Below are 114,183 nucleotides of genomic sequence, written 5' to 3'. Positions count from 1 at the left end.
ACCGGCGCGACGGCTGGAGCCGCAGCTGGCGCGAAGATGGCAGCCTGAAAAGTGAGTGCCAGTATGTGGCCGGCAAGGCCCAGGGCGGCTGCGGCGAGGCGCCGCCGGCGCCGGAACTGCAGCGCAAGGAGCAGGCATGGCGCGCCTTGTGAAGCATGTGCTGCTTGCAACGCTGCTGTGGCCGGCGCTGGTCCACGCCGAGATCGAACAGCGGCAAGTGGTCAGCGCGATCAAGGCCGAGGCCGGCAAGGGCGGCGGCGATGTACTGACACTGGCCAGTGACAACGGTTGCGGCGGGCGCCAGGTGCGCATGGATGCCTTGTCCGTGCACCTGGACGCAGCGCAATACGCGGCCATGAAGCAGCAGCTGGCGCCGTTGATACGCGAGGCGACGCCCTTGCTGATGCGCATCAGATCGTGTCCGGCACCGGGCGCAGCGCTCGCCATGCCCGAAGTTAGCAAGCTTGGCGGCTGCGAGCCGCAAGCGTGTGCGGACGGCAAGGCGCGCCTGTATTTGAATCACCATCTGTCGCGCGGCGAAGTGAAGGAACATGCGCGCTATGCGCTGGTCGTTCCGCTGCCGCCCGGCAAGACGCCGGGCACCTGGCAAGTCGAGATCTATCACGTGCGCGAAGGCGAACCGAAGCGGCTGACGGGCCAGGTCGACGCCCCCGATTACCTGCGCGGCAAGCTGGTGGGCAACTACAGCATGTATTACCCGCATGGTCAGCTGGAAATGCTGGTGGAGCAGGACGGGCGCGGCGTGCAGGAAGGCGTGCAGACCCGCTATTACCCGGACGGCCAGGTTTCCATGCGCGGCAGCTGGCGCAATGGCGTGCAGGAAGGCGAAGAGCAGACTTATCACCAGAGTGGCAAGCTGATCGAGTCGCGCACCTACCGCAACGGCGCCCGCGCCGATGGTGTGGTGGAAACGTTCGATGAAAACGGCAAGCTTCGCACGCGCATGACGCGGGTCAAGGGCGAGACGCACGGCGAGCTGCTGCTGTTCTATCCCGACGGCACCGTGGAAAGCCGCAGCCAGTATGTGAATGGCATCATGACGGGCCCCAGCACCGGCTATTTCCCGGATGGCAAGGTACGCAGCACGGCAAGCTATGTGGACGGCAAGCCCGCCGGCGACAGCGTCGAATATTATCCGGACGGCAAGGTCGCCAGCAAGCGCACGCACAGCGGCCACTACGTATTGCGCAGCGAACAGCGCTTCAGCCGGGCCGGCGTGTTGCTCGTGCACAAGCTGTGGAACGCGGGCGGGCGCGAGGAGGGCGCCTTGCGCTCGTGGTATGCCGATGCCAAGCCGCGCCAGCTGATCGAGTACGTGGATGGCGAACGCCAGGGCTGGACGCGGCATTGGAACGAAGATGGCAGCCTGGAAAGCGAATGCCGCTATGTGGCGGACGAGCCGCAGGGGGAGTGTATGGGTGCGTCTGCCAAGATGTCGTACACGGAGGATGGGATTGAGCCGCTGATGCCGGAATCTTGAGCGAGGTAACCGGATGGCGGATGGCATCCACAGTTCTTCCGGTCGCAGCACTGTGCTGCTGGCATCAAACACCGCTGCCAGCCCGGACGGGACCTTGGCGCATGGCCGTTTGTGCTGGACCGGGCCTTTTGTGGTCGGCTGCATTCGCCCCGAAGCGGACCTTCCCAACCGCAAGATCCGGATGGTTGCGTCTCATCTCTCCGCTCGTTCAAAGCGTTGATCGACCAACCGGTTCTACCTGCCCAGCCAGATACGCTGTAATGCCGCACCAGGCGGATGGAGTGAAGCTCAGTTTGCTGCGGCCAACTAATCCTGATCCCAAAGGAAAAATAGTCAAGCACTGCTTTTCCACAATAAAGCCAATCATACCGATCCAACCTTCAGGTATGAACCACCATGAGTCACCTTCAATTGAATAACTCAGGTCGCACTCGACCGGTCGGCCAAGGTGCCGCTGTAACGCTCTGACGGCTTGGTCGAGCGAGTCTTTCGAATTGTGGCCAACGCTTCCGCGTCGGCCATGAAGAGAATATCGTTCAAGGAATTCTGATTCGCGCTGCTGAACTTTTCGATCAGCTTCGATGGCCCACTTTTCACAAGCCGGATGAGCTCCTTGCATCCCACAGATTTCGCACACGCCTTCACCGAAGAGGCCGCAGACCTCGACTTCTTCCAAATATTGTTTGTCCATTGCTCAGGCTTGCAAGTCACGTAAATATGTCTGCTTTTGGCCGGATTCAGCCCGACGCATATTGGTTGCCTTTAGGCCATTCGCCATTTGCACGATACTCGTTACGGATTTTCCACACAGCTTTTTTAAATCTAGTTCCAGAGTCATCGCCGGGCATTGGTAATAGAAGCTACGCATCGAGAGTGTTGCTTTGCACCACAGATTCGCGATGAAAAAATAGTCGACGAACCCATCGGTCTCTTTGTCTTTCAGCATGCCGATTGACTGTTCGTCGACTCGCATATCTTCAGTAAGCTTCAGATCATAATTCTATAGGCAACGTCTGCTAGTGGCCGATTGTTACTATCAAATAATGGCTCCTTCCCACAAACTTACGCGCGTCCAAACGTTTCTAGGGAGCCAGCGAGTTTGTAGTCGGTAAGTCCATAAAGTTTCTTTAGTAATGCATCGATCGCTTGAAATAGCATGTTAGGGTCAGCTAACTTGTACTGAACACATGCCAGCCGGCCGGGCGACCAATCGATGATCTGTGCAGGCTGAAGTCCTGCAAAAACGTCGGTGATGAGGGAGACCGGTGAAGAATTTTCCGTATAAGAGAAATCCATGTAGTCGCCGTAGATTAGTATCCATACGTCAGGACGCCCAACAACGCTTAGTCTCGCGTAAAACTCCCTTGATGGAAGCTCACTATGGAGATTTAGGCTGCCAAAGGCTCCCTGCAAGATCCGGCGAACTTCTTCTTTTGATTCCTCTCGCATTGCTAATCCTACTCAGCTTATGAATGACTTTAATGCGCTGCATCTCGCATGTTTGCACGAACGTCCGCTCCTGGCCGCTTGAAGCCACCTCAAATTCCATACCTGTTCCGAGCAGCGGCCTCAAGCTCAGCCTGCGCCAAGCCTGCTTGCCGCCAAAATTCAAAAAAATACTCCAATGTTTCGGCAGTAGCGCCACTATCCATAGGATGCAAGACGCAGATGGCCGTTCTTATTTTCAAAACGTCCGGCTCGTCCGATTGGTCTCGCCCTTCAATTGCTCGCCAGAGGCGTACACGCTCAGCGATGACTTCCTCAGCCGTCGCCGCACCGGTCATGTATCGATTCGCCACCGCTGCCGCTGACCTGGCAACCGCTGGCAATTGGGCAGTCAATCTGTCAATAGCCTCAATCATGAAGCGCTGCGCTAAAGATTGTTCTGCAGGGTCATCCAGGTCCACCGCGGATGCAATGGCATCAAAAAGTCTCTTATTCAACATTTGCATTCAGTTTTGGTGATTGCGCGATGCCTGCGGCGGGGCCGCCTCCAGCAAATGGCGTTCCCCAAAGACACAGATTGGGGTCGTACCCTCAGGGTACGACCCCGGACCTTGCATGGGTTCCATGATGGAAGGGCCTGGTGGCTTAGCGGTGCGGCGGCGTCAGCACGCTGGCGATGGCCTTCGGCAAGGTTTCCGGATAATCGCGGCTGAAGTGCAGGCCACGGCTTTCGCGGCGGGACAGGGCGCTGTTGACGATCATCGAGGCCACGTCGACGAGGTTGCGCAATTCCAGTAAATCGTGCGTGATGCGGAAGTTGCGGTAGTACTCGTCGATTTCTTCCTTCAAGAGCGCAATGCGGTGCTGGGCCCGCTCCAAACGCTTGGTCGTGCGCACGATGCCCACGTAATTCCACATGAAGCGGCGCAGCTCGTCCCAATTGTGGGAAATCACCACTTCCTCGTCCGCATCCGTGACGCGGCTTTCATCCCAGTCGGGCAGGTAGGGCGTGCCCAGCTTTTCCTTGCTTTCGATATCCTGCGCGCAGGCGCGGCCGATGACGATGCATTCCAGCAAGGAATTGCTGGCCAGGCGGTTCGCGCCATGCAAGCCCGTGCAGGCCGTCTCGCCGACCGCATACAGGCCCGGCAAGTCGGCGCGGCCGGACAGGTCCGTCACGACGCCGCCGCACGTGTAGTGGGCGGCGGGCACGATGGGAATCGGCTGCTTGGTGATGTCGATGCCCAGTTCCAGGCAGCGCGCGTAAATGGTGGGGAAGTGTTCGATGAGGAATTCGGCCGGTTTGTGGCTGATATCGAGGTGCACGTAGTCGAGGCCCCGCTTCTTGATCTCGAAGTCGATGGCGCGCGCCACCACGTCGCGCGGCGCCAGTTCGGCCCGCTCGTCGTGGGCCAGCATGAAGCGCTGGCCGGCAGCCGCGCCCGCTTCAGGCGGCAGTTTCAGCAAGCCGCCTTCGCCGCGGATGGCTTCGGTGATCAGGAACGATTTCGCATATGGGTGGTACAAACAGGTCGGGTGGAACTGGATGAACTCCATGTTCGAGACGCGGCAGCCGGCGCGCCAGGCCATGGCGATGCCGTCGCCGCTGGCCGTGTCGGGGTTGGTGGTATATAAATACACCTTGCCGGCGCCGCCCGTGGCCAGCACGGTGTGCTCGGCGGCAAACGTGTGCACCTTGCCCGTTTGCTCATCCTGCACGTACAGGCCGTGGCAATGCGGTTGCGCATTGCGCTGCGTGGGCTTCATGCCCAGCTTGTCGGAGGTGATCAGGTCGATCGCGCAATGGTGTTCGAACAGGCTGATGTTCGGGTGGGCGCGCACCTTTTCTTCCAGCGTCACTTGCACGGCGTGGCCCGTGGCGTCGGCCGCGTGGATGATGCGGCGCTGGCTGTGGCCGCCTTCGCGGGTCAGGTGGAAACCCAGCTCGGCCGAGGCGTCGCGCGTGAACGGCACGCCTTGCTCGATTAGCCATTCGATCGCTTCGCGGCCGTGCTCGACGATGTAGCGCGTGGCGCTCTCGTCGCACAAGCCGCCGCCGGCGATCAGGGTGTCTTCGATGTGCTGCTGGTGGCTGTCGCCGGAGTCCAGCACGGCCGCGATGCCGCCCTGCGCCCAGTTGCTGGCGCCATCGAGCAGCGCGCGTTTGGAAATGATCGCGACGGTGCGCGTCTCAGCTAAATGCAGTGCAACCGATAAACCCGCCAGGCCACTGCCGACAATCGCTACATCAAATTTCATGACATTTATCTTCTTTTAGGGGAAGCATACTATATGCCATTTCCCCTCATTCGGTAATGTATTGAGATAAATTCTGCCAGTGAAAGATAGCTGGGGCTGTAGCTTGTGGCGCATCAATGTCTTCTTGGAACAGTTCGCCATCATGGCAAGACCAGCAGCGGCCCGCCTTGCGCGCCGCCTGGTGCTTTTTGCCGCAGGGGGAACCATGATCCGCATCTTCAGCCATTATGTCTCGAAAACAGCGTTTATCTTGCTGTTGCTGGAAATCCTGCTCCTGCTGCTGTCGGCCACCCTGACGTCCTTGCTGTGGCTGGCGGACGGCAGCCGCGTGCTGCGCGTGGGCGATATTTACCTGTCGTCCGCCATCTTTGCGCTGGTCATCGTCCTGAGCATGAGTGCGCTGGGCATGTACCAGCACCGCTCGCGCGAAGACATCCGCAACACCTTATTGCGCATCCTGCCTTCGTTCGCGCTGGGTTTTGCCGTGCTCAGCGTCCTGATACGCTTCATTCCGACGCTGCAATTCGGGCGCGGCAGTGCGATGATCTTCGGCCTGGGCGCCATTGGCGTGCTGCTGGCGCGCCTGGTGGTATTCAAATCCTCGCAATCGGCGCTGATGGAAGGCCGGCTGATCCTGGTGGGCGGCGGGGCGCTGGCGCGCGAATGCATGGACTTGGCGGCCAGCAAGATCGGCTTCCATCAATTTACGGTGGTCGGCTGCATCGATGTGGCGGGCGAGCAATGCTGCGTGCCGGCCTCGGCCTTGCTGCCGGCCGGACCGTCGCTGCTGGCCACGGCGCAGCGCCACGCCGCGCATGAAATCGTCGTGTCCGTCAGCGACCGGCGCAATGGCGCGTTTCCTGCCAAGCAATTGCTGGAATGCGCGCTGGGCGGCGTCAAGGTGATCGACGCGGCCACGTTTTTCGAACGCGAAGCATGCCAGATCCGCATCGATTCCTTGCAACCGAGCTATCTGATCTATGGCGGCGGTTTCGACCAGAGTTTTTTCCGCGCCGCGTCGAAGCGTTTGTTCGATCTGGCGGCCAGCGCGGTTATCTGCCTGGCCACGCTGCCCGTGATGCTGGTGACGGCCCTGTGCATCCGCCTGGAAGACGGCGGCCCCGTGTTTTACCAGCAAGAGCGGGTGGGGCGCGATGGCCAGCCTTTCAAGGTACTGAAATTTCGCAGCATGCGCTGCGATGCCGAGCGCGACGGCAGGCCCATCTGGGCGCTGGCCAACGACGCGCGCATCACGCGCGTGGGCAATCTGATCCGCAAGCTGCGCATCGACGAACTGCCGCAGATGCTCAATGTGTTTCGCGGCGAAATGAGTTTCGTGGGCCCCCGTCCCGAGCGCGCGTATTTTGTCGAGCAATTGAAGGAGCAGGTGCCGTACTACAACATTCGTCACAACATCAAGCCGGGCATCACGGGTCTGGCGCAGGTGCGCTACCAGTATGGCGCTTCCGTCGATGATGCCGTCAAGAAGTTGCAATATGACCTGTATTATGTGAAAAACAATAGCCTGTTCCTCGACTTGCTGATCCTGCTCGACACGGTGCAGGTGGTACTGTTTGGCAAGGGCAGCCGATGATGCGGGCGCAGTCGGCCTGGCTGGCGGCGGCCGATGCGGCGGCGCTCAGCCATGGTCTGGCATCGCTGGCCTTTTTCGTGCTGGCGCTGCTGCTCATCAGCAATTGGCGCGCGCGGCAGAACGTGCGCGCCTTGCTGGTCGCGTGCCTGGCGACGGGAGTCTGGGCCACGGGCACGGTGGTGCTGGTGCTGCTGGGGCAGCGCATCGCGCTGGCCGGCGACGCGCTCGAATTGCTGCGCACCCTGGCCTGGCTGGTGTTTTTGCTGCTGCTGATCGAGCCGTCGCGGTCCCGCCTGCGCCTCGTGCTGGCCGGCATCGTTCTCACGGCGCTGGCGCCCTGGCTGCTCTCCATGGCTTCCTCCTGGCTGGCGCTGCCTTTGCCGGCGCGCATCATCGCCAGTGTCTGCCGTTTGCTGCTGGCCGTGCTGGGCATGTTGCTGGTGGAACAGTGGTACCGCAACACGCCGCCCTTGAAACGCTGGGGCATCAAGTTTGCGTGCCTGGGCGTGGGCGGGCTGTTTGCCTACGATTTCTATCTGTACAGCGACGCCTTGCTGTTTCGCGCGGTCAACGATGACATCTGGGCCGCGCGCGGCATCGTCGACGCCCTGTGCGCGCCGCTGCTGGCCGTCTCGGCGGCGCGCAATCCGGGCTGGGCGCTGGGCTTGTCCGTCTCGCGCCAGATGCTGTACCGCTCGGCCGCCTTGCTGGGCTCGGCCATTTACCTGCTGGCCATGGCGGCCAGCGCCTATTATTTGCGCTATTTCGGCGGCACCTGGGGTTCCTTGATGCAGATGGCTTACCTGGGCGGCGCGGCCCTGCTGCTGGCGGGCGTGCTGTTTTCGGGCAGCCTGCGCGCCAAGCTCAAGGTGACTATCAATAAACATTTTTACAATGCCATCTTCGACTACCGCGAGGAATGGCTGCGGTTTACGCGGGCCTTGTCGGAAGACGGGCCGGCCCTGGGCGAACGCACGATACAGGCCATGGCGAAACTGGTGGAAAGCCGCGCAGGCGCGCTGTGGATACTGCGCGAACCTGGCCTGTTTGCCCCGGCGGCCAGCTGGAACTGGCCGCCGAGCACGTGGAGCGAGCCGGCGTCCGGCAGCCTGTGCCAGTTTCTGGAGGCGCGGCAATGGGTGATCGACGTGCCCGACTGCGAGCACAACCCGCGCCAGTACGGCGGCTTGCTGTTGCCGCCCGCGCTGCTGGCGCTGCCCGACGTGTGGCTGCTGGTGCCCCTGATGCTGCATGGCCAGCTGTTCGCCTTTGTCGCGCTGGCGCGGCCACGCACGCACATCGGCTTGAACTGGGAAATCCTCGACGTGCTGAAAATTGCCGGCAGCCAGGCCGCCAGCTATCTGGCGCACCGCGAATCGCTCGATACGCTGACGGTGGCGCGCCAGTTCGAGTCGTTCAACCGCATGTCGACTTTCATCGTGCACGACCTCAAGAACCTCGTGTTCCAGCTGTCGCTGTTACTGAGCAATGCGGAAAAGCACCGCGCCAATCCCGCTTTCCAGGAAGACATGCTGGGCACCTTGGACCATTCCGTGCAGAAAATGAAGACCCTGCTGCAGAAACTGGCGCGCGGCGAAGCGCCGGAAGCGCCCGCGCCGCTGCTGCTCGACGGCTTGCTGCGCCAGGCCGTGGCCGCCAAGGCAAGCCTGGCGCCGGCGCCCCGGCTGGAAATCGTCGATGGGGAACTGACGGTGTTGGCCAACCGCGCGCGGCTGGAACGGGTGCTGGGCCACTTGATTCAGAACGCCATCGAGGCCACGGCCAGCGACGGCAAGGTGGACGTGCGGCTGCGGCGCGAGCAGCACACGGCCGTGGTCGAGCTTGACGATACGGGGCAGGGCATGAGCGAACAGTTCATCCGCGAACGCTTGTTCAAGCCGTTCGACACGACCAAGACGGCGGGCATGGGCATCGGCGTGTTCGAAAGCCGCGAATACCTGCGCGAAGTGGGCGGCAGCCTGGAAGTGCGCAGCGAACCGCAGGTGGGCACGACGTTTCGCGTGATCCTGCCGCTGCATGCGCCTTTGGGGGCAGAGCCGTCGGCGCTGACCCCAGACTTCCGTTGCCCTATTCACTGACAGGAGCTGATACGCATGGCCAAGCAAAAGTTGCTAGTCATCGAAGACGATCCCGGCTTGCAAAAGCAGCTGCACTGGAGTTTCGACGGTTATGAGGTCTTGCTGGCGGGCGAGCGCGAGGCGGCGCTGGCGCTGGTGCGGCGCCACCAGCCGGCTGTCGTGACGATGGACCTGGGCTTGCCGCCCGACCCGGACGGCGCCACGGAAGGCCTGGCTACGCTGCAGCAAATCCTCGCGCTGGCGCCGGACACGAAAGTCATCATTTTGTCGGGCAACCAGGAACGCGCGCATGCCTTGAAAGCCATCGCGCTGGGCGCCTACGATTTCCACCAGAAACCGTTCGAGGCCGACATGCTGGGCCTGGTCATCGCCCGCGCGTTTTACCTGCACGCGATGCAGCAGGAAAACCGCCGCATGCTGCAGACGCAGGCCGATTCCCCCTTGGCGGGCATCGTCAGCCGCGATCCCGGCATGCTCAAACTGTGCCGCAGCGTGGAAAAAGTGGCGCCTTCGTCGGCCAGCGTGATGCTGCTGGGCGACTCGGGCAGCGGCAAGGAACTGATCGCGCGGGGCTTGCATGCGCTGTCGAGCCGCCATGCCCAGCGTTTTGTCGCCATCAATTGCGCGGCCATCCCGGAAAACTTGCTGGAAAGCGAGCTGTTCGGCTATGAGCGGGGGGCGTTTACGGGCGCGGCGCGGCAAACGCTGGGCAAGATCGAGCTGGCCCACGGTGGCACTTTCTTTCTCGATGAAATCGGCGACATGCCGATGGCGCTGCAGGCGAAACTGCTGCGTTTCCTGCAGGAGCGAATCATCGAACGGGTGGGCGGACGGGCCGAGATCGCCGTTGACGTGCGCATCGTCTGCGCCACGCACCAGGATTTAAAGGTGCTGGCGGAACAGGGCCGTTTCCGCGAAGACCTGTTTTACCGCCTTAGCGAAATCGTGCTGCGCATTCCTCCGCTGCGCGAGCGGGCTGGCGATGCGGCCTTGCTGGCCCATCATTTCAAGAACAAATTCTGCGCCAGCGAAGGCCGCGGCAGCCTGCATTTCAGCGCCGGCGCGCTGCAGCTGATCGAAAGCTATGGCTGGCCCGGCAACGTGCGCGAAGTGGAAAACTGCATCAAGCGGGCCGTCATCATGAGCGACGGGCCGCAGATCGCCGCCGACGATCTGGGCTTGCCCGCCAGCGCCCAGGCGGCGCCCCAGGACGAATCGCTGAACCTGCGCCAGGCACGCGACGGAGCCGAATACAAGGTCATGGTGCGCGCGCTGGCGCGGGCCGACGGCAATATCGCCAAGGCGGCCGAACTGCTGGGTGTCAGCCGGCCCACGCTGTACGACTTGATGAACCACCATGGCATCAAATAGTGTCCGTGCACTGATGTGTATCAAATATCAAGATTGTGTAAGGCGTCGCACATACGCAGGCGCCGCCGTGGCGCATCCTAGCCTCATCAACAACGAGGAGGCGTCATGAATGCGATCAGTTTATTAATGCAAGACCACAAGGCCGTCAAAGCCCTGTTTGCCCAATATGAAGGCTTGAGCGACCGCTCATTTGCCACCAAGAAAAAGCTGGCCGACCAGATCTGCCAGGAATTGACCGTGCACACGCAGCTGGAAGAAGAAATCTTCTACCCGGCCGTGCGTCGTCCCATCCACGATGGCGACCTGATGGATGAAGCCCTCGTCGAGCACGCGAGCGCCAAGGAACTCATCGCGCAAATTACCGCGATGGACCCCGCCGACGACCTGTACGACGCCAAGGTCAAGGTCCTGTCCGAGCAGATCGAGCACCACGTCCAGGAAGAAGAGGGCGATATGTTTCCCAAGGTACGCGATACGGCCGTCGACCTCGACGCGCTGGGCAAGGAAATGGCCGCGCGCAAGGAACAGCTGACGGGCGTCGCCGCCTGAACGGCATAAAAAATCAACAACCAAGGGAGTATTTCATGCAAGCTACACAATTGTCCGTATCGGACCTGAACAATCCGGGCGTGTCCTGGGGCGCCGTGCTGGCGGGCGCCGCCGCAGCGGCCGCCTTGTCCTTCATCCTGCTGATTCTCGGCGTGGGCCTGGGCCTGTCGTCCGTATCGCCGTGGTCGTTCAACGCCACGGCCATCGGCGTGTCGACCATCGCCTGGCTGGCCTTCATGCAACTGGCCGCCTCCGGCATCGGCGGCTACATGGCGGGCCGTCTGCGCGTGAAATGGAGCGCCATTCATACGGATGAAGTGCATTTCCGCGATACGGCGCACGGCTTGCTGGCCTGGGCCGTGGCCACCCTGATCACCGTGGCCGTGCTGGCCGGCGGCACGCGCGCCGTGCTGAGCGGCGCCATCGATGCGGGCAGCGGCGTGGCGGCGGCAGTTGGCCCGGCCGTAGGGGCGGGCGCAGGTGCTGCAGGTGCCGCCAGCGCCAGGCAAGGCGAGGGCGGCGGCGCCAATCCGCTCGATTATTTCTCGGACATGCTGCTGCGCGCGGCCCCAGCGCCAGCCGCCTCCGGCACGCCAGCGATGGCGAATCCTGGCGCGACCGTCGCCGACCAGCGCATGGAAATCGGCAAGATCTTCGCCACAAGCCTGTCCACGGGCAGCCTGGCCGCCGATGACCGCGCCTACCTGGGCCAGGTCGTGGCCAGCCGCACGGGCGTGACGCAGGCTGAAGCGGAAGCGCGCGTCGACGCCGTCTATGCGCGTGCCGTGAAAGCTGCCGCCGATGCGAAGGCTGCCGCCCAGCAAGCGGCGGAAACGGCCCGCAAAGCCGGCGCCCACACGGCACTGTGGATGTTCGTCGCCTTGCTGCTCGGCGCTTTCGTTGCCAGCCTGGCGGCAACGTTTGGCGGCCGCCAGCGCGACCATGAGCGCGTGCTGCGCCACGTCACCATCTGAACCCCTACCTATTAGATAAATCAAGGAGTCTGCCATGCGTTCCATCCTCTTGCTGCTGTTGGGCATTCCATTACCCATCGTCATACTGATCGCCCTGTTCGTCCGCTAAGCGGGCCAACATGAGAAAAACCGGCGCCCGCCGCAAGATGGGCGCCGGTTTTTGCGTGAAAGCAGGCGCATGTGTAAGATGACGCCATCTTTCCACCGAGACTATCCATGAACGTGAGCACCATCCGTCCCTTGCTGAAAACCGCCGCCATCGCCGCCTTTGCCTGCAGCGTGCTGGCCTCGTGTTCCACCCTGATCGGCCCGCGTGACGTGAATGTGTCGCTCAGCAAGATGCAGCAAGGCCTCGAGCGCCGCTTTCCCATCGATAAACGGGTACTGTCCGTGCTGGACGTCAAGCTGACTCATCCGCAGCTTTCCTTGCAGCCCGAGCGCGAACGGGTCGCCTTGAGCGTGGACGCCAGCGTGATGCCGCCGTTCATCCGCCAGACCTGGCGCGGCAGTCTGGCCATGTCGGGCCGTTTGGTGCTCGACGCGAAGCGCAACGCCGTCTACCTGAGCGAAGCGAGCGTGGACAAGGTGAGCATCGACGGCATGGACGAGGCGCAGCAGCGCCAGTTCGCCAAGGTGGCCAGCCTGGTGGCCGACCAGCTCATGCATGAAACGCCGATCTACACGTTCAAGCCCGACGAATTGCGCTATGCGGGCGTGCAATTCGTGCCCACGCAGATCAGGACCACGGGCAATGGCTTGACGGTGACGTTCGAGCCGGTGAAGTAGGGGCGCATTGCATCAGCATGCTATTCCGGGCAAAAGTAATGACGGCTATCGGCAGGCGGATCTATCCGCTCAAGAACCACCCGGGCGAGCAGCTTTTCGATGACTGCCGCGTCGCGGACATTCTGCTCTGACACTGCATATCCATCATGTAAAGAAATTTTCACCACCCCTGCGTGGCACCAGATAAACACCTCGATACCCGTGATGGTGCACTGACCTGGCTGTTGCCACAATGTATCATCAATTAGTGATGGAAACTGCAGGAACAGATCGCCCTGGTAAGCGACGCCCGGCACGGGCTGCGGTGGCAGTGCGTCAAATTTCACCAGGTCGACGCCCAGGTCCGCCAAAAATGTGTCGAGTTGCGCCGGTTCCTTATAGACAAAGGAGATATCCAATGAGTCGCCGTCATTGGCATGTCCTCCAAGTGCCCTGAAAAAACGGAAAAACTTCAGCCGTTGTGCCCATCTGCGTAGCTTTTTTTCGCTATGTTCCCTGAACAGGTATTCCATCCATCTATTCACGGCGATCCTTCAGTGCGAGTGATGCTGGCGGGCATACAAGATATCTGTGTCGTTGTGTTATTGCGCGGCGTCGCTTCTTCATGGAACAGGTCGGCCAGGTATTCGCATAGCGCATCTGCTTGAATATCGTCCGGAATAATGAAATCGGCAGGGCGGCGCTTGCCTTCCGCACCCAGGTAGAAGGCGCGCCATGCTCCCGGATTGCCCCGGATGGCGATCAGCGTGCCGAAAATATTGAATCTGTATTCCTGCATTAAGCTGCTCCATTCCCTTGCTCAGGTTTGACATTTGTTGTGCTATAGTAATATTTACTTATATAGTAACATTTACTGATCCAGGGGCGGACAATGGTCAATATCAGCACGGCGGGAATCCAACCAGGGGCACTGTCTGCCGCGGAAGGCAACAAGGTGTCATCAGGCAAGGCAGCATCGGACAAGGCCCAGACAACCCAGGCGCCAGCCGGCGTCGGCGCCGTCGCGGACGAGGTCGTGATTTCGACCCTGGCCGGGCGTTTGTCGACGGCCGCGACGGCGACCAGCGCCGCTATCGAGGGTTACGATCATCGATCGCTGGGCGCATGGGTCAATGACAATATCAGCAGCATCCTGTATCCGCTGGACGCCGGACACAAGGCGGCCGCAGCACAGCAGCTGCCGCAACCAAATGACGCTGCCTCGGCAAAATCGGCCGCTGCCGCGACCGCGTTTATCGATAACAAGGGTCCCAATCCGTTTGCGGGCTTGTCGCGCGAGCAATTGGCCACCATCACGCACGACGACAGCGGGACATTTACGGTCAACGAGCGGCGCGCCGCCTATACGCAGGCCTATGATGAAGAGCAGGCGTGGCGCAGCCAGGTCGTGGCGCAAGCCATGCAGGAATACAATACCACCGGCAAGATGACCAATTTCTTCAAGTCGGCGCTGGCGCATTTCAATGCATTGCCGCAGCTGGAACAGGCACAGTATCCTGAGAATTACGCGAGCGGCCTGCAAGATAAAATCAAGCTCGATTTTAACTATTTCAATCACGCGGCCGGAGATGGCGCGCCTACGCCGGGTTCGCTGGCCGACATGCAGCGCAATCAGGGCGCCAAGCAAGGCGCAGACCTGTTTGAGCTCCTGAGCCGCTGATCACTGGAATTGCTCAAAGGACATTGTTTCCACGAAGGCAGGCCGACTATAATCCTGCCTCGCATGCCTGGACACAGCATGTTCTCCAACATGAAGTGAAAACAATTAAAGGAATCTTCGTGAAACGTTCGCTTATCAGCGCCGCCTGCTGCGCTTTGTTCGCCTTATCCTCGCCATCGCTGTACGCCCAGCAAGCCGTAACTGCTGCTGCGCCCGTCTCCGGCATCGACCTGAAAACGCTGGACCCGGCCGTCAGTCCCAGGGATGATTTCTACGGCTACGTCAACGGCGTGTGGACCCGCAATACGGAGATCCCGGCCGACAAATCCGTCTGGGGCACGTATATCGAATTGCGTGAAATCGCGCAAGGCCAGCTGCGCGGCCTGATCGATGCCACCGTCAAGAACCCGGGCAAGCCCGGCAGCGAGGCGCACAAGATCGCCGACCTGTACACGAGTTTCATGAACGACAAGGCGCGCGATGCGGCCGGCTTCAAGCCCCTGAAGGCCGAGCTGGCCCGCGTCGCCGCCATCAAGGACAAGAAGGACTTGCCGGCGCTGTTTGCTTATTTGCAAGGCAATGGCATCCAGACGCCGTTTTCCGCCTATGTGGCGCCCGATGCGCAAGACCCCGAGCGCTACACGGTCAACATCAGCCAGTCGGGCCTGGGTTTGCCCGACCGCGATTACTACCTGAAGGATGACGACGCCAAGCTGCAAGCCGTGCGCGCCAAATACCTCAAGCATATCGAGACCATGCTGGCCATGAGCGGCGACAAGGCCGCGGCCGAACACGCGGCGCAGATCCTCGACATCGAAACGCGCCTGGCGGCCGTGCAGTGGACGCGCGTGCAGATGCGCGATCCCGTCAAGTCGTACAACCGCGTCGATTTCGACAAGTTCGCGGCACTGGCCCCCGCCTTCGACTGGAAAGCCTACTTTGCCGCCGCCGGCCTGGCGAAAAAGGAAAGCTCGGCCGTGGTACGCCAGCCCAGCTTCCTCAGCGGTTTTTCCGAGGCCGTGGCCGCCGTGCCGCTGGCATCGTGGAAGAGCTACCTGAACTGGCGCATCATCGAAAGCTATGCTTCCTACCTGGACAGCGCCACCGTCAAGGAGCGTTTCGCCTTCGACGGCACGGTGCTGCGCGGCGTGCCGCAAAGCGAACCGCAGTGGCAACTGGCGCTGCGCTTCACGGATAACGCCATCAGCGACGCCGTCGGCAAGCGCTACGTGGACATGTATCTGCCGCCGGAAACCCGGCCCCGCGTGATGGCCATGTTCGACAATTTCGTCGCCTCGTTCAAGGATGGCATCGAACAGCTCGACTGGATGGGCCCGGAAACCAAGAAGGAAGCGCAGCTCAAGCTGGCCGCCCTGAAGCCGAAGATCGCGTATCCCGATACCTGGCGCGACTACAGCAGCATGCAGACGCAGCCGAACGACCTGATCGCCAACGTGCGCGCCTCGCGCGTGTGGAGCCGCCAGCAAAACCTGGCCAAGCTGGGCAAGCCGGTCGACCGCGACGAATGGTCGATGACGCCGCAAACCGTCAACGCCAGCTACAGCCCGGCGCTGAACGCCATCACGATCCCGGCCGCCATTTTGCAGCCGCCATTCTTCAATGTGAAAGCGGAAGACGCCGTCAATTACGGCTTGCTGGGCATCACCTTCGGCCATGAGATCAGCCATGCCTTCGACGATTCGGGCAGCCAGTACGATGCCAAGGGCCGCCTGCGCAACTGGTGGACGGCGCAAGACCGCGCCGCCTTCAAGGCGCTGGCCGCCGGCCTCGTCAAGCAGTACGGCGCCTATAGCCCCGTGCCGGGCTACCACATCAATGGCGAGCTGACCCTGGGCGAAAACATCGGCGACAATTCCGGCCTGTCGATCACCTACAAGGCTTACCAGCGTTCGCTGGGCGGCAAGCCGTCGCCCGTCATCGACGGCTTGACGGGCGAACAGCGCCTGTACATCGGCTTTGCGCAGAAATGGCGCGCTAAACTGCGTCCCGAAGCGGCCATCGCCCAGATCAAGAGCGACCCCCATTCGCCGGGCGAATTCCGCGCCAAAGGCACGGTCAAGAACCAGCCCGGCTTTTATGAGGCGTTCGGCATCAAGCCGGGCGACCCGATGTACCTGCCGCCCGAGCAGCGCGTAATCATGTGGTAAGCATGGTTTAAGCGGCTCACCGCGCCGGGAATTATTCCTTGGCGTGGTTGAGCGTGTACCGGGGCAGTTCGACCGTCAGGTCTTCGTTTGACACGCGCGCCTGGCACGACAGGCGCGAGTGGGGCTGCAAGCCCCAGGCCTGGTCGAGCATGTCTTCTTCATTGTCGCCCAGTGCGTTGAGCGAGTCGAAACCCCGCACCACGACCACGTGGCAGGTGGAACAGGCGCCCACTTGGCCGCAGGCATGTTCGATGTCTATCTTGTGAAGCAGCAAGGCGTCGCAGATGCTCATTTGCTCGGGCGCGTCGAAGACGGCGCCGTCGGGAGCGAGCTCGGGATGGGGCAGGACGGTGATTTTTGGCATGCGGGATTCTCCTCGGTTATCTTGCAATACCGTCACCTTGGGCCTTCCCGCCTTGGCAAGGTCAAGCCCCTGCGCGATCCTGCGCGACGATGCACGCGTCGAGATGATCGAGCAATTGCAAGAACACGCGTTTATCCGCAACGTGATTCATCGTGGCGCTCGTCAAGACATCGCTGGCCACCGCCGTCACGGCGGCCCTGGCCTGCGCGCACGCGGCATGCAGCTGCGCGCGATCGAGTTCCAGCAAGGCCGTATCGATGGCTGCGCGCGTAAAATCGTAGGCATCCATGCCGCAGCAGCCGGCCACGCAATGCGTTTCCAGCCGGCAGATCAGCTGCCACAGTTCCCCCAGCAAGGCATCGATGTCGATCGCCTGGCCATAGCGGCCGTCAAGATCGATGAATTCGATCCAGGCGTCGTCGCCGATCTGGATGTCGTACTGGCGGTCGCGTTCGGTCATTTTTCAACATTCTCCTGGTCGGTGGCATCGCATTATAAAAAAACCGCCCGAAGGCGGCTTTCCTATACGGTGCAAGCAAGGCGATTAAATAAAATAGATCAGCGCGATGATGCCAATCACGAGCGCCACGCGGGTGACCTGGTAGGCCGTCTTGTTCCACGCCTTGAAGCGGCGGCGGTACTGGCCCATGGTCCAGGAAATCTGGAACAATTTACTCACGCCGCCCACCTGGTCGCCCAGCTCGTTGGGCGAGGCGGCGGCCGTCATCAGCGTGCGGCCCAGCCAGCGGTTCAAGCCTTGCGCCCAGCGGTAGCGCATCGGGCGCTCGATGTCGCAGAACAGGATGATGCGGTCGCTGTCGGCGTCGTTGCGGGCCCAGTGGATATACGTTTCATCGAACATCACGGCCTGGCCGTCGCGCCAGCTGTGGCGCTCGCCATCGACGTCGATGAAGCAGCGGTCGTCGTTCGGTGTCTGCAGGCCCAGGTGGTAGCGCAGCGAACCGGCGAACGGGTCGCGGTGCGGGTTGAGCTTGCCGCCTTGCGGCAGTTCCGCGAACATGGCCGCCTTGATGGACGGAATCGATTGCAGCAGCGCATAGGTTTGCGGGCACATCTGCTGTGCCGACGGGTGGTTCGCGTCATACCATTTCAGGTAGAAACGCTTCCAGCCATACTTGAAGAAGGAATTGAAGCCCACGTCATTGTTCTTTTCGGCCGCCTTGATCTTTTTCATTTCCTGCATGCGCAGCGCTTCATCGCGGATGATTTGCCAGTTCTGCTGCAGCGGCGCCAGTTCCGGGAATTGATCGACGGACAGATAGGGCGTTGCCGGCACCTTGGAAAAGGTGTGCATGAACAGGTTCAGCGGCGCCATGAACGAGGAGTGATCGAAGATCTGGCGGCGAAACGGCAGGCGCACCTTGCCTCGAAAATGAATATGTAAAACAGAAAACACAAAAATGCCCAGCAAGGCCCACTTCATACACAACCTCGTTTTGAAAGAATGGGGCAATTATAACCAGTTAATGCCCCGGCTACCCCGTGCCACGGTGAAGGAAAGATGAAGCGGCGCGCGCTGGCGCTCTGTCCTACAATGGCTTTATTTCATCACTGAAGGGGTAACAATGGAAATCTGGCACGCACCGCTCGACCTGGCCGCCCTCAACGCCGCCAGCGAGGGCACGGCCATGCGCCACCTGGGCATCGAATTCTCGGCCTTCGGCCCCGATTGGATCGAGGCGACCATGCCCGTCGACCACCGCACCATGCAGCCTTTCAAGCTGCTGCATGGCGGCGCGTCCGTCCTGCTGGCCGAAACCCTGGGCAGCATGGCCGCGAATGCCTGCCTGGACAGCAGCAAGCAGGTCAGCGTGGGGCAGGAAATCAACGCCAACCACGTGCGCGGCGTGCGCGGCGGCCACGTGACGGGGCGCGCCACGCCCATCCACCGGGGCCGCACCAGCCAGGTCTGGGAAATCCGCATCAGCGACGACGACGGCAAACTGTGCTGCATCTCGCGCATCACCATGGCCGTTATCGACACTCCGGGCGCAGGCTGACGCGGCGGTTCTTGACTTGCATCAAGGCACTAAAAGCGAGCGCGTGGAATCATCCATAACGCTGTTCGCTTATAATTCAGTGTGCTGTTGTATTGCGCGGGGTTTCCAGCCGCGCAACTACATTGCCCGAAATTAAAAGCTGACTGCCCAAAAAACGCCAGTTAGAGACCCATCCTGCGCCATGCGGGAAAGGCAACACGACGGCGAGCAGATCGCCGGTGTCTGGCGAGCCCTAGCGGGGCTTGCCTGGCGGAACCGGCAACAATCAACTTTATACAGGGCAATAACAACAATGATGTCATTCAATCGTTTGACGATAGGCGCGCGCCTGAGCGCAGGCTTCGGGCTGCTGGTCTTGCTCATGCTGGTGCTGGCCGCTTTCGCGCTGCTGCGCATCGGCGCCATCTCCGGCGCCATGGACGCGCAAGACAAAGTACAGCTGGAGAAACTGGACCCTCTGTATGTGGCGCGCGAAGCGCTCGACCAGACGGGCCTGGCGGCCCGCAACGCGTATATCTTCCATGACCAGGCCGCCGCCGAAAAGGAGCTGGCCATCCTCGACACCCAGAAAGCGCTGTACCTGGAAGCGCTGGCGAAGCTGGCGCCGCAGTTCGCCGGCGATGCGCAATTCGAGAAAGTCAGCACGGGCCTGAAAACCATGGCGCAGGAATTGCTGCGTCCGCGCCAGTTCCGCGCCACGGGACAGATGGAGCAGTACGGCACCTTCCTCGTCGAGGAGTGCAGCCCCCTGCGGCGCCAGATCGTGTCCGACATCGATGCCGTCCTGAAAAACGTGCAGCGCGAATCGGAGCAGGCCAGCGTGGCCGCGCGCGCCATCTACGGCCAGTCGCTGCGCTGGATCGGCGTGCTGGCCGCGCTCAGCGTGCTCATTTGTATTGCGGTCGCTACCGTCATCACGCGGGGATTGCTGCGCCAGCTGGGCGGCGAACCTGCGTATGCGGCCACGATTGCCGGACGCATCGCGCTCGGTGAGCTGGCCATCGACGTGCATACGCGCCACGGCGACGACAGCAGCCTGCTGTTCGCCATCAAGACCATGCGCGACAACCTCGCTGCCATCGTCGGCAAGGTACGCCACGGTACGGAAAGCATTGCCACGGCCTCGACAGAGATCGCCTCGGGCAACCGCGATTTGTCGCAGCGCACGGAGCAGCAGGCCGGTTCGCTCGAGGAAGTGGCGTCATCGATGGAAGAACTGATATCCGCCGTGCGCCAGAATGCGGACAACGCCCAGCAGGCGAACCACCTGGCGCGCGAAGCGTCGAAGGTGTCGGAGCAGGGCGGCAAGGCCGTGGCCGAAGTGGTGCACACAATGGGTCTCATCAATGCCTCGTCGAACAAGATCGTCGACATCATCGGCGTGATCGACAGCATCGCCTTCCAGACGAATATCCTGGCCCTGAACGCGGCCGTGGAAGCGGCGCGCGCGGGCGAGCAGGGGCGCGGCTTTGCCGTGGTGGCAACGGAAGTGCGCAACCTGGCGCAGCGCTCGAGCGCCGCGGCGCGCGAAATCAAGGCCCTGATCGACGATTCCGTCAGCAAGGTGGGCACGGGCACGGTGCTCGTCGAGCAGGCGGGTGCCACCATGCATGAGGTGGTGGCCGGCATCGGCCGGGTGACGGGCATCATGGCCGAGATCAGCCATGCCACGCAGGAGCAGGGCGCCGGCATCGAGCAAGTCAACCGCGCCATCGTCGACATGGACCGCGTAACCCAGCAAAATGCGGCCTTGGTCGAGCAGGCGGCCGCCGCCGCGCACGAATTGCAGCAGCAGGCGGCGCAGCTGGAACAGGAAGTGGGCATTTTTAAATTGGCCCCGCCGGCGAACGGCCCTTTGCGCCTGGCGGCCTGACGCCGATGGCACGGCGGCACGGCGCGCCGGCAGCCATGCGCCAATAGTCGTATTCCGCGCTACAATGAGCGCTGGATCACCGCCAGGACTACTCATGCAAGTGCGCAGCAGCCATGATCTATCCAGCCCGGACGACGACAAGCCGGCGCCGCCCGTGCTGCAGCTGGCCCTTGCCGGTCTCGGCTGGGGCTTGCTCACCTGCATGCTGTGCTTTGCCATCCTGTTCCTCACGAAATGGCTGCTGCCGCCCGAATACTGGGGCGCGCACACGGGCCTGTCCAAGTTCAAGCGGGAAATGTCGCTGCCGCTGCTGGTGTTCTGGGTCGTCATTTATTCCCCCATCCTGGAAACGTTTCTCGGCCAGTTGCTGCCGCTGGAAATCCTCAAGCGCCTGGGCGCCACCCGGCAGCTGAGCATTTTTATCGGCGCCATCCTGTGGGCCATCGTGCATTTCATCAGCGGCGGCTTGCTGCACGCGATTGTCGCGCTCGGTTCAGGCGCCATGTTCAGCTTTGTCTACCTGCGCTACCGCGCGCCCACTGTGGCCGTGGCCTACGCGACAACGACCTTTTCCCGCGCCTGCAACAACATCGCCATCCTTGTCGCGGTGTTCTACGGCCTCGACGCCTAGGACGCCTGCCGAAACCTGCTGCGCAGCATCGCGCCGTTGCCGCCGCAGGAAGCGCTGACGGCGGCCCTGCGCGACGACTGGGTGCGGCCCCTGTACATGGGTCTGCACCAGCCCCAGGCAAGCGCATGCGTGGCGCGGCTGGCGCAGGCCGACGATGCCCTCATCGCCCGCCTGCTGGGGCAATTCGACTGGCGCAGCCGCGCGGCGGGCGCCTACCTGGCCGCATTGACGGGGCAGGGCGCCTTCACGGATCAGTTGGGCGGCCTGCTGCTGGCCAGCGAGGTCTGCTACGCGGGCAGCGCGTATTGCCTGGCGCTGGCCGTTTTCGACACGCCCGCCAGCCGCGACTACCTGCACCGCTATCTCGAACATTACCTGCGCCAGCCGCAGTTGTACTTTGATCAGGAACAAGCCATGGCTGCCATCGCCTGGCTCGATGGCCAGCATGGCCGGGATGAGGCGGCGCGCCACGCGACAGCCTGGGCCGGTTTCGCGGCCAGCCGGCCGGGTCTGGCGCTGGACGATGCGCTCGCGGCGTTTGCGGCCAGTATGGACCGCTTGCGCGCCCTGCAAGCTCTGAGGGCGCCCGCTAAGTAATCCTCAGGAAATCCTTGTGAAGTTTTGAAAGTCAGAAATCACAATAATTTCTTGGCGGTTAGTTACTTAGCATCGCTCCAGCCTCCGACGTCCAATCCCCACGCCGTACGGCCACTCCCTCCCCACATCCCGCTTTCATGACATTTGCGTGACAAATGGCAGTGTTTCCCCGCCTGATCTGTCACTGCAGAGTGCATGCCGAAGCTGCCTTTCGACGCGGCACGACTTTGTCTTCCATGCCGGCTTGCGCTGGCATATCCACGCGTGATTTTTTTTAAGTTTAACGACAGGAAACTGCAATATGACTAAGAAATTTGAATCCGCCGCCTTCGCGCAATCTTCCGAAGCGGCCGGCGTGTCCGCCATTGACGCCTATCTGAACAGCCTGGCGGCCCCGCAGCGTTTCGTGGGCACGGCGAACGCCGATGTACTCACCGGCACCACGGGCGCGGACGTGCTCGAAGGACTGGCGGGCGACGACACGTATTACGTCAACCATAGCGGCGACGTGGTCGTCGAGCTGGCCAACGGCGGCACCGATACCGTGTACACCAGCGTCAACTACACGGTGGCCGAGAACGTCGAGAACGTCCACCTGACCGCCGCAGGTCTGACGGTGACGGGCAGCGCCACGACCAACAACATCTTTTACGTCGATGTCCCTGGCGGGCACGTGATTGATGGCGGCAGCACGGGCAACGTGGTCAACTACGGCGGCGCAAGCGCGGGAGTGACGGCTGTCTTTGTGCCCGCGGACGGCCCACTAGTGGCGCGTCCTGGCGCTGACGTAGTGAGGAATGTGGCCAGCATCGTCGGCAGCAAGTTCAATGATGTGCTGACCGGCAACGAACTCAGGAATTTCCTTGCCGGCGGTTATGGAAATGACATTTTGCAGGGCGGCAAAGGCGACGATGGCCTGTTCGGCGCGATGGGTGACGATACCTACATTTTCGCCCGCGGCGACGGCGCCGATAACATCACCGAGATGGTGGAGGCGGGCAGCCGCAACGTCGTCTCCTTCCTGGCAGGCGTCAGCGCCGACCAGTTGTGGTTCCGCCAGGTGGGCGCGAACCTTGAAGTGAGCACCATCGGCACGGCCGACAGGATCACCATCAATGGCTGGTATAACGCCGGCTCGCCTCCTCGCATCGATGAATTCCGCACAGCCAACGGCCGCGTGCTGCTGGGAAGCGACGTGGAAAACCTGGTGCGGGCGATGGCCGTCCTGGTGCCGCCGCCGGCGGGCCAGTTGACCTTGCCGGCCGGCATCGCCGCCGCGCTGGCACCAGCGCTGGCGCAGAACTGGCGCACGGAAGGGCCGAACCAGCCGACCAACGGCACTTTCACCGGCACGGCGAACCCGGACATCATCAAGGGCACGGCGGGCGCCGACGTGATGGCCGGCCTGGGCGGCGACGATATCTATTACGTCAACCATGGCGGCGACGCTGTCGTCGAACAGGCGGGCGGCGGACGCGACACAGTCTACACCACCGTCAATCACACCCTGGCCGCCAACGTCGAAGAGGTGCATGTCAGCGCCGCCGGCCTGACGGTGACGGGCAACGGCAACGCGAACGTCTTCCACGTCGATGCCGCCGGCGGCAATGTGCTGCGCGGCGTCGGCGCGAACACTTCGGCCACCTATGCCGCGTCCAGGGCTGGCGTGACGGCCGCCATGATCGCCGTCAACGGTGACGCCACGGCGCGCCCGGGCAGCGATGTGCTGGTCAATATTTCCAACGTGACAGGCAGCGCCCATGACGACGTGCTGTCAGGCAACGAACTGGCCAACACCCTGTTCGGCGGCCTCGGCAACGATACCTTGCAAGGCGGCAAGGGGGACGACGTGCTGACCGGCGGCCTGGGCGACGATACCTATGTCTTTGCGCGCGGCGACGGCGCCGACGTCATCGCCGAGCCCTCGGCCGACGCCAATTACGACAGCATCGCCTTTTTGGCCGGCGTGAACATCGACCAGCTGTGGTTCCGCCAGGTGGGCGCGGATCTGGAAGTGAGTACCATCGGCACGACGGACAAGATCACCATCCGCGGCTGGAACGGGGCCGCGCCGAACATCGAGGAATTCCGCACGGCCGCCGGCCACGTCATGCGCGGCGCCGACGTGCAGCTGCTGGTGCAGGCGATGGCGAACCTGGCGCCGCCGCCGCTGGGCCAGCTGACCCTGCCGGCCGCCACGGCCGCTGCCCTGGCGCCCGTGCTGGCCCAGGCCTGGCACTTCAACGGTCCCACGCAGCCCACGGGGCAGCACTTTGTCGGCACGGCGAACGCCGATGTCATCAACGGCACGGCCGGCGCCGACCTGCTCGAAGGCTTGGGCGGCGACGACACGTATTACGTCAACCACAGTGGCGACTTCATCGTCGAGCGGGGCAACGGCGGCAACGATACCGTCTACACCAGCGTCGATTACACGGTGGCCGACAATGTCGAATACGTGCGCCTCGCCTCTGCCGGCCTGAAGGTGACTGGCAGCGCCTATAACAACAACGTCTTTTATGTCGATACCCCCGGCGGCAATGTGCTCGATGGCGCCGGTGCCGGCAACTCGGTCACTTACAGCGGCGCCAGCACAGGCGTGACGGCCGTCTTCGCGCCCGTTGGCGGTCCCTTGACCGCGCGTCCCGGCGTAGACGTGCTGTCCAATTTCGGCATGCTGTTCGGCAGCAAGTTCGACGATGTGCTGATCGGCAATGAGCTCAAGAACATTCTCTTTGGCGGCTTCGGCAATGATATCTTCCAAGGCGGAAAGGGCGGTGACACTCTGGCCGGCCTCGCGGGCGACGACACCTATATCTTCGCCCGCGGCGACGGCGCCGACATCATCGCTGAGACGGAGGAGGCGGGCAGCCATGACGTCGTGTCCTTCCTGGCCGGCGTCAGCGCCGAGCAGCTGTGGTTCCGCCGGGAGGGCGCCAACCTGGAAGTGAGCACCATCGGCACCACGGACAAGATCACCGTGAATAACTGGTTTGCCGATACGGCCGTGCGCATCGAGGAATTCCGCATGGCCGATGGCCGCGTCTTATTGGGTAGCAATGTGCAAAACCTCGTGCAAGCGATGGCTGGCCTGACGCCGCCGCCGGCCGGCCAGCTGACCTTGCCTGCCGGCACGGCCGCCATCCTGGCGCCGGCGCTGGCGCAGAACTGGCGTGCCGCGCAGCAATTTGGCGCGGCCAGCCAGGGCGGATCCGCTGCCTGGCAAGCCGATCCGGCGCAGCTGGTGCAAGCGATGGCCGGTTTTGCCGTGCCTGCGGCCGCATCGGCGCCCTGGTCCGGCCACGGCAACCCGTCGACGCAGATCCAGCTGGCGGCAGCGCAATGATCGCTTACGTTGATCGCTTGAGCACGTAGTTCCACCCCCGCGCAGCCGGGCCGGCTTTGCACCTGCCGGCCCGGCTGCGCCATTGATTTCCGACATGATCCGATGACCGTACTTCCATATCGCCACGCCACTTCGTCCACCGAACCCGCGCCCGACACGGGCCTGCTGTCGCTGCTGCTGATGGCCAGCCTGCACGGCATCGCCGCCGACGGCGCCCAGCTCAAGCACGCTTTCGGCCAGGCCGTGTTCACGCGCCAAACCGTCCTGCTGGCCGCGAAAGGGCTGGGCCTGACGGCCAAGCTGGTGCGCCAGGCGCCCGAACGGCTGGCGCAAGCGCCGCTGCCCGCCATCGCCATCGGTCACGACGGGCGTTTCTTTATCCTCGGCAAGGTCGACAGCAGCGACGGCGCCGTGAGCAAGGTGCTGATTCAGCATCCGGGCCAGCCGCCGCAGATCCTCGGCCGTGACGCTTTTCTCGCCATCTGGTCGGGCGAACTGATCTTTTTTACCAGCAAGGCCAGCTATGCGGGCGAGACGGCCCGTTTCGACTTCAGCTGGTTCATTCCCGCCATCGTCAAATACCGCAGGCTGCTGGGCGAAGTGCTGCTCATTTCCTTCGTGCTGCAATTGATCGGCCTGGCCACGCCCCTGTTTTTCCAGGTGGTGATGGACAAGGTGCTGGTCAACCATGCCATGCAGACCCTGAACGTGGTGGCCATCGGCCTGGTCTGCGCCATCGTCTTCGAAGCGGCGCTGGGCCTCATCCGCACCTATGTATTCGCGCGCACCAGCAGCAAGATCGACGTGGAACTGGGCGCACGCCTGTTCCGCCACCTGCTGGCCCTGCCGATCGCGTATTTCCAGGCGCGCCGCGTGGGCGATTCCGTGGCCCGCATCCATGAACTGGAAAACATCCGCTCTTTTCTTACCGGCAACGCCATGACCCTGGTGCTCGACCTGCTGTTCTCCTTCATCTTCATCGCCGCCATGCTGTGGTACAGCGCCGCGCTCAGCGTCGTGGTGCTTGCGTCGATCCCCGTCTACGCGGCCCTGTCGATGCTGCTCACGCCCGTGCTGCGGGGGCGTTTGAACGACAAATTCAACCGCAGCGCGGAAAACCAGTCTTTTCTGGTTGAAACCATCAGCGGTGTCGACACGGTCAAGGCCATGGCCGTGGAACCGCGCTGGCAGCAGCAGTGGGAAAAGCAGCTGGCCGGCTATGTCTCGGCGGGCCTGTCGGCGAACAACATCGGCATGCTGGCCAGCGGCGGCGTCACCCTGGTGAGTAAACTGGTGACGGCGGCCATCATGTGGTGGGGCGCCACCCTCGTCATCGACGGCAGGATGACGGTGGGCGAGCTGGTGGCCTTCAACATGCTGGCGGGGCAGGTGGCTTCGCCCATCCTGCGCCTGGCGCAGCTGTGGAACGATTTCCAGCAAGTGGGCATCTCCATGAGCCGGCTCGGCGACATCCTCAACGCCCGCACGGAAGCGGGCAACCAAAACGCGGGCAACCAGAAGGCGCGCCTGCCGCGCATCGCCGGCGCCATCGACTTCCAGCAGGTGGGTTTCCGCTACCGCCCCGACGCGGCCGAGGTGCTGCGCGAGGTGTCGATCGCCATCGCGCCCGGCGAGGTGATCGGCATCGTCGGGCGCTCCGGCTCGGGCAAGAGCACGCTGACGCGGCTGGCGCAGCGCCTGTACATCCCCGAGCGGGGCAAGGTGCTGATCGACGGGCAGGACATCGCCGTCATCGACACGGCGTCGCTGCGGCGCCAGATCGGCGTGGTGCTGCAGGAAAACATCCTGTTCAACCGCTCCGTGCGCGACAACATCGCCCTGAGCGACCCGGCGCTGCCCATCGAGGCGGTCATCGCCGTGGCGAAACTGGCGGGCGCCCACGATTTTATCTGCGAGCTGCCGGAAGGCTACGACACCATGGTGGGCGAGCACGGCACGGGCTTGTCGGGAGGCCAGCGCCAGCGCATCGCCATCGCCCGTGCCCTGATCGGCGACCCGCGCATCCTGATTTTCGACGAGGCGACGAGCGCGCTCGACTACGAGTCGGAAAAGATCATCCAGGACAATATGCGCGGCATTTGCGCGGGACGCACCGTGCTGATCATCGCCCACCGCCTGTCGGCCGTGCGCGAAGCGAACCGCATCGTCGTCATGGAGCGGGGGCAGGTGGCGGAACTGGGCAGCCACGACGCGCTGCTGAAACGGCCGGGCGGCATCTATGCCCATTTGTACAGCCTGCAGCAGGGTACGCACGGGAGCGCAACAGGGGACGCAACATGAGCGCCGGCCACCGTCTCGCCGCGTATGGCGAGCTGTTCAAACGCTATTGCCAGGTGCTGCGGCACAGCTGGCGCAACCGCGCCGCGTTGGGCGGCCCCGTGCTCAGCGAAGACGAGGCGGCCTTTTTGCCGGCCGCGCTGGCGCTGCAGGAGCGGCCCGTGTCGCCGTCGCTGCGCCTGACTGCCAGGGTGCTGATGCTGCTGGTCGGCTGCGTGGTGCTGTGGGCCGTTTTTGGCAAGGTCGACATCATCGTCCATGCGGCGGGCAAGATCATTCCATCCGGTAACACCAAGACCATCGCCTCCGTCGACGTGGCGGCCGTGCGCGCCCTGCACGTGCGCGAGGGACAGGCCGTGCAGGCGGGCCAGCTGCTGGTGGAACTCGACAGCCGGGGACCGGACGCCGAGCGCGACAAGGCGGCCGGCGACGCCGTGGCGGCCGCGCTGCAGGTGGCCCGCGCGCGCGCGCTGATCGCCGCCGTCGACACCCTGACGATGCCGAAGCTGGCGGCGCCGGACGCGATCCCGGCCCTCGAGCGCGCCGCCGCGCAGGCGCACGTGGATGGCCAGTACGCGAGTTTTCGCGCCCGGCTGGCGCACCTCGACGGCGAAATCGCCCGCTACGCGCAGGCGCTGCCGCTGGCGGCGCAGCGGGCCGGCGATTACCGGGCGCTGCTGGCCACGCGCGACGTGGCCGAACACGCGTGGCTGGAGAAGGAACAGGCGCGCATCGACCTGGCCGGCCAGCTGGCGTCGGCCCGCAGCGAACGGGCGGCCCTGGTGGCGCAAACGCGGAAAGATGCGTACGACGCGCTGGCGGAAGGGGCGCGAGTGGCGGCGGCCAGCGGCCAGGATGCGCGCCGCGCGGGCGCCCGCGGCAGCCTGCTGCGCCTGACGGCCCCCGTCGACGGCACGGTGCAGCAACTGAAGGTGCATACGGTGGGCGGCGTGGTGCCGGCCGCGCAGGCGCTGATGCAGATCGTGCCGCGCCAGGGCAGGCTGGAAATCGACGCCATGCTGGAAAACCGCGACGTGGGCTTCGTGCAGGCAGGGCAGGCGGTGGCCGTCAAGATCGACGCCTTCGACTACACCAAGTATGGCACCGTGCCCGCCGTCGTCAGCAGCGTCTCGCGCGACGCCATCGAGGATGAAAAAAAGGGGCCCGTCTACGCCGTCAGGATCACCTTGCGCCAGCCGTCCATCGTCATCGACGGCAGATTGGTGCCGCTGTCGGCCGGCATGGCCGTGCGGGCGGAAATCCGCACGGGCACGCGCAGGGTGGTCGAATACGTGCTCTCGCCGCTGGTGCGGCACCAGAAGGAGGCGCTGCATGAACGCTAGGCACGCCGCCATTTTCTTCGCCGCCGGTTTGTTCCTGGCCGCCGCGCCAGTCCGGGCGCAGATGCTGGACGCCGCGCCATGCCCGTCCACGTACGAGGGCGATGTGCCGTTGACCCTGCCGGCGGCCGTCGACCTGGCCCTGTGCCGCAACGCGCAGGTGCACGGCGCCTGGGCCGGCATCCGGCTGCAGGCGGCCGGCGTGGGCGAGGCCAGGGCCGCCTACCTGCCCACCCTGAATGGGGGCTTGAGCCGGGTGCACGACCGCACGGCCTATCCGGGCGCCGGCACGCCTTCCGGCAGCCTGGCCAGCAATACGGGCTCGCTGAGCTTTTCCTGGCGGCTGTTCGACTTCGGCGGGCGCGCGGCGGGCCAGCGTTCCGCGCAAGCCATGCTGGACGCGGCCCTGGCCAACCGCGACGCCGTGCTGCAAAAGACCCTGGCGGCGACGGTCAGCGCGTATTTCGAGGCGCAGACGGCGCGCGCCAGCGTGCGCATGCGGCAGGAATACCAGGCGCTGGCCAATGAAACGGTGCAGGCCACGCAGCGCCGCGCGCAGCGGGGTCTCGGCTCGCACAGCGACACCCTGCAGGCGGCCAGCGCCCTGGCCAAGGCGGCCCTGGGCGCCAGCCGCGCCGACGGCGAGTTCCACAAGGCGCGCGCGGTGCTCATTTACACCCTGGGCTTGCCGGCCGATGCGGGCGTGACCCTGGACGACGACGCGGACGGCGCGGCGGCGGGCCTGTGCGAGGGTTTGCAAGATGAGCTGCACGCCTGGCTGGCGCTAGCCCAGGCGCGCCATCCGGCCATCCTGGCGGCGCAGGCGCAGCTGGCGGCGGCGCGCGAACGGGTGGAGATTGCCCGCTCGGAGGGCCGCCCCAGCATCGACCTGACGGCCAATCTCTACCAGAACGGCCGGCCCAACCAGGGCTTGTCGCCGGCTTCCACGCGCGAAACGCTGGTGGGCATCTCGCTCAACATACCCCTGTTCGACGGCTTTGCGCGCCACTACAAGGTGCGCGGCGCGCAGGCGCAGGCGGGGCAAAGGGAAGCCGAGGCTGAGGAAGTGCAGCAGCAGACCCTGATGGAACTGGTGAAAACGCATGCGGAAGCCAGCATGGCGCTGGCCAACCTGGCCGCTGCGCAAGCGTGGCTGGATGCGGCGCAGGATGCGCTGGCCAGCGTGCGGCGCAGGTTCGGCCTGGGCGCGGCCGATATCCTGGAAATGCTGAACACGCAGTCGGCGCTGCTCGAGGCGCAGCAGGAGCGCATCCGTTGCCAGGCGGAATGGCGATCGGCCCGGCTGCGGCTGCTGGCCAGCGCCGGCATGCTGGCGCGCGACGACGTCGCGCAAGGGGGAGGCAAATTGCGCGCCCCGGCGGCGCAATAATGACTATATTGGTGGCGGTCCTTCCCGCACAGGGAAGGCGTTCCTGTTTCGGACTAGGGAGACATCATGCATAGCGTACAAAAGATTACCCCATGTTTATGGTTCAACGGCAACGCCGAGGCGGCGGCCCGGTTTTATACGGAAATATTTCCCAATTCGAAGATCGGCCAGATCCTGCGTTATGGCGAGGAAGGCAAGGAAATCCACGGCCAGGAGCCGGGCAGCGTGCTGACGGTGGCCTTTGAACTCGATGGCCAGACGTTTACGGGCTTGAACGGCGGGCCGCAATTCCAGTTTTCCGAAGCGATCTCGTTCCAGGTCAATTGCGAAACCCAGGATGAAGTCGACCACTACTGGAACCTGCTGTCCCGGGGCGGGCCGCCGGAAGCGCAGCAATGCAGCTGGCTCAAAGACCAGTTCGGGGTATCGTGGCAAATCGTGCCCACCCTGATGATCAAGCTGCTGGGCGACCCCGATCCCGTCAAGGCCGGGCGCGTGATGAAGGCCATGATGGGCATGAAAAAGATCGACATCGAGCAGATCAAGCGCGCGTACGCGGGCTAGCCTGTCACGCGGGGCAGGGGGCGCACGCCAGCGGCGCACCCTGTCCAAGATGGCCGGCATTTGCTATAGTTCCGGCCATCTTTCCATTGCCAGATTGACCCTGCCCATGACTATCAGCACCAGCAGCACCATCGCTCCCCGCACTTTCGGCACACCGCTGTCTTCCACCGCCATCAAAGTCATGTTGCTGGGTTCCGGCGAACTGGGCAAGGAAGTGATCATTGCGCTGCAGCGCCTGGGCGTGGAAGTGATCGCCATCGACCGCTATCCGAACGCGCCGGGCCATCCCGTGGCGCACCGCTCGCACGTGATCGACATGAGCGACGGCGTGGCGCTGGCCGCCCTGATCGACCTGGAAAAGCCGGATTTGATCGTGCCGGAAATCGAAGCCATCGCCACCGACACCCTGGCGGCGCTGGAAGCGGCCGGGCAGATCACGTGCATCCCGAACGCGCGCGCGGCCGTGCTGACGATGAACCGCGAGGGCATCCGCACCCTGGCGGCCGAAACCCTGGGCGTGGCCACGTCGCCATACCGCTTCGCCAGCAGCCTGCAGGAGTTGCAGGCCGCTTGCCAGGAGATCGGCTTCCCGTGCGTGGTGAAACCCGTGATGTCGTCGTCGGGCAAGGGCCAGTCCAAACTCGATAGCGCCGCTGACGTGGACGCCGCATGGGCGTATGCGGCCAGCGGCAGCCGGGTCGATACGGGCCGCGTCATCGTCGAGGGGTTCATCGACTTCGACTACGAAATCACCCTGCTGACGGTGCGCGCCGTCGGTGCTTCGGGGCAGATCGAAACGCAGTTCTGCGAGCCGATCGGCCACTTGCAGGTACACGGCGACTACGTGGAATCGTGGCAGCCGGCCCGCATGGCGCCGCTCGCCCTCGAGCGTTCGCGCGAGATCGCCCGCAAGGTGACGGACAACCTGGGCGGCCTGGGCCTGTTCGGCGTGGAGCTGTTCGTCAAGGACGACATGGTGTGGTTCTCGGAAGTGAGCCCCCGTCCGCACGACACGGGCATGGTCACGATGGCCAGCCAGGTGCAGAGCGAATTCGAGCTGCACGCGAAAGCCATCCTCGGTTTGCCCGTCAACGTGGCGCTGCGTTCGCCCGGTGCCTCGGCCGTCATCTACGGCCAGCTGGAAGCGAAAGGCATCGCCTTCGAAGGCGTGGCCGACGCCTTGAAGGTGCCGGGCGCCGATTTGCGCCTGTTCGGCAAGCCGGAATCGTTCGCCCGCCGCCGCATGGGCGTGGCACTGGCCACGGCCGACGATATCGACACGGCCCGCCAGCGCGCCGTGCTGGCCGCGTCCAAAGTCAAGCCGGTGGCCCGCTGATGGCCCTGGCGGCGCACGCCAGCCTGCCGCTGGCCGACGCCGGCGGCGACGACATCAAGCGCAAGCTGCGCGGCCACATCGCGCGGCGCAACCTGGCCGGCGCCGCCAACGACTGCAAGTGGAACGAACTGCTGGCCTTCATGCGCGGGCGGACCGACTGGGTGCCGTCGTACCGCTACGGTTCCGTGTCCGGCTACGTGTCGCGCTGGGACACGGAATGGGATTACCACCCGCCGTTCCCGTTCCTGGGCGTGGAATGGTTCGACATCAGCCTGTACTCGGAAGAACACGTGGCCATGCTGCTGCCGAAGAAAATCATCGACCATGGCGTGTGGATCGTGCCGGAGCTCCAACGCATCGGCTTCGATTTCGAGGTGCGGGACCGGGTGGCGCGCATCTGGGGCTATCTGCCCCGCAATTATCACGATTTCCCTCCTGCTGATTGACACCCGACCAACCCTACTGCGCGTCGGTATAGGCGGCCTGCGATGCTCACCGTACTAGAGTACGGTTGCGCTTCTTAGCCACCTCTCCCTTCCGCTCGCTACGGTTTTGTCAGGTGTCGTAAATAATAGATTGATAACATGCCTGAAAACGATATTCCACAAGTACCGCAACCGGACGACGCCGTCGTCGGCAAGGAAGCGGGCGCGCAAATGCTGGCCGCGGCTTGCGCCGCGCGCGACGCCTTTTATGCCACCCTGGGCACCGTAGACACTGACGTGCTGGCGCCGCTGGTCAACCCGGCCTTCATGGGAGGCCCCCGCTGGCCATCGCTGCGCCAGGCCTGGAGGGTGATCCGCCGGGCCGATACCATCATCATCGCCAGCGATGGCTTGAGCGATCCGTTCGAGGATGACGACGACGTGTTTGTGCCGCGCGGCCACCTGCTGGAAGTGTGCATCGAGGCGCCGCTGTCCGCCTTCGACGGCGATGCGGTGCAGGCATCGTGGCTGTTCGACCTGATCTACCAGGTCAGCCAGAACGTGGCTGACCATGGCTCCATCGACTTGCTGGTGCAGCGCCACGGCAGCGTCTCGATGGTGCTGGACGTGCGCGATGCGCCGGCAGGCCTCGAAGACGAGGACGAACAGGTGGGCGTGCTGCTGGCCCAGGGCGCAAGCAGCATCGCGCCATCGTTCGATACGCCATATGGCGAAGTGATGCTGCTCGCTGTCACCGCGCTGCAGCCGGCCGAACTGGCGTTCATCAGCGAGGCCGCCGACAAGGCGCAATCGCGGCGCGACCTGGCTGCCGCGCTGGCCGCCTCGCCGACGGGGCATTGGAGCGTGGCCCAGCGGCCGGCCGTCATTCCCCGCTAGGTTCTTCGACCGGCGGCACGGCCGGTTCCTCGGTTTTCCGTGCTTCCTTCGCTTCAACGACGGCCGGCGCCGGCGGCGGCTCGCGCCACTTGCCCGCCGCCTTCAGCTTGTTCTTCAGCCCCGGCAAGGGGAAGCCCAGCGCATAGGCTTTTTGCGCATGCGCGCTGGCCTTCTCGTATTCCTTCTTTTTCACATACATCAAGCCCAGGTTGTACTGGATGGTGGCCTGCTCGGGCGCCAGGCGGCTGGCCGCATCCAGCTGTTCCAGCGCCATCGCATCCTGGCCCGTGGCCAGCAGGTAGTTGCCAAACACCATGCGCGCCGTCACGTCGTGCGGCGCGAAGGCGATCGCCCGTTCGAAGTAGCAACTGACCGTGTAGCGGGCGCCCACCGGCTGCGCGCTTTTCAGCCGCAATCCCAGCTTGGCCATCGACGCCAGCGCCCGGTGGTGGTTCGGGAAGTGCTCCAGGGTGTAGCTGATGTCGGCGCCCAGGCTGCCCGTCATGCCTTGCGTGAGCGTTTCCACGGCACGCGAAAAATGGAATTTCTCAATCACGGACAGACCGTCGCGGTCTTCCGCGCTCGTGTAGTCGCCGCCCGGCGTACGCTTGACGTAGGGCGGACATTCGGCCGCCGCCATGCCGCAGCAGGCGGCCAGGGTGCAGGCAAGTATCGGGTGCTTCATGCTGTTCTCCTGTGGCTGACCTGGTCCAGCACATCGGCCAGGGCGTTGCTGCGGGCTTGCCGCGATTGCAGGGCGATGGCCGTGGGGCTGGCCAGCGGCGCGCGGCCCTGGCGGGCCAGTTCCAGGAAGCGCAGCAGCGCGCGCGCGCAGTCGCCGCTTGAGGCCAGCTGGCCGATGGTGTCGATGCCGCAGTGGCGCAGCTTGGCCGCGCTGTCGCCCGCCAGGTCGGTCAGCGCCAGGATGGGGCGGCGGCAGCGCAGGTATTCATACAGCTTGGCGGGAATCTGCGCGTTGCAGTTAGCCGCCTGCAGCAGCAGCAAGCCGTCGGCGGCCAGCATTTCCTGCAGCGCCGCGCCGTGCGGCTGCAACGGTTCCAGGCTGACCAGGTCCTGGACGCCGTACTTCGCCAGCAGGCCCGCCAGCCACGCATCGTGGCCCGTGGCGCGCAGCACCAGCTGGAAATTGCGTGCATGCAGTACGCCGTCGTGGCGCAGCCGGGCCAGGGCTTCGAACAACGGCTGCGGGTCGCGCTCCGACGGGTAGATCACGCCGCTGTGCAGCAGCAAAAAGCGGCTGCGGTGGCCCGTGTGCGCAGGGCTGTCCGGATAACCGTCTTCATCGTAGCCATTTTCGATCAGGTGGAAACGCTCGCGCGCCAGCTGCGCCAGGCGGCGCCGGTGCGCATCGATGGCGCCCGGCGTGGTGCAGACGATGGCCGCGCTGCGCGCCGCGATGCGCTGTTCGATCCACGCATGCATGCGGTGCAGGCGCGGCTCGGGCGGATACGGCGCCAGCGGGTCGCTGTCATCGAGCATGGGATCGCGCTGGTCGGCGACCCACGGCAGGCCGCTGAGTTTTTGCAGGGTCAGCGCGATCAGGTGCGCCGTGGCGATCGGATACGTCGACCAGATGGCGTCGGGGCGGTATTCGCGGATCATGCGCAGGCCGGCCGGCACGGCGCTCAGCCACCAGGAACTCCAGCGGTCGGGCAGGGCCAGGCAGCGCGGATAGCGTCCGGAGATGGCCAGATGGCGCGCCGCATCGAGCGCCAGGGTGCGCCGCACGGTGGCGTGCTCCCCGATCCGCGCCAGCTGTGCATCGCCACGCTGCGCATACGCGACAGGACTGGGGCTGAGCACCAGCGGCTGCCAGCCGCAGTCGGGCAAATGGCGCGCGAAGCCCAGGGTGCGCAAGATGCCGCTGCCGCCGGCCAGTGGCGGAAAATGGTAGGCGACCATCAGCACCCGTTTTGGTCGGGCCGCGTTCGGTCGGGCCGCGTTCGGTGAGGTCTTTACCATGACTGCAGCCACCGTGCGCACAGCTGTTCCACTGCGCCGCGCCAGGCGGCGCTGGCGAACGTGTGGTTGGCGCCCTCGACCTGCGCTTGCGTCCATTGCACGCGCGCGGTGACACCGAGCCATGCCGGGTCGCCAGCGACCAGCGCTTGCCACTCGCGCGCGCCGAGGTCGTCGCCGCTGAGAATCAAGAGCACCTTGCCCTGGAATTGGGTCAGCGCCCGCAGCAGGGCCGGCGCTGGCGCATCGTCTTCCTCTGTTGCCGGTGTCTGCGTGGCGGCCGCCACCTGCCGCAGCGACGCCAGGCTGGCGCCCAGCTGCAGTCCGCCGCCCGCCAGCTTGCGCCAGAACGCGCCTTTCAGCAGGCGCGGCAAATAATAGTGGCGCAAGGTGGCGCGCGCCAGGCCGGCGCCGCTGCGCACCCAGGGGTTGAGCAGCACCAGGGCCTTGACGCGCGCGTCGCGCGGCGCATGGCAGGCGGCCGCCGTGGCACCGTCGCACAAGCCCCACAGCGCCACTTCGCGCAACGATGGCACGGCATCGAAGAATTGCGCCAGCGCGCCGGCGATGTCGGGGCCGGCCGCGCGGTAGTCGCGCGCGCTGCCCTCGCTGTCGCCCATGCCGCGCAGGTCGAAACGCAGCACGGGCCAGCCTTGCGCGGCCAGGGCGCGGGCCAGCAGGACGAACTGGCGGTGGCTGCCGACCCGGTACTGCGGCCCGCCCGTGACGATCAAGATGCCGCGCGGGCCGGGCGCGGCGGGCAGGCTGAGGATGCCGACCATGTGCGCGTGCGCCTCGTCGTCACCGGGGCCGCCAGCCGCGCTGCGAAAGCGCAGCGCCAGCTCGCGCACGCTGTGCCCTGCGAGGTGCTGCTGGCTGCTGTCGCGCTTCATGGCGGCTGCCTTTCCTCGTCGAGCCAGTCGCGGCAGAGTAGCCGCGTGGCGTGCAGCAGTTGCGGACACGCCAGCAGCTCGCCGCTGTGCCAGAACGGCCCGTCGCCGAAGCTGGCCACGTGCACGGCGGCGCCGTGCTCGCGCCATTCGCGCGCCAGCGGCGGCAAGGGCGGGGCGCTGTGTTCCGGCGCCTGGTAATCGAGCCAGTAGACGGGCACTGACGGCAGCAGGGCGGAAGCGCTGACACTGTCGATGGCGTGCGCCAGTTCTGGCGCCAGCAGGTAGCCCGCCACTTCCACAGGCTTGCCATTCGCCAGCACGGCGCGCGCATGTCCGGGCGCTTCCCGTGCGCCTCCGGCCAGCATGCCCGACGCAAGGCGCAGGCGCAGGAAGCGGTCGATGACGCGCCGTCCATCGAGTTCCGGTTGCCACAGCAGCAGACGGGCCAGCGGCAGCGGCGCGCGGCTGGCGAAATCGAGGGCCAGCAGGGCGCCCAGGCGCAAGCCCCAGACGGTCAACGGGCCGTCAACGCGTTGCGCCAGCCACGCGCAAGCCAGGTGCAGGTCGTTGTGCCAAATGTCCCAGCGCGCTTCGCCAAAGTCGCCGCTGCTGTCGCCGCACCCGAACAGATCGATCTGCAGCACGCTGTAGCCGGCGGCGGCAAAGGCGCGCGCCTGCGCGGCGGCCACGTGGCGGCTTTTATTGAGTTCCTCGGCGAACGGGTGGACATACACGATGCCGCCGCGCGCGCTGCGGCCCGGCGACGGCAGGTGCAGCAGGCAGTAGCGCTGGCCGCCGCTGGCGGGCAGGAAGAAGGGCAGCAGCGGCAGGGGGGCGATGGCGGCGCTGTTCATGGTCGCAGCTTGGCAAAGACGAAATCGTGCAGGGTGCCGACGGTGGCGAAGTGGCGCGCGTGGATGTCGTCGTCGGCGACGAGGATGCCGAAATGGTCTTCCAGCGCGGCGATCACGCTGATCACGGCCATCGAATCGAGTTCCGGCACGCTGCCCAGCAGCGGCGTGTGGGCTTCCAGCGCGCGCCCGTTCAAGCCCAGGGTGGTGTCGAGGATGCGTTTTACTGCTTCAAGATGCGGCATGTCAGCTCCAGGGAAGGGTAGTGCGGCAGGGACGACGTATCGAAGGCAAGGCAGGGGATGTCGTCGGGGCGGCGCGACCGGTACAGATACGGCGGCAGGCTGGCGGCCATCCATTGCCAGCGCCCGCAGCGGAGAAAAGTGGCCGTGCCCAGCGCATGCGTGCCCAGGCGCGCATGGGCGCCCAGCGAGGCGCGGTTGAAGCGCGAGATGCGGCTGCACGACCAGCGCACGCCCTGCGCGTACAGCACGGCGTTGGCCTCTTCCCACAGGCGCGCGAAGACCAGGCCGCCGCGCTGCTCGGGATGCACCCACACGTCGAGATCCCACGACGATTGCTGCGACGCCAGCGCATAGCGGGCGCGTACCTCGTCTTCCTGGCAGCCGTGGCGCAGCAGCCAGATCCAGCCAACCATGCCGGACTTGTCCCGCGCCACCAGGCATTGCGCGCCTTGCCGGTAGCGTTCGGCCAGCACGCCGGGGCGGCGTGCAGGACCGGGCGGCAAGTCCGCTTCCGTCAGGCAAGGCGCGACGGCGATCGACCGGCCGCGCCCGCGGCACAGCGAGCCGGGCGCCACTGCTTGCGCCACGAATTGATAGCGGTACAGCGCGCAGCGCCCGCCCGGCACGCTTTCCAGCAGCCGCGCCACGGCCAGCCACGCGCTGTCGCGCCAGCCCAGCTGGGCGATGCTGGCGGCCAGCCTTTGCGGCAAGGAAAAATGCGGGAGCACGGACATGGGCGAACGGATGGGGCGGCTATGCAGCCAACGCTGTCCATTAGAACGCAGCGGCCGGGGGCCGATGTTGCGCCGGCTCAAGCTGTGCTGCTGAAACTGTTAATTGATCAAAATCAAGACCGTTGTGGCCGTTTGTCCCAATCATAGGGGAATGCATGGCAATCATGACAACCCGGGATGAAACGATGGCGACACTGATACACGATCTGATCTTCGAAACGGCGCAGCGCATGCCACACGCGCCGGCCCTGTCGTGGCAGGGCGAGCAATTGAGCTATGACGCGCTGGCGCAGTCCGTGCGCGAAGCGGCCGCTACCCTGCTGACCCTGGGCTTGCAGCGCGGCGCGCGCGTGGCCGTGTACCTGGAAAAGCGCCCGGAAAACGTCAGCGCCATGTTTGGCGCGGCGGCGGCCGGCGGCGTGTTCGTGCCCGTCAACCCGCTGCTCAAGCCGGATCAAGTGGCGTACATCCTGGCCGACTGCAACGTGGCCATCCTCGTCACCTCGCGCGAACGCCTGGCGCAGCTGGGGCCCGCGCTGGCCGCCTGCCCGGACTTGCAGACGGTGCTGCTGACGGGCGAAGGGGCGGCGGAGTCCAGCCTGGGCAAGGTCCGCGTGCTGCCTTGGTCCGCGGTGCCCGCCAATGTGCCCGCGGCGCCCGCGCCCAGGCCGCACGCGGCGATCGACATCGACATGGCGGCCATTCTTTATACCTCGGGCAGCACGGGGCGGCCGAAAGGCGTAGTGCTGTCGCACCGCAACATGCTGGCGGGCGCGCTCAGCGTGTCGGGCTATCTGCGCAATACGCCGGAAGACCGGATTTTGTGCGTGCTGCCGCTCAGCTTTGATTACGGCCTGAGCCAGCTGACGACGGCGTTTGCCAGCGGCGCCTGCGCCGTGCTGATGAATTATCTGCTGCTGCGCGATATCGTCGAGGCCGTCGAGCAGGAAACCATCACGGGCCTGGCCGCCGTGCCGCCCCTGTGGGTGCAGCTGTCGCAGCTGAGCTGGCCCTTGTCCACGCCCTTGCGCTACATCACCAATTCGGGCGGGGTGATGCAGCGCTCCACCTTGGACAAGCTGCGCCAGTCGTTGCCGCGCACGCAGGTCTACCTGATGTATGGCTTGACGGAAGCGTTCCGCTCCACCTATCTGGCGCCGGAACAGCTGGAGCGGCACCCCGATTCCATCGGACAAGCAATTCCCAACGCGGAAGTGCTGGTGCTGCGCCCGGACGGCAGCGTCTGCGACGCCGACGAACCGGGCGAACTCGTGCATCGTGGCGCGCTGGTGGCGCTCGGCTACTGGAACGATGCGGCGCGCACGGCCGAGCGCTTCAAGCCGCTGCCGCCGCAGGCCAGCGGCCTGGTGCTGCCGGAACTGGCCGTCTGGTCGGGCGACACCGTGCGCCGCGATGCGGAGGGCTTTCTGTATTTCGTGGGGCGCAGCGATGACATGATCAAGACGTCGGGTTACCGGGTCAGCCCGGCCGAGATCGAGGAAGTCGTGTATGCGAGCGGATTGGTGGGCGAGGCCGCCGCGCTGGGCTTGCCCCATGCCGTGTTGGGCCAGGCCATCGCTTTGCTTGTCACGCCCGCACCCGGTGTGGAATTGCTGCGCGACAAGGTGCTGGCCGCCTGCCGCGCCCGCCTGCCCAGCTATATGGTGCCGCAGTGGGTGGAAATCCGCGACGGCGTGCTGCCGCGCAACCCGAACGGCAAGATCGACCGTCCCTTGCTGGCCAGGGAACTGGCGCAGGCGTATGCGGTCCACTCAGGAGATGCGACATGAAGGACTTGATTCGCTCGAACAGTACGGAATTACCGTTGCACGCGGCCTTGGGCCAGCAGTTCGCCGTGGAAAACGACATGCTGCAGGTTGGCGGCGTGCCCTTGCGCCGGCTGGCCCAGCGGGTGGGCAGCACGCCGTTCTACGCGTATGACCGCGTGCACATCACGCGCCGCGTGGCCGAGTTGCGCGCTGCCTTGCCCGCCGGCGTGCATGTGCATTATGCGATGAAGGCCAATCCCATGCCGGCCGTGGTGCAGTGGCTGGCGGGCCTGGTCGATGGCATTGACGTGGCCTCGGGCGGCGAACTGGCGACGGCGCTCGATACGCCCATGCCGGCCGAACGCATCAGTTTTGCGGGGCCGGGCAAGAGCGATGGCGAGCTGGCGCGGGCCGTGGCCGCCGGCGTACTGATCAACTTGGAATCGGGCGCCCAGCTGGAAAAGACGGCGCTGGCCAGCGAACGGCTGGGCGTGACGGCCAGGGTGGCCGTGCGCGTGAATCCCGATTTCGCCTTGCGCCGCACGGGCATGCGCATGGGTGGCGGGGCGCAGCCATTTGGCGTCGATGCGGCCCGCGTGCCGGCGTTGCTGGGCCGCATCGGCCAGCTGGGCCTGGATTTTCACGGCTTTCACCTGTATGCGGGCTCGCAAAGCTTGTCTGCCACCGCCCTGGCCGACGCGCAGGCCATGAGCGTGCAACTGGCCCTGCAACTGGCCGACAGCGCGCCGTCGCCCTTGCGCACGCTGAATATCGGCGGCGGCTTTGGCGTGCCGTATTTTCCCGGCGACCAGGCGCTCGACCTGGCGCACGTCGCGGACGGCTTGCAGCGGCAGCTCGATCTGCTGGACCAGGCAGCGCCCGGCGTGCGCCTGAACCTGGAGCTGGGCCGCTATTTGGTGGCCGAGGCGGGCGTGTATGTGTGCAAGGTGCTTGAACGCAAGGTGTCGCATGGCCAGGTCTTTCTCGTCACGGACGGCGGCTTGCACCATCACCTGGCCGCTTCCGGCAATTTTGGCCAGCTGATCCGCAAGAATTACCCGGTCGCCATCGGCAACCGGCTGCACGGCGGGCCGCGCGAAGTGGTGTCCGTCGTGGGACCGCTGTGCACGCCGCTGGACTTGCTGGCCGACCAGATGGAGATGGCGCGCGCCGAGGAGGGCGACCTGGTGGTGGTGTTCCAGTCGGGCGCGTATGGCTTGACGGCTAGCCCGACGGCGTTTCTCGGTCATCCGCTGCCGGCCGAGGTGCTCGTATGAGCGGCCTGTGCGGCTGGCTGGCTGCGGCGGGCGGCGCTGCGGGCCCGGCCACCGCCGAAGCCGATGGCGCCGCGTCCACCGCGCTGGCCGGCATGGCTGTGCCCCTGTCGCGCTTCGACAATGCGCCGCAGGCCGCCAGCCTCAGCGAAGTGGGCGGCGTGGCCGTGGCCGCAATCGACGGCAGCCGCCACGTGTATCAACAGGATGGCTTGCAAGTGGCTATCTGGGGCCGGCCCATGCTCGACGGTTCGGCCGACGATGTGGCGTGCCGCCTCGCGTCACTGTGGCTGAGCCGGGGCGTGGGGGCCTGCGCCAGCCTGTCCGGTCCTTTCTGCTTGGCCATCCTCGACGCCTTTTCCGGCTCGGCCCTGCTGGCCGTGGACCGCGCCGGCATGCATCCGCTCAGCTATGCAGGCAATGCGCAGGGCCTGTTCTTTGCTTCCTCGCTCGATGCCTTGCTGGCCCATCCGTCCGTGCGGGGCGCGCTCGATCCGCAAGCGCTGTATCATTATTTGTACTTCCACATGGTGCCCGGCCCGGCCACGGCCTATCTTGGCCAGCAGCGATTGTTGCCCGGCGAATACCTGCATGTACGGGGCGGCAAGCAATGCAAGGGCAGCTACTGGCAACTGGCCTTCCACGAGCCGGCATCGTGGCGCAGGCGAGCCACCTTCGCCAGCAACAAGCAGGAATTCCTGCGCCTGTTGCGCCTGGCCGTGGAAAGCAGCCTGGGCAACGATAGCGCCAGCACGGGCGCGTTTCTCAGCGGCGGCACGGACAGTTCCACCGTGGCCGCCATCATGAGGCAGGTGACGGGCCGGCCCGCGCGCACCTATTCCATCGGTTTCGACGCGCCCGGCTATGACGAAATGGCGTATGCGCGCCTGGCCGCCAGCCATGCGGGCAGCATCCACCACGAACGCTACGTGACGCCAGCCGACGTGCTGGCCGCGATTCCCGCCATGGCGGCCATCTTCGACCAGCCTTTCGGCAACGCCTCGGCCATTCCCGCTTACTATTGCGCGCAGATGGCGCGCGACGATGGCATCACGCGCCTGCTGGGCGGCGACGGCGGCGATGAATTGTTTGGCGGCAATGAGCGCTATGCGTACCAGGCCTTGCTGTCGCAGTACGAGCGCTTGCCCGTCATGTTGCGCCAGGCCATCCTCGAGCCGCTGCTCTTCCGCCAGCAAAGGGGCAAGCCTTGGCGGCTGGGCGACAAGGCGCGCCGCTACATCGAGCAGGCGAGCCTGCCGCTGCCGGCCAGGCTCGACGGCTACAACCTGCTGCTGCGCCATGGCTACCGCACGGTGCTGGAGGCGGGCTTCATCGACACCATCGACCCGGGCATGGCGCCCGGCTGCGTGAATGGCGCGTATTGGGAGCGGCAAGGCCAGGGATTGAGCCAGATCAATGAGCTGCTGGCCCTGGACATGCGCTTTACCCTGGCCGACAACGACCTGTTCAAGGTGCGCAAGGCCTGCGAGCTGGCCGGCGTGGAAGCGGCGTTTCCCTTCCTGCACGATGCGATGGTGGCGTTTGCGTCGCGCCTGGCGCCGCGGGACAAGCTCGACGGCAGGCGGCTGCGGCCCTTCTTCAAGCGGGCGCTGGCGGAAATCCTGCCGCCGGCCATCGTGCGCAAGCGAAAGCACGGCTTCGGCTTGCCTTTCGGCCTGTGGCTGCACAGCCACGCGCCGCTGCGCGAGTTTGCGTTCGACAACCTCACGCAGCTGCGCGGGCGCGGCATTGTGCGGCCCGCTTTCATCGACGATTTAAAGGGGCGCTTGCTGGCGGAACACCCGGCCTATCACGGCACCATGGTGTGGCTGCTGCTGATGCTGGAGCAGTGGCTCAGCCAGCACCCGGGCGCGCTGGGTGCGCTTGCCGGCGGTTTTGCCGCAAGCGCCACAGAAACGCCAGGCGTCCTCGATCCCACGGCGTAAAGCGGGGCAGCTGCAGCAAGTCAAGATTCGCGCCGGGGCGCGCCACGCCCCAGTCCGTCGCCACGGCCGCCTGGAAACCCAGCTTTTGCACCATCGCCACGTGCGGCGCGCCATAGTCGCGCCCGGCCTTGCCGTTCGGATACGCAAACACGGTGACGGGCGCTTGTATCAAGTCTTCCAGCCGGTGCTTGCCATCGGCGATGTCGCGCTGCGCGGCCTGGTCCGGCAAGGTGGACAGAATCGGGTGGCTGGCCGTGTGCGCGCCCAGCCCCATGCCGGCCGCCTGCAGCTGGCGTAGTTGCGCGGTGCTCAGCATGGCTGGCGGCCCGGCCGTGGCGCCCGCCTGGCGGCGGATCTGCAGGGCCAGTTGCTGGCGCCGTTCGAACGGCAGGTATTTGAGCTGGCCCAGCAAGGCGGCGATGGCCGCCTGCCGCTGCGCCAGGCTGGCGACGGGCAGGCAGTCCAGGCCGAGTTCCCGCAAATCCAGCTGGAGGCCGGCCGCCTGGCGCACGGCCTCGATCACCGTGTCGTTCCACATCTGCCCGCCATCGAGGTAGTCCGTGGCGATAAAAAACGTGGCATGCAAGCCGTGGCGCTGCAGCAATGGCAGCGCGACTTGCGCATTGTCCGCATAGCCGTCGTCGAAGGTGATGCAGGCGGCGCGCGGCGGCAAGTTGCCATCTTGCAGGCGTTGCACGGCCTCGCTGAGTGGCAGCGGCGCATAAAAACGCTTTAACAGGCGCAGCTGGCGCTCGAACAGCGCCGCATCGACTTCGCCGGGAAACAGCGGGTCGGGCCGCGCCAGCACGCGGTGGTAGATCAGGATGGACAGGGTGGCCGTCATGGCTGCTCCGCGATGGCGGACGGGGTCTTGACCCTGGCCTGGCGCGATGTCGGGGCCGGCGCGCGCAATTCGCGCTCGACGACGATGCGCGTGGCGATCAGGGCGGCCATCAGGTAGTACGGCATGTCGAAGTACAGCAGGCTGAGGAAGGCGCCGCCCACGGCAAAGCCGATCAGGCTGGCCTGGCTCATGGTGGCCAGGCCGTGCGCCCAGCGCAATTCCGGCTGGCCACGCGTGCGGCGGATGATGACGGCCGCCGTGCGCCAGGTGGCGACGCCCAGCGCCAGATAAATGAGCAGGCCGACGAAGCCGTGTTCGCCCAGTGCCTGGAAATAGATGCTGTGCGCCGCATGCACGTCCATGGGGTTCGGTGCATAGCGGGCAAAGATGGCGGCGTCGGAGACGTCGAAGCCGCCGCCGGGAAAGCGGTCGCGCGCCAGGTTCCAGGCCATGCGCCAGGCATTCAGGCGGCCCATGGCGGATACATCGTCCTGGTAGGTATTGATGGTGTCCATGCGTTCTGCCCAGCGCTCGGGCATGAAGGCCAGCAGCAGCGGCGTGACCGCACCGAGCAGCGCGCCCAGGACCAGCTTGCGGTCGCTTTTCAGCCACATGAACAGGCCCATGGCCGCGATGGCGAGCAGCCCGCCGCGCGAATACGAGCCCAGCGCGGCCAGGGCCGACAGCAGCATGGCGCCGGACAATCCATGGCGCACCCAGCGTTTCTCCGTGTTTTGCTGCAGGTAATACATGAGGGGGATGGTGATGATCAGGGCCAGGGCCAACGCGTTGTTGTCGCCAATAAACGTTTCTTCCGGCCCCCATACCCGTTCCGTGCCGCCGCTGCGGATGGTGAAGATGCCGCCTTTCACGCCATAAAAGCCGATCGAACCCACCAGCACCCAGACCAGGCGCACGATGTCGCGCCGCGTGCGTATCACCATCATGATCACAAAGCTCATCAGCATGATCTTCATGACCTTGTTCCACTGCACCCACGATGACTCGGGCAGCAGGGCAAACGGCGCCGTGACGTTCATCCACGCGACGAACAGCAGCAGCAGCACGCTGACGGGCGTGAGCGGCAGGTTTTTCGGCTCGCGCGTCATCGCAAGGCTGATCAGGGTGGCGATGGCGATGATGAAGGCGAACGGCATGTGGGTGGCAAAGCCCCAGCCCTGCGTGTGCGGGTTCATCACGCTGACCCAGACCCACATCAGGCCGCCGATGGCCGGCGTCTTCAGGATGAAGGGCAGGGAGCCCAGGATGATGATGGTAATCAGTATGTCGCGCATGAAAGGGGGCGCTCCTGGTTGTGCCCGGGTTGGCAAGGTCTTGATGCCTGTCAACGGGCTGGCGGACAGGCTCAGTACACTGGATCAACACTGCTGTAGTACATAGTTTTGTCATGGTAAGACCAAGGAGGCATGTCCTTGTTGACCGTTCTCATGGCGACCTACAATGGCGCCGGCACCTTGCCCCAGGTATTGCGCGCCTACATGGGCTTGCGACCGCCCGTGGGCGGCTGGCGCCTCGTCATCGCCGACAATGGCAGCACGGATGCCACGGCCCGGGTGATCGCCGCCTTCCGCGGCCGCTTGCCCCTGAGTTCCGTCCACGTGGCGCGGCGCGGCCGCAGTCCCGCCCTGAATGGCGCCGTCGAGCACGCCTTGCGCCTGGGCGGCGATGGCAGCGAGCTATTCGTCTTTGGCGACGACGACGCCATGCCCGCGCACGACTGGCTGTGCCGCTTGCAGGCCTGCGCGCGTGCCCACCCCGGCTATGCCCTGTTCGGCGGCGCCATCGTGCCCGCCTGGCGCGAGCAGCCGGCGGACTGGCTGCTGCGCCTGACCCCGGTCGGTTTGACGTGGGGCATCACCAGCCCCGATTTGCGCGACGCCCCCATCTATCCGGGCCTTGTGTGGGGCGCCAACATGGCGATACGCCGCCGCATCTTCGAGGCGGGCGCCCGTTATGACGAAAGCATCGGCCCGCAGGGTGCCAATTACGCCATGGGCAGCGAAACCCGGCTCAACCTGGAGATGCATGCGGCCGGCAATCCGTCCTGGTTCTGTCCGCAAGCGCGGGTGGCGCACATCATCCGCGCCCCGCAAGTGCAGCGCGCCTGGATACTGCGCCGCGCCATGTTGTTCGGCCGGGGCCAGTGCCGGCTGGCGACCCTGGCGCCCAGCGTGGAATTGCTGGGCGTGCCGCGCTGGATGCTGGGCAGATACGTGCGCGATACGCTCGGCGCCGTGCGGGCCTGGCTGCGGCGCGACCACGCCGACCTGTTCCTGCGCCAGTGGGAACGGGCCTGGCTGCGCGGATTTTTCCATGAAGCGTGGCGCGGACGTAGAAAACGCTTGCCGCGCATCGTCATCAGCAGTTATTCGGGCGAGCTGGGCGGCATGGAGCTGCGCATGGCGCAAGAGGCGAGCATGCTGGCCGCGAACGGCTACGACAGCGTGCTGGCGCTGCGGCGCTTTCCCGGTTTTACTGCCTGGGTGCAAGGCTTGCGTGCGCAGCATCTGCAGGTGCGCGTGTATGAACCGCCCCTGTTTATCGAACACTGGGCCTGGCGGCGCTGGAACTGGCTGCGCGCCAGGGTCACGGGCGCGTGGCGGCTGCGGCGGCTGCGGCCGGACCTGGTCCACGTGGCGTTCTGCTGGACCAGTTACGGCGCGTCCATCCTGTGGCTGGCGCGGCAATGCCGGCTGCCGGCCGTGATCAGCGTGCACAATGCGTTTCCGTTGGAAGCCTTCAGCGCCTGGCAGCGGCCCCGGCTGCAGGAAGCATTCCGCACCGTCAAAGGCGTATATGCCGTGTCGCCGTCGGCCATGCGGCATTTCCTCGACCTGTACCGCGACATGCTGAGCCCGGAAACGCGGCTGGCCGTCATTCCCAATGGCGTCGATACGGACACGTTCATCGTCTCGCCCGAGCGGCGGATGCTGGCGCGCAAGCAGCTGGGGCTGCCGCCGGACGCGCTCGTGCTCGGCTGCGTGGCGCGATTGTCTGCGCAAAAGCGTCCGCAAGCGCTGCTGGACCTGTTCGCCAGGCTGGCGCCGCAGTTTCCCCACTTATATTTAGTGCTGGTCGGCACGGGGCCGCTGGAAGCGATGCTGCGGCTGCAGGCGCAGCAGACGGGCTTGCAGGACAGAGTCGTGTTTGCCGGTTTCCGGCAGCGCGTCGAGCTGCTGATGCCGGCCTTCGACCTGCATGTACTGCTGAGTAAGAACGAGGGCTTCGGCATCGCCACCATCGAGGCCATGGCCTGCGGCGTGCCGGCCGTGGGGACGGACGTGCCGGGCACGCACGATATCCTGCACGACAGCGCAGGCGGACTATTGCTGCCGCTTGAAGACGAGCACGCCGCCTGCGCGGCCGTGGCGCAGCTGCTGATGGACGCGCCCCGGCGCGCCCGCATGGGACGGCTGGCGCGCGAGGAAACCGTGCAGCGTTATTCGATGCCGCGGCTGGAACGCCAGCTGCGCGCATTTTACGCCGGCCTGGTGTAGGCGCGGGCGGCCCGCATGAGCGCCACCCGCCATTCGTTTTTCTTTTCGTTTGCCGAAAAATACACGGTGCTGCTGCTGGGCATCATCGCCACCATGGTGCTGTCGCGTCTGCTGACGCCGGCCGAGGTCGGTGTGTATTCGCTGGGGGCCGTGCTGGTGGCCTTGGCGCAAGTGGTGCGCGACTTTGGCGTGGGGCAATACCTGATCCAGGAAAAGCGGCTCGATGCCGTGAAACTGCGGGCCGCGCTGGCGACCAGCCTGCTCGTCGCCTGGCTGCTGGCGGCCCTGGTGCTGCTGGCCAGCGCGCCGCTCGCGCATTTCTATGGCGAACCACGGCTGACCCTGGTGCTGCGGCTGCTGTCGGTCAATTTCCTGTTGATTCCGTTCAGCGCCTTGACCTTGCCGATGCTGCGTCGCCAGCTGCGCTTTCGCGCCATTTACGCTATCAATGCGGCCAACAGCGTCGTCAACCTGCTGGTGGCCGTGCTGCTGGCGCTGCAGGGCTACAGTTATATGAGCATGGTGTGGGCGGCGCTGGCCGGTTCCTGCGCTTCGCTGCTGGTGAGCCTGCTGGTACGGCCCCGCGAACTGCCGTGGCTGCCGGGACGGCGCGGCATGGGCGATATCGCCCGCTTTGGCGCGTATGCGACGGGGGGCGGCCTCGTCGACGAGGCGGGCGTGGCGGCGCCGGACCTCATCATCGGCAAGCTGATCGGCATTGAAAGCCTGGCCCTGTTCGGCAAGGCGCAAAGCGTGCTCAATATCTTTAACCAGGCCATTACCAGCGCGATTTCTCCCGTCGTGTTTCCCCTGTTCGCGGCGCGTGCACGGGAAGGGGGCGGCCAAGGCGGGCAGGGGGGAGCGGAACGCGTGTATTTGCGTACGATCAGCTACATGACGGCGCTCGCGTGGCCGTTTTTTCTCTTTCTCGCCTGCATGGCTTTGCCCCTGGTCAAGGTGTTGTACGGCACGCAATGGATCGGATGTGTGCCCTTGATCCGCATCATGTGCCTGTCCTCGGCCGTGTATAGCATGTTCAGCATGGCCCGCTACCTGTTCGTGGCGACGGGCCAGCTGCATGCGCAGGTGCGGCTCGATGCCTGGGCTGGCGCCATCAAAGTAGCGCTGCTGCTGTCGGCGGCACCGTTCGGCCTGGTAGCGGTGGCCTGGGCCGTGGTGCTCAGCAACGTGCTGCGCAGCTGGCTCAATTACGGCTGCCTGCGGCGCTTGAGCGCACTCGACTGGCGCATCCTGGCGCGGGCCTTGCGCAAGAGCCTGCTGCTCTGCGGCTTTAGCGCCGTCGCGCCCGTCGCTTCGCTGCTGTGGCTGCCTGCCGATACGCCGGCGTTGCTGGCGCTGGCAGGCACGGCGCTGGTCACCTTGCTGTGCTGGCTGGCCGGTCTGTTCCTGTTGAAGCATGAGCTCGCTGGCGAATTTCTGTTATTGCAACGCAAGCTGGCCGGCCGTTGGCTGGCCGTCAAATGCACGAAAGGATGACCATGCGTGTCGGTATCTTGTCCTACCCGATGCTGTTCCAGCGCGACGGCGGCTTGCAGATTCAGGTACGCGAAACCATTGCCGCGCTGAACCGGTTGCCCAAGCAGCCGGCGCGGCCCCTGGAGGTGCAGCTGGTGGACGCCAACCATGAGCGGCTGGCCGATTTCGACGTGTTGCACGTGTTTTCGGCGAGCAATGGCACTTACCGCATCATGGAAATGGCCAGTGAGCAAGGCGTGCCCGTGGTGCTGTCGCCGCTGATGGCGCCCAGCTGGAACCGCGCGAGCGCCTGGCGTGCGCGGCTGGCCGACCGCCTGGCCGGGCGCCTGACGGAATGGATGGTGCAAACGAGCTATGCGCAAACGCGGCGCGCCTTGCAGCTGGCCGATGTGGTGATCGCCCTGGGCCAGGCCGAGCGCGACGCTATCGTGCAAGGCTTTGGCTTGGGGGGCGACGCCATCCACGTCTTGCCGAACGGCATCAACCCGCATTTCTTCACGGCCAATGGCGACCTGTTCCTGCGCGAGACGGGCATCGCCGGGCCGTTCGCGCTGATGGTGGGCAGCATTTCGCCGTATAAAAACCAGCTGGGCCTGGCCCAGGCGCTGGCCGGCGCCGGCTTGCCCCTGGTGCTGATCGGCGCCGCGCCGCGCGAACAGCAGGCGTATCTGCAGCAATTGCTGGACTTGCCGCACGTCAGCTGGCTCGGCGCGCTTGACCACGCCGACCCGCTGCTGGCCAGCGCCTACCATGCGGCGGCTGTGGCGGCCTTGCCCAGCCAGGGCGAAGTGTTTCCCTTGAGCGTGCTCGAAGCGCTGGCGGCCGGCACGCCCGTCGTCATGACGGCGCAAAGCGCGCTCGATTTGCCCGATTCCGCGTTTGCGCTGCGCAAGGTGCGCTGGGACGACGGCGCCGCGCAGCGCCAGGCCATCCTCGAACTGCTGGCGCAGCCGCCCGAACGCGCGCGTGTGCAGGCGCTGGTGGAGCGTTTTACGTGGGAGCGGGTGGCGGCGCAGATCGTCGATTGTTACTACCAGGCGCAGTCGCTGCCTGCCAGGAGGCAACATGCTGTTTAACTCCTTCGCCTTTCTGTTCGGCTATCTGCCCATCGTGCTGGCCGGCTATTTTCTGCTGGACCGCCTGGCACCTGCCGCCGGCACGTCCGCCAGCTGGCGCCGCCTGGCCCCCGCGACGTGGCTGGCGCTCGCGTCTTTGTTTTTCTATGCATGGTGGGACGTGCGCTATCTGCCGCTGCTGCTGGCGTCGATCTGCGTCAATTACGGCGCGGGGCGGCTGATCGGCGCGCACGCGGGCGCGGCCCGCAAGCGCGTGCTGGTGGCGGCGCTGGCGCTGAACCTGGGGTTGCTCGCGTACTATAAATATGCGAATTTCTTCATCGACAGCGTGACCGCCGTCGCCGTGGCCACAGGCGCCGACGCCGCCGGCCTGCCGTGGCACGGTCTCGACATCATTCTGCCGATCGGCATCTCGTTCTTTACCTTCACGCAGATCGCCTTCCTCGTCGATTGCTACCGGGGCGAGGTGCGCGAATACCGTTTCATCCATTATGTGCTGTTCGTCAGCTATTTTCCCCACCTGATCGCCGGCCCAGTGCTGCACCACCGCGACATGATGCCGCAGTTCGCCGATCCGGCCAATGCCCATCCGCGCGCCGCCAATTTCGCCGTCGGCCTGTCGATCTTCACCATCGGCCTGGCAAAAAAGGTGCTGATCGCCGACAACCTGTCGCCGCTGGCCATCCCCGTCTTCGCGGCCGGCGCCCAGCCGACCCTGATCGAAGCGTGGATCGGCGTGCTGGCCTACACCTTCCAGCTGTATTTCGATTTTTCCGGCTATTCGGATATGGCCATCGGCCTGTCGCGCCTGTTCGGCGTGAAATTGCCGCTGAACTTCAACTCGCCGTACAAGGCGGCCAACATCGCCGACTTCTGGCGCCGCTGGCACATGACCTTGTCGCGTTTCCTGCGCGACTATTTATACATCCCGCTGGGCGGCAGCCGGCGCGGCGAAGTCATGCGTTACCGCAACCTGATGCTGACCATGCTGCTGGGCGGCCTGTGGCATGGCGCCGGCTGGACCTTCGTCATCTGGGGCGGCTTGCACGGCCTGTATCTGGTGCTGCAGCAGGCGTGGCAGCGGCTCTTCGGCGCGGCACCGGGGTACTGCTGGCTGCGCTGGTGGCCCGGCGTCCTGACTTTTCTTGCCGTCATGCTGGCCTGGATCTTCTTCCGCGCGCCCGACGTGGCCACGGCCTGGGATATAAGCGGCGCGCTGGTGGGCGCGAATGGCGTGAGCCTGCCGCGCGGCCTGGCCAGCCACGCGTCCAGCCTGGCGCAATGGGGCTGGCAGCCCGCATTCGACGGCATCCGCTGGATCGAACTGGCCGGTCCCGGCTTGCCTGTGTTGCTGGCGGCGATGCTGCTGGCTTTCAAGGCGCCGAACACGCAAGAAATATTCTTTCTCTACGAGCCTGCCATTGAAAGAATCTTTCAGCCTGCGGGGCGCTGGGCGTTCAGCTGGCGGCCCACGTCCCGCTGGAGCGTGGGCTTGGCCGCGCTGTTCGTCGCCTGCATCTTCGGCATGAACCGCGTCACCGAATTTCTTTACTTCCAGTTCTGAGCATGGACACCGCCGCCCGCCGCTACGTCATCGGTTTCTTCGCCTGCGTCTTCCTGGTGCTCGGCTCCGTCTCGCTCCTGAACTACCAGGTCGACCCCTACCTGCTGCACCAGTGGGACAGTCCCTTGGTGCAGCGCCCGCGCCAGCTGAACGAAAAGCTTGGCGCCTGGGCCAAGACCTATGCCGTGGCGCGCTACCGGCCGGCCATCATCTACATCGGCAATTCGCGCACGGAACTGGGCTTGCCGACGGGCGTGCGCGCCCTGTTTGACGGCAAGAGCATCTTCAACAGCGCGGTGTCCGGCGCCTCGATCGGCGACGCCATCCGTCTGGCCGAGCATGCGGCCAGGGTCAGCCGCGTCGAGACCATGGTGTGGGGCATCGACGCGCCCACGTTTTCCCTGGACATGGGAGCGGCGCGCGTGGAGGACAGCCTGACCGGTGCCCGGCACGGCTTTTTCGCCCGGCGCGCCCTCGTCAACCTGAAGCGCGGCCTGACCCTGGACATGACGGAGGACAGCGTGCGCATCCTCACCGGCAATGCCGGCGATGTCTGCCGCTCGAACCTGGCCTTGTATGGGCAGCGCGACGAGACCTGCACCATCAAGGGGATAAGGCATTGGCTGGGAACGGCAGACGCCATACCCGTGCGGCTGCAGGAATTCAGCGATGGCCTGGGGCCGACGCCACCCTCGACACCAGCGTTTGATGCCAGCATCGGCAAGCTGTGCCGGGGCGGCCTGCGCCTGCGCATGTACATCAACCCCACGCACGCATTGACCTTGTACGCGCTGCACTGGCGCGGCAAGTGGGATGCCATGCAGGCCTGGCAGCGTGGCCTGGTGCGGATCGTCGAGCGCCACCGCCTGCAGGGCTGCGACGTACGCCTGGTTGATTTTTCCGGTTTTAACAGCATCACGACGGAACCGACCCCGCTCGTCAGCGGCAAGCCCGACATGCATTATTACTGGGAAGTGTCGCATTACCGGGACAATGTGGGCCGCTTGATCCTGGCGCGCCTGTTTGGCGGCGGCACGCCGGCGCCCGCCGATTTCGGCGTGGAGCTGACGCCAGCCAACGTCGACGCCCACCAGGCCGCCATGCGCGCCGCGCGCGACCGCTATCGCGTGGAACATGCGCGCGAGGCGGCCTATACGCAGCAGGTGCTGGACGGGCCGCTGATCCGGCGCTGATGCAGGACGCCACGTACGCCATTTCTCCACTTTCGATGCTGACCATGGATACCACCGCCCGCCGCTACCTCGCCACCTTCTTTGCCTGTGCGCTGGCCGCGCTGGCCCTCGTTTCCGCCGTGAACTATCACGTCGATCCCTACTTGCTGCATCAATGGGACAGCCCGCTGCTGCAGCGATTGCGGCCGACGACGGAAAAACTCAGCGTGTGGGGCAAGACGTATGCCGTGGCGCGCTACCGGCCCGCCGTCGTCTACATCGGCAATTCGCGCACGGAAATGGGTTTGCCGGTGAACAGCATGCGTACTTTGTTCGATGGCAAGAGCGTTTTCAACAGCGCCGTCTCGGGCGCCTCGATCGGCGAGGCCATCCGCCTGGCCGAGCACGCGGCCAGGGTCAGCCAGGTCGACACCATGGTATGGGGCATCGACGCGCCCTCGTTTTCGTTGGAACTGGGCTCGGCCGGCGTGGAGCCGGGCTTGACGGACGGCGGCCCCGCGTTTTTCGCGCGGCGTGCCTTGCTCAACATCAAGCGCGGCCTGACTGTGGACATGACCCAGGACACATGGCGCATCCTCAGCGGCACCTATGACGGCGTGTGCCTGTCCAGCCTGGCCTTGCTGGGCCAGCGCGACCATGCTTGCATCACGGCCCGCAACCATGGCTGGGCCGGCACGGCGCGCGCCTTCAAGCCGCGCCTGCAGGAGTTTGGCGACGGCCAGGGGCCGACGGCGCCCGCGCTGCAGGCCTTCGAGGCCAGCGTCGGCAAGCTGTGCCGTGGCGGCACGCGCTTGCGCCTGTACATCAATCCCACGCACGCGCTCACGCTCGACGCCCTGTACTGGCGCGGCAAGTGGGACGCCATGGAAGCATGGCAGCGCGACCTGGCGCAGATGGCCGGACGCTACCGGCGCCAGGGCTGCGACGTGCGCCTGGTTGATTTTTCCGGTTTCAACAGCGTCACCAGCGAACCGATCCCGCAGGTGACGGGCGCGCGCGAGATGCGCTATTACTGGGAAGCGTCGCACTACCGCGACAATGTGGGCCGTTTCATCCTCGCGCGCCTGTTTGGCGGCGAGGTGCCGCCGCCGGCGGACTTCGGCGTCGAACTGACGGAAAGCAGCATCGCGGCCCACCAGGCGGCCACGCGGGCCGCGCGCGAGCGCTATCACGCGCAGCACGCGGAAGAAACGGCCTACCTGCGCCACGTGCTGACCTTGCCCCGCGAACCCAAATAGGACGTCGTTGGAACCAGACGTACGCCGCGTGGCAGGGGGCTTGCGCTATGATGATGTTTTGCCATCCAGCAAGTTCCAGGACACACCATGAAAATCGCCTTCTTTGCCAGCCAGCCCTACGACCGCCGTTTCTTCGATGAAGCCTTGCCGTCCCAGCCCGACGCGGCCGGCATCGAACTGGTCTACCACAGCGCCTTGCTGAGCCAGGAAACCGCGATCCTGGCGCAAGGCGCGCAGGCCGTCTGCGTCTTTGTCAACGACGTGCTCGACGCGCAAGTGCTGGAAGCGCTGCACGGCTACGGCGTGCGCGCCATCCTGCTGCGCTGCGCCGGCTACAACAACCTCGACCTGGAAGCGGCCCGGCGCCTGGGCCTGTTCGTTGCCCGCGTGCCCGCCTACTCGCCGGAAGCCGTGGCCGAATACACCTTGGCCCTCGTGCAGACGCTGAACCGCCACACGCACCGCGCGTATGCCCGCGTGCGGGAAGGCAATTTCTCGCTCGACGGCTTGCTGGGCGCCACCTTGCACGGCAAGACCGTGGGCATCGTCGGCACGGGCAAGATCGGCCTGGCCACGGCGCGCATTTTCAAGGGCTTCGGCTGCACGGTGCTGGGCCACGACCCGTACCCGGCGCCCGCGTTCGCGCAACTGGGCACGATGGTGGAATTGCCGCAGCTGCTGGCCGAGTCCGACATCGTCTCGCTGCATTGCCCGTTGATGGAGAGCACGCGCCACATGATCAGCGAAGCAACGTTGCCGCTGATGAAGAAGGGCGCCATGCTGGTGAACACCTCGCGCGGCGGCTTGATCGACACGGGCGCCGTCATCGAAGCGCTCAAATCGCGCCAGCTGGGCTCATTGGCCATCGACGTGTACGAGCAGGAAAGCAATCTGTTCTTCCAGGACCGCTCGTCCGACATCATCGACGACGACATTTTCCAGCGCCTGATGACCTTCCCGAACGTGCTGGTGACGGGCCACCAGGGCTTCTTCACCATCGAGGCGCTGCGCGAAATCGCCGCCATCACCTACCACAACCTGGCGTGCTTCCGCCAAGGCAATGCGTGCGAGAACAGCGTATTAACTGCCTGATGCCGGTTTCTTTGGCTTGGGCGGCGGCTTGGGTTTCGGCTGCGGCAAGGCGTCCGCCGTGCGCCGCGCCAGCTGGGACAACCAGTCGCGCTCGTCCCACAGCCCGCCATCGATGAGGAAATACGGCTTGGCTTGCGGGTAGGGCGGCGCTTCCTGCGGCGTGCCTTGCGCGGCTATCCAGGCGCGGCCCGCGTCCGTCGGCTTGATGAAGAGCTGGTCGTCTGCGACGATGGCGAACATCTTGCCGTCGCAATACAGGCCGTACTCGCCAAACATTTTTTTCGCGCTGATACCGCCCGCGCCCGCCATCTGGTCGAGCAAAAAATCCACCGTGCCTTGCTGTGATGCCATGTTGTCCTCCGTATCAAGGAATAGTGTAGCGCACTGGCCAGGACAGCGTGGTGCGGCTACACTACGGCCATTGATTTTTTCGCATGAATTATTCGTCCATGACACCCCACCATATTATTCACCGTGGCATTACCATCGCCACCCTGACGGCTGACCAGGCCGTCGAAACCCATTGCGCACCGGGCCATACGGCCATCCGTGAGCAGGCTGATGGGTGGTGGCTGTATTTTGTCGACGAGGACGGCAACGTCGACGGCTACGACAGCCCGTTCGCCAGCCACGCCGAAGCGCTGTGGGCGGCCAAGGCCGCAGCCGAGTTCAGCGCGCAATGAAGGCCAGCCCTTGGGCCTTCCTGGGCTTGCCGCAAGCGCCCGTGCCGGAAGCGGAGAGCGCGGAATACGGCGCCTGCCGCGCCGAACTCCACGGTAAGCGCCTGGTCCTGCGCGTGGCCAAAACCACGCCGACGAAAACCGGCCAGTTCGTCACCGTCTGGAAACGCCCCCATCCCGACGCCGACATCGCCCCGCTGGACGAAGCCGATCCCGTCGATGCCGTCATCATCGCCGTGGCCGATGCCGACGGCGACGGCGCGCGGCACGGCTTTTTCATCTTCCCGCGCAGCGTGCTGATCGAGCGCGGCGTAATGTCGCGCGCCGGCCAGGGCGGCAAACGCGCGCTGCGCGTGTATCCGCCCTGGTGCGCGCCGGAAGCGCCGCAGGCGCAGCGCACGCAGCGGTGGCAGGGGGAGTGGTTTGTGGCGCAGGAGGATGTATCCGGGATTGCTTGCTTGCTGAAAGGCTGAACCAGACCTTAATATTATCTAGTCGAATATTGATATATACATGCCATCGTTGCAGATATATACTCAATGTAAGCGGCATGGAGTCCAATAAATGCCGGGGAATATGCTCTTTCTGAAAAATATAATATGAAGAAATTTAAAATATATGGTTTTTTCCTTGCTTTGGTATCGCTATGTGGCTGCTCTCCAGATCCCGGAAAAATTGCAGGGGAGTTGAATGCCTACGGAAACGAAGTCGCTGCTTCGTTCGAAGCAAAAATGAGTTATGACTCCTTGGTGCAGACCTTAGAAAAGCCCAGGCTCTCCTATGTGCTGAAATTTTCGACAGATGCCGTCGAATTCATGTCGGCGCCTGGCGCAGATGTCGACAGGGCGAAGTTCCTGGCAAACCTGGCGCGTACTGAGATTTGGCAGGCCAGGGTGTGCACTGAAAAAATAAAACAGTTAATGACAAAGCATAAAATGTTTCTTGTTTCATTTAATCTCACAAATACGTCAGGCGAGACACAGGCAATGGGTGTCTGTACGGCTAACTGAGCCTGCAATGTGTTATCATCAATAATCAAAAAATGGAAGATTTGTGGAAAATGTAACGAAATTAAAGAAGTTAATTGAGGTTGCATTAGTTCTTATTCCACAAACCACGCCAGAGATATAAAAAAAAGTGATCTGCCTGGTCGATGCCATTACTACGCCAGAAAAGTCGGAAGTATGGAAAAAGCTGGGGGACAGCTTACTTGAGGAAGCGGAAAATACCAGCACATCAGATGTGGACTCATACTCTTTCCTTGTGGTTGGTAGTGGATGCGTAGGGCTGTCGATAGGCTTAAAGCGTGAGGAAAATCAGAAGGCATCACAAGCGTGAGCCTGTAACGTGCACGTGTGCTCCTTTCAAGAGAACGCGATCATATTTACCGTTTCAGACCTGCTGCGGTTAGCAAATGGACCATCAACGCAAGGCGGACAACATCACGCAGCAAGCGGATTTAGCGGAGAATTGGCGATCTCACGCAGGAATGATATTAAACAGTCGCATGGCATCCGGCATTTCCGGTGCTGCTATAAGCTGGACAGGTCCACCAACGGCCGTGAGATAGGACCTGGCGCGATCAAATACCACGACCGCCTTTTCGTTGGTGAAATGACGCGACATATACAGGAAGCCATCGACCTGGAGCGGATTGCGATACACGGCCAGCGCCCATTGTTGCGGCAGCGTGTAACTTGATGTGCCGGTCAGGCCAGCATGTCCGGCCATCTGCTTGAGCAAATGGCCGGTCAGGTCAAACAGTCGCAAACTACCAATGAATTGATGTACCCACCGGCGATCAATCTCGGATTTGGCGATAGGAAATGCGCCCTTCACAGGCACTGTATCGTGCAACAGGGACTCGGCAAGAGCAACATCAAAGCTCGGCCCCAGATAGCAAGTGTTGTATTCGGGATGGCCTTTCTTGCAGCCAGGTGCATCAAACCGGTTCCCTCCGCTGGAGCCAAAATAGGGTTCGCCAGTCGCATGTCCCGAGATACGGTACAGGCCGGGCACCGGCAACCCGACGACGGGAAGCGTCGCGCTCGTTGCCAGCACCTTCGGAGGTGGTTTCAGCCTGGTCGCGGTCACATCATGCCTCCCTGAACGCTGTCGCTGCGGCGATGACGTCGGCAAATTTTCCTTTCCGTAAAGCATTGAGCGGACTGCTGCCGTTGAGCGACATCCGCGCAGTGGTGAAGAATTGCCACTTGCTGGACCCAGCCAGCTGTCCCAATTCCTTGTTCACTTTGCTGAGCTGGCGACGGTTCAAGGTGGGATCGGCGAAGAAGGCAGGGTACAGCTTCTTGCCGGAGACACTATCCATGGAAAACATTCGCTGTTCCGTCACAGCCTTGCTGATCGCCTGCCGCGTCACGCCCATTTGCTCGGCCAGTGTTCTTGAATCGACCAATTCGCCTTTCTTTTCCAGGCTCGCATATCTTTGCATTTCCTGGCGGGAAAACTGATCGAGGAATGCCTGGTTTTCTGGTGGAATCGTGCTTATACCGGCTTGCATTGTATGTGTGCGCTGGAATCGCTGAATCAATTCCTGGAGATCTGCACTAGAAACCACAGGCACTCCCGGCAGCTGTCGCGGTACATACGCCGTATCCTTTTCACGCGCATGATGCGCTAGCTGTTTGGGGCGTCGTATCTTGACCAATACGTAGCCCTCGCCAAGGTCGATGCCTTTTGCGCCGATCTTTCGGAGCGAATCACCCAGGGACTTGCTTGCGTCAGGCACTGTCATTCGATGCGCGCTCTTCGCTTTTGCCGGCTTTGAGACTTCCAACTTTGCCATGTCACCCTCCAGTTACCATACCAGATTCTACTCCATAAGCTGATATTGACAACCAAAGCAACCTTATTCGGTGGCGTTTCGGCGTTAAGCCACCTCGCTCACCACATACCGGTACTTGCCCGACGCCTCCGCCGCGATTTCGTCGACTTCCTCGATGGCGATGTCGACCTGCGCGCCCAGCCTGGCCTGGAAAGCGGTGACGATGGCGCTGCGCGTGGCGTCATCCAGGCGCGGCAGGCAGACGAGCAGCACGCGCGTGCGCAGCAGGCTTTCCTGGATGATCTTGAAACTGCGCACCTGCGGCAGTTCGCGCACGATGTAGACGAGGGCCAGGCCGTGCATGACGGTGCCGTCGACGGCCGTGAGGAAATCCGTGCTGCGCCCTTCGATTTTCTGCAGCAGGGGCAGGCCGCGGCCGCAGGTGCACGGCTGCGTGCCCAGCGCGCCCACGTCGCCCGTGGCGTAGCGGATGAAGGGGTAGTCCTGCGTGGCCAGGTGGGTGACAACGATGTCGCCGGTGGCCCCTGGAGGCAGCGGCCGGCCCTGGCCATCAACAATTTCCACGATGATGTCTTCGGCCGTGATGTGCATGCCGCCGTCCGGGCATTCGTGGGCGATGAAGCCCGCGTCGCGCCCGCCGTAGCCGTTGGCGACGGGGCAGCCGAAGGCGGCGGCGATCTGCGCTCGCTGCTCGTCGTACAGGCGTTCGGCCGTGACGAACGCCACTTTCACGCCCAGGCCGTCGAGCGGCAGGTCGCGCGCGCTGGCGTGGCCGGCGATGCGGCACAGGGCCGACGGATAGCCGAACAGCATGCGCGGGCGCCAGCGGCGCAATTGCTGCACGTAGCCGTCGAGGCGCGCGGGCGACATGGCAAACGCGGGCAGCAGGGTGGTGCGCAGCAGCGCGTCGCGCAGGCGGCGCAGGCGGTCCTGCGCATGCAGCTCGATGGGAGAGCCCCACAGCACGGCTTCGCGGTCGCCGATGTCGACGCCCCACCAGCGCGTGGCGCGCCACTTGGCGGCGATGTCGTGGCTGACCCTGCGCCTGCCGAGGAAGAATTGCAGCGGTTCGCCGCTGGAGCCGCCCGTGGCGAACGGGCGCAAGCCCACGGCGCGGGCGGACTTGAAGCTGTCGCGCGCGCTGGAGATATCCGCCTTGCGCAGCAGCGGCAGGCGCGATAGATCGGCCAGTTGCCGCACCTGCTCGGGGTCGAAACCGCTGCGGGCGAACAGGGCGCGGTAGTAGGGCACGTGCGCGCCCGCGTGGCGCAGCAGCGCGCGCAGGCGCGCCAGCTGCCACTCTTGCAGCTGCTGGGCGCTCCACCACTGCGAGCGTTCCAGCCGGCGCAGCAGGCGCGCGCTGTGGTGGCCCTTGAGCCATTCATGCAGGGGAAACAGCCAGCGGGCGACGCAGCGCGTGTAGACGCCGGGGCGCGGCGCGGCGCGGATGCGGCGGTAATGGGCGGCCAGCCTGGGCGCGATGCCGGGCCAGCCGAAGGCGGCGGCGTGCGCCAGGCCCGCCTCTGCCAGCGCGCGGGCGCGCGGCCGGTCGCGCAGCAGCGCGAGCATGGCCTGCGCCATGGCGGCCGGATCGCCGGGCGGCACCAGCAAGGCCGTCACGCCGTCCTGCAGCAGCGCGGGGATGCCGCCCACATTGGTGCTGACGACGGGGATGCCGCAAGCCAGCGCTTCGAGCACGGAATTGGGCATGTTGTCGGCCAGGCTGGGATTGAGGACGATGTCGCTGGCCTGGTACAGCGCCGGCATGGCCGCGTTGTCGACGGGGCCGGCGAAGCGTACGGCATCTCGCACGCCGAGCGATCTGGCCAGCCGCGCCAGCGCCGCGCGCTGCGGTCCGCCCCCGGCCAGCACCAGGCGCGCCGCGGGAAAAGCCTCGCGCACGATGGCGAAGGCGCGCACGGCGCTGGCATTGTCGTACAGCTGTTCCAGATGGCGCGCCACGAGGATGCACGGGCCGGCGTCGCCAGGCGCATGCGGCGCGGCCGGCGCAAAGCGCTGCAAGTCCACCGCGTTCGGCACGATGTGGGCCGTATGGCCGTACTGCTCGAAGACGCCGGCCAGGTAGGCCGACGGCACGACGATGGCGCTGGCGCGGCGCAGGCTGAACGCCACCAGGCGCGGCGAACGGGCGAAAAAGGCGGCCGCTTCGCCGCCCCGGTAATTGAGCAGGGCGGGTTTGCCTTTCCAGCTGGCGATCCACAGCGCGGGGGCGGCCTGCAGGTGCCATGACCAGCCGGAATTGGCCATGATGTGGAACAGGTCGACCGTATTGGCGGCGCGCCACAGGCGCCATAGCAGCAGTGGCAGGCGCAGCGCGGCGCGCAGGTAGCGGATGCGCGCCAGCCAGAGCGGCAGCACGGGGCCGTTGACGGCCAGCAGCTGCACTTGCGCGCCGTCCTCGCGCAGCAGCCGCGCCAGCTGCGCCGTCTGATTGGCCATGCCGCCGGCCGGCGGCGGCTGCGGGCCGACCAGCGCGATGCGCAGGCCCGTGAAGATCATGGCACGACTCCGGCCGCACCCGCCGCCACGCGCGCATACACGGGCGCATAGCGGCCCACGCTGGCGCTCCAGCTGCGCTCCGTCTCGACGAAGGCGCGCGCCTGGCGCCGGAGCAGCGGCCAGCTGGCCGGTGCCAGCAGCAGGTTCAATATTGTCTGCGCCAGCGCCCCGGCGTCGCCGGCGCGAAACAGCATGCCCGTCGCGCCATGCTCGATCAGTTCGCGGTGGCCGCCCACGTCGGACGCCACCACGAGGCGGCCCTGCGCCATCGCCTCCAGCGGTTTCAAGGGCGTCACCAGCTCCGTCAAACGCATCGGCAGGCGCGGATACACGCAGATGTCGACCAGCTGATAATAGCTTGCCACCTGCGCATGCGGCACTCTGCCCGCGAAGACCACGGCATGGTCTATGCCCAGCTGCGCCGCCAGCGCCCGCAGCGCCGCGTCCTGCGGCCCGCCGCCGGCCAGCAGCAGCCGCAATGCCGGCTGCGCCGCCAGCATGCGCGGCATGGCGCGCAGCAGCAGGGCCAGCCCCTCGTAGGCATAGAACGAGCCGATGAAGCCGATGACCAGATGGCCATGCAGGCGCAGTTTGTGCGCCAGCCAAAGATCGTCGGGCGCGGTGGTGCTGAAAGCCCCGGCATCGACGGCGTTCGGGATCACCGTGATTTTATGCGCGGACACGCCGCGCGCGCACAGTTCGCGCCGCAGGCCCTCGCAGATCGTGGTGACGGCGTCGGCGCGGCGCAGCGCATAGGTTTCCAGCGCCCGCGTGAGCCGGTAGCGCAAGCCGCCGGGCCGGCTGCTGCCATGGTCGGCGGCCGCGTCTTCCCAGAAGGCGCGCACTTCGTACACGACGGGAATGCCCAGCGCGCGGCCCGCGTTGAGGGCGGCGATGGCGTTCAGCGCGGGCGAGTGCGCGTGCAGGATGTCGGGCTTGAGCCGTTGCGCCAGCCGGCGCAGTCGCACGGCCAGGCCGACGATGACGGCCACCTGCCGCAGCACGGGCAGGTGTGCCCACCAGCGGGCATCGGGCGCCGTGCGGTAGAAATGCCAGCCGTCGACCAGCTGCTGCGCGCCATCGGACGGCCCCTGCTTGGCACTGGTGAGCTGCATGGTGTGCCAGCCCAGCGCGCGCTGCTGCCGCAGGATGGCCAGGGTGCGGAACGTGTAGCCGCTGTGCAGGGGCAGCGAGTGGTCGAGGATGTGCAGGATGCGCATGGATTCACTCCATGGCCATGGCCGGCGCGGGTACCGCCGCCTTGCGGCCGTCGACGGGCAGCACCTGGCGCAAAAAGGCTTCGAACATCAGCAGCGACCACAGGGGCGCGCTGTAGTCGCGCCGGCCGCTCGCGTGCTGCTCGAGCAGCAGGCGCACGTAGTCCATGTCGAACAGGCCGCACTGCGTCAGGGTGGCGCCGAGCAGCCGCTGCTGCAGGCGCTGGCGCAGCGGGCCGCGCAGCCAGTCGGCCAGCGGGATGGAAAAGCCCATCTTCTGGCGGTACAGCAGGGTGTCGGGCAGCAGCGGGCGCAGGGCTTTTTTCAGCAGGTATTTGCCTTCGCCGCGCCGCAGTTTGAATTGCGGCGGCAGGCCGGACATCCACGCCACCAGTTCATGGTCGAGCAGGGGCGAGCGCACTTCCAGCGCATGCGCCATGCTGGCCCGGTCGACTTTCGTGAGGATGTCGCCGGGCAGATAGGTTTTCAGGTCCAGGTACTGTACCTGCGACAGCGGATCCTGCGCGGGACTGGCCAGCGCGTGGCGGCGCAGCACTTCGACGGCGCGGTAGCCGTGCAGGCTGCGCCGCAGCTCGGGGCTGAACAGGCGCGCGCGCATGGCGTCGCCCAGCAGGCTGACGCCGTGAAAATACGCGTCCGTCGTGTCGCGCGCCAGGCCTTCGAACGTGGTCTTGGCGCGCAGGAAGCGCGGCGCCCAGTCGGCCTTCGGATACAGCCGCCCCAGGGTGCCGAACAGCGACTGGCGCAAGCCGGCCGGCAGCAGCGGGTCCATCGCCTTGCGCACTTTTTCCTCGCGCGTGTGCAGGCGGTAGCGCCGGTAGCCGGCCAGGCTTTCATCGCCGCCGTCGCCCGACAGGGCCACCGTGACCCGCTGGCGCGCCAGCTGGCACACCCTGTAGGTGGGCATGGCGGAACTGTCGGCGAATGGTTCGTCGTACAGATTGGCCAGCAGGTCGATCAGCTCGAAGTCGTCCTGCTCCACCTGGCGCGCGTGGTGCGCCGTGCCGTAGCGGCGCGCCACGAGGTCGGCGTAGCGCGCCTCGTTGTACGCGGGGTCGCCGAACGAGATGGAGCACGTGTTGACGGGCGTGCTGCTGGCCCCGGCCATCAGCGCCACGACGGCGCTCGAATCGACGCCGCCGGACAGGAATGCTCCGAGCGGCACTTCGGCCACCATGCGGATGCGCACGGCCTCGCGCAGGCGCGCCAGCAGTTCGTCGGCCGCCTGCGCCTCGCTGGCGGGCGGGTTCGGCGTGAACGGAATATCCCAATAGGATTGCGGCGCGGGCAGCGGCTGGCCGGCGCGGATGGAGAGGGTATGCCCGGGCGGCAGCTTGCGCGCGTGCTGGAAGATGCTGCGCGGCTCGGGTACGTAGCCATAGGCGAAATACTCTTCCACGGCCAGCGGGTCGAGTTCACGCGGCATGGCCGGATGCGCGAGCAGGGCTTTGAGTTCGGAGCCGAACAGCAGGGTGCCGTCCTGCGCCTCACCGTAGTACAGCGGTTTGACGCCCAGGCGGTCGCGCGCCAGGAACAGCACATGGCGCCGGCGGTCCCACAGGGCGAAGGCGAACATGCCGCGCAGGCGCTGCACGCATTGTTCTCCCCACTGTTCCCAGGCGTGGACGATGACTTCCGTGTCGCTGCTGGTGCGGAAGGGGTGGCCGAACTGGCGCAATTCCGCCATCAGGGCGCGATAGTTGTAGATTTCGCCATTGAAGACGATGGCGATGCTGCGGTCGGCGTTGAACAGCGGCTGCTGGCCGCTGGCCAGGTCGATCACGGACAGGCGCCGGTGCGCCAGGCCGAGGCCCGGCTCGCGGTGCAAGCCTCCTTCGTCCGGCCCCCGGTGGCGCAGGCTGTGGTTCATGCGCGCCAGCAGCGGCACGTCGATGTCGCGCTGGCCCTGCAAATCAAAGATGCCGCTGATGCCGCACATGGAAGGCCTTTCAGGGATAAGTGGACAGGTGGGACGGCTGGCGCGCGCCCGTCAGGCGGTCGTACACGGCCAGGTAGGCGCCGGCCATGGCGGGCAGGCTGTGTTCGGCCAGCACCTGGCGCCGCCCGCGCGCGCCGTGACGCGGGCCCAGCTCGGGCATGCTGTAGTAGTCGAGCATGGCGTCGGCCAGCATCTCGGGCGAACCTGGCGGCACCAGCGTGCCGCTCCAGCCCGACTGCACCAGTTCCGCATTGCCGCCCACCTGCGTGGCGACGACGGGCAGCCCCGTCGCCATCGCCTCGAGGATGGTGTTCGAGCTGCCTTCGGCCAGGGACGGCAGCACGAACAGGTCCATCGCGCGCAGCAGTTGCGCCACGTCGTCGCGCGCGCCGGGCAGCCAGGCCAGATGGGCCACGCCGGCCTGCTGCAGCAGCTCCAGGCACGCCTGGCGGCACGGCCCGTCGCCGACGATGATCAGGCGCAGGCGCGCGCGGGCGCCCGGCTGGGCCAGCAGGAGCAGGAAAGCCTGCACCAGCGAGGCGTGATCCTTGACGGCCGCCATGCGCCCCACGCTGCCGATGACGAAGGCGCCGTTGCACAGGAAACCGGGCGGGCCCACGGCGGCGGGCGGGCCCAGGCGCGGATGGAATTGCACGCTGTCGACGCCATTGCCGATGTGCGACACCTGCGCGGGCGCCGCGCCGATGGCGTCCACCAGCCAGTGGCCCAGGTCGGCGCTGACGGCGATGAAGTGCTGCACCAGCGGCAGCATCAATTTGCGCAGCAGCCGGTATTTGCGGCGGGTGCCGTGCAAGTCGCTCATGTCGCGCCCGTGTTCGCCATGCACGCGCAGGCGCACGCCAGCCAGCCAGGCCAGCAGCTGCGCTTCGAGGCAGCCCAGGTTGCGCGTGTGCACCAACGTCGGCTGCAGCTGTTTCAGCACGCGGTACAGGTGCAGATAGTGGCGCCAGTCCTTGCCTTCGCGCTTGTCCAGGCTGATCACGTCGACGCCAGGGGCAGTCAGGCGCTGGCGGAACGCGGTGGCGTTTTTCATGCAGACGATGGCGTGCCGGTAGCGCCCGGGCGGCAAATGGTTGATCAGGTTGACCAGGCCGTTTTCCAGCCCGCCCACGTCGAGCTGGTGGATCACGTGCACGATCAGGGGAGCGCCGCCGGCCGCTGCATCAGCCTGGCGCGTGCCGCCGGTATCGAAGTCAAGGGCCATGCGGCAGCTCCTGCAAGCGTTGTTCGATGACGGGCAAGGCCGCCCGCAGGAAGGCTTGCAGGCGCGCGCGCGGCGGCGGCGCCAGCTCGTCGTAGGCGGCAAAAACGATGATGTCGGCGCCATCCTGGCGCCTGCCCAGCAGCTTGGCTTGCGCCAGCAGCAGTTTCACCAGCACGGGCCTGGCCGTGACGAAGCCGCCCTGGCGGTAGACGCGCCATACCAGCAGGCGTTCGCCCCCTTGCGCCAGCACGCTTTCGCGCACGGCAAGCTCGCCGCCGGCCAGGTTGACGTCTTGCACGCGCTGCGACAGCGGCATCCAGCGGGGGCCATACGGCAAGGCCTGGTGCGTCAGCAGTTCGGCATCGCGCGCCTGGCGCGCATACCAGTGCAATTGGAGGCCCACCGGCGCGCCGTCGCCGTCCCGGGGCGCGTACGTGCCGGCAAATCGCGCGGGCGCGCCCGCATATGGCGCTTGCCACGCGGCTACCGCGTCTTGCAGGCGGTACCAGCCGCTCGGATCGGCCAAGGCCAACACGGTGGGGGAGCCGGTTGCCGCCGGGCCGTCGTCGCGGTGGCTGGCCAGGGCCAGTGCCGGCCATACGGCCGCCAGCAGCAGGCAGGCGATGCCGGCGCGCACGACGGCGCGCGGGCTGGCCGCGCTGGCGGCGCTCAGGCGTATGGGCTGAGCGGGCGGCACGGCGCGTGGCGGCGGCAATTCGCGCCAGCGCGCTGCCAGCCAGAACAGCAGCAGCGCCACCAGGCCGAAGAACAGCCAGCCATAGATCAGGTGGTCGACGCCCACGGCCAGGCGCATGTCGCTCAGGTGGCCCAGCATCACGATCAGGTAGGCGCGCACGCCATTGGCGAGGATGGGCACGAGCAGGGCGGCGGCCATGACGGCCAGGCGCCGCCGCGTGCTGTGACAGTTGACGTGCGCGAACAAGGCGCCCAGGGCCAGCGCGGCGATCAGGTAGCGCAAGCCGCTGCACGCTTCCACCACCGACCAGTTGCCGGTGGGCAGTGAAAAATTGCTGCCATCGCGAAACACGGGCACGCCCGACCATTGCAGCGCGGTGACGGTAAAGGCGGCCGTGAAGTCGATCAGCGGGTCGAGGAACACTTCGCCAAACGGCACGGCGAGAAACAGATAGGCCAGCGGAAACGCCAGCAGGCGCACGGCCGGCCAGCCGAGGATGGCCAGCACGCAGGCAGGCAACATGCCCGTGGCCGCATACTGTTCCACCACGGGCACGTTGGCGGCGTCGGCCAGCAGCCATGCCAGGCCCAGCGCGCCCAGCAGCAGCAAGCCCTGCCGCGACGGCTGGGGCGCCAGCGCGGCCAGGCGGGCGCGCTGGCGCCAGGCCAGCCAGCAACTGATGGGCACGATCAGGAAGCCGTGCGCGAAGGTTTGCGAGCGGGACCACAGTTCCACCATCGACCAGAAGGTGGGGTGATACAGCAGCACGACGGCGGCCAGCGACAGCAGCAGGGCCGCCAGCGCGGCCTGGCGCCCGTCCTGCGGCAAGACAGCCGCCTCGGGCGAACGGGCCACCTGGTCGAGCTGCAAGCTCATGTGGACGGCTCCCGCACCGGCTGCAAGGGTGTGGCGGCGCCGCTGACCGGCGCATCGGCCTCGGCAGGCAGACCCAGCATGGCGCCCAGTCCGCGCAGATTGCGTTCCCAGTCGTATTCCTGCAGGACCAGCTGGCGCGCCGCCGCGCCGATGGCCGCGCCGCTGCCTTCGGCCGTACCATTCTGGACATTGCGCAGCACGCGCGCCGCATGGTGGATGAATTCGGCGTCGTCGCGCGCCAGCAGCAGTTCCAGGCCCGGCTGGGCGGCGATGCCTTCGAGCGCCTGCGGCGTGGCCAGCACGATCTTGCCCATCGCCATCGCTTCGAGCACCTTGTTCTGCACGCCGCGGGCGATGCGCAGCGGTGCCACGGCCAGCGCTGCGCCAGCCAGGTAGGGCCGGATATCGGGCACCTTGCCCGTCACCACCACGCCAGGCATCCTGGCCAGCGCCGTCACGGCGGGCACGGGCGCGCTGCCGACGATATAGAACTGCAGCTGGGGAAACTGGCGCCGCAGGGCGGGCCAGACGTGGCGCACGAACCATTGCACGGCGTCGACGTTCGGCCAGTAATCCATGGCGCCCGTAAACACCAGCGCCTGCACGCCCGGTGGGTACACGCCGGGCTGGGCCGCCATGGGCGAGAAATACGCCGTGTCGACGCCGTTGTTGAAATACCCCGTCTTGCGCCGCGCCATCGGGGCGCACTGGCGGAACAGGGCCGCCTCGGCCGGCGAGACGAAGCTGGCGGCCGTGAACTGCTGGGCGATATGGCGCTCGTACTGCAGCAGCAGCTGCGCTTCGCGCCGGTACAGCAGCGACATGGGCCAGGGCTTGCTGTCGCTGTACTGGCGCCATTTGTCGGAATCGACATCGACGAAATCGATCACGCGGTGCAGGCCGCGGCCCGCGCTGCCGTCGATGTATTGCGCCATGGGTCCGGAGAAGGCCAGCGCGTGACGCACCTTGTCGCCCGATAACAAACCGTCGACCCATTGCAGCAGGCGTGCATCGCGGTAGTACTGCACGCTCATGGCTTGCCTCGACAGCAGCGCCTGCATGGCGCGCCAGCGGGCCGGGCCGCGCCGCAAGTCGATGAAGCGCGTGCTGGCGCACAGGGCGGCCACGGTTTTCGCATGCTGCCAGTCGTCATCATCGTCGATGAAGCAGCCCAGGTGCACGCGGAAATGCCGGCTCAGGTATTGCAGCATGTGCCACGAGCGTATCTTGTCGCCCTTGTTGGGCGGATACGGCAGACGGTGGGCGAGGAAGAGCAGTTCGCGCATGGTGAGTCTCCTTGCTTAGCCCAGTTGCCGCACGATGTGCGGTCCCAGCAGGTTGGCCAGCGGCAGCGGCAGGTGGCGCCAGGCGCGGATGAACAGCGCGTATTTCGGATTCAGCGGATTGACTAATGGCAAGGCCTTGGCGCGCACCAGCTGGTAGGCATAGGGCAGCGGCTGCGGCGTAAAACCCCAGTTCTTCTTGAAGTCGAAGGCGCCGGTGCCCAGCTTGCTGCGGCCGAAATCGAACAGGCGGTAGCCGCGCGCGCAGGCGCGGCGCATCGCTTCCCAGTACATGAAGTCGTTGGCGCCCGTGCTGCGCGCCACGACGTTGCCGCCGCCGTAATAGGGCAGCACTTCGTCGCGGAAATAAAACAGCAGCACGCTGGCCTGCGGCTGCTGGCCGTGATACACGGTGAGGATCTCGCAGGTGCCGCCAAAAACCGTGCGCAGCAGGGCAAAATGGCGGCGTGCGAAGACGGGCGTGCCCAGCCGGTGCACGCTGGCCGCGTAGATCGGGTAGAAACGGTCGATGTCATAGTCGATGGCGCTGTGCAGGCCGGCCGCGATAGCCTTGCGCACGACGGCGCGTTGCTTGCGGGGAATGGCCAGCAGATTCTGTTCTGCATCGGGGCTTAACGGCCTGCGGAAGGTCGCGTACAGGGGTTTCTGCAGCCAGGAGGCGTCCATGTTTTCCGGCGCTTCGCGCCAGCGGTATTCCAGGTGCCCCACGCCGAGGCGCCGGGCCAGCGCCAGCGCGGCGCTGTCGAGCGCCTGGCGCACAGCCGCGCCGCCGCCGGCGATGCCGCCGTAGACGCAAAACGGCAGCGAGACGAGGGAAGAACCGAACAGGCGGCTGCGCAAATGGGCCAGCGGCAGCACGCCGGCGATGCATCCTTCCTGTTCCGCGTACAGGAAATAGCTGTCGTGCTGAAAACCTTGCTCCATGATGGTTTGCCAGCCGGCCCGGTGAAAAAAGGTCGCCTCCGGGCACGTGTCGACAAAGGCATCCCAGCGCGCATGCTCGTGCCCCTGCAGCGAGCGCACGGCGATGGCGGTGCTGGACTGTGCCGGAACGGGAGCAAGGCTGGCCTCGTGCATCATGTGCTTTCCAGAAAAATACGGTCCATGCGGTCCCAGGCAAAGTCGCGGGTCAGGCGCCCCAGCCGTGCTTCCATGCGCCCCAGGTTCAGGTAGTGGCGAAAGCGCGTCCTGGCGCTGAGGCCTGGCGGGCGCGGCTGGCCGGGATCGAGTTCCCAAGGATGAAAATAGAATATGCCAGCTTGCCCGTCGCGCGAATTGATGCGTCGCAAAAGCCAGCGCGACAGTGCATACGGCATCAATCTGAAATAACCGCCGCCGCCGGCCGGCAGGTTGCGCCCGCGCAGGCGCACGGTGCTGACGGGCAATTCCAGCACGCCGTGCGGGCCGCGCGGGCGCCAGCCGAAGCGCGGGGCATCGGGCATGCCGTAATGGTCGTGGCGGATCGGGTAGATGCTGGAACTGTAGCGGTAGCCCGCTTCCTGCAGCACGTCGAAGGCCCACAGGTTGGCCGCGCCGATGGAAAAGCTGGGTGCCCGGTAGCCGCGCACGGCCAGGCCCGTTATTTGCTCCAGGATGGCCTTGCTGCGGCGCACATCGTCGGCGAACTGCGCGGCCGACTGCTCGCTGGCGCGCAGGTGCGCGTAGCCGTGGCTGGCCACTTCGTGTCCGGCGTCGGCCACGCGGCGCAGCATGGCCGGATAGCGGTCGGCGATCCAGCCCAGGGTAAAAAAGGTGGCGTGGATGCCGCGGCTGTCCAGCAGCAGCAGGATGCGCTCGATGTTCGCCTCGACCCGGCATTCCAGGCGCGGCCAGTCGGCGCGCGCGATGTGCGGCGCAAAGGCGGAGACCTGAAAATAGTCTTCGACGTCGATGGTCAGCGCATTCTTCAGCGCCGGCAGCAGCGCAGGCGCCGTCATGGTTGTCCCCGGCGCGCCGCCAGCCAAGGCGCGATGACGGCCGCGATGCGCGTGGCCGCGCGCCCATCCCACAGCGGCGGAATGCGGCCACGTTTGCCGCCCGTGTCCAGGATGGTGCTGGCCATCTCCAGAATGGCTGCCGGGTCCGTGCCGGCCAGGGTATTCGTGCCATCGGTCACGGTGACGGGGCGCTCCGTGTTGGCGCGCAGGGTCAGGCAGGGCACGCCCAGCGCCGTGCTTTCTTCCTGGATGCCGCCCGAATCCGTCAGCACCAGGCGCGCCTCCTGCATCAGGCCCAGCATTTCCAGGTAGCCCAGCGGCGGCAGGCGGACGATGGCGTGCCGCGCCAGCAGCGGTTCCAGGCCCGCCAGGCGCAGGCCGGCCAGGGTACGCGGGTGGATGGGAAACAGCAGCGGCAGGCGGGCTGACAGTTGCCCCAGCGCCTGCAGCAGCGCTGCGAGCTGGGCCGGATCATCGACGTTCGAGGGACGGTGCAAGGTCAACAGTCCATACGCGGGCGGGCAGGGGTGGCCGTGCGCGCGCAGGGTGGCGGCGGGCTTGGCTGCGCGCGGCAGCTGCTGCCGCAGGCTGTCGATCATGACGTTGCCCGTGAAATGGATGCGTTCGGGGGCGATGCCTTCGCGCAGCAGGTTGGCGCGCGCGCTTTCTTCGCTGGTGAGCAGCAGATCGGACAATTGATCCGTCAGCACGCGGTTGATTTCCTCGGGCATGCGACGGTCGCCGCTGCGCAGGCCCGCCTCGACATGGATCACGGGCGTGCCGCGCTTGGCCGCCACCAGCGCGCAGGCGAGGGTGGAATTGACGTCGCCCACCACCAGCACGGCATCGGGCGCCAGCGGCGGATGCGCGTCGAGCACGGCGTCGAAGCGGCGCATGATCTCGGCTGTCTGCTGCGCGTGGCTGCCGGAGCCGACGTCGAGGGCGATGTCGGGCGGGCGCAGGTACAGGTCCGTAAACAATTGCCCATTCATGGCCGTGTCGTAATGCTGGCCCGTATGCAGCAAGGTCACGCGGACGGCAGGTGCCTGTCGCGCCAGAGCGGCCAGGATGGGCGCCATCTTCATCAGATTCGGGCGCGCGGCCACCACGCACAGCAGGTGCGCCGGTGCGGCGGACGCAAGAGAGGGGTCGGACATTGCGGCCTCCTTAGAATTGCATGTTGAGGGTGGCGCTGACGCCGTTTTCGCGGTAGTCGCCGCCCCGGTTGCTGGCGTGCCGCGTATGCCGCACGTCGATGCTGGCCGTCATGTTCGGTTGCAGGATACGGGTGTAACCCGCCGTCACGGTGATGTTGTTGTCGCGCCGGGGCACGGTCAGCGAGCGCACGCTGGCGTAGCCGGCATTGACATTCACGCTGGTGCGCGAACTGGCTTGCCAGCTCCAGCCCACATTGCCGCCGATCTGGCGCGTGCGGTCTTCGCTGCCGAATTCCACGCCGGGCAGCAAGCCGCTGTCGATGCCGCTGGCCGTCTGTGCCGTGCGGTCGACGGCCGTGATGCCGGCGATCATCGTGCTTTTCGCCGTGGCGCGCGCCATCGTCAGCTTCAGCTGCTTTTGCAGGAAATAGCGGTGGCTGAAGTAATTGATGGCGCCCCGTTCCGGCCCCAGGCTGTTGGCGTAGCGCAGGAAGGCATCGATGCGCAGGCGCCGGTCGCGCGCGTTGGGAAAGATGCCGCGCCACAATTGATCAAGCAACTGGCCCGCGTCGCGGTTTCCCAGGCGCGAAAACTGCGTCGGCATGGTAGTGATGTTTTCGCTGTAGTTCAGTTGCCAGTTGGTATGGCGCTGCAGGAAATTGGCGTCCAGACTGTAGGTGGTGCCAAAAAAGCGCTTGCCCGTGCTGAAGGTGATGCTGGTGCGCGGCGACGGCGTCCACACGCCGCCCAGCGACCAGAAGCGGCCCTCAGGCGCCTTGCCGCTGGTAGAAACATAACCTTCCTTTTCCATGCCGCCGCTGGCCGTGGCCGACCATTTGCTGTTGAACGGATAGCGCAGGCCCACGCTGCTGCGCTGCATGCGTACGGGCGCCAGCTTGCTGTCCTGGGTGCGGCGTACGTCGTGGCTGGCGTTCCAGGTCCAGCCGTTGCCGCGCGGCTCGCCGCTGAGCAGCAATTCCATTTCATCGCTGTGTACGGACAGCAGGTCGCCGCCGCTATCGACCGTGTTGCGCGTGTAGCGCAGCTCGGCCGTGGCCAGGCTGCGGAAACGGTGGCGCAGGTAGGGGCTGATGCCCGTGGTGCGCACGGTGCTGGTATTGTCCGTGTCGGGCAGGTCGTCGATCAGCTGCGGGCCGAACGGCGAGATGTTGCGCCGGCTTACGCTGGCGTCCGCATCGATGAAGAACCAGTCCTTGACCAGTTCGGCGTCGGCCGAGGCGTGCAGTTCGTGGTTGTCCGTATCGGCGCGCTGTCCCGACAGGTATTTATGCCAGCTGTAGTCGAGGTGCACGCGCAGCCGGGGTCCCGTACCGATGAGGGCGATGGCGGGCGCGATTTCCGTGATGAAGTCCGATTGCGCCTGGCCCGGCGGCGCGCGCAAGGCGTTGTCCGTATAGCTTTCGCGCAGGCGCAGCGATGGTTTCACCAGCCAGTCGACGGCGCCGGCCGGCGCCGGCAACAGCAGGGACAGCAGCAGCGGCAGCGGCAGCGAAACCCGGCGGCTAATCGTAATGGCCATAGCCATAGTAGTCGTTGCCGGGGAACGATTTGGTCTTGTTGTAGATCAAATGAATGTGTTCGCACGACTCGATCTGGCGCAGTGCCTCCTTGACGGCGTGCTGTGTCGTCGTTTCCGCCTCGACCACCATCACCACTTGTCCCATCTGCCCTACCAGCGCGTGTGCTTCGCTGGTGATCAAGAGGGGCGGCGAATCGAAGACGACGATGCGGTCGCCATAGCGGCTGGCGATTTCGGCCAGCAGCCGGCTCATGGCTCGGCTGGCCAGCAATTCCGTCGCATGCTTGTTGCTGCGCCCGGCGGGCAGGATGCTCAGATTGGCCACATTGGTTTTCAGGATCACGTCGGCCATCGCCAGTTGCGGGTCGAGCAGCACGTCCATCAGCCCCGGTTCCGGCGGCAGGCCCAGTACTTTCAGCACGGACGGGCGCGCCACGTCGGCATCGACCAGCAGCACCGTCATGTCCATTTCCATGGCGATGCTCATGGCCAGGTTGATGGCGCAGTAGGTCTTGCCTTCGCCGGGCATGGCGCTGGTGACGACGATCAGGTTGCCGTGGCGGATGGCCTCGGCGCCGCTGGCGCGCGCCTGGCGCAGCAGCGGGCGCTTGATGATGCGGAAATCCTCGGCCACCGAACTGCGCCCGCCATCGTGCGTGAGCATGCCTTGCTCGGCCAGCCGGTCGAGGTTCAGGGTCCGGTACTGGGGCGACCGGGCCGCCTGCGCGCCATCCACGCCATAGGGCACGCTGGCCTCGGCCACGCCGAGGATCGTGGGTTCCTGCTTGCCGCTGTCCTTGCTGCTCATCGTCGCTCCCTTGGTGGCTCTAGAATTTCAGCAGCGCGGCCGTCATGACCCCGCCATACAGCACAAACAGGCTGCCCAGGCAGGCGCTGAAGCCATAGCGGGCGCGGCGGCGGCGTACCTGCTGCAGCGGCGTCCAGTTCATCGATACCGTGCCCAGCACGTTCAAGCCCGTCGCGTCGCGCAGTTCCGAGGGGCTGAGGAAGGTGGGGCGCACCTGGCTGATCAGCAGGGCCGTGGCGACGCCGGCCACCAGCGCCGCGCCCAGCGCCGCACTGAACAGCAGCGGGCGGTTCGGGCCGACGGGCGCATATTGCACCGTGGGCGGGTCGATGATCTTGAAGGCCATCATTTCGGTGGTGGAACTGAGTTCGCCCGACAGCTTGGCCGCTTCGCGCCGGCCGATCAGCTTTTCATAGTTTTCCTTGTTGATGATGTAGTCGCGGTTGAGCTGCGCCAGCTGCGATTCCACCTCGGGCACGGCATTGCTCTGCGCCAGCAGCCGTTCGTTGCGCGCCGTGTATTCCTGCACGCGGGCGCGGATGGCGGCCACCTTGGCGTCCGCGTCCGTCAGCGCCACCTTCAATTGCTGCAGCATGGGGCTGTAGTTCTTGCCCGGGTCGCCGGACGCCGTTTTCAGCTTGCTTTCCTCGATCTTGCGTTCTTCCAGCTGGGCAATGAGCCGCTTCGAAGCGATGATATCGGGGTGCAATTCCGTAAATTGCATGCGCAGGTTGTCGAGGTTCTTGTTGAGCGAGGCGATGCGTTCGTCGAGTTCGGGATTCGTGATGGACGCCGCGTTCGGCTCCATGTCGAGCACGGGCTCGTCGCCCTCGATCTGGCTCTGGATGGCCTTGCGCGCCTGTTCCGCCTCGACCAGTTCCAGCTTGGCATTGTTCAGGCTATCGGACGACATCAGCAACTGGCTGCCATAGTCGATGCCCTGGCGTGGCAGCAGCAGGTTGTTGCGGATCTTGAATTCCTTCACCAGGTTTTCCGCCGCGCTCAGCTTGTCCTCGTAATTCTTGATCTGCTCGTCGATGAATTGCACCGCCTTCTGCGAATCGCCTTTTTTGCCCTGGAAACTGCCTTCGACAAAGATGGTCAGCAGACTTTGCACGACGTCGCGCACGAGCTTGGGATCGCGTCCGCTGTAGCTGATGGTGTAGATGTCATAGGCATTGGTGCCCGTGATCTTGATGCGGCTCATCAACTCGTCCAGCTGGGCCTCGTGCTCGCGTACGGTCTTCGAGTCCAGGTCGAGGTCGACCATGCGCATGACCCGCTCCACGTTCGGGCGGCTGAGCAGGGTGCGGCTCATGATGGCCACCTGCTGCTCCGTGTTCGGCACGCTGGTCATGCCGGCCATCAGCGGCTTGAGGATGGTTTGCGTATCGACAAACACGCGCGCCGACGTCTGGTAGTCATCGGGCAGGGTGATCACCTTGATAAAGCCGCCGATGGCCACCAGCCACGCCACCAGCACCGCATGCCAGCGGTACTTCCAGATGCCTTTCAAGCCGGAAAGCAGTTGCTGTATCAATTCTTCCATGTCGCTTCCTTCAGGTGACGGTGCTGCACGGTAGATGGGCTGGCGGCGCGGACAACGACGACGTCTTGCAAAAAATACTTGCTTGTTGAGTAAGCAAGTATAGGGCGGCTGCGGAGCAAGATTTCCCAAGATGATTGCTTCTTGATACGCCTCAAGGTTCACTTGCCGGGTTTTAATAATCATAGGAAGTTCGCGGCCCAGGCTGGTTCTGCGGGGCTGCCCATGGACGCGCATCGACTCGAAGAGGCTCCGCATGAATCCATTTCGCCGTGTATTTCTCTGCAATACGCTGGTCCTGGCCGGCGCCGCCAGCCTGCTGGGCGCTTGCCGCACCCGCTATCCGCTGGCGCCTTCCGACGACAGCGCTCCCATGCACGATTACCTGATCGGTCCGGGCGACTCCGTCAACATCATCGTCTGGCGCAATCCGGAAGTGTCGCTGACGGTGGCCGTGCGGCCGGACGGCAAGATCACCACGCCGCTGGTCGAGGATCTGGCCGCCAGCGGCAAGACGTCGACCCAGCTGGCGCGCGACATCGAGCAAGCCTTGAGCAAGTTCATCCAGCAGCCCGTGGTGACGGTCATCGTCACCAATTTCTCGGGGCCATATAGCGAGCAGATCCGGGTGATCGGCGAGGCGGCCAAGCCGCAGGCGCTGCCGTACCGGCAGGGCATGTCGCTGATGGACGTGCTCATCGCCGTGGGGGGCATCACCGACTTCGCGGCCGGCAACAAAGCCAGCATCATCCGCATGCGCGAAGGCAACCAGCAGCAGCTGGCCGTGCGGCTCGACGATTTGCTGAAGGAGGGCGATATTTCCGCCAATGTCATGATGCGGCCGGGCGACGTTTTACTGATCCCGGAGAGCTTTTTTTAGCAGCGGCCTCGGCAGTGTCAAAACAGTACTTATATTTGTCATTTTGTACTTTTCGGCAAATTTCAGCGTGTTATTTTGCTATCTAAAGACAGATTTCTTCTGTTTTTTTAGCTAAAGGTGGGAACTTCTCCCGTTTTTGTCTTGTCACAAGGCATTGGCTTCAGTCCGTCTCGACGGCTGCCGATGAACGTGAGGACAAGATGAGCTTTGAAGATGAACCCATTATTTCTTTCGACACGCCTGGTACTTTCAGCGACCTGGTGGTAGGCGAGGGGCAGATCGACCCGGCCATGGAGCATGAACTCGACCTGCAGCGCTTTCATATCCGCATGGCCAATTCGCGTGGCCGGCGCGAAGCGGCCAGCTTGCTGATCCGCAAGATGTACGGCTGGCGCGGCTATGCCGTCGATCCCGGCACGGCCCATGCGCTCAATAAGATCACACTGTTTGCGGAAACGGCCGGCACCACCGTCGGCACCATGACCTTGTGCCTGGACAATGACGAGACGGGCTTGCCCGCCGATGAAAACTTCCGCGACAAGCTCGACGTGCTGCGCGAGCAGGGCCGGCGCCTGTGCGAACCGTCGCGCCTGGCCATCGACAAGGGGGTGAGCAAGCGCGTGTTTGCGGCGCTGATTCATATCTCTTATATCTATGCCCACAATATTCACGGCTTTACGGATTACGTGATCGAAGTCAACCCGCGCCACGTGGTGTTTTACAAGCGCATGCTGGGTTTCCAGGACTTCGGCGGCGAGCGCGAGTGCACGCGCGTGGGGGCGCCGGCCGTGCTGCTACGGCTGGACCTCGATTACATGGGGGCCCAGATCCGCAAATACGGTGGCCTGATGGAACAGCATGGGGGTGAACGGTCGTTTTACCCCTTTTTTTTTCCGACATGGGATGAGCCCGGCATTACGGATCGGCTGAGGCAGGGGCGCAACTGATTATTCATTTATTTTTCAGCAAGATCGCCTGCATGTAGCCGCCTGGAATCGCGTAAGTGATGCCGCTCGGCGCGCTGATGGCCGCCTCCTTGAGGCCCTTGACGTACACCATGTTGACGATGCCGTAGACGAGTCCGGTCTCGGGATCGAACAAGGGGCTGCCGCTGCTGCCCGGATACGCCGTCGCGTCCAGCTGGAACACGGTGTAAGGCGCTTTTTGCAGCTGCGCCAGGCGCCGGACGTCGAGGCGCTGCGCGTTTTCGCTGGGCATGACCACGGGTGTCAGCGATGACACGGTGGCGCGGTGGGTCACGTGGTGCAAGCCCAGCAAGGTGCCGAGCGGAAACCCCGTAAAAGCCATGGCCTGGCCTTCGCGCACCGTGGCCGCGTCACCCAGCGCGAGGGCAGGCAGGGGCGCGCCCGCCAGGCGCAGCAAGGCCAGGTCGTGTTCCGTGTCCAGCGCCTGGACCTTGGCGGGGCGAAATTGCGCTGCCTCGCCCTGGCCCGTGAGTATGCCGATGACTTCGTTCGGATTGGCATCGAGCAGTTTCTGGATCACATGGGCGCAAGTGAGCACGCTCAAGCCGTCGCCGGCGACGAAGCCCGTGCCGATGAAATTCATCGGCGGCGTGCGCGTCTTTTGCAGGCTGCCCACGCCGACGATCGATGGTTTGATGCGCGCGATGGTTTGCGCCAGCGGAGCATCGGCGCGGCATGGCGCACTGGCCAGGGCAAGGCAAAACAGGAGGGCGGAAAAGCATGTCAACGGCAGGGCTTTCATGGCGGCGCACTTTCAACGTGAGGAGGTGGCACGGGCTGCAGCAGCGCGCACAGCAGCATCAGATAGCACAGCAGGGCGATGCGCGGCACGTCGAGCAGGCTGTCGAACAGGCCGACGACGAGAAAACCCAGCAGGGCGGCGGCGCAAGCGAGCGCGCCGGAATCGCCGCGCGCGGCCTGGCGCAGCAGGCGCGTGCCAGCCAGAACCAGCAGGGCCAGCATGGACAGGGCGCCGCACCAGCCTGTTTCGATCAGCAGATGCAAGGCCATGCTCTTGATATGCCACGGCAAATGATGGTGGTCGCTGCTGAAAAACCAGTAATTATTGGCTTGCGTAAAGCTCCCGTTGGCGATCAATTCCTCGCCGCCCGGGGCGCGCAAGCTCAGATTGTCGACTTCGAGCACGGACGAGTCAGCCGCCCCGCTGGCCGCCAGTTCCAGTTGCACGGGCGGGCGCAGCAGCCAGGCACCGGCGCCCAGCCAGGCGCTGTCGAACGGTACTTCATAGTGTTGCCAACCGCCGGGCTGCGTGCCAGGCGGCACAGGCCGTAGGCGCAGCGGAACGTTCACGCAGCCCTGGGCGTACAGCAATTGCCGCTGGCACAGGCGCACCAGCAGCACGGGCATGGGTCCCGTGCGCCGCACGTCGACTGCCAAAGTGTAGTGCGCGGCGGGCTGCACGGGCAGCCGCTGCAGCAGCCGCAGCAGCTCGCCATAACCGGCGCTGTAGCCGGGGCTGGCCAGACGCACATACCGGTTTCCCCCTTCCTCGGCATACGCGATGCTGGCCGGCACTTCGCGCTGGGGATTGTGCCAGTAATATGTAGCGGGAAAGCTGCCGCTACCCGTGCCGAACAGACGGCTGGCCAGGTCGGACGGCTGCATGGCCAGCGCTTGCCGCCAATGACGCAAGCGGCCTTGCATGTCGAAGGCCGTGGTGGCGAAACGTTCGGTGGCGTAATAGCTGGCCGACACGGGGATGGCCAGCAGCAGCAGGATGCCGGCCGCGCCCGCGATGCTGAGGCTGGCCCGGTCCAGCCGCCACAGCGGCGGGCGCAAGCGTCCGTTGCACAGCATCAGCATGGCCAGCAGGACGACGAGGCCAGCCGGCAGCAGGGCGGGCGGACCGGCCCAGTGCCAGCCTATCCACGCCAGATTGCACGCCAGCATGGTCCACGCCATCATCGCCAGGCCCAGTCTGACAGGCCCTTTAGGGGCGCCAGCGCCGGGCCACAGCACGGCTGCCAGCAGCACGGCCGCCAGCAGGAACAGGAAATACGGACCTTTCAGCCAGCCGGCCGTGTGCTGGCCGGCCGGCTCCGGCCACCAGGCGGCCAGCAAGCCCTGCAGGCACAGCGCGCACAGCAGGCTGGCCGGCGCCAGACGCCACGGCAAGGGCCGCGCCGCCAGCACGAAGCTGGCCGCGAGCAGGACGACGGCGGCGAGCAAGCCCCGGTAGCCGGCCAGGCTGAACATGTACACGAGCAGGACGGTGCCCAGCCCGGCCAGCAGCAGCCTCAATAACACACCGCGCACGGGCGGGCGGCCAGGCGGACGCCGCGCCGCGCCGGGCGCCGTGCGCAGGGTTTGCCAGAATCCCAGCAGCATGGCCGCCGCCAGGGCCGCGTACAGGCCGCGTGAAAACGTGGTGAACGCCGCGTGCAAGGCCAGGGCCAGCAGCAGCAAAGCCAGCGCCGCCTGCCAGCGGCTGCGGGCGCGCGCCAGCCACAGTGCGGCAAACGGCAGGCTCAGCGCCAGGTAGCCGTCGAGCGCGGCGCCGCCCGTGTGCATGGCGGAAAACGGCGCCGTGATGCGGTAGTCGCTCGACAGGTTCGTCAGGCCGGGAAACACGGCCCGTTCCCACAGCGCGAACAGCGACACCATGGCCAGTCCGGCCAGCATGCCCGGCAGCGCGTAGCGGCGCAGGGCGGAAGCATTCCCGTCGCGCAGCAGCAGCGGCAGCAGCAGCATGCTCCAGGCCCAGGCCTTGCCCAGCCGCAGGCTGTTGTAGGGACTCAAGTAATTATCCCAGGCGTTCAGGTCGAGGGGCGCCAGCGGCAGCACGCCGCGCAGCAGCGCCGCCAGCCAGGCCAGGCTGCACAGCAGCAAACAGGCACGGGCGGCCGGCGGGAGCGTGGCCGCGGCGCTCTGGACGGGGCCGCCCAGGCGCCAGTAGCCGCAGGCCACCGTCAGCAACAGCAGCACGTCGATTTCTTCGAGGAAGAACCAGCCCGTCCACGGCGCCAGGTCCAGCACGGGCAGCAGGGCGGGCACGCAGAACAGCCAGCAGGCGGGGCGCCAGCACAGCAGCAGGAAATACGCGGGCAGCAGCGCTGCAAACAGCAGGCCGGGCCAGCCGTGACCCAGCGGATAGTGGCGCAAGGCCAGCGCGCAGGCCACGCCCGCCAGCAGGGCCAGCGGACGCGCTGCCAGGCCGGCCACGGCAGCTTGCACAGCCATGGCCTACAGCTGGGTCAGCAAGGCCTGTGCCTCGGCCCGCTGCGGAAAGTCCTTGTTTGCGGCAAGCAATTGTTCCAGTTGCTTGCGCGCACCGCCCTTGTCCCCTGATTTCGCCAGGGCCGCGCCCAGGTGGTACTGCACTTCGGGCGACTTCGGCGCCAGCCCCGCCGCCTGGCGCAGCAGGGCCGTGGCGCGCTTGACGTCGCCTTGCTGCAGCACGATCCAGCCCAGGGTGTCGAGCACGGCGGGATTGTCGGGCGCCAGCTTGAGCGCCTGCTCGGCCGTCGCTTGCGCGCGCGGATCTTTTTCCTGCTGATACGCCCAGGCCAGGTCGTTCAGCGCCACGACATTGCCCGTGTCCTTGGCGACGACATACTGGAAGTGCTCGATGGCGGCGCGGTATTGTTTGGCCGCCAGGTAAGTACCCGCCAGGTACGTGCGCGTCGGCAAGTCTTCCGGATGCTCCTTGAGCCAGGTGACCATGCGCGCATCGGCTTCGCGCGTCTGGCCCGACGCCTGCAAGGCGCGGTACAGCTGCACCTGCAAGGGGCCGATGGGGCTGATGTCGAAGGCGTGCTGGTACAGCTTGACGGCTTGCTGCGGCAGCTTTTGCTCCATCAGCACGTCGCCTTCGAGCTTGTAGCCGGCCGCCAGCTTCGGCTGCTGTTCCTGCACTTGCCGCGCCACGGCCAGCGCCTCGCGCTGGCGGTTCAGGTTCAACAGCAGGGCCACTTCGACCACGCGCGCTTCGAGCAGGGCCGGGTCAAGCGCCTGCGCCCGCTTGACGGCTTGCAGCGCGTTATGATGGTCGCCCAGCGCCAGGTGCAGGCTGGCGATGCGCATCTGCAATGGAGCGGACGTCGTTTGCAGGCTGGCCAGCTTGTTGTAGCTGTCGAGCGCGGCCGGCGCCTGGCCGGCGCTGTACTCGACCTGGGCGCGCAGGGCCAGCGCATCGGCGTCGCCCGGATGGCCCGTCTGCAAGGTGCGCGCCAGTTCCAGCGCCTTGTCGGGCGCGCCCGTCTTCAGGTAAAAATTACTTAATAGCAGGGCCGGCGCGACGGCGTCGGGATTGTCGCGGTGGGCCCGTTCGAGCCAGCGCCGCGCCTCGTCCGTCTTGCCCTGCGATGCGGCCAGCTTGGCCAGCGCCGCGCACAGGTCGGCATTTTTCGGCGCCTTCGCCAGCGCCTTCTCGAAGCGCTGTTTCGCCTGCTCCGGCTTTTTCTCGGCCAGGTCGATCTGCGCCAGGTTGTTCAGGGCGGGCAAGTACACGGGGTCCATGCTCAATGCTTGCTCGAAACTGGCGCGCGCGGCGGGCAGATCGCGCAGGGCCAGGTAGACGCCGCCTTTCAGGTTCAGCAGCAGGGGATTCGTGCCTTTCTGCTGCTGTTCCATCATCTTGACGCTGGCCAGGGCCTTGTCGTTCTGCTTGTTGCGCAGCAAGGTCATCACCAGCATGGTGCCCGCCTGCGGCGTGCTCTTGTCGAGCATGCTGGCGCGTTCCAGTTCATTGATGGCGCGGCTGTTCTCGCCCATGCCCAGGCGGCTGATGCCCAAGGCCGCATGCAGTCTGGCCGTGTCCGGCGCCAGGGTGCTGGCTTTTTCGAAATATGCCGTCGCCTTGTCGTACTGGCGCGCGCGCAAGTGGGCTTCGCCGGCCAGCGACAGCAATTCCACGTCGTCGGGGAAGGCGGTCAGCATCGGTTGCAGCAAGCCGATGGCGGCGTCGGTCTTGCCGCGCATCAGTTCGATCGAGGCCATCATCTTGACGGCGTACAGGTGCTGGGGATACACGGCCAGGAAGCGGCGCAGATAGCTTTCCGCCAGTTGCGGCGAACCGAGCGCCAGTTGCACGGCGCCGGCCAGCAGGATGGACGGCATGTGATCGGGTGCCGCCTTGAGCACCAGCTGCAAGCCCTGCAAGGCCGCCTTGTTCTTTCCCTGGCGAAAATCGAGCAAGGCCTGCGCCTGCAGCAGGCCCAGGCTGTTGGGCGCCGTCTTGCGCGCCGTGGCCAGTTGGGCCGCCGCTTCCAGATAGCGGTTGTCGACGATGTCGAGGTTGGCCAGGTCGATGTGCGCCTGGGTATTGTCCGGTTTGATCTTGAGGATATGCATATAGGCTTGCCGCGCCGCGCCGTTCTTGCCTTGCAGGCGCAGCAGGTCGCCCTGCAGGCGCAAGGCGTCGAGGTTGGCAGGCGCGCTTTTCATGGCTTGCGCCAGCAGCAGCTCGGCCGCCGGTACCTGCTGCTCCAGCGCCGACAGCCGCGCCAGTCCCAGCAAGGCCTCGACCTGGTCGGGATGGGCTTCGAGCAGGCGCGCAAACAGGGCGCGCGCCTCGTCCTGGCGGCCCAGGGCCAGCAAGGCATCGCCGCGCAGGGCCAGCACGCTGGCCGGCTGCGCCGCATCGTCGGGGATCTCGGCCAGCACCTTGTCGAACTGGCCCAGCATCAGCCAGGTCTTGCCCAGCAGTGGCATCACTTGCTGCGGCGCCAGGCCCAGCGATTTTGCCTTGCGCAATTCTTTCTCGGCCGACAGCGCTTCACCCGTGTCGATATAGATGCTGCCCAGCAGCAAGCGCGCGGCCGCATTGTCCGGTTCCTTCTGCAGCAGGTTCTTCAACTGGATGATGGCGGCCCGCGCTTCGCCTTTCTGCCGGTACTGCTGCGCGTCGGCCAGCAGGCTTTCGCTGCTCTGCGTGCCGTGGCAAGCCGTCAGCAGGGGCAGCAGCAAGACACAGCACAGCGCGGCGGCCGGCAGGCCAGGGAAAGGGCGGGACAGGGAAAGGGCCATGGAAATCTCCGGTAGCGGCGTGCGTGGACGATTAGCCGATTCGCGATGGGCGATGGGCATGGCCTAGCTTAAAAAGATGGCAGCCGGTCTCCTTGATTGCGCTCAACAAGCCGCCGATTGTCCGCGCGCATGCTTGCCGCCGTCCCGGTTTTCTTGTTCTCGCTCAAGAATGGACAGACCGGCAACCGTAGAATTTCCCGGACGGTGATGCGCAGACCGCAACCATTCGGAGCACATGCACATGGACAGCAATGTGAATAGCAATATCAATAGCAATAGCAATAGCAAGGCGGGCGTGGTGGCGGTGGTGGGTCTCGGCTACGTGGGCTTGCAGCTGGCCGTGGCGTTTGGCACACGCCAGCGCACGATCGGTTTTGACTTGTCGGCGCGCAAGGTGGAAAGCTACCGGCGCCACATCGACCCGACCGGCGAAGTCAGCCATGAACAGTTGCTGGCCGCGCAATGGCTGAGCGTGGGCTGCGACCCGGCCGAGCTGCAACTGGCCGATTTCATCGTCGTGGCCGTGCCCACGCCCGTCGACAGCGCGCACAATCCCGACTTTTCCGCCCTGGCCGGCGCCAGCGCGGCCGTCGGGCGCCACATGCGGCGCGGCGCCATCGTCATCTACGAATCGACCGTGTATCCGGGCGCCACCGAGGACATCTGCATTCCCATCCTGGAACAGCATTCGGGCCTGCGCTGGAAGGAAGACTTTCATGTGGGCTTTTCGCCCGAGCGCATCAACCCCGGGGACAGGGACCACACCCTGCACAGCATCCGCAAGGTGGTCTCGGGCGATGACGCCACGACACTGGACAAGGTGGCCGCCCTGTACGAAGGCGTGGTCGGGGCGGGCGTGCACCGGGCGTCGAGCATCAAGGTGGCCGAGGCGGCCAAGGTGATCGAAAACACGCAGCGCGATCTGAACATCGCGCTGATGAACGAGCTGGCCATCATCTTCGACCGCATCGGCATCGACACCCTGGAAGTGCTGCAGGCGGCCGGCACGAAATGGAATTTTTTACCATTTCGTCCGGGACTCGTGGGCGGCCACTGCATCGGCGTCGACCCCTATTATTTGACGCACAAGGCGGAAATGCTCGGCTACCACCCGCACGTGATCCTGGCCGGGCGCCGCATCAACGACGGCATGGCCAAGTTCGTGGCGGAAAAGACCATCAAGGAAATGGTGCGCGCCGGCTTCAAATTGAAAGGGGCGCACGTCAACGTGCTGGGCCTGACCTTCAAGGAAAACTGCCCGGACCTGCGCAACTCGAAAGTGGTCGACATGATCCATGAACTGCAATCGTACGGCGTGCAGGTGCACGTGCACGACCCCGTCGCCGATGGCCGCGAAGCGCTGGAAGAATACGGTTTGGCCTTGGAAAGCTGGGAACAGCTGCCGCGGGCCGAGGCCATCATCAGCGCCGTCTCGCACCAGGCGCTGCTGGCCCGCCCGCTGGCCGACTTCCAGGCCAAGGTGCTGGAAAATGGCTGCTTCATCGACATCAAATCGCATTTCGACCCACGTCCGCTGGAGGACGGCGGCCTGCACGTGTGGCGGCTGTGATGGCGGCCGATGCCTTCGAACGGGCCGCAAACGCGGCGCAAGGCGCCACCGCTGGCGGCCCGGCTGCCGGCGCGTACGCGCAAGCCTGCGCGCAACTGGTGCAAACGCCGCGCCGCTGGCTGGTGACGGGCGTGGCCGGCTTCATCGGTTCGCACCTGCTGGAAACCCTGCTGCAACTGGGACAGGAAGTGCGCGGCCTCGACAACTTCATGACGGGCCATCGCCACAACCTGGAACAGGTGCGCGCCAGCGTGGGCGAGCAAGCGTGGCGCCGCTTCACCTTCATGGAAGGCGATATCCGCGACCTGCAGGCGTGCGCGCGCGCGTGCGGCGTGCCGGTACAGGCCGCCAGCGGTGGTAATGGCGATGGCGAGGCGGACGGCGGGACAGATGCGGCCGATGGTGCCAGCGGCGCTGGCGGCAGCCTGGCCGGGCGCGGCCCGGCTGATACGGGCGGCGCTGTCGACTACGTGCTGCACCAGGCGGCGCTCGGTTCCGTCTCGCGTTCGCTGGAAGACCCGCTGCTGTGCCACGCCGTCAATGTCAGCGGCTTCCTGAACATGCTGGCCGCCGCCCGCGAGGCGGGCGTGCGGCGCTTCGTGTATGCCGCATCCAGCGCCACGTATGGCGACCATCCGGCCTTGCCGAAAGTGGAACAGCACATCGGCGCGCCCCTGTCGCCGTATGCCCTGAGCAAATACGTCAACGAACTGTACGCGCAGGTGTACGCGCGCTGCTACGCCATGCAGACGGTGGGCTTGCGCTACTTCAATGTCTTCGGTCCGCGCCAGGACCCGCTGGGCGCCTACGCGGCCGTCATTCCCCGCTGGATCGCCGCCATGCTGGACAATCAAGCCGTGCGCATCCATGGCGATGGCGCCACCAGCCGCGACTTCTGCTTCGTGCACAATGCCGTGCAAGCCAACATCCTCGCCGCCACGCGCACCGACCCGGCCGCCGTCAACCAGGTCTACAACGTGGCTGTCAACGCCCGTACCAGCCTGACCCAATTGCACGCCACCATGCAGCAGATGCTGCTTGCCGTCCGCCCGCAGCACGTACCGCAGGCGCCGCACTACGGCGAGTTTCGCGCCGGCGACGTGCGCCATTCGCAGGCGGACATCGCCAAGGCTGGCCGCCTGCTCGGCTATGTGCCCACGCACACTCTGGCGCAAGGCTTGCGGCAGACCATCGCCTGGTATGTGGCGCAGGCTGGCCGTGCATGAGAACCTGGCCCGCCAAGTGGTCGGAGGCACAAGCTGGCCAGGTACACCCGATATCCGTCCGATCGCCGGCCTTTCAGCGTTGCACGGGCGGCGCTGTCGGCGTTGTTGCTGACGCCGTCGGCGCGGGCGGCTCCGGCACGCCATCGGCCTTGCTGCGCAAAACCCGGGGCGTGCCGCGGAAATCGGCCGTATGCAGGGTCACGGGGCGGCGCCAGATGCGGGCGATGTACGCCAGCACCTGTTCCGCCCGCTCCAGGTCGAGGCCGCGCCCATCGCGCTGGTGATCGTGGCGCAGCACCAGACTGCCGTCGTCGTTGAGCAGCGTGACGGCGATGCACGGCGCGCCATAGTTGTATTTGGGCGCCAGGATGGCTTCGCGGATGGCAGGCAAGTCGCGGCTGGCCAGGCGCGTTTCGCCATCGCGGTGGCTTTCATGCACGAACAGGCCCAGGCGGTCAGCCAGTTCACCGTCCAGATAATTGCGTATGAAACTGCAGTCGTCGTCGTCACGGCAAATCTGGCGCGCCCGCGCCAGTCCTTCACGCTCGATGATGTGTTCCCACATGCAAAAGCCCAAATGATAGGGATTGACGGCCAGCGCCTGCTGGTGCTCGCCCGCGTAAGGGCGCACGACGTCCGAATGGGACTTGATGGCGGACAGGTACAAGGCTGGCGGCAGAAAGTCGGCTTCGCGCAGCAGCCGCGCATGCCAGTATGAGGCCCAGCCTTCGTTCATGATCTGGCAGGCGTATACGGGATAAAAATAAAACGACTCTTCGCGCACGGCCAGGAAAATGTCGCGTTCCCAGTCCGCCAGTTCCGGCCCATGTTGTGCGATAAACCAGAGTAAATCGTATTCGGGCTGCGGCGGCAGGAGCGGGCGCTGCGCCAGCCTTGCCCGGGCCGCCTCATGTGCCGCCAGCGCGGCCGCTTCGCCGGGCAAGCGCCGGTAGCGTTGTGCAAAAGGATCTTCCGCGTCGGGTCTGGCTTGCGTGCCGGCCACGCCGGCTGGCGCCGCTGCCGCCGCATACGGCGGCCGGTGCAGTTCGGCGTGCACGTCCACGTGCTGCTCGAGCGCCAGTGCCGCGTCGAGCACGGCTTCCACCTGCTCTTGCCCATGGCGTTGCAGCGCCAGTTCGAGACGCTGCGCCCGCGCCGCGCTTTGTTCCAGGATGTGCTGGCCCGCCATGGCGCCGAAACGCAGGAACAGGGCATTGCGGCTGGCAAAGTCGGCGTGGCCCAGCACGTGCGCCGTGACGAGGGTGTTTTCCGCCACGGAATTGTGTTCGGCCATGTAGGCATGGCAAGGGTCGCCGGGAAACATGACTTCGAACATATGCGAGTTGCCCATCTTTTGATGCACGAGCTGGTGGATGTAGCGCACGCCGAACGACCAGTGGCGCATGCGCACGGGCAAGCCATAGATGGCGATCTCGGCCATGAAGCTGTCCGGCACCAGCTCGAACTCGACGGGGGCAAATTCCAGCCCCAGTTTCCGCGCCAGCGCTTCGATGCGCGGCGCGTAGGCGTCCAGGCCGGCCAGGTTTGCCGTGCCGCCATGGTGCTGAGCGTCATGCCGCGTCATGCCACGTCCTCCGTCTCGGCCGCTTCGTGCTGGAAAAAGGTGCGGATGGCCGCCCAGACATCGTCATTCCTGCTCAGGATGCTGCTGTGCAAGGGCAAGCCCCGGCGTTCCTGCTCGGCGCACAGGCTGTGCATTTCCGTTTCCAGGCTGCGCGGCACGCCGGGCACGGTTTCCACATAGCCCATGTAGTTGAGCAGGGGGGCCAGTTCACCGAGGGCCAGGCTGGCCGCCGCCCGGTCTTCGCTGAAATTCTCGCCATCGGAGGCATAGAACAGGTAGGCGTTGTAGCGGCCCGGCGCATAGTGTTCCTGCAGCAGTTCGCGGCTCAGGCGAAAGGCGGTGGATGCCATGGTGCCGCCCATGCCGTTGACCTGGAAGAACTCGGCTTCGGAAAACTCCCAGGCCCGCGTCGTATGGGCAATAAAACGTGTTTCCACGCGCGCATACCTGCGGCGCAAGCCCTGCAAGGCAAAGAAAAAGAAGGATTTGGCCAGTTTGCGTTCGGCCTGCGCCATACTGGCCGACACGTCCAGCACGAAAAACACGACGGCGTTCGTGCTGGGCCGGGGCTGTGGCAGGACCTGGCGGTAACGCAAGTCCTCATTGGTGAAGGGCACGGGCTGCGTTTGCAGCGCGCGCCGCTTGATCGCTTCCTTGACGGTGCGCCGGCGGTCCAGGCGCGACCGGGCGCCATGACGGTCCAGTCCGCTACGCACGAGCTGTACCTCGTCCATCGGCCCTACGTGGCGGGGCTTCAGGTGCGGCAGCTCGAAGGCGTCCCACAGCCAGTCGAGAATGTCGTCGATGGGAAACTCCAGCAGCAGGCGTACGGCTCCCTCGCCATCGCCGCCTTCGCCTTGCGTTCCAGCCCCGCCCGTGGCGGCAGGGTCGGCCGCGCGCAGGATATCGCCGGGCTGGCCGTCTCCCTGGCCCGCACCCATGCTGTTGCGCGCGGGCGCCAGGCGGAAACGCGCATGCTCAAGCAGACGCATGGGTACTTGTACCGTGCGCTGCTGCGGCCCGCCGATCAGGTCAGGTGTGGCGATCAGCTCGGGCAAGTGTGCCTGCACGGCGTCGCGCACTTTCTGGTTGTGGCGCAGCCAGTCGCGCGCGCCGCGCGAGAACAGCCCGTACCAGGGCTGGGCCAGGTCGGGCGCGGCGGCTGCCGCAGGACCATCCTGCTTGCCTTTGCCTGGCGAGGTCGTGGCGGACATGGCTATTCCTGTGCCAGCAAGGTGGTCACGTAGTTGAGCGCTTCGCGCGCACTGTGGGCGTCGTAGCCGTATTCGTCGACCAGGCGCTGTTCGACGGCGGAAATCCTGGCCCGCACGTCGTCATCGGGGCGCTTGGCCGAGCCGACCAGACGCAGCACGTCGCGCCGCTGCTCGAACAGATATTGCTGGATGGCGTCGTGCAGTTGCGCATGGCTGCCCAGGCCGAACGCCTCGCCCCGCTTGAAGGCGCTCATGGCCTTGCGCACCACTTCTTGGCGGAACGACTGCTTGCCCGAGTCGCTGATGTGAATTTTTTCTTCCACGGCGCGCAGGAAGCGTTCGTCGGGACGGCGTTCTTCGCTGGTGATGGGGTCGCGGATCTGGCGGTTGTCGAGCATGGCTTCGACTTCATCGAGATATTTGTTCAGCAAGTCTTGCGCCTCTTGCTCGAACGACACGAACAGGGCCTTGTGCACGTCGGCCTTGACCCAGCGGTTATAAAAATCCTTGCGCGTGAGCACCAGGTAATCGACCCACTTGCGCTTGCGCCGCGGTTCGATGCGCGCATCGCTTTCGATGCCGTCTTTCAGGGCCAGCAGCACGTCCATGGTGGACAGGCTGTTGCGCTGGGCGGAAATGATGGCGTGCGACAGGGCATTGATGACGAAACGGGGCGACACGCCCGCCAAGCCTTCGTCGGGCGCCTTGTCGCGTTCGCGCAGGCGGCGGATGTCGGCATGCTGCAAGTCGTCGACGTCTTCGTCGGCGTACACGCGCAGTTTCTTGACCAGTTCCGCTTCCTTGTCGTCGCCCTCGGGCAAGCGGCTCAGGATGGCGAACACGGCCGCCGCATGCAGCACGTGCGGATCGAGGTGCACGTCGCGGAAGGCGGGCGCTGCCGCCTGGATCAACTTGCGGTAAATGCGCGCTTCTTCGCGGTAATTGAGCGTGTACGGCACTTGCACGATGACCATGCGGTCGAGCAGGGCCTCGTTTTCGCTTTCTTGCATGAACTTGCGAAATTCCGCCAGATTCGTGTGCGCGACGATGGTTTCATCGAGGTAGATCAGGGGGAAGCGCGACACCTTGACATTCTTTTCCTGCGTCAGGGTCAGCAGCAGGTAGAGAAATTCGCGCTTGACCTTGAGGATTTCGATCATTTCCAGCATGCCGCGGCTGGCCGCATACACGGCGCCCGACCAGGACCAGGCGCGCGGATCGCCTTCGTCGCCGTACTGCGCCACTTTCGACAGGTCGACGGAACCCACGAGGTCGGCCAGGTCGGCCGTGGTGGGATCGTGCGGCGCATACGTGCCGATGCCGCAGCGGCCCGCCTCGGACAGGTGGATGCGCTCGACGGGCATGCGCAGGAAGTCGCCCCCGTACTGTTCTTCCAGGCGGGCGCGGCAATGGGGACACAGTTCGCCGTGCAGTTCGGCATCATAGCTGGCGCGAAAGTCGGCGCGCATGCTGTGCGGCACCAGATGCAGCGGCGATTCGTGCACGGGACAGCCGGCGATGCCATATAGCGCGCCTTCGCTGCTGTGGCTGTATTCTTCCAGCCCCCGCTTGAGCAAGATCACCATGGTCGACTTGCCGCCCGATGGCGGGCCCAGCAGCAACAGCATGCGCCGGCCCACTTCGGAGCCGGCGGCGGCGGCCTTGAAGTAGGCGGCGACCCGGTCGATCGCCTCGTCGATGCCGAACAGCTCGTCGTCGAACAGGCGGCAGCGGAAGCGCCCGCTGTCGTCGGTCTGGCCGTTCCAGCGCATCATGTCCCACAGATACTGGTGCGCGCTGCGCGTCAGCAGGCCCGCGCGGCCGGGCAGGATTTGCTCGATGAAGTCGGCAAAACTGCCACGCCACGGACTGATGCGGTGTTTTTCCGCCCAGGCCGCCATGCCGTGCACAAAACCCGCATGCTGGCCTTGCTCGCCCGCAGGCGCGTCGTCATCGGATTGGTGTGGCCTACCAGGAATCGTCATTATTTCCCCATCCATACCGTTGCTGCCGTGTGCAGGCCCAGTTCCAGCCTGCCAGTCAAGTATACGACGCTGCCTCTGCCCGCACGACTGATCTCGCTCAACCTTGACGAGGGAACTATTTTTATCCTCGCTGCGCCCATTGAGACAAGGCAGCCATGCGTCAGCGCGGTTCAATCCAGATCAATACTGGCCTGCGCGGCACGTCCACACTGGTCTTGCGACGACCCACGAGGAGAACATAATGATAGGTAACGAGAATGGTTTCAGCGCCCCGCCTGGCGGCAGCGGCAGGGGACAAAGCGCGGACGATGAAGAGGCCGTCGGCCAGTTTGCCGCCCCCGGCGAAGACGACCATACGATCGAGAGCGCGTCCGTCTCGGAGGTACCCGAGGCCCTGAGCGGCGTCAGCATGGAATTGCTGGAAATCAAGCGCAGCATCGAAGACGGCATGCGCCAAAGCATTTCGCAGGCGGGCGGCGTGCGCGCGGCCGATGCCTTCAGCGACGGCGGCAATATCCAGGGCGTGTCCATCGGCCTGGGCGAGGGCGCCAGCGACAGCTCGTCCGGCGAGCCGGGCTTGCCGGCCCTGACCCTGTACGTGGCCGAACCCACCTCCGTCGACCGCGCCAAGGCCGCCATCGTGGGGGCCATGGGCGTGCGCGCCGTGGCCAGCGACAAGGTGCCCGTCAACATCGTCGTCACGGGCGTGATCGATGCGCAACCGCACCGTTTCCGCTTGCGTCCGGCGCCGGGCGGCGTGTCGGTCGGGCATTTCCGCATCACGGCCGGCACCATCGGCTGCCTGGCCGTGGGCCGCAGCGCGCCGCGCAGCGGCCGCTTGATGATCCTGAGCAATAATCACGTGCTGGCCAATTCCAACGGCGGCGTGTTCAACGATTGCATCGTGCAGCCTGGTCCCATCGACGGGGGACGTTGTCCGCAAGACCAGGTGGCCGTGCTCGAGCGTTTCGTGCCCATCAATTTCAGCGGCGGCGTCAATTACGTCGATTGCGCCACCGGCTGGGCCTGGCCTGACCGCGTGCGGCCCGAACTGGTCTATCTGAGCGGCGGCGTGCCCGCCTACTTCCGTATCAGCAATGCGCTGGTGGCCCCCGCGTTGGGAATGATGGTCGGCAAGTCCGGCCGCACGACGCAATTGACGCAGGGGCGCATCACGGGCCTGGGCGCCACCATCAACGTCAATTACGGCGGCGGCAGGATCGCGCTGTTCCAGGACCAGATCGCCATCACGGGCGTGAGCGGGGCGTTCAGCGCGGGCGGCGATTCGGGTTCGTCCATCTGGACCTGGAACCAGCAGCGCAATCCCGTCGGCCTGCTGTTTGCGGGCGGCAACAACATCACGTTTGCCAACCAGATGCGGCGCGTGGTGGCGGCGCTCGACATCAATTTGTACACCTGAGCACGCTGCCAAGTGCCGCCTTGCATAACGCTGCTTTTTGCACGATGATGATTGTATGAGAGGCCGCAGCCATGCATAGTTGTGCCCGGCGAACGGCGCTGCAGCGCCGGATGGCCGGGTGTATCATGGAATGCCTCAGGAGGGTTGTCATGTCAAACAGTAAATTCGTACCATCGCCATATGCCGTCTTCGAAGACGCTGCCATGCCGTACTTACCGGATGAAATTCCTGGACAGGGCATGGGGCAGTACACCCCGGCCGCGCCCCACGGCCGCCTGGAAGCGGCAAAGCGGCGCAACGAGCGGGCGCTGATGGCCATCGACGGCGTGGAAGGCGTCAGCGTGGGACACACGGCCGTGGGCAAGGACGCGCTCGTCGTGTATTTGCGCGACTCGTCCGTCAAGCGGCGCGTGCCGTCGCAGGTCGAGGGCTATCCGGTGGAAACGAGCGTCACTGGCCAGATCGATATCCAGCGCTGGTAGGCAGGCAGGCCTGGCCGCCTGGCCGCGGATCGTTGCGGCGGAAGGCCTGTTGCCAGGCCTTCCGGGTTCCTTTCAGCCTGCCTTACTTGCTCAGGCGGCTGATCGCTTCGGCCACGCCCGCGCCATAGGCGGGGTCGCACAGCGTGCAATTGCCGATGTGGCGTTGCTTGACTTGCTCCGAAGCGCCCGAGATGGCGCGCGCCGTGTTGTCGAACAAGGCTTGCTGCTGTGCCGGCGTCATCAGCTGGAACAGGGCGCGCGGCTGCGAATAGTAATCCTCGTCGACCCTGTGGTTCCAGTGGTCGGCCGCGCCTTCGATGCTCAATGGCGGTTCGCGGAAGTCCGGCTGCTCGGCCCATTCCTGCTCGCTGTTCGGTTCATAGCCCAACGTTCCTCCCTGGTTGCCGTCGACGCGCATCTGGCCGTCGCGGTGGTAGCTGTGGAACGGGCATTTCGGCGCGTTGACAGGGATATGGCTGTGGTTGACGCCGAGGCGGTAGCGCTGCGCGTCGCCATACGAAAACAGCCGGCCTTGCAGCATCTTGTCCGGCGAAAAGCTGATGCCGGGCACCACGTTGGCCGGGTTGAAGGCCGCCTGTTCCACTTCCGCGAAATGGTTGTCGGCATTGCGGTTAAGTTCCAGCACGCCCACCTCGATCAGCGGATAGTCGCCGTGCGGCCATACTTTCGACAGGTCGAACGGGTTCAGGTGATACGTGCCAGCCTCTTTCTCCGGCATGATCTGCACGTACAGGGTCCAGCGGGGGAAATCCTTGTTTTCGATGCTTTCATACAGGTCGCGGTGCGAGCTTTCGCGGTCCTTGCCGACCAGTTCCTCGGCTTGCGCGTCGGTCAGGTTTTGTATGCCTTGCTGGGTTTTAAAGGTGAACTTGACCCAGAATCGCTCGTTTTGCGCATTCAGGAAGCTGAAGGTATGGCTGCCGAAGCCATGCATGTGGCGGAAACTGCGCGGCAAGCCACGGTCGCTCATCACCACCGTCACCTGATGCAGCGCTTCGGGCAGCGAAGTCCAGAAATCCCAGTTGCTGTTGGGGCTGCGCAAGCCCGTGCGCGGGTCGCGCTTGATGGCGTGGTTCAGATCGGGAAATTTCAATGGGTCGCGCATGAAAAACACGGGCGTGTTGTTGCCGACCAGGTCCCAGTTACCTTCTTCCGTATAAAACTTCAGGGCGAAGCCGCGGATATCGCGTTCCGCATCGGCCGCACCCCGTTCGCCGGCCACCGTGGAAAAGCGCGCAAACATCGGCGTTTGCTTGCCCACTGCGCCAAAAATCTTGGCCCGCGTGTAGCGCGTGATGTCGTGCGTGACGGTAAACGTGCCGTGCGCGCCCGATCCCTTGGCATGCATGCGGCGCTCGGGAATCACTTCACGGTCGAAGTGGGCCAGCTTTTCCAGGAACCAGACATCTTGCAACAGGGCGGGGCCGCGTGGGCCGGCCGTCTGGATGTTCTGGTTGTCGACGACAGGCGCGCCAAAGGCGGTGGTCAGCTTTTTCATTGGACTCTTTCTTTCATGGCTAGGCAGAGCAATGGACGCACCGGCGCTACTCAAACACTGGCTGGGCTGAATGCACACTCACCGGGGCTGGTCCAGAGTAAAATTTCTAAAATGCAAACCAGTGTAAACTTTTTGGTACGGGATGGCTTGCCACGCCGTCCGAGCAAGCTCAGCCGGCGTACTTGCATCATAAGCGCTCCATCGCTGCCGCTCCCGCACGCTTGCAAGTTGCCAGTATATAAAGGCAGGCGACGATCACGCCACTGGCCTTTTGCCCAGTTCTTAAAACTTGTTCCAGTTGTTATGCCGGTGCTCCGTCGCTTCCTTCATCAGGTGGCCCGCGCGCAGGGCGTCGTCCGCCTGCAGCGTCATGGCCAGTTCCTGGAGGGCGGGCGGGTATTCGTGGTGGGCGGCTTCCTCCAGCAATTCACGGCCCTTGGCCAGGTCGCGCGGCACGCCGCGGCCTTCGCGGTAGGCGTTGTACAGCAGGAACATGGCGTGTGGATTGCCCAGTTCGCTGGACTTGGCCAGCCAGTGCGCCGCTATGACGGGATCTTGCGGCACGCCTTCGCCATTCGCCGCCAGCAAGCCCAGCATCAGAGCCGCCTTCGCATGGCCTTGCTGCGCCGCTTGCCGGTACCACAGCCAGGCTTGGGCCGGCGTGGCCGCGCGCAACATCTGGCCCAGCTCGAACGCCGCTTCCGTGTCGCCGGCGCGGGCCGCCTGTTCGAACAGGTTCAAGGCATCGGCGCGGCGTTCTGGGCGGGGCTGGTAAATCAGCGCCAGTTCGCGCTCGGCGACGGGCATGTCCTTGCCGGCCCAACTGCGTACCTTGCGTTCGGCCTGGTGGTCGCCCACCTGGCGCGCGAGCATGGCCACGGCTTCGATTTCGGCCGCCGTGGGTGGTGGCGACGCCTGGCAGGCGGCCAGGACGGTAGCCAGCACGACGGCGGGAAGGGAGAGTGCGTGTTTCATCTGGATGAACTTTCATCAAAACAGGCCGGAACTGCCGCAGTCCCGGCCCATGGACCTTATTTGCTCAGGTCGATGCGGTACTTGGCGAAACCGCTGGCGTCGAGCCCGCCTTCGGCCGCCACGCTGGCGATGCCGCTGCCTTGCGCCAGCGCCAGGTGGCCCGGCGCCGAGCGCAGGATCACGGGACCGGCCGTGGGCGTCTTGACGAAGCTCCAGCTGCGCGCGCTGCCATTGGCCGCCAGCGTCACCTTGCCGCCCTTGGTGCTGAGCGACGCCAGGTAGTTGCTGACCACGGCCTGGTTCGCATCGGGCGACTTGATGATGGTCTTGCTGCCGTCGATGCCCGGCACGGCGCCGCCGCCGCCGGCGCGGTAATCGTTGGTGGCGACGATGAAATCATCGCCATCGGCGACCGGCGCGCCCTTGTACGTGAGGTTGACGATACGGCTGCCGACCTTTTTCGTCACATCGATCTGGTACGTGAGCGCATTGTTTTCCGCATAGAACACGTCGTAGTTGTAAATCGTGCCATACGACGGCACCAGGTCCTGCTCCGCCGTGGCGCTCGGATCGATCTGCGCGAATTGCTTGGCCGACGTTTCCAGCCACGCCTTCAAGTCCGCGCCCTTGATCTTCACGGCTTGCAAGTTGTTATTGCTATATAAATACAGGTCGCCCGGATTGCGCACCTGCAAACCGATCGGCGCGGCCGGCGTCGCGCCCGCGGCCACGTCCGTGAAGTCCGACGGCCCGTTGCGGCCCGCCTTGAATGGCGCGCTGCACGAGATGACGGGGATATTCTTGTAGCTGGACAAGGTCGCATCCGTGCTGGTGGCGATGAAGTTTTTCACGTAATCGAGCTGTGCCTGGTTCACCAGCTGGATGGCGCTCACGTCGCCCACCAGCGCGAAATAGGCGGACATCTCGAAATCCGTGCTGATGCCCAGCGGCTGCTTGGCGTAGGCGATGGTGGCCGCGTGCTCGGTGGCTACCAGCGGCGCGATGGCCGGGTCGGCTTTCACGAGGGTCGTGCCGTCCGTGTACTTGAAGCCGCGCGATTCCACCGTCGTCCTGGCCGGCTGCACCACCCACTTGCCGCCCTGATAGACCATCGTCAGCTTGATGATGCCAAGGCGGCGGCCCCAGCTTTGCGCCATGACGGTCGGCACGCCGTTCACAAAGCCGTTGACGGCGTCGATCTTCGCGCTGGCGGGGAAGGCGGCGAACGAGGCGTCCAGCGCGGCCGCGCCCGTCTCTTTGCCTTTCGGGAAGATCAAGTGCGAGTGGCCGATCATCAGCGCGTCGATGCCCGTGCTGGTCAGGTGATAACTGCCGTTTTCCATCTTCGGGCTGTAGGCGCTGGTGTCCAGGCCGCCATGGGACAGGGCCACGACGAGGTCGGCGCCCTTGTTGCGCAATTCCGGCACATACTGTTTCGCCGCTTCCTGCACGCCCGTCACGCTGACTTTGCCGGCGAGCACTTTCTGGTCCCATTCGAGGATTTGCGGCGGTACAAAGCTCAGCACGCCCACATTGATTTTCACGGTCAGCTTGCTGCCGTCGGGCGCCGTGGCGGCGAAATCGCGGGGCAGCAGGACGTAGGGCTGGAAGATGGGCTTGCCGCTGCTCACGCCGACGACATTGCTCAGCACGGAAGGGAAGGCGGGCGCGCCGCAAGTGCCCGTGGGCTTGGCCACGCCCGGTATGCCGAAATCCGTGTTGGTGATCTGGCTCAGGTAGGGCAAGCCATAGTTGAATTCATGGTTGCCCATGCCGCCCGCGTCGTATTTCAGCGCGTTCATGGCCTTGTGCACGGCTAGCGTGCCGCTGCAAGGAACGGGTGCGGCCACGGCTTGCAGGTCGGCCAGCAAGGTGCCCTGGATGACGTCGCCATCGTCGAGCAGCACATTGTTCGGGTTTTCCGCGCGCGCCGCCTGGATCAGGGTCGACGTGCGCTCCAGGCCCAGGCTCGTGTCTTCGGCCAGCGCGTAATAGTTGTAGCTCAACACGTTCGAGTGGATATCGGTCGTTTCCAGCAATGCCACGGTGACCGTCGTGCCCTCGGGAATGGCTGGCGCCGTATTCGAACTGCCGTTGCAACCGACGAGACCCGCACTTGCCAGCGCCGCCAGCATGACCCAATTTGTTTTCATTACCGCCCTCGGAAAGATTCAAAGGACGCGACTGTAACGCCGCCATATGACGCGGCGATGACAGCCGTGCAAGGCGCATGGAGACAGGGTCGCGCGCGATGGCGCGACCGCCTGTCAATGTGCCGGCAGTTTTTTCAGCACTTCATTGCTGAAGTAAGGCTCGTCTTCCACCCAGAAAATATAGTCGAGGCCCAGGTAGTTGCGGGCAAAGTCGAGCAAGTCTTCGACTGAATTCTTTTTCCCGGTACGGGGATTGACTTGGCGCAGGTTGCCGTCCTGTACGGCCATGCCCTTGACCAGGTTCGCCGGATAGTCCTTGATAAAACCGTAACTCTGGCCCATATGGCTTTTCCGATACGGCATCAGGTCAGGACCGCCGACGCCCATCCGCAGCGCTTGCGCTTGCGCAAACAGGCCGCGCATATAGCCCTTGTCGGTCCACGGCAGCCATTCACCGGGCAGGAAATTCAGATACACCATGGTGGTGGTGTGGGGAAAAGCCGCGGCCAGTACCTGCATGTTGTCCTTGATGGCATCGACATAGTGTTGCGGCTTGAAATCATCGGGGAACGTCGTATTTCCCTTGCCGTCTTCCACGCCAATGTCGATCGAGCTTTCGCTGAAATTGATGCCCTCGATTTTCCCGTCAAATTCCTTGCCCAGCGCCTGGATCAAGCGTTGATAGCGCTCGCGTACCGGCGCTTCCCACATTTTTGGCGACCAGCCATATTCATCATCGGTGACCGCTTTATGCGGGTCGCGTTCCGGTGCGGAAAGCATGCTTTGCTTGATGATGCCGCCTTGGTAGCGAGGATCGCTGAGCAAATAGGCCGGCACATTGTGGCGCGGCGTGAATGATTTTTCCTGCAATTGTATCCACAGCTTTTTCCCGATCGAGTCGAGATAGCTGATGTCGTGGCGGATCGGCGCAAAATCGTAACGGTCCTGTTCCGGCTCCAGGCTGCGCCAGGTGTACACGATTTGAGCACCGCTGAAGCGCGGATCGCTTAATGCCTTATCCGCGCGGATGTTTTCCCCGTGCGGTTCACGGTGATTGAAGTAAATATAGTGCTTGATCGGGTGCTTTATTTCCGCGGCAATCGCACTGCCCATCATCAAAATAACTAATGCAAAAAACGTTGTATGGCTGCGTAAGATCATCGATTCCTTGGGCACTGTGAGAATTTAGCTGTTCAGTCGCCAGGCGCTTGCTTCGATAGCAGAGCCGGTGCGATTCCACTATAGCACCTTGAGGAGGTGGCCTGGACTGCGTGGCGTGTTCAGGATGGCAGGTGACGATTATCATCTCAATGCAAGTAAGTTGCATTATAATTCGCAAATGCAATGTAACTGCATTTGCATCCGCCGTCACGCACCCACCAATTCGAAGGATTCCCCATGCCCCAGCGCAAACTCCCCGTCACCGTCCTGTCCGGCTTTCTCGGCGCCGGCAAGACCACCTTGCTCAACCACATACTGCGCAACCGCGAAGGCAAGCGCGTGGCCGTCATCGTCAACGACATGAGCGAAGTCAATATCGACGCTTCGCTCGTCAAGGACAGTGCCGAGGCGGCCGGCGCGGCACTGTCGCGCACGGAAGAAAAACTCGTGGAAATGTCGAACGGCTGCATCTGCTGCACCCTGCGTGACGATCTGCTGCTGGAAGTGCGGCGCCTGGCGGCCGAAGACCGCTTCGATTACCTGTTGATCGAATCGACGGGCGTGGGCGAACCGATGCCCGTGGCCGCCACCTTCGACTTCGAGGACGAGCACGGCGACAGCCTGAACGACGTGGCGTGCATCGACTGCATGGTCACCGTCGTCGACTGCGCCAACCTGCTGGCGGATTTTCACAGCGAAGACAGCCTGGAGCAGCGGGGAGAAACGGCGGGCGAGGGCGACGACCGCCAGCTGGCCAACCTGCTCACGGAACAGATCGAGTTTGCCAATGTCATCGTCCTCAACAAGGTCGACATGGTGGCGGCGGACGAGCGCCGGCGCGTGCTGGCCATTTTAAAAGCCCTCAATCCCGGCGCGCGCATCATCGAAACCAACCAGTCCATCGTGCCGCTCGACGCCATCCTGGGCACGCACTTGTTCGACCTGGAGCAGGCGGCCGCCATGCCGGGCTGGGCGCAGGAGTTGGCGGGCAGCCACACGCCGGAGACGGAAACCTACGGCATCGGCAGCTTCGTCTACCGGGCGAAGGAACCGTTCCACGCACAGCGCTTGCACGATTTCATCTCGCAGCCGATACCGGGCGTGGTGCGCAGCAAGGGATATTTCTGGCTGGCCAGCCGCCCCGAATGGGTGGCCAGCCTGTCCGGCGCGGGCAAGCTGATGAATATCGAACCCGTGGGACTGTGGTGGGCGGCCGTGCCGAAGGAGCGCTGGCCCACGGATGCCGCATCGCTGGCGGAAGTCAAGGCGGGCTGGAGCGAAACGTACGGCGACCGCTACCAGGAGCTCGTCTTCATCGGCCAGGACATGGACCAGGCCGCCATCGAGGCCGACTTGAAGAAATGTCAACTCAACACCACGGAAACGCGCCAGGGCATGGCCGCCTGGCGCAAGCTGCCCGACCCGTTTTCCCAATGGCAACGAATGGAAGAACTCGAAGACTAACTTGAACAGGAACACACTATGACAGAACTGATCCCCGTCACCATCATCACGGGCTTTCTCGGCAGCGGGAAAACCACCTTGCTCAAGCGCATGTTGCAGGGCGATCACGGCGTGCGCATCGCCGTGATCGAAAATGAATTCGCCGCCGAAAGCATCGACCATGGCTTGCTGGTGCAGGACAGCGACGAGCAGATCGTGGAAATGAACAATGGCTGCATCTGCTGCAGCGTGCGGGGCGACCTGATCCGCATCCTGGGCGAATTGCACGCCAAACGCGCGGCGGGAACCATCACGTTTGATCACGTGATCATCGAAACGACGGGCCTGGCCGCGCCGGGTCCCGTGGCGCAAACCTTTTTTGCGGAACCCTCCGTCAGCGAGTGCTATATGCTGGACGCCATTTTGACGGTGGTCGATGCGCGCCATGCGCAGCAGCAATTGACGGCGCACAAGGAAGCGCAGGAACAGGTGGGCTTTGCCGACCGCATCCTGCTGTCGAAGACGGACCTGGTCGGCAAGGACGACCTGGCCGCGCTGCGCCAGCGCCTGGTCGCCATCAATGGCCGCGCCAGCATACAGAAAGTGCGCTTCGGCAATGTGCCCTTGCGCGACATCCTGAACATCCGCGGTTTCAATCTGAACGCCATCGTCGAACTGGAGCCGGATTTCCTCGGAGAACTGGGCCACCGCCATGGGGACGGCGTGCAATCGTTCGTCTACCACCAGGCCCAGCCCCTCGATCTGCTGCAGGTGGAAAACTTTCTCGATGCCGTGGTGCAGCTGTTCGGCGCCCAGCTGATGCGCTACAAGGGCATTTTGTACGTGGCCGACCTGCCATGCCGCGCCGTGTTCCAGGGCGTGCACATGCTGATGGGCTCGGAACTGGGCGCGCCGTGGCGCGACGATGAGCCGCGCGCCAGCAAGATCATTTTTATCGGCCGCGACTTGCCGCAGGAGATGCTGATCCGGGGCCTTGACCGCTGCGTGGTCAAGGCGGATAGTCCCGTCGGGGTGACCGCATGAGCGTGGAAGCGGGCTTGCCCGCCCTGGCGCTGATCTTTCTGCTTGGCATGCGGCATGGCCTGGAACCGGACCACCTGGCCGCCGTCGATGGTCTCACCTTGCGTAGCCAGGCGGCCCACCCGCGCTGGACGCCGTGGATGGGGGCGCTGTTTGCCCTCGGCCATGGCGTCTGCGTGCTGGTCATCGTGGCCGTTGCCGCCCTGGCATCCAGGCAATTCACTCCTTCGGAAAGCGTGTTCGGCTGGCTGGAATGGCTGCCCATCGTCTTGCTGCTGGTGATAGCCGCCCTGAATGCGCGCAGCTTGCTGGCCGGCGCGCAACTGGCCGAGGTGCGCGGCCGGCTGCTGCCAGGCTGGCTGCGGCGCGCGTCCGGGCCGCTGGGCGCCATCCTCGTCGGCATGCTGTTCGCGCTGGTGTTCGATACGGCCTTGCAGGCGGCGGCCTGGGGCTACGCGGCCGTGGCGCTGGGCGGCATGGGGCCAGCCTTGCTGACGGGGACGGTGTTTGCCGTCGGCATGGGCGTGACGGATACCTTCGATGGCTGGGTCACGGCAAAGGTCATGCGCACCGGCAAGCTTGATGTCGTGCGGGCGTTCCGGCGCCGCCTGGGCTGGCCCATCGTCGCCATCTGCGTGGCGATGGCCGCTTGCATGGCTGCCGGCAAGCTTGAGCCGGCCTGGTCGCTGCCGGAAAGCTGGACGGCGGCGCTGGGCGCGGCCATGGTCTTGCTGATGGCGGCCCTGTACGGCTGGACCTTGCTGGGCTTGCGCCGCGTGCGTGCGTAAGGGAAGGGCGTGGGTATAATGGGAAAAAACTGCCGAGTCCTCCCATGCCCGCACCCGATATCGTCATCCGCCTGCTGACGCCAGCCGACACCACCGCCTTTTGCGCGCTGCGCCTGCGCGCCATCCTGGATTCGCCCAGCTCGTTTTCGGCGTCACGCGAGGATGAACTGGCGCGCACGCCGGAGGAACACGTGCAGCGCATCGCCGGCGGCACCCTGCAGCGCGGCTTTGGCGCCTTCGATGGCGATCATCTCGTGGGTTTTGCCGGCTTGCGGCGCGAATCGCTGCGCCAGTTGTCGCACAAGGCCGTGCTATGGGGCGTGTTTGTCGATGTGGCGCAGCGCGGCAAGGGCGTGGCGCGGCGTCTGGTGAACGCCTGCATCGAACAGGCCGAGACGGACCCTGCCATCATGCAAGTGCACTTGAGCGTGAATGCGGAAAACAATGCCGCCCTGCGCCTGTATGAATCCCTGGGATTTATCGCGTATGGCACGGAGCCGCGCTCGATGCGCGTGGGCGACCTGTTTTATGACGAGCATCACCTGGCCTTGCTGCTCAAGTGATGTCAGAAGAGTCTTACTTGCAGCGCGGGCACAGGCCCTTGATCAGGTAATCGACTTCGCCGCCGCTGAAGCCTTCCGGCAAGAGCACGGGCGGCGGCAGCTTGACTTCATTGAAGCAGGTAACGTTCGCGCATTTGGTGCACTGAAAGTGCGCGTGTTCGTGCGCCTGGTGGCCGGCACCGGCGCTGAAGCGCCACACCTGGTCGGCGCCCGCGATGCGGTGCACCAGTTCATTTTCCGTCAGCCATTCCAGCACCCGGTACAGGGTGACGGAATCGATATCGCTGTCCTGCGACAGCGCTTGCTGGATTTCATGGTGGGTCAGCGAACGGCTTTGCGCCATTAAAAAGTCGAGCACCTTCACGCGCGTCTTGGTGACGCGGGCGTTGGTGTTGCGGATCAGCGATTCGGCGTGCGGTGTAGAAGATGATGTCAACATGATAAGCCTGCTTGCGGGGGATCGGCTGACGGCGTCATCGCCGTGCCCGTTGCCACCCTATGGGCCGTATCTTAGCATGCGTGCCGCACCGGATGGAACGGCGTCATGGTTTGAACGTCCAATAGCGGCCGGCGGCCGTATCGACGGGCTCGAGAAAGCGCTGGTCGGCGCGCGCATGGTTGCGTATCAGATAAAACATGTCGGACAGGGCCGAGCGCTTTTCCGCAAAGTAGGAGTGCTTCATGAAGCTCGTGTCGACCCCGGTGGCGTCGATGGTTTCCACGCCCGCCACGATCAGCATGCCGGCGCCGCTGTCGCCTGCCCGCGCGTAGCCGTGCACGGCTTTCGAGGCGGCCAGCGCCAGGTCTTGCGAAGAGGCATATAAAGTGACGGGGTTGCGCGCGCCGGCCAGTTTGGGCGCGATATCCTGTTTGAAGATGGCGGCGTCGATGTCGGGCGCGGACAGGATGATTTCCGTGATCTTTTGCGCCAGCTGCGGTTGCGCGGCCAGCAAGTCGGCCACGGCGCGCGCCAGGCCCCGGCTGCCCATGCTGTGGCCTACCAGATAGACTTGCGCCGCCTCCGTGCTGGCGAGAAAGTCGCCCAGGAAGGCCGTGATGTGGGGCGTGCTCCATTCGATATTGTTTTCATCGATGGTGTAGCTGGCCACTTCACCACGCGACGGCCAGCTGTAGAACACGGGCGCGCCGTCGAAACCGAGGTCGTAGGCCATTTGTCCCGTGCGCCGCGCCGCATCCTCGAAACTCACGTTGTAGCCGTGCACGAAGATAAAGGCGCTCTTGCCGGCCGACGCGCGGATCTGGGTTTTCAGTGCGGCAAAGAAGTTGTCGCGGTCCTGCACATCGGCCGACAGCACCACCACATGCTTGGCCGGGTCGTCGCGAAATTCCAGGCGCCACAGCGACGGCGATTCCAGCTGGCCCATGCGGTGGTCGCGCGGGATGCTGATGTCGCAGCTGCCATAGTTGAGCGGGCCATTGCCTCCCATGACGTTGCGTTCGCCGCTGAAGCGCTGGGCCGGCGGCTTGCCCACGTCACGCTGGCGGTCCGTGGCGAAATACACTTTCACCACCGCGTAGTTCGACACGACGGCGCTTTTGTCGGCGGGGGCGGGCGCCGTTTGCGCCGCAGGCGCTGCCGGCGGCAGGGCTACGGGCGGACGCAGCGCATCGAGCAAGCCTTGCGCGGCGAACAGGGTTTCCATGTCATCGGGTACTTTCGCCGTGGAGAGGGCAGCCGACAGGGCCAGTTGCAGCTGGGTATTGGCGGGTTCGGCCTCCAGCGCGGCGATGGCGGCCAGGATGGCGGCGGCGCTGTCGAACTTGGCGATGGCCAGCTTCAGGCGTTGATAGTGGCTGGCGACGGCTTCCGGCGCGTGGCCGGGCGCGCCATGTTCGATGGCCGCCACGACGGCGGAAGTAATCAAGTCCATGCGCTACCTGCCTCTCTGATCAGTATGAATTAAATATCAACTCATATTGCCATAAAAGCACGCGGAAAGCGACTTGTCCAGCACCGCGCGCACGCGGTGCGCGGCAGGTCAATGCTGCTTGTCGTCGCTGAACTGCTGCGCCAAGGATTGCAGAGGGGCCACCGTCAGGCCGCCGCGGCTCACATGCTCGGGGATGGCCACGCGCACCGGCTTGCTGTGCATGTTGCTTGACGACAGCACGTTCGTCGTGGTCTCTGGCGCCGCATTCCACACGGGATCGACGATGCCTTCGAACACCTGTTTCAATTGCTCGCCCCAGGTATCTCGGATCATGCGGAAATACTGGTTCTTTTCATCGATGGTGACGAAGCGCGTGACGGCCAGGCTGCCCGTCTCGTAGACGAGCAGATCGAGCGGCAAGCCGACGGAAATGTTCGAGCGCAAGGTGGAATCCATGGAGATCAGCGCACACTTGGCCGCTTCATCGAGGCGCGTGAACGGGTTGATGACCCGGTCGATGATGGGCTTGCCGTATTTGGCTTCGCCGATCTGGAAATACGTGTTTTCATCGTGCGATTCGATGAAATTGCCGGCCGAATACACCTGGAACAGCCGGCAGCGCTCGGCGCCTATCTGGCCGCCCACAATGATGCTGACGTTGAAATCGATGCCGCAGTCGGCCAGGGCCTTCGCTTCGCGCAGGTGCACGGTGCGCACGGCTTCGCCCACGATGCGCGCCGCGTCGTACATGCTGGCCACGTTCCAGATGCTGCGTCCGTCCGCATCGACGTGTTCGGAGACGATCTGGCGGATCGCCTGCGAGATCGACAAATTACCCGCCGTCATCAGGACCAGCATGCGGTCGCCCGGGTTCTCGAACACGCTCATCTTGCGGAAGGTGCCCACCTGGTCCACGCCGGCGTTGGTGCGGGAGTCGGACAGGAAGACCAGGCCTTCGTTCAGGCGCATGCCTATGCAATAAGTCATCGTCGTAAATCAAATCCAAAGGGGGAGCATTCTACACCAGCCGGGGCTTGAGTCTCCGCCGCAAGCCCCGGCCAGCCTCATTCCTGCCTATTTACACGGGCACGATCTGTACATCCACGTGCAGCGTTTCCGTGCCGCCGCCCTGGCGCACGCCGCGCACGGGCGCCGCCGAATCGTAGTCGCGCCCGATGGCCAAGCGGCAATACGCATCCGTCATCAGCCGCGCGTGGGTCACGTCGATGCTGACCCAGCCTGCGAAATCCGTGTCTTCCGTCCAGGCGTCGACCCAGGCGTGGCTGGCCGCGTGGCCCGTCGTGCCTGGGTCGATGTAGCCGGACACATAACGGGCCGGGATACCCCAGGCGTGGCAGCAGGCGAGGAACAGATGGGCGTGGTCCTGGCACACGCCGCGCCCCAGTGCCAGGGCGTCGCCGGCCGTGGTGGTGACCATGGTGGCGCCGCTTTCATACGCCACCTTGCCGACGATGTGCTCGGCCAGGCGCAGCAGATGGCCCGTGCCGGCCGTCACGCGGCGGTCCGGCAGGCTGGCGGCCGCCAGCTCCACGATGGCAGGGTTGGCCTGCGTCAGCGGCGTCGGCATGGTAAACAACAGCGGGGACAGGGTATCGACCAGGTTCAGTCGTCCCTTGTGCGGGTAGATGGTTTCCACCACGCCCTGGGCGACCAGGCTCAGCGACTGATGGCTGCCGTTAATGGTCAGCATGTGCGACAGGTTGCCGTAGGCATCCGTATAGGCGTGGCACTGGCCCGGCGTCGTGATTTGCCAGGACCGGGCCCGCTGCTGCGGCTCGATACGCGGCGTCAGGTGCAGCTGCTGGATGGTATAGGCCAGCGGTGCACTGTAGGCGTAGCGGGTTTCGTGGCGGATGGTGAGCTGCATCAGGCCGCCAAGGGAACGAGGAAGTCGCGGCTGACCCGGTTGCCCAGCTCATAGATGTTTTCCAGAAACTCCGTCAGGGTATGGTGCAAGCCCGCCTTCATGATGTCGTCGATATGGCCGAATTTCAGTTCCGCATGCAGCTTGCCGGCGAACCGCTCCGTATCGGCGGACACGTCGTTTCGGATATGTTTCAGATTTTCCACCACGTCATCCATGCAGGCAAGGAGCGACCTGGGCATGTCGCCGCGCAGCATCAGCAATTCCGCCACGCGCGCTGGCGTGATCACGTCGCGGTAGACCTTGCGGTAGATCTCGAAGCCGGACACGGAGCGCAGCAGGGCGGCCCAGTAGTAAAAGTCGCGCTGGGTGATGTCTTTCGAGGTGTCGCGCGCGCCATGGAACTTCACGTCGAGGATGCGCGCCGTGTTGTCGGCCCGCTCGAGGAAGGTGCCCAGGCGAATGAAGTGGATGGCTTCGTCCTTGAGCATGGTGCCCAGGGTCACGCCGCGCGACAGGTGCGAGCGGTACTTGACCCATTCGAAGAAGGCGCTGGGGTCCGTTTCCAGCAGATTGCTTTTCAGGCGCTTCTGCATGTCGAGCCAGGTGGCGTTCTGGATTTCCCACACTTCCGTCGTCAGGGTGCCCCGCACGGCGCGGGCGTTTTCGCGCGCGCCCGTCAGGCAGGCCAGGATGGACGAGGGGTTGTTCGGGTCGCGCACCATGAAGTCGAGCACGTCGCGCGTATGGAAGCGGCCATATTGGTGGTCGTACGCGCTTTGCAGCTCGGAAATGCCCAAGGTGGCGCGCCAGCCTTGCTCCGCGTCCTGCTCGGACTGGGGCAGCATGGACGTTTGCATGTTGACGTCGAGCATGCGCGCCGTATTTTCCGCCCGCTCCGTGTAGCGGGCCATCCAGAACAAATGATCGGCAGTGCGGCTCAGCATGTTTTCTCTCCTGCAAAGGCGGATGTGGCTTCCAGTACCCAGGTATCCTTGGTGCCGCCCCCCTGCGATGAATTGACCACCAGCGAGCCTTCGCCCAGCGCCACGCGGGTCAGGCCGCCCGGTACCATGGAAATCGTCTTGCCGGACAGCACGAACGGGCGCAGATCGATGTGACGCGGCGCGATGCCAGCGTCCACGTACGTGGGGCAGGCGGACAGGGCCAGGGTCGGCTGGGCGATGTAGCCGTCCGGATTGGCCAGCAGGCGCTGGCGGAAATCCTCGATCTGCGCCAGGCTCGACGCCGGCCCCACCAGCATGCCGTAGCCGCCCGCGCCATGCACTTCCTTGACGACGAGTTTCGCCAGATTCGCCAGCACGTAGGACAGGTCGGCCGCCTTGCGGCACTGGTAGGTGGGCACGTTGTTGAGGATCGGTTCCTGCGACAGGTAGAATTTGATCATGTCGGGCACGAAAGGGTAGATCGACTTGTCGTCGGCCACGCCCGTGCCGATGGCGTTGGCCAAGGTGACCCGTCCCGCGCGGTACACGGACAGCAGGCCCGGCACGCCCAGCGAGGAATCGGAGCGGAAGGCCAGCGGATCGAGGAAATCGTCGTCGACCCTGCGGTAGATGACGTCGACGCGCTTGGGCCCGCGCGTGGTGCGCATGTAGACGCAATTGTCTTTGACAAACAAATCCTTGCCTTCGACCAGTTCCACGCCCATCTGCTGGGCCAGGAAAGCGTGCTCGAAGTAGGCGGAGTTGTACATGCCGGGCGTCATGACGACGACCGTCGGGTCATCGACGCCCATGGGCGCGACGGAACGCAAGTTGTCTAGCAGCATATCCGGGTAATGGTCGACGGGCGCGATGCGGTTGCGCGCGAACAGTTCCGGGAACAGCCGCATCATCATCTTGCGGTCTTCCAGCATGTAGGATACGCCGGACGGCACCCGCAGATTGTCTTCCAGTACATAGAATTCGCCCTTGCCCGCGCGCACGATGTCGACGCCGGCGATGTGCGCATAGATGTCGGAAGCGACGGCAATGCCCTGCATTTCCGGGCGGTACTGGGCATTCTTGTAGATTTGCTCGGCGGGAATGATGCCCGCCTTGATGATGTTTTGTTCATGATAGATATCATGGATGAACATGTTCAAGGCTTGCACGCGCTGGATCAGGCCCGTCTGCATCTGCGCCCATTCGGCAGCGGGGATGATGCGGGGGATGGTGTCGAACGGAATCAGGCGTTCCGTGCCGGCATCGTCGCCGTAGACGGCGAACGTGATGCCGACGCGGCGGAACGTCAGGTCGGCTTCGGCCCGCTTGCGGGCGATGGTCTCGGGCGATTGCTGTTCCAGCCAGTTGTTGAATTCACGATAGTGTTCACGTACCTTGCTGTCCGTACCCACGTCATCTGCAGTCATTTCATTGAAAAAATTTGCCATGTTGTGATTTCCCTTGAGCCGTGTCTGACTATAGCTCAGCAGGAAGCGTGCCAATGGCGCACGCCCGAAAGTATGTAAAAAATGACCACTTTTGTGGCGTAAAACCGTCATCCGCACCGCTTTGGTGCGCTACGGCAGCGATTTTGCCGGCAGATGGGGCGTAGCTGCGATCAGGTGCCTGGCGTGACGAAGGGCCGGCAATCGATCGGCAGGTCGATGGTAAACGTGGTGCCCGTTTCCGGCGCACTGTCGACCAGCGCGCTGCCGCCGTGGCTTTCCGCCACGTTTTGCACGAAGGGCAGGCCGATACCCCAGCCGGGCGCGTTGCCTTCGTGCTCGCGGCGCAGGTATTCGAAGATGCGCTGCGTCTGGTCTTGCGCGATATTGCTGCCCGTGTTGTGCACGCTCAAGATCATGCGTTCGCGCAAACTGTCGATATGAATATGGATGGGACCGTCGTCGCCATACTTGACGGCATTGACGACGAGGTTTTCCAGGGCACGGCGCAGCGAATTTTCGCACCACCAGCCCGTCACGGAGGTGCCGCTGACCACGCATTTGCCCGGATGGCCGATATTGACGCTGTCGGCAACCTGCCGTGCCAGCGGCAGTACGTCGAGGCGCCGCAGGACGAGGGGCAGCTTTTGTCCCCGGTGGTAGCTGAGCGTATCGAGCAATTCCTGGATCATGTCGTCGAGGCGCTTGCCGTGCTCGATAATTTTCAGCGCCAGCGCCGCCACGTCCGGCTGTTGCGCGCGCCGCTGCAGCAGCTGTGCACTGTTGAGCATGACGGACAGGGGATTGCGCATGTCGTGCGACAGCCCGGCGGCGATGCGGCGCTGAAAACTTTCGTGCATGGCGGTAAATTCCAGGATGGCTTCGCGGATGCCCGTATCGATCGAGGCATTGATCACCTTCCAGTCCTTTCGCCGCAGCGGCACGCCCGCCTCCAGCGCGGCGGCGGCGAAGCAGTCGCGGAAAATCTGGTATTCCTGAATTACCTGTTCCGGGCCATAACTGGTCATGCGCGCCCGTTCGTTGCCATGCACGGCAGGCGCGTTGGTGTTGCTGGTGGCGTCGTCGCGCGGGTAGCCTGGCGTGAGCGCTTCGGCCAGGTTGTCGAAGAAGGCGGGCAAGGTGTTGATGAGGATGGGCGTGAGCAAGGCATCGGCGCCGCGTACCTTGGCGCGCACCTCGTGCTCCCACTGCGTCAGCACGGCATCGCGCATGCTGAAGATGCGCCGCGTGCGGGCGGGCATGTCCAGCGCAAGCATTTTCTGGTCAGAGGCATAGGTCATCGCGGCTCCCCATCGACATCCCGGCATCCGCGCGATGCAAGGCGGGAGCTAAAGTATCCTCCAAATCGGCGCGCAGGTGGCGTTCAATTTGACGCGTGGGCGCCCGTCATGACGGCGCTCAAATGGCTGAGGGCCGCATCCCATTGCTCCAGCGAAAAGTTTTGCGGGTCGTCATGACCGTTCGCAAAGCCCGTATCGAGCACGGCGTGGAAGGCAGGGATCAGCCACGTGCCCTTGCGCACGCTGGCGGCGATGTACAGCAGGGCCAGGCGGTCGTATTGGGCCGGTGTAAAGCCGGGATCGGGCGCCAGGCCATCGTTGCCCTTGCCGCCGCCGGGCACGGAGTTGCGCGGCTGCACCAGTTCCACGTGCAGGAACAGGCCCGTCAGCGACGGCTTGTCCTTTTCCAGCTTGCTGGCATAGCCGGCCGTGCCAAAGTCGCGCACGGCCAGGGAATCGCCGAGCCGGTTCACGTAGACATGGCCTTTCGGACCGCCGCCCAGCGCCGGATTGCGCAAGCTGAAATCGTTGAAATCCCAGCTGGCGTCGTTGATGTGATCGGGAATAGTTTCTAACAAGAAATTCGGGTAGCTGGTGTCGTGGATGACGAAATAGCGGGCCATGGGCGCGGCCAGCCGGCCCACGGCGCGCGACAGCGGTGCATCGACGGCGCCGCCCGCGTCCGCTTCGCTGATCGATTGCTGCGCCAGCCAGGCGCGCAGGGCGACGGGGGCGATGCCCGTGCGCTGGCCGACGTGGGCGGCAAGAAAGGCCGGCAGCGGCGCACTGTCGCCCAGACGCGCATACAGTTTCACGGGGCGCAGCAGACACATGGCTTGCGCCCGCGCATCGCCCTTGAAACCGCTTTTCCAGGCGGCATACGGGCATCCGGCCTGCTTTTGGGCAGCGGCGGGCAGGGACATGCAGAGCAATAACAGGAGGGCAGGGAGTTTCATGCTGGCATTGTCGCCCAAATCCGGCCGTTGGCACAGGCGCGCACGCGAAGCTGCCCGGGGAAGCGGCAGCTTCGCGTCGGTCCGGTTAAAACGCCACGCTGCCCGATACGACGAAGGTGCGCGGCGCGGCCAGCACGAGGCTGCCCGCGTCGAACGAGGAGACGGCCGAGGCCCAGTAGCTGCGGTCGGCCACGTTGTCGATGCGCGCGCGCAAGGTCACGTCATGGCCCGCCAGTTGCGTCAGGTAGCGCGCGCCGATGTCGACGCGGGTCCAGGAAGGCAACTGTTTGCTGTTGGCCAGATCCGCATACTGCGTCGAGGTGTAGACGGTGCGGGCATTCAGGCTCAAGCCTGGCGCGCCGGGCACGTCCCATTCGCCGCCCACGCTGAGCTGTGTTTTTGGCGCGCCGATGGCGTTCTTCCCATTGTTGGCCGGCTTGTCCGTCTTGCGCTGTTCCGTATCGAGCCAGGTCAGGCCGCCCAGCAGGCGCACGCCCGCCATCGGCGTGCCGAAGACGGACAGTTCCAGGCCCTGGTTGCGCTGTTCGCCCGACAAGGTGGCGCGCGAGCCGACCACGGCCGGCAAGGGCTTGGCGGTCGAGAACAGCGCGGCGCTCATGCCCAGCCTGCCGCCGTCATATTTGACGCCGATTTCCTTCTGCTTCGACTTGTAGGGCGAGAAGACTTCGCCATGGTTGCTGACCAGCTGGTTCTCCTTGCCATCGAAGTAGGTGCCGCTGGCAACGGGACCCTTGACCAGCGCCTCGATGTAGTTGGCGTAGACCGACACGTTCTTGCTGGCCTTGTAGACGATGCCGGCCACGGGCGTCGTGGCGCTCTTGTCATAGCTGGAATATTGCACGGCCGTGCCATAGGCATACGCCGCGTCGCGGATCTGCTGGCGGCGCAGGCCCACGGTCAGCAGCAGCCGGTCGTCGAGGAAGGCCATGGTATCGGCCACGGCGTAGCTGTTGAGGATAGTTTTTTGCGTCAGCCGTGGGTCGTTCATCACGCCGGCAGAGTTCGCGGGCAGGGTGGGCGGCATGGCCACGTCCAGCGGATGGTAGATATTCGTCGGCAAGCCCGCATAATCGCTGATCGCATACGCATTCTTCGCCTCGTTCCAGTGACCGGACCAGCTGGCCACCAGGGTGTGGCGGACGGCGCCGGTATGGAGCTTGCCGCGCACGCCCAGTTCGCCCGTGCGGATTTCCTGCTTGCGGGCATTGTCGAAGCGGTACACGCTGGCATCGCCATTGAGCGCGCTCAACGTCGGTTGGGCCAGGCTGTTCGCTTCCTTCGTCGAGCGGCTGCCGAACGCGGCCCAGGCTACGACATCCTTGGCGAGGTCGACTTCGGCGCGCGCCGTGCCGAACACGTCATGCTCCTTCGAATAGCTCCACGGCTGGGCAAAGTTCTTCGACGCATCGGGTGCGCCCGGCAAGGCCGTCAGGCTGCCCGTGTTGATGGAAGGGCGCGGCGCCGTCAAATCGAAATTCTGGTAGCCGGCGTCGGCCGACAGGCGGTAGCCGCGGCCCCGGTAGTCGAGGCCCACCGAGAACATGCCCACGTCGTGGTCTTCGCGCTGGATGCCGGTTTCGCCCTGGCGCTTGGCGGCATTCACGCGCACGCCGAATTCCTGCTGCTCGCCAAAGCGGCGCGCCACGTCGATGGCCGCGTAGGCGTGGCCGCCCGATTCCACGCCCACGGTCAATTCCGTCAGCGGCGTGTTGCCGGCGCGCTTGGGCATCAGGTTGATGGCGCCGCCGATGCCGCTGCCGCCCGGCGCCGCGCCGTTGAGGAAGGCGCTGGCGCCGCGGAACACTTCCACGCGCTCGAGTAATTCCGGCGAGACATATTGACGAGGCAGGACGCCGTACAGGCCGTTGTACGCCACGTCGTCCGAATCGAGGGCGAAGCCGCGGATCACATACACTTCCTGGAAGTTGCCGTAACCGCGAGACATGCGCACGGCGCCATCGCTTTGCAGCAAGTCGCCCACGCTGCGCGCTTGCTGGTCGGCAATGAATTGCTGTGTATAACTGGTGCTGCCGAATGGCGAGTCCATCATGTCCAAGGCACCGAGGATGCCCATGCGCCCGCCGCGCGCCACCTGGCCACCCGCATACGCTTTCGACAGTCCTTGCGCCGACGCGTCGGCCGAGGCATTGACGACCACGGTCGGCATGGTTGGCGCGTCGCCGGCCGCTGCTGCGGTGCTGGTTTGCGCGTGGGCGGCGGCGCTGGCCAGCAGGAAGGCGGCCAGGGCGAACGGGGTAGGGACGAGGTGGAAGGTGCGCATGGAGTTATCTGGATATTAATGAGAATGATTATCATTATATTCCAGCGCGGTGCGGCGCGTGGGAAAGTGTGAGAAAGCGATGAAAAAGTCGTCATTTGTGCAACATCCGATACCCCAGGGTGCCGGAATCTGGCGAGAAAAGGCGCGCCAGGCGATACCTTGTGGATTTATTAATGCCTATGGTCAAGTTTCGCTAAAATAAGCCATCGCGCCCGGCGCCCACAGGAAACCGCATGCCATTGCACCGCCATCTACAGTCCGCTTCCATGCGCCTACGGGGCGGCTTGAGCTTCAAAGGCGCGGCCGTCGCGCTGATCCTGGCCATGCATGCGCTGGGCCTGTATTTCCTCCTGCTGCCGGCGCGGCAGCTCAAGCAATATACGGAAGTGGCCTTCATGACCTTGCTGCCGCCCCGGCCCACGCCGCCGGCGCCGCCGATGGCCATGCCGCCACCCATGCCGATTCCCGTGCCGCGCGCGCGGGCTCAGGTTCCGTCCGTCGTGCCTGACATGCCGCCCGTGACAGCAGAAGCCATCACCATGCCCGCCGAGGAATTGTCCGCCGCGCCCCCGAACGCGCCAGCTGGCCCCGATTTGCGCACGCGCGCCCGGCTGGCCGCGGGCGCGGCCGACAAGGCCTTGCGCGGCGAACTCAAACAACAACAGCCTTGGCTGGCCGCGGCCGACCTCAAAGGCGACAGCGCGTTCCAGAAACAGGTCGCCTCCGCCTGGCGCGGCGGCCCCGTCATCCGCGTAGAGGAATACCTGACGGCCGATGGGCGTCCCGCCACGCGCGTCGTCAACCCCGGTGGCGCCACGTGCTTTGGCATGGATGCGAACCCGGGCGCGGGCGCCGATCCGTTCAAGACGGGCGGCAAGATCAAACGCGTGCCTTGCCCTGGTTGAGCCGGATTGAATGCTATGTAGGTCAGATTAGCGCAGCGTAATCTGACAGTCTGCGTGGCGGCGCTTGTCGGCTTACGCCCTGCGGGCTAAGCCGA

98 protein-coding genes (1 of these 98 running past the window's edge) are annotated in these 114,183 nt (G+C 65.0%); 46 read left to right on the top strand and 52 right to left on the bottom strand.

From position 1 onward, the window contains the following. Together AC1RBA_RS04645 and AC1RBA_RS04640 are read left to right on the top strand one after the other, a co-directional pair. A protein-coding gene (locus AC1RBA_RS04645) for a toxin-antitoxin system YwqK family antitoxin (RefSeq protein WP_492416879.1) crosses the window boundary here: on the top strand, window positions 1–152 show its final stretch. Its footprint begins 1,195 nt before the window's first position; only the last 152 of its 1,347 coding nucleotides appear in the window; the start codon falls outside the window, past its left edge; it ends in the stop codon at window positions 150–152. Beyond that, window positions 137–1,501, top strand: coding sequence for a toxin-antitoxin system YwqK family antitoxin (locus AC1RBA_RS04640; protein ID WP_492416877.1), 1,365 nt, complete (start codon window positions 137–139; stop codon window positions 1,499–1,501). The genes AC1RBA_RS04645 and AC1RBA_RS04640 overlap by 16 nt, the downstream gene beginning before the upstream one ends. Window positions 1,502–1,709: 208 nt before the next feature. Here the strand turns inward: AC1RBA_RS04640 and AC1RBA_RS04635 are convergent, their stop codons facing one another. The 5 genes from AC1RBA_RS04635 to nadB all read right to left on the bottom strand — a co-directional run bounded on the left by AC1RBA_RS04635 (window position 1,710) and on the right by nadB (window position 5,206). Beyond that, complete coding sequence (locus AC1RBA_RS04635) at window positions 1,710–2,192, bottom strand: hypothetical protein (protein WP_492416876.1); 483 nt, start codon at window positions 2,190–2,192, stop codon at window positions 1,710–1,712. Between the two features lie 3 nt (window positions 2,193–2,195). Further along, entirely contained in the window at window positions 2,196–2,447 is a 252-nt protein-coding gene (locus tag AC1RBA_RS04630; RefSeq protein ID WP_492416875.1) for a hypothetical protein, read from the bottom strand. 116 nt (window positions 2,448–2,563) lie between these two features. Beyond that, complete coding sequence (locus tag AC1RBA_RS04625; RefSeq protein ID WP_492416873.1) at window positions 2,564–2,950, bottom strand: hypothetical protein; 387 nt, start codon at window positions 2,948–2,950, stop codon at window positions 2,564–2,566. An 89-nt stretch (window positions 2,951–3,039) separates the two neighbouring features. Continuing rightward, window positions 3,040–3,453 (bottom strand): hypothetical protein, encoded by a 414-nt coding sequence (locus tag AC1RBA_RS04620; RefSeq protein ID WP_492416872.1) that lies wholly within the window; start codon window positions 3,451–3,453, stop codon window positions 3,040–3,042. A gap of 139 nt (window positions 3,454–3,592) precedes the next feature. Beyond that, the gene (gene nadB, locus AC1RBA_RS04615) at window positions 3,593–5,206 is read right to left on the bottom strand and encodes an L-aspartate oxidase (RefSeq protein WP_070218697.1); all 1,614 of its coding nucleotides are present in this window, start codon (window positions 5,204–5,206) and stop codon (window positions 3,593–3,595) included. A gap of 205 nt (window positions 5,207–5,411) precedes the next feature. On the opposite strand from nadB, the gene AC1RBA_RS04610 reads away from it, so the two are divergent. The 6 genes from AC1RBA_RS04610 to AC1RBA_RS04585 all read left to right on the top strand — a co-directional run bounded on the left by AC1RBA_RS04610 (window position 5,412) and on the right by AC1RBA_RS04585 (window position 12,579). Next, window positions 5,412–6,800 carry a TIGR03013 family XrtA/PEP-CTERM system glycosyltransferase gene (locus AC1RBA_RS04610; protein ID WP_492416870.1) on the top strand — a complete coding sequence of 463 codons (1,389 nt, stop codon included), beginning with the start codon at window positions 5,412–5,414 and terminating at the stop codon, window positions 6,798–6,800. Further along, a complete protein-coding gene (gene prsK / locus AC1RBA_RS04605; RefSeq protein ID WP_492416869.1) occupies window positions 6,797–8,899 on the top strand; it encodes an XrtA/PEP-CTERM system histidine kinase PrsK in 2,103 nt (700 codons plus the stop codon). The genes AC1RBA_RS04610 and prsK overlap by 4 nt, the downstream gene beginning before the upstream one ends. 15 nt (window positions 8,900–8,914) lie before the next feature. Further along, complete coding sequence (gene prsR / locus AC1RBA_RS04600; protein WP_070310808.1) at window positions 8,915–10,270, top strand: PEP-CTERM-box response regulator transcription factor; 1,356 nt, start codon at window positions 8,915–8,917, stop codon at window positions 10,268–10,270. A gap of 105 nt (window positions 10,271–10,375) precedes the next feature. Further along, window positions 10,376–10,819 (top strand): hemerythrin domain-containing protein, encoded by a 444-nt coding sequence (locus AC1RBA_RS04595; protein WP_070218701.1) that lies wholly within the window; start codon window positions 10,376–10,378, stop codon window positions 10,817–10,819. A gap of 35 nt (window positions 10,820–10,854) precedes the next feature. Further along, entirely contained in the window at window positions 10,855–11,793 is a 939-nt protein-coding gene (locus AC1RBA_RS04590) for a hypothetical protein (RefSeq protein ID WP_230503419.1), read from the top strand. Between the two features lie 216 nt (window positions 11,794–12,009). After that, complete coding sequence (locus tag AC1RBA_RS04585) at window positions 12,010–12,579, top strand: DUF1439 domain-containing protein (RefSeq protein ID WP_492416867.1); 570 nt, start codon at window positions 12,010–12,012, stop codon at window positions 12,577–12,579. A 20-nt stretch (window positions 12,580–12,599) separates the two neighbouring features. Here AC1RBA_RS04585 and AC1RBA_RS04580 read toward each other — a convergent pair whose 3' ends face one another. Next, window positions 12,600–13,091: a hypothetical protein gene (locus tag AC1RBA_RS04580; RefSeq protein ID WP_257217922.1), complete on the bottom strand. Its 492-nt coding sequence runs from the start codon at window positions 13,089–13,091 to the stop codon at window positions 12,600–12,602. 8 nt (window positions 13,092–13,099) lie between these two features. Next, the gene (locus AC1RBA_RS04575) at window positions 13,100–13,357 is read right to left on the bottom strand and encodes a DUF7661 family protein (protein ID WP_099408367.1); all 258 of its coding nucleotides are present in this window, start codon (window positions 13,355–13,357) and stop codon (window positions 13,100–13,102) included. Between the two features lie 156 nt (window positions 13,358–13,513). Between AC1RBA_RS04575 and AC1RBA_RS04570 the strand changes: the two genes are divergently transcribed. Next, window positions 13,514–14,239 carry a hypothetical protein gene (locus tag AC1RBA_RS04570; RefSeq protein WP_492416865.1) on the top strand — a complete coding sequence of 242 codons (726 nt, stop codon included), beginning with the start codon at window positions 13,514–13,516 and terminating at the stop codon, window positions 14,237–14,239. Between the two features lie 119 nt (window positions 14,240–14,358). Beyond that, complete coding sequence (locus AC1RBA_RS04565; protein ID WP_492416863.1) at window positions 14,359–16,407, top strand: M13 family metallopeptidase; 2,049 nt, start codon at window positions 14,359–14,361, stop codon at window positions 16,405–16,407. Window positions 16,408–16,438: 31 nt separating this feature from the next. Here AC1RBA_RS04565 and fdx read toward each other — a convergent pair whose 3' ends face one another. From fdx to lpxO, 3 genes are all read right to left on the bottom strand, one after another. Continuing rightward, window positions 16,439–16,771: an ISC system 2Fe-2S type ferredoxin gene (fdx, locus tag AC1RBA_RS04560; RefSeq protein ID WP_070310802.1), complete on the bottom strand. Its 333-nt coding sequence runs from the start codon at window positions 16,769–16,771 to the stop codon at window positions 16,439–16,441. A 61-nt stretch (window positions 16,772–16,832) separates the two neighbouring features. Next, window positions 16,833–17,231: a DUF6331 family protein gene (locus AC1RBA_RS04555; RefSeq protein ID WP_492416861.1), complete on the bottom strand. Its 399-nt coding sequence runs from the start codon at window positions 17,229–17,231 to the stop codon at window positions 16,833–16,835. Window positions 17,232–17,315: 84 nt separating this feature from the next. After that, entirely contained in the window at window positions 17,316–18,215 is a 900-nt protein-coding gene (gene lpxO, locus AC1RBA_RS04550; RefSeq protein WP_070218708.1) for a lipid A hydroxylase LpxO, read from the bottom strand. A gap of 142 nt (window positions 18,216–18,357) precedes the next feature. Between lpxO and AC1RBA_RS04545 the strand changes: the two genes are divergently transcribed. The 12 genes from AC1RBA_RS04545 (at window position 18,358) to AC1RBA_RS04490 (ending at window position 33,489) form a co-directional block, all read left to right on the top strand. Then, the gene (locus tag AC1RBA_RS04545; RefSeq protein ID WP_070288290.1) at window positions 18,358–18,792 is read left to right on the top strand and encodes a hotdog fold thioesterase; all 435 of its coding nucleotides are present in this window, start codon (window positions 18,358–18,360) and stop codon (window positions 18,790–18,792) included. Window positions 18,793–19,084: 292 nt separating this feature from the next. Further along, window positions 19,085–20,665: a methyl-accepting chemotaxis protein gene (locus AC1RBA_RS04540; RefSeq protein ID WP_070288293.1), complete on the top strand. Its 1,581-nt coding sequence runs from the start codon at window positions 19,085–19,087 to the stop codon at window positions 20,663–20,665. A gap of 94 nt (window positions 20,666–20,759) precedes the next feature. Next, a complete protein-coding gene (locus AC1RBA_RS04535; protein ID WP_070288294.1) occupies window positions 20,760–21,296 on the top strand; it encodes a CPBP family intramembrane metalloprotease in 537 nt (178 codons plus the stop codon). A 36-nt stretch (window positions 21,297–21,332) separates the two neighbouring features. Further along, the gene (locus tag AC1RBA_RS04530; protein WP_492416859.1) at window positions 21,333–21,893 is read left to right on the top strand and encodes a DUF6000 family protein; all 561 of its coding nucleotides are present in this window, start codon (window positions 21,333–21,335) and stop codon (window positions 21,891–21,893) included. Between the two features lie 301 nt (window positions 21,894–22,194). Continuing rightward, a complete protein-coding gene (locus AC1RBA_RS04525) occupies window positions 22,195–25,239 on the top strand; it encodes a calcium-binding protein (protein ID WP_492416857.1) in 3,045 nt (1,014 codons plus the stop codon). Between the two features lie 102 nt (window positions 25,240–25,341). Beyond that, the gene (locus AC1RBA_RS04520) at window positions 25,342–27,540 is read left to right on the top strand and encodes a type I secretion system permease/ATPase (protein WP_492416855.1); all 2,199 of its coding nucleotides are present in this window, start codon (window positions 25,342–25,344) and stop codon (window positions 27,538–27,540) included. Next, a complete protein-coding gene (locus AC1RBA_RS04515) occupies window positions 27,537–28,880 on the top strand; it encodes an HlyD family type I secretion periplasmic adaptor subunit (RefSeq protein WP_070310796.1) in 1,344 nt (447 codons plus the stop codon). The genes AC1RBA_RS04520 and AC1RBA_RS04515 overlap by 4 nt, the downstream gene beginning before the upstream one ends. After that, window positions 28,870–30,267 carry a TolC family protein gene (locus tag AC1RBA_RS04510; protein ID WP_492416853.1) on the top strand — a complete coding sequence of 466 codons (1,398 nt, stop codon included), beginning with the start codon at window positions 28,870–28,872 and terminating at the stop codon, window positions 30,265–30,267. Before AC1RBA_RS04515 ends, AC1RBA_RS04510 begins: the two co-directional genes overlap by 11 nt. A 66-nt stretch (window positions 30,268–30,333) precedes the next feature. Beyond that, entirely contained in the window at window positions 30,334–30,831 is a 498-nt protein-coding gene (locus tag AC1RBA_RS04505; RefSeq protein WP_070288302.1) for a VOC family protein, read from the top strand. A 106-nt stretch (window positions 30,832–30,937) separates the two neighbouring features. Further along, on the top strand, window positions 30,938–32,167 hold the full coding sequence (gene purT, locus AC1RBA_RS04500; protein ID WP_492416851.1) for a formate-dependent phosphoribosylglycinamide formyltransferase: 1,230 nt from the start codon (window positions 30,938–30,940) through the stop codon (window positions 32,165–32,167). Next, window positions 32,167–32,613, top strand: coding sequence for a DUF6678 family protein (locus AC1RBA_RS04495; RefSeq protein ID WP_070288303.1), 447 nt, complete (start codon window positions 32,167–32,169; stop codon window positions 32,611–32,613). The genes purT and AC1RBA_RS04495 overlap by 1 nt, the downstream gene beginning before the upstream one ends. 138 nt (window positions 32,614–32,751) lie before the next feature. After that, on the top strand, window positions 32,752–33,489 hold the full coding sequence (locus AC1RBA_RS04490) for a hypothetical protein (RefSeq protein WP_070288304.1): 738 nt from the start codon (window positions 32,752–32,754) through the stop codon (window positions 33,487–33,489). On the opposite strand, the gene AC1RBA_RS04485 is transcribed toward AC1RBA_RS04490, so the two are convergent. The 6 genes from AC1RBA_RS04485 to AC1RBA_RS04460 are packed head-to-tail and all read right to left on the bottom strand — an operon-like array spanning window position 33,476 to window position 38,192. Continuing rightward, window positions 33,476–34,174 (bottom strand): ABC transporter permease, encoded by a 699-nt coding sequence (locus tag AC1RBA_RS04485; RefSeq protein WP_492416849.1) that lies wholly within the window; start codon window positions 34,172–34,174, stop codon window positions 33,476–33,478. The genes AC1RBA_RS04490 and AC1RBA_RS04485 overlap by 14 nt on opposite strands. Next, on the bottom strand, window positions 34,171–35,472 hold the full coding sequence (locus AC1RBA_RS04480) for a glycosyltransferase (protein ID WP_492416847.1): 1,302 nt from the start codon (window positions 35,470–35,472) through the stop codon (window positions 34,171–34,173). Before AC1RBA_RS04480 ends, AC1RBA_RS04485 begins: the two co-directional genes overlap by 4 nt. Next, complete coding sequence (locus tag AC1RBA_RS04475) at window positions 35,466–36,362, bottom strand: hydrolase 1, exosortase A system-associated (protein WP_492416845.1); 897 nt, start codon at window positions 36,360–36,362, stop codon at window positions 35,466–35,468. The genes AC1RBA_RS04480 and AC1RBA_RS04475 overlap by 7 nt, the downstream gene beginning before the upstream one ends. Then, a complete protein-coding gene (locus AC1RBA_RS04470; protein ID WP_230503386.1) occupies window positions 36,359–37,216 on the bottom strand; it encodes a hydrolase 2, exosortase A system-associated in 858 nt (285 codons plus the stop codon). Before AC1RBA_RS04470 ends, AC1RBA_RS04475 begins: the two co-directional genes overlap by 4 nt. Continuing rightward, window positions 37,213–37,458 (bottom strand): acyl carrier protein, encoded by a 246-nt coding sequence (locus tag AC1RBA_RS04465; RefSeq protein WP_230503384.1) that lies wholly within the window; start codon window positions 37,456–37,458, stop codon window positions 37,213–37,215. Before AC1RBA_RS04465 ends, AC1RBA_RS04470 begins: the two co-directional genes overlap by 4 nt. Continuing rightward, window positions 37,437–38,192, bottom strand: coding sequence for a GNAT family N-acetyltransferase (locus AC1RBA_RS04460; RefSeq protein ID WP_492416844.1), 756 nt, complete (start codon window positions 38,190–38,192; stop codon window positions 37,437–37,439). The genes AC1RBA_RS04465 and AC1RBA_RS04460 overlap by 22 nt, the downstream gene beginning before the upstream one ends. Before the next feature lie 185 nt (window positions 38,193–38,377). Here AC1RBA_RS04460 and AC1RBA_RS04455 point away from each other — a divergent pair, with 185 nt between their 5' ends. Genes AC1RBA_RS04455 through AC1RBA_RS04445 form a run of 3 tightly spaced genes read left to right on the top strand, consistent with a single transcriptional unit; the run spans window position 38,378 to window position 43,181 of the window. Beyond that, complete coding sequence (locus tag AC1RBA_RS04455) at window positions 38,378–39,982, top strand: acyl-CoA ligase (AMP-forming), exosortase A system-associated (protein ID WP_492416843.1); 1,605 nt, start codon at window positions 38,378–38,380, stop codon at window positions 39,980–39,982. Beyond that, the gene (locus AC1RBA_RS04450; RefSeq protein WP_492416841.1) at window positions 39,979–41,238 is read left to right on the top strand and encodes a pyridoxal-dependent decarboxylase, exosortase A system-associated; all 1,260 of its coding nucleotides are present in this window, start codon (window positions 39,979–39,981) and stop codon (window positions 41,236–41,238) included. Before AC1RBA_RS04455 ends, AC1RBA_RS04450 begins: the two co-directional genes overlap by 4 nt. After that, window positions 41,235–43,181, top strand: coding sequence for an asparagine synthetase B family protein (locus AC1RBA_RS04445; protein ID WP_492416839.1), 1,947 nt, complete (start codon window positions 41,235–41,237; stop codon window positions 43,179–43,181). The genes AC1RBA_RS04450 and AC1RBA_RS04445 overlap by 4 nt, the downstream gene beginning before the upstream one ends. Here the strand turns inward: AC1RBA_RS04445 and AC1RBA_RS04440 are convergent. Together AC1RBA_RS04440 and AC1RBA_RS04435 are read right to left on the bottom strand one after the other, a co-directional pair. After that, entirely contained in the window at window positions 43,090–44,025 is a 936-nt protein-coding gene (locus AC1RBA_RS04440; protein WP_492416837.1) for a polysaccharide deacetylase family protein, read from the bottom strand. The two genes, AC1RBA_RS04445 and AC1RBA_RS04440, sit on opposite strands and share 92 nt — an antisense overlap. Continuing rightward, window positions 44,022–45,320: a putative O-glycosylation ligase, exosortase A system-associated gene (locus AC1RBA_RS04435; protein WP_492416835.1), complete on the bottom strand. Its 1,299-nt coding sequence runs from the start codon at window positions 45,318–45,320 to the stop codon at window positions 44,022–44,024. Before AC1RBA_RS04435 ends, AC1RBA_RS04440 begins: the two co-directional genes overlap by 4 nt. A gap of 138 nt (window positions 45,321–45,458) precedes the next feature. Here AC1RBA_RS04435 and AC1RBA_RS04430 point away from each other — a divergent pair, with 138 nt between their 5' ends. From AC1RBA_RS04430 to AC1RBA_RS04400, 7 genes are all read left to right on the top strand, one after another. Continuing rightward, window positions 45,459–47,543: a glycosyltransferase gene (locus AC1RBA_RS04430; RefSeq protein ID WP_492416834.1), complete on the top strand. Its 2,085-nt coding sequence runs from the start codon at window positions 45,459–45,461 to the stop codon at window positions 47,541–47,543. A gap of 15 nt (window positions 47,544–47,558) precedes the next feature. Next, complete coding sequence (locus AC1RBA_RS04425; RefSeq protein WP_492416832.1) at window positions 47,559–49,040, top strand: oligosaccharide flippase family protein; 1,482 nt, start codon at window positions 47,559–47,561, stop codon at window positions 49,038–49,040. A gap of 2 nt (window positions 49,041–49,042) precedes the next feature. Beyond that, on the top strand, window positions 49,043–50,116 hold the full coding sequence (locus AC1RBA_RS04420) for a glycosyltransferase family 4 protein (RefSeq protein ID WP_492416830.1): 1,074 nt from the start codon (window positions 49,043–49,045) through the stop codon (window positions 50,114–50,116). Further along, complete coding sequence (locus AC1RBA_RS04415) at window positions 50,106–51,680, top strand: MBOAT family O-acyltransferase (RefSeq protein ID WP_492416828.1); 1,575 nt, start codon at window positions 50,106–50,108, stop codon at window positions 51,678–51,680. Before AC1RBA_RS04420 ends, AC1RBA_RS04415 begins: the two co-directional genes overlap by 11 nt. 2 nt (window positions 51,681–51,682) lie before the next feature. Beyond that, window positions 51,683–52,873, top strand: coding sequence for a hypothetical protein (locus AC1RBA_RS04410; RefSeq protein WP_492416827.1), 1,191 nt, complete (start codon window positions 51,683–51,685; stop codon window positions 52,871–52,873). Window positions 52,874–52,917: 44 nt separating this feature from the next. Continuing rightward, the gene (locus AC1RBA_RS04405) at window positions 52,918–54,111 is read left to right on the top strand and encodes a hypothetical protein (protein WP_492416825.1); all 1,194 of its coding nucleotides are present in this window, start codon (window positions 52,918–52,920) and stop codon (window positions 54,109–54,111) included. An 87-nt stretch (window positions 54,112–54,198) separates the two neighbouring features. Then, entirely contained in the window at window positions 54,199–55,203 is a 1,005-nt protein-coding gene (locus tag AC1RBA_RS04400) for a 2-hydroxyacid dehydrogenase (RefSeq protein WP_492416824.1), read from the top strand. On the opposite strand, the gene AC1RBA_RS04395 is transcribed toward AC1RBA_RS04400, so the two are convergent. Beyond that, window positions 55,192–55,554 carry a TfoX/Sxy family protein gene (locus AC1RBA_RS04395; protein WP_492416822.1) on the bottom strand — a complete coding sequence of 121 codons (363 nt, stop codon included), beginning with the start codon at window positions 55,552–55,554 and terminating at the stop codon, window positions 55,192–55,194. The genes AC1RBA_RS04400 and AC1RBA_RS04395 overlap by 12 nt on opposite strands. Before the next feature lie 98 nt (window positions 55,555–55,652). Between AC1RBA_RS04395 and AC1RBA_RS04390 the strand changes: the two genes are divergently transcribed. From AC1RBA_RS04390 to AC1RBA_RS04380, 3 genes are all read left to right on the top strand, one after another. After that, complete coding sequence (locus AC1RBA_RS04390) at window positions 55,653–55,886, top strand: hypothetical protein (RefSeq protein WP_099408574.1); 234 nt, start codon at window positions 55,653–55,655, stop codon at window positions 55,884–55,886. Continuing rightward, a complete protein-coding gene (locus AC1RBA_RS04385) occupies window positions 55,883–56,356 on the top strand; it encodes a MepB family protein (protein WP_492416820.1) in 474 nt (157 codons plus the stop codon). The genes AC1RBA_RS04390 and AC1RBA_RS04385 overlap by 4 nt, the downstream gene beginning before the upstream one ends. A gap of 126 nt (window positions 56,357–56,482) precedes the next feature. Next, window positions 56,483–56,893 carry a hypothetical protein gene (locus AC1RBA_RS04380; RefSeq protein WP_143449884.1) on the top strand — a complete coding sequence of 137 codons (411 nt, stop codon included), beginning with the start codon at window positions 56,483–56,485 and terminating at the stop codon, window positions 56,891–56,893. Window positions 56,894–57,362: 469 nt separating this feature from the next. Here AC1RBA_RS04380 and AC1RBA_RS04375 read toward each other — a convergent pair whose 3' ends face one another. From AC1RBA_RS04375 to AC1RBA_RS04310, 14 genes are all read right to left on the bottom strand, one after another. Continuing rightward, complete coding sequence (locus tag AC1RBA_RS04375) at window positions 57,363–57,977, bottom strand: RES family NAD+ phosphorylase (RefSeq protein WP_492416818.1); 615 nt, start codon at window positions 57,975–57,977, stop codon at window positions 57,363–57,365. A gap of 1 nt (window position 57,978) precedes the next feature. Beyond that, window positions 57,979–58,689 carry a hypothetical protein gene (locus tag AC1RBA_RS04370; protein ID WP_492416816.1) on the bottom strand — a complete coding sequence of 237 codons (711 nt, stop codon included), beginning with the start codon at window positions 58,687–58,689 and terminating at the stop codon, window positions 57,979–57,981. Between the two features lie 84 nt (window positions 58,690–58,773). Further along, the gene (locus tag AC1RBA_RS04365; protein ID WP_492416814.1) at window positions 58,774–61,209 is read right to left on the bottom strand and encodes a glycosyltransferase; all 2,436 of its coding nucleotides are present in this window, start codon (window positions 61,207–61,209) and stop codon (window positions 58,774–58,776) included. Further along, window positions 61,206–62,429: a TIGR04063 family PEP-CTERM/XrtA system glycosyltransferase gene (locus AC1RBA_RS04360; RefSeq protein WP_492416813.1), complete on the bottom strand. Its 1,224-nt coding sequence runs from the start codon at window positions 62,427–62,429 to the stop codon at window positions 61,206–61,208. The genes AC1RBA_RS04365 and AC1RBA_RS04360 overlap by 4 nt, the downstream gene beginning before the upstream one ends. A 4-nt stretch (window positions 62,430–62,433) precedes the next feature. Then, entirely contained in the window at window positions 62,434–64,386 is a 1,953-nt protein-coding gene (locus AC1RBA_RS04355) for an XrtA/PEP-CTERM system amidotransferase (protein WP_492416811.1), read from the bottom strand. A gap of 10 nt (window positions 64,387–64,396) precedes the next feature. Beyond that, a complete protein-coding gene (locus AC1RBA_RS04350; RefSeq protein WP_492416809.1) occupies window positions 64,397–65,611 on the bottom strand; it encodes a TIGR03088 family PEP-CTERM/XrtA system glycosyltransferase in 1,215 nt (404 codons plus the stop codon). Beyond that, window positions 65,601–67,184, bottom strand: a complete 1,584-nt coding sequence (gene xrtA / locus AC1RBA_RS04345; RefSeq protein ID WP_492416808.1) for an exosortase A — start codon at window positions 67,182–67,184, stop codon at window positions 65,601–65,603. Before xrtA ends, AC1RBA_RS04350 begins: the two co-directional genes overlap by 11 nt. Continuing rightward, window positions 67,181–68,470 carry a TIGR03087 family PEP-CTERM/XrtA system glycosyltransferase gene (locus AC1RBA_RS04340; RefSeq protein ID WP_230503335.1) on the bottom strand — a complete coding sequence of 430 codons (1,290 nt, stop codon included), beginning with the start codon at window positions 68,468–68,470 and terminating at the stop codon, window positions 67,181–67,183. The genes xrtA and AC1RBA_RS04340 overlap by 4 nt, the downstream gene beginning before the upstream one ends. A gap of 15 nt (window positions 68,471–68,485) precedes the next feature. Then, window positions 68,486–69,565: a FemAB family XrtA/PEP-CTERM system-associated protein gene (locus AC1RBA_RS04335; protein WP_492417173.1), complete on the bottom strand. Its 1,080-nt coding sequence runs from the start codon at window positions 69,563–69,565 to the stop codon at window positions 68,486–68,488. Beyond that, on the bottom strand, window positions 69,565–70,425 hold the full coding sequence (locus tag AC1RBA_RS04330; RefSeq protein WP_492416806.1) for an XrtA system polysaccharide deacetylase: 861 nt from the start codon (window positions 70,423–70,425) through the stop codon (window positions 69,565–69,567). Before AC1RBA_RS04330 ends, AC1RBA_RS04335 begins: the two co-directional genes overlap by 1 nt. Beyond that, window positions 70,422–71,582, bottom strand: coding sequence for a non-hydrolyzing UDP-N-acetylglucosamine 2-epimerase (gene wecB, locus AC1RBA_RS04325; RefSeq protein WP_492416805.1), 1,161 nt, complete (start codon window positions 71,580–71,582; stop codon window positions 70,422–70,424). The genes AC1RBA_RS04330 and wecB overlap by 4 nt, the downstream gene beginning before the upstream one ends. Before the next feature lie 10 nt (window positions 71,583–71,592). After that, window positions 71,593–73,122, bottom strand: coding sequence for a TIGR03016 family PEP-CTERM system-associated outer membrane protein (locus tag AC1RBA_RS04320; protein ID WP_492416803.1), 1,530 nt, complete (start codon window positions 73,120–73,122; stop codon window positions 71,593–71,595). Continuing rightward, window positions 73,106–73,930, bottom strand: coding sequence for an XrtA-associated tyrosine autokinase (locus tag AC1RBA_RS04315; protein WP_492416801.1), 825 nt, complete (start codon window positions 73,928–73,930; stop codon window positions 73,106–73,108). Before AC1RBA_RS04315 ends, AC1RBA_RS04320 begins: the two co-directional genes overlap by 17 nt. Before the next feature lie 19 nt (window positions 73,931–73,949). Beyond that, the gene (locus tag AC1RBA_RS04310; protein ID WP_492416799.1) at window positions 73,950–75,479 is read right to left on the bottom strand and encodes an XrtA system polysaccharide chain length determinant; all 1,530 of its coding nucleotides are present in this window, start codon (window positions 75,477–75,479) and stop codon (window positions 73,950–73,952) included. A gap of 253 nt (window positions 75,480–75,732) precedes the next feature. Between AC1RBA_RS04310 and AC1RBA_RS04305 the strand changes: the two genes are divergently transcribed. Further along, window positions 75,733–76,356, top strand: a complete 624-nt coding sequence (locus tag AC1RBA_RS04305) for an XrtA/PEP-CTERM system exopolysaccharide export protein (protein WP_230503325.1) — start codon at window positions 75,733–75,735, stop codon at window positions 76,354–76,356. Between the two features lie 200 nt (window positions 76,357–76,556). Then, entirely contained in the window at window positions 76,557–77,303 is a 747-nt protein-coding gene (locus AC1RBA_RS04300; RefSeq protein ID WP_099408420.1) for an N-acyl amino acid synthase FeeM domain-containing protein, read from the top strand. 4 nt (window positions 77,304–77,307) lie between these two features. On the opposite strand, the gene AC1RBA_RS04295 is transcribed toward AC1RBA_RS04300, so the two are convergent. The 3 genes from AC1RBA_RS04295 to prsT are packed head-to-tail and all read right to left on the bottom strand — an operon-like array spanning window position 77,308 to window position 83,330. Continuing rightward, on the bottom strand, window positions 77,308–78,084 hold the full coding sequence (locus AC1RBA_RS04295; RefSeq protein WP_230503324.1) for a S1 family peptidase: 777 nt from the start codon (window positions 78,082–78,084) through the stop codon (window positions 77,308–77,310). Continuing rightward, a complete protein-coding gene (locus tag AC1RBA_RS04290; RefSeq protein ID WP_492416798.1) occupies window positions 78,081–80,543 on the bottom strand; it encodes a hypothetical protein in 2,463 nt (820 codons plus the stop codon). Before AC1RBA_RS04290 ends, AC1RBA_RS04295 begins: the two co-directional genes overlap by 4 nt. 3 nt (window positions 80,544–80,546) lie before the next feature. Beyond that, a complete protein-coding gene (gene prsT / locus AC1RBA_RS04285; RefSeq protein ID WP_492416796.1) occupies window positions 80,547–83,330 on the bottom strand; it encodes an XrtA/PEP-CTERM system TPR-repeat protein PrsT in 2,784 nt (927 codons plus the stop codon). Between the two features lie 241 nt (window positions 83,331–83,571). Between prsT and AC1RBA_RS04280 the strand changes: the two genes are divergently transcribed. Further along, window positions 83,572–84,900, top strand: a complete 1,329-nt coding sequence (locus AC1RBA_RS04280) for a nucleotide sugar dehydrogenase (protein WP_492416794.1) — start codon at window positions 83,572–83,574, stop codon at window positions 84,898–84,900. Continuing rightward, window positions 84,900–86,126, top strand: a complete 1,227-nt coding sequence (locus tag AC1RBA_RS04275) for an SDR family oxidoreductase (protein WP_492416792.1) — start codon at window positions 84,900–84,902, stop codon at window positions 86,124–86,126. Before AC1RBA_RS04280 ends, AC1RBA_RS04275 begins: the two co-directional genes overlap by 1 nt. 73 nt (window positions 86,127–86,199) lie before the next feature. Here AC1RBA_RS04275 and AC1RBA_RS04270 read toward each other — a convergent pair whose 3' ends face one another. From AC1RBA_RS04270 to AC1RBA_RS04260, 3 genes are read right to left on the bottom strand one after another with little or no spacing between them, the layout of a single operon-like run. Next, a complete protein-coding gene (locus AC1RBA_RS04270; RefSeq protein WP_492416790.1) occupies window positions 86,200–87,711 on the bottom strand; it encodes a SpoVR family protein in 1,512 nt (503 codons plus the stop codon). Then, complete coding sequence (locus AC1RBA_RS04265; RefSeq protein ID WP_492416789.1) at window positions 87,708–88,925, bottom strand: DUF444 family protein; 1,218 nt, start codon at window positions 88,923–88,925, stop codon at window positions 87,708–87,710. The genes AC1RBA_RS04270 and AC1RBA_RS04265 overlap by 4 nt, the downstream gene beginning before the upstream one ends. Before the next feature lie 2 nt (window positions 88,926–88,927). Beyond that, a complete protein-coding gene (locus tag AC1RBA_RS04260) occupies window positions 88,928–90,910 on the bottom strand; it encodes a serine protein kinase (RefSeq protein ID WP_492416787.1) in 1,983 nt (660 codons plus the stop codon). A gap of 241 nt (window positions 90,911–91,151) precedes the next feature. Between AC1RBA_RS04260 and AC1RBA_RS04255 the strand changes: the two genes are divergently transcribed. Both AC1RBA_RS04255 and AC1RBA_RS04250 read left to right on the top strand, forming a co-directional pair. After that, the gene (locus tag AC1RBA_RS04255; protein WP_492416785.1) at window positions 91,152–92,330 is read left to right on the top strand and encodes a chymotrypsin family serine protease; all 1,179 of its coding nucleotides are present in this window, start codon (window positions 91,152–91,154) and stop codon (window positions 92,328–92,330) included. Window positions 92,331–92,479: 149 nt separating this feature from the next. After that, on the top strand, window positions 92,480–92,812 hold the full coding sequence (locus tag AC1RBA_RS04250) for a hypothetical protein (RefSeq protein ID WP_141749910.1): 333 nt from the start codon (window positions 92,480–92,482) through the stop codon (window positions 92,810–92,812). 82 nt (window positions 92,813–92,894) lie between these two features. Here AC1RBA_RS04250 and AC1RBA_RS04245 read toward each other — a convergent pair whose 3' ends face one another. The 4 genes from AC1RBA_RS04245 to AC1RBA_RS04230 all read right to left on the bottom strand — a co-directional run bounded on the left by AC1RBA_RS04245 (window position 92,895) and on the right by AC1RBA_RS04230 (window position 98,620). Continuing rightward, entirely contained in the window at window positions 92,895–94,331 is a 1,437-nt protein-coding gene (locus tag AC1RBA_RS04245; RefSeq protein WP_070310789.1) for a catalase, read from the bottom strand. 282 nt (window positions 94,332–94,613) lie between these two features. After that, window positions 94,614–95,306 carry a tetratricopeptide repeat protein gene (locus AC1RBA_RS04240; RefSeq protein ID WP_492416784.1) on the bottom strand — a complete coding sequence of 231 codons (693 nt, stop codon included), beginning with the start codon at window positions 95,304–95,306 and terminating at the stop codon, window positions 94,614–94,616. A 56-nt stretch (window positions 95,307–95,362) separates the two neighbouring features. Continuing rightward, window positions 95,363–97,459, bottom strand: coding sequence for a bifunctional 2',3'-cyclic-nucleotide 2'-phosphodiesterase/3'-nucleotidase (locus AC1RBA_RS04235; protein WP_492416782.1), 2,097 nt, complete (start codon window positions 97,457–97,459; stop codon window positions 95,363–95,365). 114 nt (window positions 97,460–97,573) lie between these two features. Further along, a complete protein-coding gene (locus tag AC1RBA_RS04230; RefSeq protein ID WP_492416781.1) occupies window positions 97,574–98,620 on the bottom strand; it encodes a hypothetical protein in 1,047 nt (348 codons plus the stop codon). Between the two features lie 237 nt (window positions 98,621–98,857). Between AC1RBA_RS04230 and zigA the strand changes: the two genes are divergently transcribed. Genes zigA through AC1RBA_RS04210 form a run of 4 tightly spaced genes read left to right on the top strand, consistent with a single transcriptional unit; the run spans window position 98,858 to window position 102,455 of the window. Next, the gene (gene zigA, locus AC1RBA_RS04225) at window positions 98,858–100,084 is read left to right on the top strand and encodes a zinc metallochaperone GTPase ZigA (protein ID WP_492416779.1); all 1,227 of its coding nucleotides are present in this window, start codon (window positions 98,858–98,860) and stop codon (window positions 100,082–100,084) included. 18 nt (window positions 100,085–100,102) lie between these two features. Further along, on the top strand, window positions 100,103–101,107 hold the full coding sequence (locus tag AC1RBA_RS04220; RefSeq protein WP_492416777.1) for a CobW family GTP-binding protein: 1,005 nt from the start codon (window positions 100,103–100,105) through the stop codon (window positions 101,105–101,107). Further along, window positions 101,104–101,892: a HoxN/HupN/NixA family nickel/cobalt transporter gene (locus AC1RBA_RS04215; RefSeq protein WP_492416775.1), complete on the top strand. Its 789-nt coding sequence runs from the start codon at window positions 101,104–101,106 to the stop codon at window positions 101,890–101,892. Before AC1RBA_RS04220 ends, AC1RBA_RS04215 begins: the two co-directional genes overlap by 4 nt. 44 nt (window positions 101,893–101,936) lie before the next feature. Then, complete coding sequence (locus AC1RBA_RS04210; RefSeq protein WP_492416773.1) at window positions 101,937–102,455, top strand: GNAT family N-acetyltransferase; 519 nt, start codon at window positions 101,937–101,939, stop codon at window positions 102,453–102,455. A gap of 13 nt (window positions 102,456–102,468) precedes the next feature. On the opposite strand, the gene AC1RBA_RS04205 is transcribed toward AC1RBA_RS04210, so the two are convergent. The 9 genes from AC1RBA_RS04205 to AC1RBA_RS04165 form a co-directional block, all read right to left on the bottom strand. Continuing rightward, on the bottom strand, window positions 102,469–102,894 hold the full coding sequence (locus AC1RBA_RS04205) for a Fur family transcriptional regulator (RefSeq protein WP_070218730.1): 426 nt from the start codon (window positions 102,892–102,894) through the stop codon (window positions 102,469–102,471). A 103-nt stretch (window positions 102,895–102,997) separates the two neighbouring features. After that, window positions 102,998–104,347, bottom strand: a complete 1,350-nt coding sequence (locus AC1RBA_RS04200; protein WP_492416771.1) for an alpha/beta hydrolase — start codon at window positions 104,345–104,347, stop codon at window positions 102,998–103,000. 108 nt (window positions 104,348–104,455) lie between these two features. Beyond that, on the bottom strand, window positions 104,456–105,334 hold the full coding sequence (locus AC1RBA_RS04195) for a proteasome-type protease (RefSeq protein WP_121669383.1): 879 nt from the start codon (window positions 105,332–105,334) through the stop codon (window positions 104,456–104,458). 91 nt (window positions 105,335–105,425) lie between these two features. Beyond that, window positions 105,426–106,235: a transglutaminase family protein gene (locus AC1RBA_RS04190; protein ID WP_492416769.1), complete on the bottom strand. Its 810-nt coding sequence runs from the start codon at window positions 106,233–106,235 to the stop codon at window positions 105,426–105,428. Then, window positions 106,235–107,179 carry an alpha-E domain-containing protein gene (locus tag AC1RBA_RS04185; protein WP_289946987.1) on the bottom strand — a complete coding sequence of 315 codons (945 nt, stop codon included), beginning with the start codon at window positions 107,177–107,179 and terminating at the stop codon, window positions 106,235–106,237. Before AC1RBA_RS04185 ends, AC1RBA_RS04190 begins: the two co-directional genes overlap by 1 nt. Further along, window positions 107,173–108,627 carry a circularly permuted type 2 ATP-grasp protein gene (locus tag AC1RBA_RS04180; RefSeq protein WP_492416766.1) on the bottom strand — a complete coding sequence of 485 codons (1,455 nt, stop codon included), beginning with the start codon at window positions 108,625–108,627 and terminating at the stop codon, window positions 107,173–107,175. The genes AC1RBA_RS04185 and AC1RBA_RS04180 overlap by 7 nt, the downstream gene beginning before the upstream one ends. Before the next feature lie 170 nt (window positions 108,628–108,797). Beyond that, complete coding sequence (locus AC1RBA_RS04175; RefSeq protein ID WP_070218736.1) at window positions 108,798–109,925, bottom strand: sensor histidine kinase; 1,128 nt, start codon at window positions 109,923–109,925, stop codon at window positions 108,798–108,800. 83 nt (window positions 109,926–110,008) lie between these two features. After that, complete coding sequence (locus AC1RBA_RS04170) at window positions 110,009–110,881, bottom strand: hypothetical protein (protein WP_492416764.1); 873 nt, start codon at window positions 110,879–110,881, stop codon at window positions 110,009–110,011. Between the two features lie 85 nt (window positions 110,882–110,966). Beyond that, a complete protein-coding gene (locus AC1RBA_RS04165; RefSeq protein ID WP_492416762.1) occupies window positions 110,967–113,183 on the bottom strand; it encodes a TonB-dependent receptor in 2,217 nt (738 codons plus the stop codon). 233 nt (window positions 113,184–113,416) lie between these two features. Here AC1RBA_RS04165 and AC1RBA_RS04160 point away from each other — a divergent pair, with 233 nt between their 5' ends. Further along, window positions 113,417–114,088 (top strand): hypothetical protein, encoded by a 672-nt coding sequence (locus AC1RBA_RS04160; RefSeq protein WP_492401426.1) that lies wholly within the window; start codon window positions 113,417–113,419, stop codon window positions 114,086–114,088. Window positions 114,089–114,183: the final 95 nt, after the last annotated feature.

The organism is Janthinobacterium sp. GW823-FHT03B06 (assembly GCF_058796955.1).
Note: the sequence above shows the minus strand (reverse complement) of the source record. Positions and strands in the feature narration are given on the sequence as shown.

Coding starts and splice junctions, on each gene's coding strand:
- AC1RBA_RS04265 (WP_492416789.1), bottom strand. CDS start 88,925: ATGTCCGCCACGACCTCGCCAGGCAAAGGCAAGCAGGATGGTCCTGCG.
- AC1RBA_RS04260 (WP_492416787.1), bottom strand. CDS start 90,910: ATGACGATTCCTGGTAGGCCACACCAATCCGATGACGACGCGCCTGCG.
- AC1RBA_RS04370 (WP_492416816.1), bottom strand. CDS start 58,689: ATGGCAAAGTTGGAAGTCTCAAAGCCGGCAAAAGCGAAGAGCGCGCAT.
- AC1RBA_RS04205 (WP_070218730.1), bottom strand. CDS start 102,894: ATGTTGACATCATCTTCTACACCGCACGCCGAATCGCTGATCCGCAAC.
- AC1RBA_RS04360 (WP_492416813.1), bottom strand. CDS start 62,429: ATGCGCATCCTGCACATCCTCGACCACTCGCTGCCCCTGCACAGCGGC.
- AC1RBA_RS04520 (WP_492416855.1), top strand. CDS start 25,342: ATGACCGTACTTCCATATCGCCACGCCACTTCGTCCACCGAACCCGCG.
- AC1RBA_RS04195 (WP_121669383.1), bottom strand. CDS start 105,334: ATGACTTATTGCATAGGCATGCGCCTGAACGAAGGCCTGGTCTTCCTG.
- AC1RBA_RS04390 (WP_099408574.1), top strand. CDS start 55,653: ATGACACCCCACCATATTATTCACCGTGGCATTACCATCGCCACCCTG.
- AC1RBA_RS04555 (WP_492416861.1), bottom strand. CDS start 17,231: ATGACCGAACGCGACCGCCAGTACGACATCCAGATCGGCGACGACGCC.
- AC1RBA_RS04515 (WP_070310796.1), top strand. CDS start 27,537: ATGAGCGCCGGCCACCGTCTCGCCGCGTATGGCGAGCTGTTCAAACGC.
- AC1RBA_RS04180 (WP_492416766.1), bottom strand. CDS start 108,627: ATGGCAAATTTTTTCAATGAAATGACTGCAGATGACGTGGGTACGGAC.
- AC1RBA_RS04490 (WP_070288304.1), top strand. CDS start 32,752: ATGCCTGAAAACGATATTCCACAAGTACCGCAACCGGACGACGCCGTC.
- AC1RBA_RS04635 (WP_492416876.1), bottom strand. CDS start 2,192: ATGGACAAACAATATTTGGAAGAAGTCGAGGTCTGCGGCCTCTTCGGT.
- AC1RBA_RS04170 (WP_492416764.1), bottom strand. CDS start 110,881: ATGAAACTCCCTGCCCTCCTGTTATTGCTCTGCATGTCCCTGCCCGCC.
- AC1RBA_RS04380 (WP_143449884.1), top strand. CDS start 56,483: ATGAAGAAATTTAAAATATATGGTTTTTTCCTTGCTTTGGTATCGCTA.
- AC1RBA_RS04510 (WP_492416853.1), top strand. CDS start 28,870: ATGAACGCTAGGCACGCCGCCATTTTCTTCGCCGCCGGTTTGTTCCTG.
- AC1RBA_RS04625 (WP_492416873.1), bottom strand. CDS start 2,950: ATGCGAGAGGAATCAAAAGAAGAAGTTCGCCGGATCTTGCAGGGAGCC.
- AC1RBA_RS04400 (WP_492416824.1), top strand. CDS start 54,199: ATGAAAATCGCCTTCTTTGCCAGCCAGCCCTACGACCGCCGTTTCTTC.
- AC1RBA_RS04295 (WP_230503324.1), bottom strand. CDS start 78,084: ATGAAAGCCCTGCCGTTGACATGCTTTTCCGCCCTCCTGTTTTGCCTT.
- AC1RBA_RS04175 (WP_070218736.1), bottom strand. CDS start 109,925: ATGACCTATGCCTCTGACCAGAAAATGCTTGCGCTGGACATGCCCGCC.
- AC1RBA_RS04480 (WP_492416847.1), bottom strand. CDS start 35,472: ATGGTAAAGACCTCACCGAACGCGGCCCGACCGAACGCGGCCCGACCA.
- AC1RBA_RS04275 (WP_492416792.1), top strand. CDS start 84,900: ATGGCGGCCGATGCCTTCGAACGGGCCGCAAACGCGGCGCAAGGCGCC.
- AC1RBA_RS04420 (WP_492416830.1), top strand. CDS start 49,043: ATGCGTGTCGGTATCTTGTCCTACCCGATGCTGTTCCAGCGCGACGGC.
- fdx (WP_070310802.1), bottom strand. CDS start 16,771: ATGCCAAAAATCACCGTCCTGCCCCATCCCGAGCTCGCTCCCGACGGC.
- AC1RBA_RS04620 (WP_492416872.1), bottom strand. CDS start 3,453: ATGCAAATGTTGAATAAGAGACTTTTTGATGCCATTGCATCCGCGGTG.
- nadB (WP_070218697.1), bottom strand. CDS start 5,206: ATGAAATTTGATGTAGCGATTGTCGGCAGTGGCCTGGCGGGTTTATCG.
- AC1RBA_RS04440 (WP_492416837.1), bottom strand. CDS start 44,025: ATGACGGCCACCCTGTCCATCCTGATCTACCACCGCGTGCTGGCGCGG.
- wecB (WP_492416805.1), bottom strand. CDS start 71,582: ATGTCCGACCCCTCTCTTGCGTCCGCCGCACCGGCGCACCTGCTGTGC.
- AC1RBA_RS04435 (WP_492416835.1), bottom strand. CDS start 45,320: ATGCGCGACATACTGATTACCATCATCATCCTGGGCTCCCTGCCCTTC.
- purT (WP_492416851.1), top strand. CDS start 30,938: ATGACTATCAGCACCAGCAGCACCATCGCTCCCCGCACTTTCGGCACA.
- AC1RBA_RS04535 (WP_070288294.1), top strand. CDS start 20,760: ATGCAAGTGCGCAGCAGCCATGATCTATCCAGCCCGGACGACGACAAG.
- AC1RBA_RS04525 (WP_492416857.1), top strand. CDS start 22,195: ATGACTAAGAAATTTGAATCCGCCGCCTTCGCGCAATCTTCCGAAGCG.
- AC1RBA_RS04445 (WP_492416839.1), top strand. CDS start 41,235: ATGAGCGGCCTGTGCGGCTGGCTGGCTGCGGCGGGCGGCGCTGCGGGC.
- prsT (WP_492416796.1), bottom strand. CDS start 83,330: ATGGCCCTTTCCCTGTCCCGCCCTTTCCCTGGCCTGCCGGCCGCCGCG.
- AC1RBA_RS04335 (WP_492417173.1), bottom strand. CDS start 69,565: ATGCACGAGGCCAGCCTTGCTCCCGTTCCGGCACAGTCCAGCACCGCC.
- AC1RBA_RS04220 (WP_492416777.1), top strand. CDS start 100,103: ATGACAGAACTGATCCCCGTCACCATCATCACGGGCTTTCTCGGCAGC.
- AC1RBA_RS04595 (WP_070218701.1), top strand. CDS start 10,376: ATGAATGCGATCAGTTTATTAATGCAAGACCACAAGGCCGTCAAAGCC.
- AC1RBA_RS04545 (WP_070288290.1), top strand. CDS start 18,358: ATGGAAATCTGGCACGCACCGCTCGACCTGGCCGCCCTCAACGCCGCC.
- AC1RBA_RS04160 (WP_492401426.1), top strand. CDS start 113,417: ATGCCATTGCACCGCCATCTACAGTCCGCTTCCATGCGCCTACGGGGC.
- AC1RBA_RS04455 (WP_492416843.1), top strand. CDS start 38,378: ATGGCGACACTGATACACGATCTGATCTTCGAAACGGCGCAGCGCATG.
- AC1RBA_RS04575 (WP_099408367.1), bottom strand. CDS start 13,357: ATGCAGGAATACAGATTCAATATTTTCGGCACGCTGATCGCCATCCGG.
- AC1RBA_RS04210 (WP_492416773.1), top strand. CDS start 101,937: ATGCCCGCACCCGATATCGTCATCCGCCTGCTGACGCCAGCCGACACC.
- AC1RBA_RS04185 (WP_289946987.1), bottom strand. CDS start 107,179: ATGCTGAGCCGCACTGCCGATCATTTGTTCTGGATGGCCCGCTACACG.
- AC1RBA_RS04190 (WP_492416769.1), bottom strand. CDS start 106,235: ATGCAGCTCACCATCCGCCACGAAACCCGCTACGCCTACAGTGCACCG.
- AC1RBA_RS04165 (WP_492416762.1), bottom strand. CDS start 113,183: ATGCGCACCTTCCACCTCGTCCCTACCCCGTTCGCCCTGGCCGCCTTC.
- AC1RBA_RS04200 (WP_492416771.1), bottom strand. CDS start 104,347: ATGGACTTGATTACTTCCGCCGTCGTGGCGGCCATCGAACATGGCGCG.
- AC1RBA_RS04640 (WP_492416877.1), top strand. CDS start 137: ATGGCGCGCCTTGTGAAGCATGTGCTGCTTGCAACGCTGCTGTGGCCG.
- AC1RBA_RS04460 (WP_492416844.1), bottom strand. CDS start 38,192: ATGTCCGTGCTCCCGCATTTTTCCTTGCCGCAAAGGCTGGCCGCCAGC.
- AC1RBA_RS04610 (WP_492416870.1), top strand. CDS start 5,412: ATGATCCGCATCTTCAGCCATTATGTCTCGAAAACAGCGTTTATCTTG.
- AC1RBA_RS04250 (WP_141749910.1), top strand. CDS start 92,480: ATGTCAAACAGTAAATTCGTACCATCGCCATATGCCGTCTTCGAAGAC.
- prsK (WP_492416869.1), top strand. CDS start 6,797: ATGATGCGGGCGCAGTCGGCCTGGCTGGCGGCGGCCGATGCGGCGGCG.
- AC1RBA_RS04290 (WP_492416798.1), bottom strand. CDS start 80,543: ATGGCTGTGCAAGCTGCCGTGGCCGGCCTGGCAGCGCGTCCGCTGGCC.
- AC1RBA_RS04395 (WP_492416822.1), bottom strand. CDS start 55,554: ATGGCATCACAGCAAGGCACGGTGGATTTTTTGCTCGACCAGATGGCG.
- AC1RBA_RS04310 (WP_492416799.1), bottom strand. CDS start 75,479: ATGGAAGAATTGATACAGCAACTGCTTTCCGGCTTGAAAGGCATCTGG.
- AC1RBA_RS04465 (WP_230503384.1), bottom strand. CDS start 37,458: ATGCCGCATCTTGAAGCAGTAAAACGCATCCTCGACACCACCCTGGGC.
- AC1RBA_RS04340 (WP_230503335.1), bottom strand. CDS start 68,470: ATGCGCGAACTGCTCTTCCTCGCCCACCGTCTGCCGTATCCGCCCAAC.
- AC1RBA_RS04585 (WP_492416867.1), top strand. CDS start 12,010: ATGAACGTGAGCACCATCCGTCCCTTGCTGAAAACCGCCGCCATCGCC.
- AC1RBA_RS04240 (WP_492416784.1), bottom strand. CDS start 95,306: ATGAAACACGCACTCTCCCTTCCCGCCGTCGTGCTGGCTACCGTCCTG.
- AC1RBA_RS04270 (WP_492416790.1), bottom strand. CDS start 87,711: ATGACGCGGCATGACGCTCAGCACCATGGCGGCACGGCAAACCTGGCC.
- AC1RBA_RS04215 (WP_492416775.1), top strand. CDS start 101,104: ATGAGCGTGGAAGCGGGCTTGCCCGCCCTGGCGCTGATCTTTCTGCTT.
- AC1RBA_RS04425 (WP_492416832.1), top strand. CDS start 47,559: ATGAGCGCCACCCGCCATTCGTTTTTCTTTTCGTTTGCCGAAAAATAC.
- AC1RBA_RS04365 (WP_492416814.1), bottom strand. CDS start 61,209: ATGATCTTCACGGGCCTGCGCATCGCGCTGGTCGGCCCGCAGCCGCCG.
- AC1RBA_RS04410 (WP_492416827.1), top strand. CDS start 51,683: ATGGACACCGCCGCCCGCCGCTACGTCATCGGTTTCTTCGCCTGCGTC.
- AC1RBA_RS04580 (WP_257217922.1), bottom strand. CDS start 13,091: ATGGAATACCTGTTCAGGGAACATAGCGAAAAAAAGCTACGCAGATGG.
- AC1RBA_RS04590 (WP_230503419.1), top strand. CDS start 10,855: ATGCAAGCTACACAATTGTCCGTATCGGACCTGAACAATCCGGGCGTG.
- AC1RBA_RS04280 (WP_492416794.1), top strand. CDS start 83,572: ATGGACAGCAATGTGAATAGCAATATCAATAGCAATAGCAATAGCAAG.
- AC1RBA_RS04495 (WP_070288303.1), top strand. CDS start 32,167: ATGGCCCTGGCGGCGCACGCCAGCCTGCCGCTGGCCGACGCCGGCGGC.
- AC1RBA_RS04540 (WP_070288293.1), top strand. CDS start 19,085: ATGATGTCATTCAATCGTTTGACGATAGGCGCGCGCCTGAGCGCAGGC.
- AC1RBA_RS04230 (WP_492416781.1), bottom strand. CDS start 98,620: ATGATCTTACGCAGCCATACAACGTTTTTTGCATTAGTTATTTTGATG.
- AC1RBA_RS04385 (WP_492416820.1), top strand. CDS start 55,883: ATGAAGGCCAGCCCTTGGGCCTTCCTGGGCTTGCCGCAAGCGCCCGTG.
- zigA (WP_492416779.1), top strand. CDS start 98,858: ATGCCCCAGCGCAAACTCCCCGTCACCGTCCTGTCCGGCTTTCTCGGC.
- AC1RBA_RS04320 (WP_492416803.1), bottom strand. CDS start 73,122: ATGGCCATTACGATTAGCCGCCGGGTTTCGCTGCCGCTGCCGCTGCTG.
- xrtA (WP_492416808.1), bottom strand. CDS start 67,184: ATGAGCTTGCAGCTCGACCAGGTGGCCCGTTCGCCCGAGGCGGCTGTC.
- AC1RBA_RS04245 (WP_070310789.1), bottom strand. CDS start 94,331: ATGAAAAAGCTGACCACCGCCTTTGGCGCGCCTGTCGTCGACAACCAG.
- AC1RBA_RS04485 (WP_492416849.1), bottom strand. CDS start 34,174: ATGAAGCACCCGATACTTGCCTGCACCCTGGCCGCCTGCTGCGGCATG.
- AC1RBA_RS04300 (WP_099408420.1), top strand. CDS start 76,557: ATGAGCTTTGAAGATGAACCCATTATTTCTTTCGACACGCCTGGTACT.
- AC1RBA_RS04235 (WP_492416782.1), bottom strand. CDS start 97,459: ATGAAAACAAATTGGGTCATGCTGGCGGCGCTGGCAAGTGCGGGTCTC.
- prsR (WP_070310808.1), top strand. CDS start 8,915: ATGGCCAAGCAAAAGTTGCTAGTCATCGAAGACGATCCCGGCTTGCAA.
- AC1RBA_RS04350 (WP_492416809.1), bottom strand. CDS start 65,611: ATGGCCCTTGACTTCGATACCGGCGGCACGCGCCAGGCTGATGCAGCG.
- AC1RBA_RS04315 (WP_492416801.1), bottom strand. CDS start 73,930: ATGAGCAGCAAGGACAGCGGCAAGCAGGAACCCACGATCCTCGGCGTG.
- AC1RBA_RS04305 (WP_230503325.1), top strand. CDS start 75,733: ATGAATCCATTTCGCCGTGTATTTCTCTGCAATACGCTGGTCCTGGCC.
- AC1RBA_RS04630 (WP_492416875.1), bottom strand. CDS start 2,447: ATGCTGAAAGACAAAGAGACCGATGGGTTCGTCGACTATTTTTTCATC.
- AC1RBA_RS04475 (WP_492416845.1), bottom strand. CDS start 36,362: ATGAAGCGCGACAGCAGCCAGCAGCACCTCGCAGGGCACAGCGTGCGC.
- AC1RBA_RS04470 (WP_230503386.1), bottom strand. CDS start 37,216: ATGAACAGCGCCGCCATCGCCCCCCTGCCGCTGCTGCCCTTCTTCCTG.
- AC1RBA_RS04355 (WP_492416811.1), bottom strand. CDS start 64,386: ATGTGCGGCATCAGCGGCATCTTTGATTTGCAGGGCCAGCGCGACATC.
- AC1RBA_RS04255 (WP_492416785.1), top strand. CDS start 91,152: ATGATAGGTAACGAGAATGGTTTCAGCGCCCCGCCTGGCGGCAGCGGC.
- AC1RBA_RS04405 (WP_492416825.1), top strand. CDS start 52,918: ATGGATACCACCGCCCGCCGCTACCTCGCCACCTTCTTTGCCTGTGCG.
- AC1RBA_RS04330 (WP_492416806.1), bottom strand. CDS start 70,425: ATGACGGCGCCTGCGCTGCTGCCGGCGCTGAAGAATGCGCTGACCATC.
- AC1RBA_RS04505 (WP_070288302.1), top strand. CDS start 30,334: ATGCATAGCGTACAAAAGATTACCCCATGTTTATGGTTCAACGGCAAC.
- AC1RBA_RS04450 (WP_492416841.1), top strand. CDS start 39,979: ATGAAGGACTTGATTCGCTCGAACAGTACGGAATTACCGTTGCACGCG.
- AC1RBA_RS04415 (WP_492416828.1), top strand. CDS start 50,106: ATGCTGTTTAACTCCTTCGCCTTTCTGTTCGGCTATCTGCCCATCGTG.
- lpxO (WP_070218708.1), bottom strand. CDS start 18,215: ATGAAGTGGGCCTTGCTGGGCATTTTTGTGTTTTCTGTTTTACATATT.